At 61.7% G+C, this 113,984-nt stretch carries 103 protein-coding genes, 1 other RNA gene and 3 pseudogenes (2 of these 107 running past the window's edge); 53 read left to right on the top strand and 54 right to left on the bottom strand.

Translation table 11 applies throughout. The features are described from left to right. On the bottom strand, positions 1–914 hold the 5' portion of the coding sequence (locus AC1DMK_RS08960) for a radical SAM protein (protein ID WP_477858447.1). 487 nt of this gene lie to the left of the window's left edge; 914 of the gene's 1,401 nt are visible here — the first part of the coding sequence; the start codon lies at positions 912–914; its stop codon lies beyond the left edge, outside the window. A gap of 578 nt (positions 915–1,492) precedes the next feature. Between AC1DMK_RS08960 and AC1DMK_RS08955 the strand changes: the two are divergent. Both AC1DMK_RS08955 and AC1DMK_RS08950 read left to right on the top strand, forming a co-directional pair. Beyond that, positions 1,493–1,746, top strand: a pseudogene (locus tag AC1DMK_RS08955) (ATP dependent DNA ligase); the annotation flags it as partial. Between the two features lie 410 nt (positions 1,747–2,156). Then, entirely contained in the window at positions 2,157–3,377 is a 1,221-nt protein-coding gene (locus tag AC1DMK_RS08950; protein ID WP_477858446.1) for a hypothetical protein, read from the top strand. A gap of 294 nt (positions 3,378–3,671) precedes the next feature. Here the strand turns inward: AC1DMK_RS08950 and AC1DMK_RS08945 are convergent, their stop codons facing one another. Beyond that, positions 3,672–5,585 (bottom strand): DNA phosphorothioation-associated putative methyltransferase, encoded by a 1,914-nt coding sequence (locus tag AC1DMK_RS08945; protein ID WP_477858444.1) that lies wholly within the window; start codon positions 5,583–5,585, stop codon positions 3,672–3,674. 168 nt (positions 5,586–5,753) lie between these two features. Between AC1DMK_RS08945 and AC1DMK_RS08940 the strand changes: the two genes are divergently transcribed. Continuing rightward, positions 5,754–5,984, top strand: coding sequence for a hypothetical protein (locus AC1DMK_RS08940; protein WP_477858443.1), 231 nt, complete (start codon positions 5,754–5,756; stop codon positions 5,982–5,984). A 12-nt stretch (positions 5,985–5,996) separates the two neighbouring features. On the opposite strand, the gene AC1DMK_RS08935 is transcribed toward AC1DMK_RS08940, so the two are convergent. Genes AC1DMK_RS08935 through AC1DMK_RS08905 form a run of 7 tightly spaced genes read right to left on the bottom strand, consistent with a single transcriptional unit; the run spans position 5,997 to position 20,902 of the window. Further along, a complete protein-coding gene (locus AC1DMK_RS08935; protein WP_477858441.1) occupies positions 5,997–11,405 on the bottom strand; it encodes an FtsK/SpoIIIE domain-containing protein in 5,409 nt (1,802 codons plus the stop codon). Continuing rightward, positions 11,402–13,027, bottom strand: coding sequence for a hypothetical protein (locus AC1DMK_RS08930; RefSeq protein WP_477858439.1), 1,626 nt, complete (start codon positions 13,025–13,027; stop codon positions 11,402–11,404). Before AC1DMK_RS08930 ends, AC1DMK_RS08935 begins: the two co-directional genes overlap by 4 nt. Positions 13,028–13,040: 13 nt before the next feature. Then, the gene (locus AC1DMK_RS08925) at positions 13,041–14,870 is read right to left on the bottom strand and encodes a hypothetical protein (protein WP_477858437.1); all 1,830 of its coding nucleotides are present in this window, start codon (positions 14,868–14,870) and stop codon (positions 13,041–13,043) included. Positions 14,871–14,900: 30 nt separating this feature from the next. Then, the gene (locus AC1DMK_RS08920; RefSeq protein WP_477858435.1) at positions 14,901–15,716 is read right to left on the bottom strand and encodes a phosphoadenosine phosphosulfate reductase domain-containing protein; all 816 of its coding nucleotides are present in this window, start codon (positions 15,714–15,716) and stop codon (positions 14,901–14,903) included. Continuing rightward, positions 15,713–18,868: a hypothetical protein gene (locus tag AC1DMK_RS08915; RefSeq protein WP_477858433.1), complete on the bottom strand. Its 3,156-nt coding sequence runs from the start codon at positions 18,866–18,868 to the stop codon at positions 15,713–15,715. The genes AC1DMK_RS08920 and AC1DMK_RS08915 overlap by 4 nt, the downstream gene beginning before the upstream one ends. After that, entirely contained in the window at positions 18,868–19,767 is a 900-nt protein-coding gene (locus AC1DMK_RS08910; protein WP_477858432.1) for a DUF4007 family protein, read from the bottom strand. The genes AC1DMK_RS08915 and AC1DMK_RS08910 overlap by 1 nt, the downstream gene beginning before the upstream one ends. Before the next feature lies 1 nt (position 19,768). Further along, the gene (locus tag AC1DMK_RS08905) at positions 19,769–20,902 is read right to left on the bottom strand and encodes a cysteine desulfurase family protein (RefSeq protein WP_477858430.1); all 1,134 of its coding nucleotides are present in this window, start codon (positions 20,900–20,902) and stop codon (positions 19,769–19,771) included. A gap of 578 nt (positions 20,903–21,480) precedes the next feature. On the opposite strand from AC1DMK_RS08905, the gene AC1DMK_RS08900 reads away from it, so the two are divergent. From AC1DMK_RS08900 to AC1DMK_RS08865, 8 genes are all read left to right on the top strand, one after another. Next, positions 21,481–21,618: a hypothetical protein gene (locus AC1DMK_RS08900; RefSeq protein WP_477858428.1), complete on the top strand. Its 138-nt coding sequence runs from the start codon at positions 21,481–21,483 to the stop codon at positions 21,616–21,618. Positions 21,619–22,072: 454 nt separating this feature from the next. Then, a complete protein-coding gene (locus AC1DMK_RS08895; RefSeq protein ID WP_477858426.1) occupies positions 22,073–23,734 on the top strand; it encodes an SIR2 family protein in 1,662 nt (553 codons plus the stop codon). Beyond that, entirely contained in the window at positions 23,731–24,363 is a 633-nt protein-coding gene (locus tag AC1DMK_RS08890; protein ID WP_477858425.1) for a hypothetical protein, read from the top strand. The genes AC1DMK_RS08895 and AC1DMK_RS08890 overlap by 4 nt, the downstream gene beginning before the upstream one ends. 3 nt (positions 24,364–24,366) lie before the next feature. Further along, on the top strand, positions 24,367–26,793 hold the full coding sequence (locus AC1DMK_RS08885; RefSeq protein ID WP_477858423.1) for an AAA family ATPase: 2,427 nt from the start codon (positions 24,367–24,369) through the stop codon (positions 26,791–26,793). Between the two features lie 562 nt (positions 26,794–27,355). Further along, positions 27,356–28,273, top strand: coding sequence for a PD-(D/E)XK nuclease domain-containing protein (locus AC1DMK_RS08880; protein ID WP_477858422.1), 918 nt, complete (start codon positions 27,356–27,358; stop codon positions 28,271–28,273). 787 nt (positions 28,274–29,060) lie between these two features. Then, complete coding sequence (locus AC1DMK_RS08875) at positions 29,061–30,353, top strand: site-specific integrase (protein ID WP_477858421.1); 1,293 nt, start codon at positions 29,061–29,063, stop codon at positions 30,351–30,353. Then, positions 30,353–33,766: a hypothetical protein gene (locus AC1DMK_RS08870; protein ID WP_477858420.1), complete on the top strand. Its 3,414-nt coding sequence runs from the start codon at positions 30,353–30,355 to the stop codon at positions 33,764–33,766. The genes AC1DMK_RS08875 and AC1DMK_RS08870 overlap by 1 nt, the downstream gene beginning before the upstream one ends. Continuing rightward, the gene (locus AC1DMK_RS08865) at positions 33,766–34,536 is read left to right on the top strand and encodes a hypothetical protein (protein ID WP_477858419.1); all 771 of its coding nucleotides are present in this window, start codon (positions 33,766–33,768) and stop codon (positions 34,534–34,536) included. The genes AC1DMK_RS08870 and AC1DMK_RS08865 overlap by 1 nt, the downstream gene beginning before the upstream one ends. 54 nt (positions 34,537–34,590) lie before the next feature. On the opposite strand, the gene AC1DMK_RS08860 is transcribed toward AC1DMK_RS08865, so the two are convergent. The 4 genes and pseudogenes from AC1DMK_RS08860 to AC1DMK_RS08845 all read right to left on the bottom strand — a co-directional run bounded on the left by AC1DMK_RS08860 (position 34,591) and on the right by AC1DMK_RS08845 (position 36,317). Then, complete coding sequence (locus tag AC1DMK_RS08860) at positions 34,591–34,848, bottom strand: DUF2312 domain-containing protein (RefSeq protein ID WP_131665551.1); 258 nt, start codon at positions 34,846–34,848, stop codon at positions 34,591–34,593. A gap of 122 nt (positions 34,849–34,970) precedes the next feature. Next, positions 34,971–35,105, bottom strand: a pseudogene (locus AC1DMK_RS08855) (GapR family DNA-binding domain-containing protein); the annotation flags it as partial. Positions 35,106–35,193: 88 nt separating this feature from the next. Continuing rightward, the gene (locus tag AC1DMK_RS08850) at positions 35,194–35,499 is read right to left on the bottom strand and encodes a DUF1244 domain-containing protein (protein ID WP_477858598.1); all 306 of its coding nucleotides are present in this window, start codon (positions 35,497–35,499) and stop codon (positions 35,194–35,196) included. Positions 35,500–35,525: 26 nt separating this feature from the next. Further along, positions 35,526–36,317: an N-formylglutamate amidohydrolase gene (locus AC1DMK_RS08845; protein WP_477858417.1), complete on the bottom strand. Its 792-nt coding sequence runs from the start codon at positions 36,315–36,317 to the stop codon at positions 35,526–35,528. Positions 36,318–36,516: 199 nt separating this feature from the next. Here AC1DMK_RS08845 and AC1DMK_RS08840 point away from each other — a divergent pair, with 199 nt between their 5' ends. The 4 genes and pseudogenes from AC1DMK_RS08840 to AC1DMK_RS08825 all read left to right on the top strand — a co-directional run bounded on the left by AC1DMK_RS08840 (position 36,517) and on the right by AC1DMK_RS08825 (position 40,030). After that, on the top strand, positions 36,517–37,002 hold the full coding sequence (locus AC1DMK_RS08840) for a DUF1036 domain-containing protein (RefSeq protein WP_113000462.1): 486 nt from the start codon (positions 36,517–36,519) through the stop codon (positions 37,000–37,002). Continuing rightward, entirely contained in the window at positions 37,002–38,441 is a 1,440-nt protein-coding gene (gene pyk, locus AC1DMK_RS08835; protein ID WP_477858416.1) for a pyruvate kinase, read from the top strand. Before AC1DMK_RS08840 ends, pyk begins: the two co-directional genes overlap by 1 nt. 134 nt (positions 38,442–38,575) lie before the next feature. After that, positions 38,576–39,211: a LysE family translocator gene (locus AC1DMK_RS08830; RefSeq protein ID WP_477858414.1), complete on the top strand. Its 636-nt coding sequence runs from the start codon at positions 38,576–38,578 to the stop codon at positions 39,209–39,211. 66 nt (positions 39,212–39,277) lie between these two features. Further along, a pseudogene (locus tag AC1DMK_RS08825) lies at positions 39,278–40,030 on the top strand (IS5 family transposase). A gap of 141 nt (positions 40,031–40,171) precedes the next feature. Here the strand turns inward: AC1DMK_RS08825 and AC1DMK_RS08820 are convergent. The 4 genes from AC1DMK_RS08820 to AC1DMK_RS08805 all read right to left on the bottom strand — a co-directional run bounded on the left by AC1DMK_RS08820 (position 40,172) and on the right by AC1DMK_RS08805 (position 42,585). Beyond that, the gene (locus AC1DMK_RS08820) at positions 40,172–40,969 is read right to left on the bottom strand and encodes an alpha/beta fold hydrolase (protein WP_477858413.1); all 798 of its coding nucleotides are present in this window, start codon (positions 40,967–40,969) and stop codon (positions 40,172–40,174) included. 250 nt (positions 40,970–41,219) lie between these two features. Further along, positions 41,220–41,771 (bottom strand): DUF4865 family protein, encoded by a 552-nt coding sequence (locus AC1DMK_RS08815; RefSeq protein WP_477858411.1) that lies wholly within the window; start codon positions 41,769–41,771, stop codon positions 41,220–41,222. Next, the gene (locus tag AC1DMK_RS08810; RefSeq protein WP_037069394.1) at positions 41,768–42,169 is read right to left on the bottom strand and encodes a cupin domain-containing protein; all 402 of its coding nucleotides are present in this window, start codon (positions 42,167–42,169) and stop codon (positions 41,768–41,770) included. Before AC1DMK_RS08810 ends, AC1DMK_RS08815 begins: the two co-directional genes overlap by 4 nt. Beyond that, the gene (locus AC1DMK_RS08805; RefSeq protein ID WP_477858409.1) at positions 42,166–42,585 is read right to left on the bottom strand and encodes a tautomerase family protein; all 420 of its coding nucleotides are present in this window, start codon (positions 42,583–42,585) and stop codon (positions 42,166–42,168) included. Before AC1DMK_RS08805 ends, AC1DMK_RS08810 begins: the two co-directional genes overlap by 4 nt. Before the next feature lie 107 nt (positions 42,586–42,692). Here AC1DMK_RS08805 and AC1DMK_RS08800 point away from each other — a divergent pair, with 107 nt between their 5' ends. Continuing rightward, positions 42,693–43,655 carry a LysR substrate-binding domain-containing protein gene (locus AC1DMK_RS08800; RefSeq protein WP_477858407.1) on the top strand — a complete coding sequence of 321 codons (963 nt, stop codon included), beginning with the start codon at positions 42,693–42,695 and terminating at the stop codon, positions 43,653–43,655. A gap of 26 nt (positions 43,656–43,681) precedes the next feature. Here AC1DMK_RS08800 and AC1DMK_RS08795 read toward each other — a convergent pair whose 3' ends face one another. Then, positions 43,682–44,626, bottom strand: coding sequence for a GlxA family transcriptional regulator (locus tag AC1DMK_RS08795; protein ID WP_477858405.1), 945 nt, complete (start codon positions 44,624–44,626; stop codon positions 43,682–43,684). Between the two features lie 119 nt (positions 44,627–44,745). On the opposite strand from AC1DMK_RS08795, the gene AC1DMK_RS08790 reads away from it, so the two are divergent. Then, positions 44,746–45,633 carry an SDR family NAD(P)-dependent oxidoreductase gene (locus AC1DMK_RS08790; RefSeq protein WP_477858403.1) on the top strand — a complete coding sequence of 296 codons (888 nt, stop codon included), beginning with the start codon at positions 44,746–44,748 and terminating at the stop codon, positions 45,631–45,633. Positions 45,634–45,669: 36 nt separating this feature from the next. Here the strand turns inward: AC1DMK_RS08790 and AC1DMK_RS08785 are convergent, their stop codons facing one another. Continuing rightward, positions 45,670–46,644: a threonine ammonia-lyase gene (locus AC1DMK_RS08785; protein WP_477858402.1), complete on the bottom strand. Its 975-nt coding sequence runs from the start codon at positions 46,642–46,644 to the stop codon at positions 45,670–45,672. 69 nt (positions 46,645–46,713) lie between these two features. Further along, positions 46,714–47,787, bottom strand: coding sequence for a helix-turn-helix domain-containing protein (locus tag AC1DMK_RS08780; RefSeq protein ID WP_037069389.1), 1,074 nt, complete (start codon positions 47,785–47,787; stop codon positions 46,714–46,716). A gap of 160 nt (positions 47,788–47,947) precedes the next feature. Between AC1DMK_RS08780 and AC1DMK_RS08775 the strand changes: the two genes are divergently transcribed. Further along, a complete protein-coding gene (locus tag AC1DMK_RS08775; RefSeq protein WP_477858401.1) occupies positions 47,948–48,655 on the top strand; it encodes a hypothetical protein in 708 nt (235 codons plus the stop codon). On the opposite strand, the gene ggt is transcribed toward AC1DMK_RS08775, so the two are convergent. From ggt to AC1DMK_RS08740, 7 genes are all read right to left on the bottom strand, one after another. Then, complete coding sequence (gene ggt, locus AC1DMK_RS08770) at positions 48,656–50,401, bottom strand: gamma-glutamyltransferase (RefSeq protein ID WP_477858399.1); 1,746 nt, start codon at positions 50,399–50,401, stop codon at positions 48,656–48,658. Positions 50,402–50,555: 154 nt separating this feature from the next. Continuing rightward, positions 50,556–51,566, bottom strand: a complete 1,011-nt coding sequence (locus tag AC1DMK_RS08765; RefSeq protein ID WP_477858397.1) for an alpha/beta fold hydrolase — start codon at positions 51,564–51,566, stop codon at positions 50,556–50,558. Positions 51,567–51,633: 67 nt separating this feature from the next. Next, on the bottom strand, positions 51,634–52,248 hold the full coding sequence (locus AC1DMK_RS08760; protein ID WP_477858596.1) for a hypothetical protein: 615 nt from the start codon (positions 52,246–52,248) through the stop codon (positions 51,634–51,636). 107 nt (positions 52,249–52,355) lie between these two features. Further along, positions 52,356–52,481: a type B 50S ribosomal protein L36 gene (gene ykgO / locus AC1DMK_RS08755; RefSeq protein WP_037069952.1), complete on the bottom strand. Its 126-nt coding sequence runs from the start codon at positions 52,479–52,481 to the stop codon at positions 52,356–52,358. Between the two features lie 162 nt (positions 52,482–52,643). Further along, the gene (locus AC1DMK_RS08750) at positions 52,644–53,720 is read right to left on the bottom strand and encodes a 5-(carboxyamino)imidazole ribonucleotide synthase (RefSeq protein ID WP_477858396.1); all 1,077 of its coding nucleotides are present in this window, start codon (positions 53,718–53,720) and stop codon (positions 52,644–52,646) included. Then, the gene (gene purE, locus AC1DMK_RS08745; protein WP_037069377.1) at positions 53,717–54,211 is read right to left on the bottom strand and encodes a 5-(carboxyamino)imidazole ribonucleotide mutase; all 495 of its coding nucleotides are present in this window, start codon (positions 54,209–54,211) and stop codon (positions 53,717–53,719) included. The genes AC1DMK_RS08750 and purE overlap by 4 nt, the downstream gene beginning before the upstream one ends. A 16-nt stretch (positions 54,212–54,227) precedes the next feature. Continuing rightward, entirely contained in the window at positions 54,228–54,431 is a 204-nt protein-coding gene (locus AC1DMK_RS08740) for a YdcH family protein (protein WP_037069374.1), read from the bottom strand. Positions 54,432–54,660: 229 nt separating this feature from the next. Between AC1DMK_RS08740 and AC1DMK_RS08735 the strand changes: the two genes are divergently transcribed. After that, on the top strand, positions 54,661–54,834 hold the full coding sequence (locus AC1DMK_RS08735) for a DUF465 domain-containing protein (RefSeq protein WP_080725718.1): 174 nt from the start codon (positions 54,661–54,663) through the stop codon (positions 54,832–54,834). A 153-nt stretch (positions 54,835–54,987) separates the two neighbouring features. Here AC1DMK_RS08735 and AC1DMK_RS08730 read toward each other — a convergent pair whose 3' ends face one another. Together AC1DMK_RS08730 and AC1DMK_RS08725 are read right to left on the bottom strand one after the other, a co-directional pair. After that, the gene (locus AC1DMK_RS08730) at positions 54,988–55,248 is read right to left on the bottom strand and encodes an ArsR/SmtB family transcription factor (protein WP_037069369.1); all 261 of its coding nucleotides are present in this window, start codon (positions 55,246–55,248) and stop codon (positions 54,988–54,990) included. A gap of 69 nt (positions 55,249–55,317) precedes the next feature. Continuing rightward, entirely contained in the window at positions 55,318–56,082 is a 765-nt protein-coding gene (locus AC1DMK_RS08725; RefSeq protein ID WP_477858392.1) for a sulfite exporter TauE/SafE family protein, read from the bottom strand. A gap of 107 nt (positions 56,083–56,189) precedes the next feature. On the opposite strand from AC1DMK_RS08725, the gene AC1DMK_RS08720 reads away from it, so the two are divergent. Beyond that, positions 56,190–56,843, top strand: coding sequence for a thiamine phosphate synthase (locus tag AC1DMK_RS08720; protein ID WP_477858391.1), 654 nt, complete (start codon positions 56,190–56,192; stop codon positions 56,841–56,843). Positions 56,844–56,853: 10 nt separating this feature from the next. Further along, a complete protein-coding gene (locus tag AC1DMK_RS08715) occupies positions 56,854–57,936 on the top strand; it encodes a tetratricopeptide repeat protein (protein ID WP_477858389.1) in 1,083 nt (360 codons plus the stop codon). Between the two features lie 104 nt (positions 57,937–58,040). On the opposite strand, the gene AC1DMK_RS08710 is transcribed toward AC1DMK_RS08715, so the two are convergent. Then, positions 58,041–59,777: a methyl-accepting chemotaxis protein gene (locus tag AC1DMK_RS08710; RefSeq protein WP_477858387.1), complete on the bottom strand. Its 1,737-nt coding sequence runs from the start codon at positions 59,775–59,777 to the stop codon at positions 58,041–58,043. Positions 59,778–60,118: 341 nt separating this feature from the next. Between AC1DMK_RS08710 and AC1DMK_RS08705 the strand changes: the two genes are divergently transcribed. From AC1DMK_RS08705 to AC1DMK_RS08650, 12 genes are all read left to right on the top strand, one after another. Further along, on the top strand, positions 60,119–60,448 hold the full coding sequence (locus tag AC1DMK_RS08705; protein WP_080725717.1) for an STAS domain-containing protein: 330 nt from the start codon (positions 60,119–60,121) through the stop codon (positions 60,446–60,448). Beyond that, the gene (locus AC1DMK_RS08700) at positions 60,445–60,813 is read left to right on the top strand and encodes a response regulator (protein ID WP_037069355.1); all 369 of its coding nucleotides are present in this window, start codon (positions 60,445–60,447) and stop codon (positions 60,811–60,813) included. Before AC1DMK_RS08705 ends, AC1DMK_RS08700 begins: the two co-directional genes overlap by 4 nt. Continuing rightward, complete coding sequence (locus tag AC1DMK_RS08695) at positions 60,810–62,864, top strand: chemotaxis protein CheA (RefSeq protein ID WP_477858384.1); 2,055 nt, start codon at positions 60,810–60,812, stop codon at positions 62,862–62,864. The genes AC1DMK_RS08700 and AC1DMK_RS08695 overlap by 4 nt, the downstream gene beginning before the upstream one ends. Then, a complete protein-coding gene (locus tag AC1DMK_RS08690) occupies positions 62,861–63,364 on the top strand; it encodes a chemotaxis protein CheW (RefSeq protein ID WP_477858382.1) in 504 nt (167 codons plus the stop codon). The genes AC1DMK_RS08695 and AC1DMK_RS08690 overlap by 4 nt, the downstream gene beginning before the upstream one ends. 28 nt (positions 63,365–63,392) lie before the next feature. After that, positions 63,393–65,087, top strand: coding sequence for a methyl-accepting chemotaxis protein (locus AC1DMK_RS08685; protein ID WP_477858380.1), 1,695 nt, complete (start codon positions 63,393–63,395; stop codon positions 65,085–65,087). 216 nt (positions 65,088–65,303) lie between these two features. Further along, positions 65,304–67,118 (top strand): methyl-accepting chemotaxis protein, encoded by a 1,815-nt coding sequence (locus AC1DMK_RS08680; RefSeq protein WP_477858378.1) that lies wholly within the window; start codon positions 65,304–65,306, stop codon positions 67,116–67,118. Position 67,119: 1 nt separating this feature from the next. After that, on the top strand, positions 67,120–67,596 hold the full coding sequence (locus AC1DMK_RS08675; protein WP_037069340.1) for a chemotaxis protein CheW: 477 nt from the start codon (positions 67,120–67,122) through the stop codon (positions 67,594–67,596). A gap of 26 nt (positions 67,597–67,622) precedes the next feature. Next, positions 67,623–68,477: a CheR family methyltransferase gene (locus AC1DMK_RS08670; protein ID WP_477858376.1), complete on the top strand. Its 855-nt coding sequence runs from the start codon at positions 67,623–67,625 to the stop codon at positions 68,475–68,477. Between the two features lie 13 nt (positions 68,478–68,490). Beyond that, positions 68,491–69,585, top strand: coding sequence for a protein-glutamate methylesterase/protein-glutamine glutaminase (locus AC1DMK_RS08665; RefSeq protein ID WP_477858374.1), 1,095 nt, complete (start codon positions 68,491–68,493; stop codon positions 69,583–69,585). 219 nt (positions 69,586–69,804) lie between these two features. Continuing rightward, positions 69,805–70,605: an inositol monophosphatase family protein gene (locus tag AC1DMK_RS08660; RefSeq protein ID WP_037069331.1), complete on the top strand. Its 801-nt coding sequence runs from the start codon at positions 69,805–69,807 to the stop codon at positions 70,603–70,605. 100 nt (positions 70,606–70,705) lie between these two features. Beyond that, positions 70,706–71,806, top strand: coding sequence for a flagellar motor protein MotA (locus tag AC1DMK_RS08655; RefSeq protein WP_477858372.1), 1,101 nt, complete (start codon positions 70,706–70,708; stop codon positions 71,804–71,806). Positions 71,807–71,809: 3 nt separating this feature from the next. After that, on the top strand, positions 71,810–72,841 hold the full coding sequence (locus tag AC1DMK_RS08650) for a peptidoglycan -binding protein (protein WP_037069324.1): 1,032 nt from the start codon (positions 71,810–71,812) through the stop codon (positions 72,839–72,841). A gap of 132 nt (positions 72,842–72,973) precedes the next feature. Here the strand turns inward: AC1DMK_RS08650 and AC1DMK_RS08645 are convergent, their stop codons facing one another. After that, positions 72,974–73,162 carry a YegP family protein gene (locus tag AC1DMK_RS08645; RefSeq protein WP_477858370.1) on the bottom strand — a complete coding sequence of 63 codons (189 nt, stop codon included), beginning with the start codon at positions 73,160–73,162 and terminating at the stop codon, positions 72,974–72,976. Between the two features lie 172 nt (positions 73,163–73,334). Further along, positions 73,335–75,137: an ABC transporter transmembrane domain-containing protein gene (locus AC1DMK_RS08640; protein ID WP_477858368.1), complete on the bottom strand. Its 1,803-nt coding sequence runs from the start codon at positions 75,135–75,137 to the stop codon at positions 73,335–73,337. A 190-nt stretch (positions 75,138–75,327) separates the two neighbouring features. On the opposite strand from AC1DMK_RS08640, the gene rpmE reads away from it, so the two are divergent. Beyond that, the gene (rpmE, locus tag AC1DMK_RS08635) at positions 75,328–75,549 is read left to right on the top strand and encodes a 50S ribosomal protein L31 (RefSeq protein ID WP_477858366.1); all 222 of its coding nucleotides are present in this window, start codon (positions 75,328–75,330) and stop codon (positions 75,547–75,549) included. A gap of 155 nt (positions 75,550–75,704) precedes the next feature. On the opposite strand, the gene rcdA is transcribed toward rpmE, so the two are convergent. The 3 genes from rcdA to AC1DMK_RS08620 all read right to left on the bottom strand — a co-directional run bounded on the left by rcdA (position 75,705) and on the right by AC1DMK_RS08620 (position 78,096). After that, complete coding sequence (gene rcdA, locus AC1DMK_RS08630) at positions 75,705–76,220, bottom strand: protease adaptor protein RcdA (RefSeq protein ID WP_037069316.1); 516 nt, start codon at positions 76,218–76,220, stop codon at positions 75,705–75,707. A 379-nt stretch (positions 76,221–76,599) separates the two neighbouring features. Continuing rightward, on the bottom strand, positions 76,600–76,791 hold the full coding sequence (locus AC1DMK_RS08625; RefSeq protein ID WP_037069313.1) for a DUF1192 domain-containing protein: 192 nt from the start codon (positions 76,789–76,791) through the stop codon (positions 76,600–76,602). A gap of 21 nt (positions 76,792–76,812) precedes the next feature. Next, complete coding sequence (locus tag AC1DMK_RS08620; protein WP_477858364.1) at positions 76,813–78,096, bottom strand: MFS transporter; 1,284 nt, start codon at positions 78,094–78,096, stop codon at positions 76,813–76,815. A gap of 174 nt (positions 78,097–78,270) precedes the next feature. Between AC1DMK_RS08620 and AC1DMK_RS08615 the strand changes: the two genes are divergently transcribed. Then, the gene (locus AC1DMK_RS08615; RefSeq protein WP_477858362.1) at positions 78,271–78,435 is read left to right on the top strand and encodes a hypothetical protein; all 165 of its coding nucleotides are present in this window, start codon (positions 78,271–78,273) and stop codon (positions 78,433–78,435) included. Between the two features lie 93 nt (positions 78,436–78,528). On the opposite strand, the gene AC1DMK_RS08610 is transcribed toward AC1DMK_RS08615, so the two are convergent. From AC1DMK_RS08610 to tkt, 8 genes are all read right to left on the bottom strand, one after another. Next, the gene (locus AC1DMK_RS08610) at positions 78,529–79,446 is read right to left on the bottom strand and encodes a PhzF family phenazine biosynthesis protein (protein WP_477858360.1); all 918 of its coding nucleotides are present in this window, start codon (positions 79,444–79,446) and stop codon (positions 78,529–78,531) included. Between the two features lie 134 nt (positions 79,447–79,580). Further along, positions 79,581–80,606, bottom strand: a complete 1,026-nt coding sequence (locus AC1DMK_RS08605; protein WP_477858358.1) for a class I fructose-bisphosphate aldolase — start codon at positions 80,604–80,606, stop codon at positions 79,581–79,583. A 223-nt stretch (positions 80,607–80,829) separates the two neighbouring features. Next, positions 80,830–82,032, bottom strand: a complete 1,203-nt coding sequence (locus tag AC1DMK_RS08600; RefSeq protein ID WP_477858356.1) for a phosphoglycerate kinase — start codon at positions 82,030–82,032, stop codon at positions 80,830–80,832. 71 nt (positions 82,033–82,103) lie between these two features. Beyond that, the gene (locus AC1DMK_RS08595; protein ID WP_037069299.1) at positions 82,104–83,954 is read right to left on the bottom strand and encodes a potassium/proton antiporter; all 1,851 of its coding nucleotides are present in this window, start codon (positions 83,952–83,954) and stop codon (positions 82,104–82,106) included. 370 nt (positions 83,955–84,324) lie between these two features. Further along, positions 84,325–84,639 carry a hypothetical protein gene (locus AC1DMK_RS08590; protein ID WP_477858353.1) on the bottom strand — a complete coding sequence of 105 codons (315 nt, stop codon included), beginning with the start codon at positions 84,637–84,639 and terminating at the stop codon, positions 84,325–84,327. Positions 84,640–84,730: 91 nt separating this feature from the next. After that, positions 84,731–84,871: a hypothetical protein gene (locus tag AC1DMK_RS08585; protein WP_477858351.1), complete on the bottom strand. Its 141-nt coding sequence runs from the start codon at positions 84,869–84,871 to the stop codon at positions 84,731–84,733. Between the two features lie 184 nt (positions 84,872–85,055). Next, positions 85,056–86,066 carry a type I glyceraldehyde-3-phosphate dehydrogenase gene (gene gap, locus AC1DMK_RS08580; RefSeq protein WP_037069293.1) on the bottom strand — a complete coding sequence of 337 codons (1,011 nt, stop codon included), beginning with the start codon at positions 86,064–86,066 and terminating at the stop codon, positions 85,056–85,058. 65 nt (positions 86,067–86,131) lie between these two features. Beyond that, entirely contained in the window at positions 86,132–88,105 is a 1,974-nt protein-coding gene (gene tkt / locus AC1DMK_RS08575) for a transketolase (RefSeq protein WP_477858349.1), read from the bottom strand. Positions 88,106–88,440: 335 nt separating this feature from the next. Here tkt and AC1DMK_RS08570 point away from each other — a divergent pair, with 335 nt between their 5' ends. The 3 genes from AC1DMK_RS08570 (at position 88,441) to ssrS (ending at position 89,334) form a co-directional block, all read left to right on the top strand. Beyond that, a complete protein-coding gene (locus tag AC1DMK_RS08570) occupies positions 88,441–88,716 on the top strand; it encodes a DUF4164 domain-containing protein (RefSeq protein WP_477858347.1) in 276 nt (91 codons plus the stop codon). A gap of 15 nt (positions 88,717–88,731) precedes the next feature. Then, positions 88,732–89,109 (top strand): cell division protein ZapA, encoded by a 378-nt coding sequence (locus tag AC1DMK_RS08565; protein WP_037069286.1) that lies wholly within the window; start codon positions 88,732–88,734, stop codon positions 89,107–89,109. Positions 89,110–89,175: 66 nt separating this feature from the next. Continuing rightward, positions 89,176–89,334: non-coding RNA, 6S RNA (gene ssrS / locus AC1DMK_RS08560), on the top strand. A gap of 130 nt (positions 89,335–89,464) precedes the next feature. Here ssrS and AC1DMK_RS08555 read toward each other — a convergent pair. Then, positions 89,465–89,923: a hypothetical protein gene (locus AC1DMK_RS08555; RefSeq protein ID WP_477858344.1), complete on the bottom strand. Its 459-nt coding sequence runs from the start codon at positions 89,921–89,923 to the stop codon at positions 89,465–89,467. A gap of 546 nt (positions 89,924–90,469) precedes the next feature. Here AC1DMK_RS08555 and AC1DMK_RS08550 point away from each other — a divergent pair. From AC1DMK_RS08550 to AC1DMK_RS08525, 6 genes are all read left to right on the top strand, one after another. Next, positions 90,470–90,616 carry a DUF1127 domain-containing protein gene (locus AC1DMK_RS08550; RefSeq protein ID WP_080725715.1) on the top strand — a complete coding sequence of 49 codons (147 nt, stop codon included), beginning with the start codon at positions 90,470–90,472 and terminating at the stop codon, positions 90,614–90,616. A gap of 159 nt (positions 90,617–90,775) precedes the next feature. After that, complete coding sequence (locus tag AC1DMK_RS08545) at positions 90,776–91,363, top strand: IMPACT family protein (RefSeq protein ID WP_477858342.1); 588 nt, start codon at positions 90,776–90,778, stop codon at positions 91,361–91,363. Between the two features lie 119 nt (positions 91,364–91,482). Beyond that, positions 91,483–92,502 carry a phosphogluconate dehydrogenase (NAD(+)-dependent, decarboxylating) gene (gene gnd, locus AC1DMK_RS08540; protein ID WP_477858341.1) on the top strand — a complete coding sequence of 340 codons (1,020 nt, stop codon included), beginning with the start codon at positions 91,483–91,485 and terminating at the stop codon, positions 92,500–92,502. Between the two features lie 108 nt (positions 92,503–92,610). Further along, positions 92,611–94,746: a mechanosensitive ion channel family protein gene (locus AC1DMK_RS08535; RefSeq protein WP_477858339.1), complete on the top strand. Its 2,136-nt coding sequence runs from the start codon at positions 92,611–92,613 to the stop codon at positions 94,744–94,746. A gap of 262 nt (positions 94,747–95,008) precedes the next feature. After that, on the top strand, positions 95,009–97,612 hold the full coding sequence (gene mprF / locus AC1DMK_RS08530) for a bifunctional lysylphosphatidylglycerol flippase/synthetase MprF (RefSeq protein WP_477858337.1): 2,604 nt from the start codon (positions 95,009–95,011) through the stop codon (positions 97,610–97,612). Beyond that, on the top strand, positions 97,612–98,991 hold the full coding sequence (locus AC1DMK_RS08525; protein WP_477858336.1) for a virulence factor family protein: 1,380 nt from the start codon (positions 97,612–97,614) through the stop codon (positions 98,989–98,991). Before mprF ends, AC1DMK_RS08525 begins: the two co-directional genes overlap by 1 nt. 181 nt (positions 98,992–99,172) lie before the next feature. On the opposite strand, the gene AC1DMK_RS08520 is transcribed toward AC1DMK_RS08525, so the two are convergent. The 8 genes from AC1DMK_RS08520 to ruvC all read right to left on the bottom strand — a co-directional run bounded on the left by AC1DMK_RS08520 (position 99,173) and on the right by ruvC (position 103,436). After that, positions 99,173–99,736, bottom strand: a complete 564-nt coding sequence (locus AC1DMK_RS08520) for a DinB family protein (protein ID WP_477858334.1) — start codon at positions 99,734–99,736, stop codon at positions 99,173–99,175. A 44-nt stretch (positions 99,737–99,780) separates the two neighbouring features. Then, positions 99,781–100,821, bottom strand: coding sequence for a Holliday junction branch migration DNA helicase RuvB (gene ruvB, locus AC1DMK_RS08515; RefSeq protein ID WP_037069262.1), 1,041 nt, complete (start codon positions 100,819–100,821; stop codon positions 99,781–99,783). Then, positions 100,818–101,225 (bottom strand): PIN domain-containing protein, encoded by a 408-nt coding sequence (locus AC1DMK_RS08510; RefSeq protein ID WP_037069259.1) that lies wholly within the window; start codon positions 101,223–101,225, stop codon positions 100,818–100,820. Before AC1DMK_RS08510 ends, ruvB begins: the two co-directional genes overlap by 4 nt. Further along, positions 101,222–101,500, bottom strand: coding sequence for an AbrB/MazE/SpoVT family DNA-binding domain-containing protein (locus tag AC1DMK_RS08505; protein WP_477858331.1), 279 nt, complete (start codon positions 101,498–101,500; stop codon positions 101,222–101,224). Before AC1DMK_RS08505 ends, AC1DMK_RS08510 begins: the two co-directional genes overlap by 4 nt. A gap of 68 nt (positions 101,501–101,568) precedes the next feature. Further along, entirely contained in the window at positions 101,569–102,186 is a 618-nt protein-coding gene (gene ruvA, locus AC1DMK_RS08500) for a Holliday junction branch migration protein RuvA (protein WP_477858330.1), read from the bottom strand. A gap of 12 nt (positions 102,187–102,198) precedes the next feature. Next, positions 102,199–102,612: a type II toxin-antitoxin system VapC family toxin gene (locus AC1DMK_RS08495; RefSeq protein ID WP_037069250.1), complete on the bottom strand. Its 414-nt coding sequence runs from the start codon at positions 102,610–102,612 to the stop codon at positions 102,199–102,201. Next, entirely contained in the window at positions 102,612–102,863 is a 252-nt protein-coding gene (locus AC1DMK_RS08490) for an AbrB/MazE/SpoVT family DNA-binding domain-containing protein (RefSeq protein WP_477858328.1), read from the bottom strand. The genes AC1DMK_RS08495 and AC1DMK_RS08490 overlap by 1 nt, the downstream gene beginning before the upstream one ends. Before the next feature lie 60 nt (positions 102,864–102,923). Continuing rightward, positions 102,924–103,436, bottom strand: coding sequence for a crossover junction endodeoxyribonuclease RuvC (gene ruvC / locus AC1DMK_RS08485; RefSeq protein ID WP_037069245.1), 513 nt, complete (start codon positions 103,434–103,436; stop codon positions 102,924–102,926). Positions 103,437–103,670: 234 nt separating this feature from the next. On the opposite strand from ruvC, the gene AC1DMK_RS08480 reads away from it, so the two are divergent. From AC1DMK_RS08480 to AC1DMK_RS08440, 9 genes are all read left to right on the top strand, one after another. Beyond that, positions 103,671–105,986, top strand: coding sequence for a methyl-accepting chemotaxis protein (locus AC1DMK_RS08480; protein WP_037069243.1), 2,316 nt, complete (start codon positions 103,671–103,673; stop codon positions 105,984–105,986). A gap of 66 nt (positions 105,987–106,052) precedes the next feature. Further along, entirely contained in the window at positions 106,053–106,850 is a 798-nt protein-coding gene (locus AC1DMK_RS08475) for a GNAT family N-acetyltransferase (RefSeq protein ID WP_477858325.1), read from the top strand. 109 nt (positions 106,851–106,959) lie between these two features. Next, a complete protein-coding gene (locus AC1DMK_RS08470) occupies positions 106,960–107,961 on the top strand; it encodes an LLM class flavin-dependent oxidoreductase (protein ID WP_477858324.1) in 1,002 nt (333 codons plus the stop codon). 209 nt (positions 107,962–108,170) lie between these two features. Further along, positions 108,171–108,557, top strand: a complete 387-nt coding sequence (locus tag AC1DMK_RS08465; protein ID WP_037069236.1) for a c-type cytochrome — start codon at positions 108,171–108,173, stop codon at positions 108,555–108,557. Positions 108,558–108,703: 146 nt separating this feature from the next. Then, a complete protein-coding gene (locus tag AC1DMK_RS08460; protein WP_477858322.1) occupies positions 108,704–109,513 on the top strand; it encodes a cytochrome c oxidase subunit II in 810 nt (269 codons plus the stop codon). A gap of 54 nt (positions 109,514–109,567) precedes the next feature. Next, positions 109,568–111,337 carry a cytochrome c oxidase subunit I gene (gene ctaD / locus AC1DMK_RS08455; RefSeq protein ID WP_477858320.1) on the top strand — a complete coding sequence of 590 codons (1,770 nt, stop codon included), beginning with the start codon at positions 109,568–109,570 and terminating at the stop codon, positions 111,335–111,337. Then, the gene (locus tag AC1DMK_RS08450; protein WP_477858318.1) at positions 111,334–112,044 is read left to right on the top strand and encodes a cytochrome c oxidase subunit 3; all 711 of its coding nucleotides are present in this window, start codon (positions 111,334–111,336) and stop codon (positions 112,042–112,044) included. Before ctaD ends, AC1DMK_RS08450 begins: the two co-directional genes overlap by 4 nt. 10 nt (positions 112,045–112,054) lie before the next feature. Beyond that, entirely contained in the window at positions 112,055–112,780 is a 726-nt protein-coding gene (locus AC1DMK_RS08445; RefSeq protein ID WP_477858316.1) for a heme-copper oxidase subunit III family protein, read from the top strand. A 9-nt stretch (positions 112,781–112,789) separates the two neighbouring features. Further along, the gene (locus AC1DMK_RS08440) at positions 112,790–113,134 is read left to right on the top strand and encodes a cytochrome C oxidase subunit IV family protein (RefSeq protein ID WP_037069228.1); all 345 of its coding nucleotides are present in this window, start codon (positions 112,790–112,792) and stop codon (positions 113,132–113,134) included. Between the two features lie 9 nt (positions 113,135–113,143). Here the strand turns inward: AC1DMK_RS08440 and AC1DMK_RS08435 are convergent, their stop codons facing one another. Next, on the bottom strand, positions 113,144–113,752 hold the full coding sequence (locus tag AC1DMK_RS08435; RefSeq protein ID WP_477858314.1) for an SH3 domain-containing protein: 609 nt from the start codon (positions 113,750–113,752) through the stop codon (positions 113,144–113,146). A 2-nt stretch (positions 113,753–113,754) separates the two neighbouring features. After that, on the bottom strand, positions 113,755–113,984 hold the 3' end of the coding sequence (locus AC1DMK_RS08430; RefSeq protein WP_477858312.1) for an invasion associated locus B family protein. 259 nt of this gene lie beyond the right edge of the window; 230 of the gene's 489 nt are visible here — the last part of the coding sequence; its start codon lies off the right edge, out of view; the stop codon is at positions 113,755–113,757.

Raw genomic sequence — 113,984 nt, 5'->3', positions numbered from 1 at the left:
TGCTTTGTTTCGGCTTGCTTGCGCTGACCAGCGGAATGAACAACCGCAGCGGAAGGATGAAAGTTGGGATTCTTGGACCAACCTTTTGACTTAAACATTTCGTTTAAAGGCAAAAGCTGGTCTATATTTGTAGCGTCGGTATTTATTCGTACCTGCGCTTCGGCTCCTTTGGACAGCGCCAACTGAATGTTCCGGCATATTTTATCGAATGTGGATCGAAATTGGGGGCCGGTGCGACGGCTGTCGTTCAATTCGGCAAGTCCATCCAAAGTGATCTGCACTTCTTTGAGTTCGACCCCAAGAATGGATTCAAAATGTTCAAGCTCGAGCCCGTTAGTGATGGCGCTAAGGCTTCCGTTTCGTGCTCTCACAGCGTCTACGATTGAACTTACGGCGCGAACAGTGTGCCGAGATAGTGGCTCTCCCCCGAATAAGGTAATGTGTAGCTGCGAACTATCCGCTTGAGGGCGACTGTGTCTTTCTAGGTCAATAATGCTGAATACTTGACCAATGCGCTCGTCGGAAATCACGTCCCCATACGGGCCGTTCGTCGAGTGTATTTTATGGGGCTGAAAACAGTATGGGCATCTGAGGTTGCATGCATAGGAAGGAATAATGGAAAATGTTACCGGTTTTCTTGTTAGATCACTCCGGTGAATCTCTGCCGAAATCTCCTTGAGGAGTATCACTTCTTCTGGCTGACCAAGGTCCGTTAAATATCCGCGCTTCCGCATGATCTCAATCAAGTCAGGAGTGAGATCAGATGGCGATGGCAAAGTTTGGCCACGATGAGCTAGCAGAATCTCGCCAAGATGCCCTGCGACTTTGTCAATTGCGCCAGTATAACCGTGCGCAATAACGTAAGCATCTTGTTCGGGTATTTTCGCACCACAAACGTAGCTACTTATCCGCATGAAGCTCTCCCCGAACTATCCAAATTGTGCTTACTCCGAGTCCGAATTCTCCAGATCGGACAATCGCTGCTTGAGGGAGGCGATTTCTTCTTCTCTCTTTGAAGCATATTCCGAGTATGTTTTCGCACGAAGCGTAATATTTACCGCTCTGTCGCACCCACAATAACCACCATAGCATCCACACTCGCGCGGTCCGATTCCATCGCCGAGTAGCTTGGCGAGCCGACCTGGAGAGGATTGCGTAAGTAATTCAACTACTTCATTGAGGCTTACAAGAGCAGCGGGGCCAGTATCTTTTGACATGATCGTCTCCCTTCCTCTTATCTAGAGAAGCTAAATTAGATTCAAATGTCAATAGTCAAAGTTGAGTAGAGGTCTGCTAAGCACTTATCGGGAGAGTGCGCTGGAGCGCTTAGATGGTACGGTCTTCGGATCAATTGCCGAAGCGGGTAGACTATTCAAGTCTTCTTGTTTGTGCTTCCATGCACCTATCCATCTGGCGGCATCATGGATATTGGGCCGAATATTTCATGGAGCTAGAGTTGCTCACGACAACTTTCGTTGTCACTTACTCTCGCCTCTATGTCGGCTCGGTTGGGACTGGCTTCAACGAACGCAGCGCGTCACTGCTTCGCGAGACGATGGATAAGATAAAAGAGACAACGCCGGCGGTGAAGTATACCGGCCCGCGCCAGGATGTGGTCTGGATTAAGCCGACGTTGGCTGCCGAGGTTGAATACCAGGCATGGACACACGACGGCAAGCTGCGGCATGCATCTTACAAGGGCTGCGCGAGGTGCAGGACAACGCCGGCGTCTATGAGATAGAGTAGGAGCTGTTCAAGCCGTTCATCCACTTCGCTGTCTTCAACGACTTCGGCGTCGAGTCTGACCGAGAGCGGCTCGAGAGGCATCTTACGTTCAGATAGTTCGGATTGTTAACTTTAGCCGTCTGAAGCTCGATCTTCCTCCGCGCTGTCCTCCACCCTCCATATTTATACGACGTAACGCGCTTGGCTGAAGAGGAGCCTTGGGAGGCATCAGCCATCGTCAACCTTGGGCGGATAACAGTTGCCCGATGGTCTTCGATTTCAGCGACGCATTTTTCGTCCTCCACGATCCGGCGTCATTCGGAGAAGTTATCCGTGCCAGCCGCCTCTTCGCGCCGCGTGGTCCAGTGGGCGAGACTAACTATATCCAACCCAAAAAATTAGTATAAGCTAGTGTAATCGGGAGATATGACATGAATAAATTCACGTCGGTTGTGAGCCTCTGCATTTCTCTAATGGCATTACTTCAGCCTAGTTCCACAGTTGCCAAGGAACCCGCGCCAAAATTCGTTAAAGTCTCGCCACGTGGGACATGGCTCAAGTTTGACAATACGCTGCCAAAAAACCAGGGAGGGCCGGACCGTGCGAGAGGTCCTGCGTTCGTGTCGTTAAGCAAGCTAGGACTCGCCAGCGGCGATTTTGTAGCGGTCAGAACAGTGGGTGCTGCCGATTATGGCGGCGGACGCGGTGATTCTACAACAGCACTTCTGGCTGCGTTTAGATCCCGTGGACAGGTAATATCACCTGGCAGAGTCAATCCACCGGCCGAATTTCATACTATTCCCACATGTCCCCGAAACAAGCGAACAGACCTTGCGGGAGATTTCCTCGTTCCAATAACTTGGTTAATAATACAAATACCGGCAAAGGCGGACAGTATCGCATTCGGCGCCGCTGACTGCTATTGGAAGGATAACAGGGATCCCAATGGTGACTACGGCGTCCAAATTGCGACACTCAAAGACGTTCTGAAAGATGCTGTAACCTGGCGTGACCTAAACGGCGCGCTAGTCGCTTCGTTCAAGCCCAGGTGGGGGCTTACTACAAAGCAAGTTGCGCTCCTCGGCGGGTATGACCACTTGAACTGGGTTCAAGTCATTAACAATATAGTCATTGCGGGAACGCCACTAACTGCTGATTATTGCAACGAAAATCCCGGCGAGTGTGACGGCCTAAAAAATAGGTCCGGAAAGCTCCCTTTGCCATCCTCCGCTAAGAAAGCGTTTTTCATATTAGATCCAATCTATGGCGGCTACAAATATCAAACGCAGGACTTCGGCAGACGTTTCCCAGTTCGAGATGATCTCCCCTGGTACCTAGACGAGAGGTTCGGAAACCGCGGGGAATCGTCTGGTAAGACGCAGTTGGAGTTGCTCACGACGGACTCCGAGATTCAATTCTTCGATAAACCCGTCTACGTCGCGTTCAGCACAATAATCTTTTCGGTGGGTTTAGTCGGGGTTAACAGAAACGCCAGTACCGGGGACATTCTCTTGGCTAACTCCACTTACGGCCACTGGATCGGGCCAGCACAGATTGGAAAAAAAATCTTATTCAACCCTGCTCGCACGATTCGACCCCGGACCAAAAAGCTGCTGCTTCGGGCTGGAATAGGCGTGAAAAGCCTTTTCTGACGAAATCCAGAATAGGACCGCGCGCAGTCCATCTATCTTTGTAGCGGCGATGGTGGCACGCCGAATCGGACTCACGCGACGGTGACCCGCCTGCCTGCCGCATCAACGAATGCCGCACTTGCCGTAAGCGTTCTCGCTATCCCACACATGAGGGACGCTAACTAGCCGAAGGCGCTGCTTGGCCGTGCCTGAACCTCCATGGAGAAACTTCCGTTGGTGATCCCTGGGAACGCGATCAAAAATTAGGACGGTGCGGTACCGGGGCCTCCGGCATTTGACCGGCGGAGCCTGTCGCTAGGACTTGCTCCGCGATTTGCTAAAAATTTCATTAAGGACGCGTCCGGCAGGGCCCTTTCCTTCATTGGTTACAACATTCGTTGCCAGAAGTCTGTCATCCAAAGCGGCCTGGACAGTTCGTTTTGGATCTTCAATCGGCAGATAGCGAGACTTCAGATACAAAATTTCATCCTGCGCCTTGCGCTCCCTTGATGAGGCTCGGCCAAGATCGACGTCCACGATGCCCACCATCCTGGGAAGTGGCGCCTCCATGTCGGAGACCGTGATAGCCTTCAGAGAGGCCGGCTTCGGCCCGATCTCGAACACGTCGCCCTGCGAAAAGCCGGGACGGACGATGTCCGCGCATCCAAGCATGATCCGAATGGCGACGGGAAGCCGGGCAGCGCTTGCTCCGGAGAAGCGAAGTACGCCGCCGTGCAACGACGCGACCCCTTCTTCGACGGCCTTGTCATAGGCCGCCTGCAGGCTTGAAGAGTTCCTGAGCGCGCTGAGTTCGGTCGTGGCCTGCGCAGAAAGAGCGGAGTGGCTCCCGAAGAAATGCCGCACGTCCCTTTGCATCGAAACCGGAAGGCTGGCGTAGCGCGGCGCGCCCGGAAACATCGAGAGAGCCGTCTCGACCAGAAGGTCTTCCCGTCGGGCCGCCGCGACCTCGTCGAGCAAGGGCACGTCGAACAAGGCAGAACAGGCCTGCAATGCGCGGGCGAAGCTAATGTTCTTTTCAGAGAGGGAGACCATCACCGCGAGATCGACCTCATCGGCGGTCGGCAGCCGTCCGAGGGACAACGCCGTCTCCCAGATGGAGGCGGCCTCGTCGGAGACTCTTTCCAGGAGCGACGGCCTGGGTGGAAGGGTTTCGCGCGGCGCCCTCACAGGACGCGGAAGGGCGTGCCTCCTGATGATTGCATCCGCGCGGGAGCGCTTGCGCATCGCGACCCGCTGCTCCAGCTCCTTGTCACGGAAGACCGCGACGATCCCCTGCCCGATCGGCGTGACGCGCTCGCCTAGGGTCTGGTTGACGAACAGCATGAGCTCGTCCTGGGCGTAGTAGCGCTGGAACGTCGACCTCGTCGTCAGATAGCCGTCTCCGTGCTGAGTCTGCCGGGACACGTCGACGCGACCCGTCAGCATCGCGCTGACGGTCATCCCCTTGCGGGCGAACGACCACGCGGCCCGCAGCGTCTCGGCGCGCTCATGTGGGTTTTCGATGACGTTGATGACGAAGCCCAGATTGACGACGTCGGCCGGAGCGCGCCGTCCGTCCGGGCGATGCGCCGGATCCCATCCCCATGCGGAGTAGCCGTCGGCCTGCAGGGTCGCGACGTCGTCTCCCATGCCGCAGCCGTAGTCGAACAGATCGTCGTCCTTCGTGAGCATTCCGCACTCAATCATCGCGGCGACGGGCGACGACAGGCCTACGCGCGTGATTGCGGTCTTCTGCCTGCTGACCTCGACGCGCTCGGCGTCCGCTGGAACAAGCCGCGGCCCGTCGATGCGGAGACCGGCCGCCTGCACGAGGCGGCTCCAGGCGTCGCGCGTTCCGATCGTCTTCGCGTCGGCGAACAGTCCCTTCTCCTCCGCGAGCCGAGTGATGGCGGTGAACGCTGGGATTCGCGCGTCGTCCGGCGTAAGCAGGAGTTCCTTGCGATGGAGGATGGGCGGGTTGACTCGTCCGGAATAGTCCGTGAACTTCGTCGTGCCTGTGGAAAGGTCGATCGTGGTTGCGGCCAGCAGCGCGGGAAAGGCGTGATCGGAGAAGTCTTCATAAAGAAGGAGCGAGACCCGCTCGGCCGACGTCTTCGAGACGTTCCAGTCGACGCCGGGCGCGGCATCCAAAGCCTTGAGAAGACCGTTTCGGTCCTTGTCGGGAAGGCTATTCTGCGCCGACCGATGGAGATAGAGGTAGCCGCCCACACGCTTGCCAGCCGGTCCGCGTTGATCTTTCGAGACGTGGTCGGCAGGTTTGGAATCCATCGCGATCTCCGTTGCCAGCCGTTTCTAGCAAGCGTGATCCATGCGTGTCCATACCCAAGGACGCTCGTCCTTCACCGATCAATCTTACGATCTTTGAGACTCCTTCAAGTGCTGTCTTTCCCAAGCGGGGATGGATGGCCGTCATGCCGACGGGTTCAGGACGTCGTCATCCACTACGGCACCGATCCCGGCGAACCGTCGCTGGGCGCCTCGTCGGTCGAGGACTGCGGCGTCGATCGAAGCGCCGCCGAGGAATACTACCTGTCCCGCATCCGAGAGCACCGGGAGGCCCTCCGGGTCGACGCGCAGATAAGAGCGCTCAACGCCGCCAGGCCCTGAGCGCAACTGTCTTCAGTCCTTGCGGCCAGCCGACGCCGCGCGCCAGCCCAGGACGATGGCGTCCGCGATGACGGCCGTCTCCTCCTCCGGGTCGAGGAAGGGAACCTGCGCGTAGGTCTTCTCGTCACTGTCGAGCTTGGCGATCAGATGGCCCTGCCCGAGCAGCTTCTCCGCGCCTCTGTCTCCGAGCGCGACCTTCGAGCTTCCCTCGTCGCCCAGCCTCAGCACCAGCTTGTTGCCCAGGTTCGTGCGGAGCTGCATCGACATTACCTGGTTGTCGGCCCGCTGGTAGATCATCACCATGTGGATGCCGGACGCCCGCGACTTGGTGGCGATCTCGTTGATGAGCGGCGAGACCTGCTCCTTGAAGTCTTCGTCCTGCATCCAGTTCGCCACCTCGTCGAAGACGAGGACGATCCGAGGCATGGCGACAGGCCGCTGCTCCGCCGGAAGCCGCCAGTAGAGGTTGATGTTGGGGGCGCCCGCGTCCCGCAGGGTCTCGTATCTCCGCTCCATCTCGACGACGAGGCCGCGGAAGAGTTCGAGGGCCTCCTCCTTGTCGCCGACGATCTGTCCTTCCAGATGCGGCAGCTTCGTCATCCAGCCATAGTCGACGCCTGCCTTCGGATCCACCATGTAGAGGCGGAGGTTGTCGGGCGAATTGAACGCGCAGAGATCGAGGATCAGGTTGGAGGCGAGGATGCCCTTGCCGCTCCCGGTCGAGCCGGAGATGATCGTGTGCGGCGCGGCCCTTGGAATCTCGCCGAATGGGCCGAACAGCGGCATGTAGAGCATCTCTCCGGAAAGCTCGGTCTCGCCCAGCACCAGCGCCCCGTTCGAGACGGGGGCCGCCGCCTCGAGATCGCGCTTCATCCAGGCGTCCGAGAGATGGACCACCGACCGCTTCGGCCTGTTGATCGATACCGCGATCTTGCCGGTCAGCGGCGTGATTCGGCCGATGTCCACGCCGTAGCGCGTCAGCAGGTCCGTCTGCTTCTTCTCGAGCCATGCGACCGTCACGCCCTTGCTGCCGTCGAGCGTGAGGACGGCGGAGTTCGGGGTGAGCCGCCGTTCAATGATCGCGGCATGCATGTTCTCGGCCTGAAGAGCGTCGCGCAGCTTGTCGACCTCCCCGTCCAGCCACTGCTCGCCAGCCGTGGTCTGGCCCGAGCGGCGCATGGCTGACAATGCGTTCCAGACGGTGGGGAGCCAGCCCGGCGGCGGGGCGGCCGCCTCTTCCGGCGGGGCGGCCGGTTCGACGACCGCCTCCTCGACCATCGCCGGAACGGGCGGTGGCGGAACGTCGGGTTCGGCCAGAGGCGGCGTCGGTTCAACAGCGGCCTTCTCGTCCTCCTTCATCTCCGGCACGTCGGACCGGGCCGGAGGCACGACGAGGAGCGGGCCGGAATACGGGTTGCCAGGCCATTCCGGCGGCACGCGGAGCCGCGACGGGGCGTTCTCATTGAGCAGGTCCTTGAAACCCCCGGCGATGGATGGCCGACCGTAGACCCACTGCGCCAGCAGCCGGCGCTGCGAAGCCGGGTGGATTTCGTGGTCGGGCACGAAGGCCTCGTTCTTCGGATCCTCCTCCATGTCGTGCACGTAGACGACGCTATGGCCGGAGACCGTTATCGGAAGCGTCCCGTCGCGAAGAGCCGCGAGCCATTCCTCGAAGGTCGTCCCGTCGATGTGGTCGAAGGGGTCGATGTGCTCGAGCACGAGGTCGGCGACGCGCGAGCGCCACGCCAGCGGATCGATTGTCCCGTCTCCGCTCGCCAGCCGCCGCGTAAGCGTGGCGACCGTGCTGGTGAGCTGCTCGAGCGAGTGCTTCTTGTGCTCACCCATGCCGGCGTAGGAGACGAACTTGGCCTCCCCGATGGCGATCCTCAGAATAGGCTTGCCGTCCACCTTGGCGAAGTTCACCGCCATGATGTCGGCCCTGTGGCTTCCAAGTTCGAGCCAGGGAATGAAGTCGTCGATGAAGAACCAGGCGGTGCGCTGCATCTCCGCGGCGGCGTCCTGCCGCAGCAGCGCCTCCAGCTCGCGCCTCGCAAGGACGAGGCCCAGCAGTTCGTGGGCGTGGTTGACACGTTCCGCGCCCCGCATGACCACCGCTCCCGAAAGGCTCGCCGACTGCCGGTGCACGGCCGACACGATCTCGTCGATCTCCGCCGCCGTGGCGTGCGGGATGGCGATCTTGAGATCCTTGACCAGCCGCTCTCCGAGCTTCTTGGCGTTGATCTCGGTCGAGATGATGACGTTGTGGTCGGACCGCGGCGAGCTGTAGTAGCGCAGGATGCGCCGTTCGTCGTTCGCAAGCAGCCTGCGGTCGGCGATCCGGTCGTAGGTCATCACCCATTCGGCGAGGCGGTGGGCCTTGTTCATCAGGTCCTTCACCGCGCCCGACTGGAACTCGACCTCCTGGAGCGGCACCCAGTGGTCGCCGGGCGTCGCGCCTTGCGAGATGCATCCGTGCAGCGCGTCGAGATAGGCCTCGGACGCAGGCAGGCGGCTGGGCGACGTCAGGTAGGTCCCGGAGGTGGTGTCCCCCTTGTGGAAGGGCTTCTTGCGGGAGTGCGACGCCGGGACGTGAGACGCGAACGGCGCTTCCGCCGCCGCCGACACCCTCGCCCATCGGACGTCCGCCTTGCGCGAGACGACGCTGTGGAGGATGACTATGTCGTGCGCCTTGCCGTAGTTCTCGTCCAGAACGTCGGGGCTGATGATGCCGACGCGCAGCCTCGACAGGAAGTTGCGTGCCGCCTCGCTCGTCAGCGCGCTGTCGACCTCGTAGCCGATGCGTCGGTTCTGCTGTTCGTAGATGCGCCGGAGCTGCGCCGCGTCGTCATGGGTGATCACGAGGTCGCAGCGGAGCGTCGCCTCCTTCTCCATGAGCGCCGCCATGTGCTCGGCGAGCTTGACGGGCAGTCCCTCGGACTCCGAATTGAGGAGCATGGTGTTGAAGTTGGCCTTCTCGTGCGGCCGGAGTTTCAGATAGTCCTTCGCGACGGTGTCGAAGCTGTCGGCGATCTCGTCGGCGGGTTCGTCGGCGATGACCGCCTCGCCCGGCCGCGGGCTCTCGAGCAGGCTGAGGTCGAGGGATCTGATCGTCTCGACCAGAAGCTCAGGCTTCGTGCCGTCGCTCTGCCCGACGCCTATACCGAGGTCCATGTAGTAGGACGACGTCAGGTTACGGACCGTGTCGCGAAGGAACGGGCCGACCTCGGAGGCGAAACCGGCCGCCTTGCGCTGGATGCTGCGCATGGCCGTCGCGAGCTGCGCGGCCTTCGCCGCCGCCTCCGCCAGGCGCATCGGGTTCCATCCGCAGACGATGACGGTCGGCCTGTCGCTGGTAACCTCGGCGACGCCGATCTGCAGGAGCGGAAGCCAGAGGTCGCGTATCGCCCGAGGGCTGGCCGCGACCGTGGCGAGCGTCGCGAGAAGCCGCCCGTAAAGTTCACCCTGGAGGATCATTTCCCGCGCGGCGAGCCCGTCGCCGCTTCGCATCGCAAGAACCGCCTGCCCATAGGCGGTCCGGAACGCTTCGAAGGCGGTCTGCAAGGAGGCGTGCGCCTCGTTGGTGAGGATGCCCTCGGCCAGAAGGTCGTCCAGGGACTTCTCCCAGCCCGCGTCGATCACGTTCTCCTCGACCTTGTCGTTGGCGAAGTGGCCGTTGTTGTCGTGACGGGCGTCGTTGATCGAGGACTGGTTCTCGAGGTCGATGGTCTGGATGGATCCGTGTTTGTCGTAGCGATTGGCCGACACGACCGATCGCAGCAGCGGAACCTTTCCCGTTTTCATGACCACGGCGCCCGTCTGGCAGAGCACCTGCAGGTCGTCGGAGAAGGACAGGCCCATCGCGCCCGCCTTCGGCGACCAGATCATCTGCGCCTTCGGGCAGGACCGGAGCTGTTCGGCGGTCGGTTTCTTCGACGCGCCGTCGGCGTCGAAGAGGTGCGCTTTCGGAACGTGGAACGCCTCGAACTCGAAGGCGGTCGCGGTCTTCGACTCGGATGTGTTCTCCTTGAACTCGGGGCCGTCCCAATGCGTCCAGCAGCGGCCGAAGTCGAGGACGATCTCCGGCGCGAGCAGTCTGTCGAGACCGCGGTAGCGGTCTCGCAGATAGCGGCAGAGACGGGTGTTCTTGTCCTCCGTCCAGAAGTTCAGGTCGTCGCCGCGCCGTAGGCGGACGTAGACCGCCGACTTGTCGTCGGCCTCGTCGGGGATCGCCATGTTGATGAGTGAGAGAAGCCCCTCCTGCAGGTCCTTCGTCTCGACCGGCTTGCGGTAGACCAGCTTCTCCCATCGGCGGTAGAGCTTCGGCTCGTCTCCGAGCATCGTCGCGAACTGCGAGAAGAACTGCTGATGGACGTCGTCGGGACGAATGCTGTCGCGCTTGAGGGACGCGAGCATATCCTTCTGCCCGTCGGTCAGGGTGCCGGGATGGCGGCGGTCGAAGAAGGCGCGTGTGTCCTCCCCGAACGTCGCCGACGTCTTCTGCCGCGCGCCGGAGAACAGCGGCTCGACGAGGTCCCACGAGATGCGGGCGACCGTCTCCTGCTCCTTCAGCCACGCTCCCGCCCCGACATCGGGATTGGAAAGCAGCGCGCGGATCGATGCGGCGACGGGAGGCGCGACGTCGCCGGAGGCCTCCAGCGCGTCGAGGCTCTTCTTCAGCTCGATCACGTTGAGGCTGTCGTCCCCCTTGCTGCGCAGATAGAGCGCGGGACGGTGCTCGTCGAAGACTTTGCGGAAGAACGCCTCCGACTTGTCCGCCCCCTGCTCGATGGCGATGCGGCGGTCTCCGGCGTTCATCGGGAGGCGCAAGGCGGGAAGCGCGCGTCTGACGGCCTCTCCGACCGGCAGCCCTTCCGCTCCGGTCATCAGGTCGCGGACTTCGCCCATGAATTCGGAGAGCATGGTCACCTCGGAAACGATCCCGGCGCGCTTGAGACCTTCGAGCACGTTCGTGAGCTGGTCCTGGATCGGCTGCGAAGCCCTCGGGTGGCCGGCCGCGGCCCATCGGGCCATGTCGTCGGTCAGCCAGTCGCTGTTGATGACGGACACGTGGGCGAGACTGGCCCGCACGGACGCCGTGTCGCTCTTCGGCACGGAAAAGACAGTGAGCGCCGTGTCCTCGGTGGTGTTGCCCCGGTGATAGGTCGCGGTCTCGTCGGAAACCTGCGCCTTTCCGATCTCGTGCCGGCCGTCGCCCGCGATCTTCGGATGGACGAAGACCTCGACCTTACCGTGTTCGGTCGCGACCTCGGCGATCTCACGCGCCACCGCGCAGGTGACGTCGTCGTCGAGGTCGATGATCCCGTAGAGGATGCGGGTCGGAGGGCCGTCGTCCCCCTCGGCTTCCAACTGCTCGCGGATCCGGTCAGCAGCAATGCGGCCGATGATCGAAAGATTGCTCATCGCGTGGCGCCCCCTTCGGGAAACGGATTGATGACGAACGCACAGTCGTCGGACTTGCGGTCGATGAAGCCCAGGACGCGCAGGCGCTCCTCGAAGCGCCGTTCGTTGGACACGAGGGTTTCGCCCGGCGCGGGAAGGACGTTCGAGGCGGACTTGGCCTCCTCCACCCCGATGACGAACCCGTAGCGGTCGTAGAGGATCCGCAGGAACTCCTGCAGCTCGATGGTTCCGTCGACGTTGGCGACGACCAGGGCCTCGAGGAGCGAGTCCGTCGGGCTGTACCAGCCGCCGACGCCCTGCTTCAGGGTCAGCAGCCCGAGCTGCCGTGAATGTGCGGTGAAGGCCTGGCCGATCGAGTGGCTTCTGGTCGCCGCCTTCTCCAGAAGCTCCTGTGCCTGCTCGCCCTTCGACCGCGGATGGGCGGTGCTGTGGGAGGAGCTGAACAAGAACCTGCTCTTCAACGCGACCTGCGCCTTGCCGCAGTCGATAGCGCTGTCGTCGAGAGACTGCCATTCCTCGGTCTCGAAGTAGGAATGGATGTAAGCCTCGACCGCCTTCTTCACGAGGTCCTTGTGCGAGCGGTAGTTTTCGATAGAGGCGGCCCGCACGTGCCCGCCGGAGGACGCTCCCAGCATGTCGAGATAGAAGATCGGCCGCGCCTTCTGACCATAGGTGCGGCCCGCCTGTTCGACGATGTAGACCACCTCGTTGAGCGCGGTGATGCGCATGAGGTAGTCGAGGGCGTCCTCGAAGGGAACGCTCCTGCGGCGAAGCACGCTCACCCAGTCGCGCGCGAGGTGGTCGTAGCGCTCGAGACGGGGCTGCGGGAGATAGGCGAAGCTGTTGGCGGCGAGCGTGCGGGCCTTCTGCAGGTCTGCGTCCGGCCCCTGCAGCTTCTTCGCGATCTTGTTCCAGTGGTTGGTCTTGCCGAAGACCCGCTCCTCGATCAGCGAAGCGAGGACGGTCCTGATCTCCTCGGACGACCGTGACAGCATCAGATAGTGGACTTCGCCGGTCCGGCGGAAGAACCGTCTGTCCAGTTCGCCGTCCCATCCGTCGGATTTCAGAGCGTAGTCGGGAAAGAGCGCGGCGTCGCCGAGCGGCTGCAGATGCCGCGACGTCCAGCGCTTGGCGTGCATCGGCTCGACCTCGGCCGAACGCAGCAGGTCGACGGCTTCGGAGAACTTGTTGAAGTCGTCGGAGAAGGCGTCGCGGACGTAGCCGAAGTCGAGATGCGGGAAGTCCTTCTTCACACGCGTCAGCCACTCGTTCCAGAGCGCGTTCTGGTCGGTGGAGTTGCGTTCGGACAGCGGCAGGATGTCCTGGTCGCGGAACATCAGATGGCGCAGGTTGTCGTTATAGTAGATGAGGTACTGGACTGTCTCATGGACGGGCCTGCCTTCGCCGTCCTGCGGCATGTCCGCGAGAAGCGGCTTGTCGATGCGGCGCTGCGCGGTGAGCACGAGCATCAGCTCGATCAGCGAAAACCATGTCGGCTGGTTGTCGTAGATGTCGAGGCCCCAGATCGCATAGTCCGTCCAGAGCGTCGTCTGCTTGAGATACTGGGAGGCGGGCACCTGGAGGGCGCCGGAGACCGGCCAGAGCATGTGGTTGTCGTTCATGGTCGGCATCCCCTTAGACGTCCAGGCTTTCAGGCTGCATCTGCCCCGTCCGCGTCAGGGACAGGACGGTCACGAAGGCCTGCTCGTCCTCGCCGCCGGACGAACTGCTGTTCAGGAAGGTAGAGGAGACAAGCGCGAAGTGGCGCAGCTCCTGCTGACACTGGCGCGAGAAGCTTGACGGGAGACTGCCGTCGGCGACCCGCATCAGATATTCGAACTGTAGCGGCCGCAGGTCGAAGGCGTTTTCGCAGCTCTCCTTGATGGAGCGCATGTGGATGGCGACCCGCATCTGCGGCCTGCCCGTGGTCGCATGCCGCTCGATGAGGATGCGCGCGGTGCCCGCGCCCTTGTAGACGGGCTGTTCCGAAAGCGTGATCCGTCCAACCGCGCCCTCGAGCCGGCCGATGGACCGCGCAAGCCACAGGCGTTCTCCGTCCTCCGTCATCATGCCGGTCAGCGTGCGGTTGATCCCCTTGATGAGGCTGCGCACGACCCGTTCCTCGACGGTCTTGTCGCCCGTCGCCAGCGCCGCGGTGAATTCGAGATAGCGCCCGGCGTGTTGGAAGATGGTGAGCTTCCACGGCGAGATGTCGTCGGCGTCGCCCAGGAGGAAGAAGAGGCGGCGGCGCTGCGCGCTGATCGCCGCCTCGAAATCGTGGCCGCCGTTGGTCAGCGACCCGCTCAGGTATTCGAGCCTGTTCTGGTCGAAGGTCGAGAACCCGTAGGTCGGATCGGCCTTCTCGAGCTTCTCGAGCAGCGGGGTCTCCGGCTTGTCGATTAGGAAGCGGTCGATCTGGTTGTTCGTCTCAAGACCGATGCCGAAGCTCTGCATCACGGAAAAGACCGGGAGCTTCTCGAGTTCGCGCGGCCGGAAGTTCAGACCGAGGGCGTTGTTGAAGGGGTTAGTGTAACGGTAGGCGTGATCGCGCGCCCTCTTGCGCGCCGTGCGGCAGCTCATGAGCGGCCTGTCCAGATTAGCAGCGTCCCCCAGAAGAATGTTGGAGACCAGCACGAGGATATAGCGGATCGGCAGATGGCGGTCGTTGAGGGCCGCGATTCGCATGACCTGCGCCAGGCGGTGCCGGAACGGGCTGTCCGCGCCGCGCAGAAGCTCGCGGTTGAGCCGGATCGGACAGGTCGTCTCGACGGTGCAGCCGGTGCACCCGGCGTCCCATTGCTCGTGCTCGACGATGCTGTCGACGATCTGGCTGAACACCGTGTCGTCGGCTAGTCGGCTCAGATTGAAGACGAGAGTGGAAATCCGGCCCTGGGGATCGGTCTCGGCGTCGTCGCGCAGCATCTCCATCACGGTGGTGTAGATCGCGCCGTAACGCGTCCTGTCCGCTTCGGGATATTCGTTGTTGGAGGAGGCGTCGCGCCAGAACTTCAGGAGCTGCCCGTCGTTGGCCGCGATCAGCCAGACGTTGGCGGCGTCGTCGCCGGAGAGGCTGGCTGCGAGCCGGGGAAGAATCTCCGCTTTCACGCTTTCCTTTACCTCGGAGAGATCTTTGACGACGTGGAGCGTCCGCCCGCCGGACAGGGGCACGGCGAGCGCCGAGCCGCCGCTCGTCTTCCAGTCCTCCTCGTTACCTGACAGTACGTCGAGGAAGAACTTTCTGATGTGGTAGGTCTTGCCGTCTCCCGCCGTCCCGGTCAGTATGAGATTGATGGGGGAGCCGCTCAGGAAGTTCTCCTGCATGCGCTCGAGTCGCGGAGCGACAGCCTCGATGGGCTTGACCCCGTGGCGCTGCACTGCGATGCGGACGTTTTCGTCAACTAGAGAATCGGACGTCGCCGTCGAGCCGTAGGAGCTCAGGAACGGTATCAGCGGATTGTCTGCCATTCGGTTTCCCTGTTTTCATTTGGCACTCCCCTACAGGTGGCAGATCGCGCACCCGTCCTCGTCGGACTTCTGCTTCACCTTGCGCCGCGGCATGTCCGCGATCTCGTCCAGGGTCCGGCCCTGGTTCCAGGTGAACTTGCGTCCGTTCTTACCGGTCTCGTATTCCTTCGCCTTCGCGAAGAGGTCCGGATGGTGCTCCTTCAGCCCCTGCCACTCGCCCTGCTGCTGGAAGAAGCAGAAGTAGCAGCCGGACCGGGAGCGCCAGTCGTAATATGCAGGCATGCCCAAGCCGCTGTCGGTCAGGATCTGCTGAACGTCGTCGATGGTCACGCCCTTGTCCTTGTAGGGGTAGACCGGAGAGATGTTGGGCTCCTCCGAGATCATCACGGGCTTGCCGTTGGCGACGTATCCCTGCCGCTTCTCGTCGGCGCGGATCGCGATATATGAGTAGGCCTTATCTTTCCCTACATAGTTTTCAAAAGGATGAATCTTCAACATCCGCGTGCACCAACGTGACTGCGGACTCGGAAGAAATCCCGAAAAATGCTCCCACAGGATGACGTCGAACGGCGTACGGCCATGACGCTCCGGGACGTTCAGCATCTCCAGCGCGGTTATCCGGACGATCTTCTTGCCGAGGACGTGCTCCAGGCGGTCGAAATAGTCGTAGGCCTCCGGCAGCTCGACGCCCGTGTCCGTCGTCACGTATTCAAAGTCGACGTCCGGATAGTTGATGCTCAGCCACACGGCCAGGCTCGAACTGTCTTTGCCGCCGGACAGCGGGACGATCTGTCGGGAGGTCGTGTCGTATACTGCATCGTCTACATGGGCGGGAACGACGGTCATGGCTTTTCCTTCTGCTGGGACCGCTCGATTCTCTCAAGCTGATTTGCAAGATATCGCATTCTCGCGCGTATGATCGGCACCATCTGGACGGGAGGTTGCTCCGTCGCAAGGGATGCCTCCTCAATCCGAGTCCGGGCCTCGCGCAATTCTTTGCGGAAATGCTCCTTGGTGTCGTCCTGCCACTTCTCGACGCCGCGCGTCATGAGGACGGAACTGACGACGCGGGCTAAACCCTCGACCGAATAGCGGCCACGCTTCGTGTCTCCGAGGGTTCGAAGAATCGTCTTGTCGGTCATCTTCAGGTCCGCCCGGCGTTGCAGGGCCTCGACGTCGAGGCAGTCGAACCATTCGTGGACGGCCTCGACGGAGTGCTTCCTGCTTCCTTCCAGCCGCAGCACGTCCTCGATGACCTCGACCGCGTCCCGTAGATATCCGTTGACGAGACCGTCGACGCCGTCACGAGCCTCCTTGAGGGCGCCGATGACGAAGGTCAGACGGGCAGCATATGGCCGGTCCTGCGGGCCGAAGATGGTGGGAAGCGTGTCGAGGATCAGCTCGGCCGGATCCTGCGCCTGGCTCACGGCGCGAAGGAACTTGGTCGCCGAATCGGACATGCGCCTCGAGCTTCTTGCGCCCTGCGCCACCGAAGACCCCCAAGTCTCCAGCGCGAGGTTGGCGAACAGGATCTTCTCCTCGAACCTGCCCGGCTTCTCGTAAAGGAAGACGTTGGCGAACTCCTCCAGGTACCGCAGCACCTGCGGAGAACTCTGGTGCACCTCTATCTCGACCTCGTCGGGCTGATCGAACATCTTGACCGAGATGAATCCCATCACGTCTCGGACGTAACCTTCCTTCGTGCGGATGGACACGGCCCTCGCAAAGGCCTTGTATCCCGCCATCACGAAGATCGGAACGAGGCCGGCGGCCATGCCGATGGGAGGCTTGCGCAGCTCGTCGACCAGCTCCGAAAGCTTGCGGCGGCCCCGGCGCGTATAGAAGTCCTCGACGCGCGACCAGGCGGTCATCAGCCCCTTGTCCGCGAGCTCGGAGGGATCGGCGAAGACGCCGACGCCGTCGCGCTCGAAATGAAGACCCGTTCGCGCGAGAACTGTCCGGTAGATCGACGCCTCGGCGGAACCGTCGCCCTCGAGATAGCCTAGACCGGGCGTTCCGGCGTGGCTGACGAGCCTGGTGATCATGCGAATACGCGCCGTCGAGATGTTCCGGGAGATCTTCGTCCGGACGATCTGGTCGTTCACGACCCTCGGCGTGAGCGGGTACCATCCGTCGAGAATATCGGAGACGGCGATACCGGCCGGGCGGTCGGCGCTCACTTTCAGGCGCGTACCATCCGCCCACCATTCGGATCCGCTCGGGCGGTCGGTGGTGAGGCGATGCATAACGACAGTAAGCTGGCGGCGGGCGATCGCGAGAAGCTCGTCGATTTCTCGAACGATCAGCGGGTCTTCCGACAGGAAGGCCTGATCCTGCTTGAGCGAGAGTAGCGCCTCGACCTCGAGGGCCGCCTCGGAAACTGGCACAGCCTCTGTCGGAAGGACGAGGATCGTCCGGGGAGAAGGCGTTTTCGCCAGCGCTCGGGCGACGGCCACCTGGTCGGCGGTGTCGGCGATCACGTAGATGATGCGGCCCCAGTCGACGTCAAACGGCGCGTCTAGCGCCTTCTGAAGATCGCCGGCGCGGACGTAGCCGCCCGTCAGGTAACGCGAGACGTTGTTGCGGACGTTGTGGCGCACCGGGCGGATGAACGGGGCGGCGTGCTGCATTGCAAGGAATGCCATGAGGTCGAAGTCGGGGGAGAGCCGGATGCGTTCTTCGCGCAGCCGCGAGGCGACGTCGACGTCCGCGCCGTGCCAGACCGACATCTCGTCGTTCAGCTTGCGATGGATCACGAGCTTACGCTTAGCGAGGCTCTCAATGACCTGCTCGGCCTCCTCGATGGTCGCGCCCTTGGAGACGAGCGCCCCCACGAGTACGGAGCGCTTGAGACGACGGCGCTCGCCAGACGCTCCGGCCTGCAGCAGGAAGGTTGCGGCCAAGGCCTCGCGTTCGATTTCGCTGTCCGCGCGCGATCGCGCGCTCTCTACCTCGACCCATTGCCTGTGCAGTCCACCGATGCCGACGTCCGACTGGATCGCCTGCGAGAAGGCCTCGTACACGTCGTTCATCCCGACAGGGCGGTCAAAGTTGGTCTGCTCGATGAAGGAGAAGAGGGTGCGTTCGTTCTGTCCAACGCGGGCCACGAGCCGCGGCAGCGCCTGCAGCGCCGCGGCCGTCAGTGGCCATGCGCGCTCCTGCAGGCCCCGCATCTCGTCGGCGTCGGAGACGTCGTCGAACCAGCGGCCCTCGATCGCGCGGGAGACGGCCTCCGCCCGCATCACGTCCGGAAGAGGCGCGACGTCGCCGGCGCGGGCTGACACCAGCTTTGCGGCGAGCGCGTAGAGTTCGCGGCTGTCCTCGACGAACATGTGCTGCTCGAAGCGGCCCTCTATCTTGCGCCACTCGTTGCGGCTGGTCTGGTTGAGGGTCTGCGCGTAGGCGAGCAGGTTCTGGTGCAGAAGAAGCGTGAGGCTGATCGTCGGGCCCTCGGGGCGGACCACGAGTTCGGACAGCTCTTGGATGGCTTCCAAGTCGCGCGTCCGCGCGTCGCGCACAAGGCCCTCGAGATGACGGCCGAACTCGTCCCATACGATGGCGACGTGGTCGACGTTCTTCATCTTTCGGATCGCGGAAACGGCCGCCCTGACAGACTTAACCTCGCCGAGCTCGAGCCCGATAGCGATTTGGGCCGGAAGATCGGATACGTAGCCCGAAAGCACGACCGCCTTGCCGCGCGTACCAGACGCCACGCGATCATTGATTGTCTTGGCAACCTGCGCGTCGACGCTATAGATTCGGGACGCTAGATCAGCGAGGACGCCGGAGGACGACGAATCGTTGATGGTTGCCAGAACGCCGATGCCTGCCGAAAGCGACTTGCCGCTGCCATAGGAAGCTATGACCATCGTTGCTTTGTGGCTGAGCACTGCCGCGATCAGAGGAATAGAGCGCGATGTTGGATGGTAGTGCGAGAAGCGCTTCGGATGGCCGACATCGTCGCGAATGTTAATTGACTTGAACACGTTGGCGCGCATCAACCTGCTCCGATCCGCTTGAAGTGGAGGGAGTACCACTCGCTCGCCCCAATGCGCGGCATCGTGATGGTGCGGGTCGATCCGAGCAAAGACAGCCGGACGCCCCGGTCGCCGTATTCGTCGGCGGCGACCTGTGCCAGCTCATTGATCGTGTCGCCGTCAATGTTGAACAGCCGAGCCGGAGATCCCCTCCGGCTGATCAGGTCGGAAAGCGGCAGCGTCTCGGTGTCGGCATCCAAAACGATCCACTGTACGGATGCAAGAAATGCCTCCACCGGAACCGCGTCGAGCGGGGCGGTCTTTTCGAAACGTCCGGTGTCGGTATGCTTGACGAGCAGCCCGAGCGTCCGCAGGGGCGAGATCGTGAAGTCCTCCGGATCTTGAGCGTCGCTCGCTGGGAGAGCCGCGTAGGTCCCAAGGAGGCAGGCTACTTCACGCTGCAGCACGCTCACCGTCGTTTGGTTGGCCGCGTGATCGCGCACGAATCGGAGGAGGCTTTCAATGCACGTTTCGCGGTCAAACACGCCGGAGCGGAAATCGTTAAAGAACCAGCTCCACGCCGTCCCTGGACGACGAGCGAGGATCATATGAACAAACCAAGTCGATACGGCGTATTCGAAGTGGGCGTCTAGATCTGACACAAGTCGTCCCAACAGTGAGGCGACGAGAGGCGATGAACGGCCGTTCGAGGCGCCACCGCGGGAGGCCAGACCTGTGGCTTCGATCCAGAACTGCAGCGACTTCGCCATGTTTTTGCCAAGACCGAGTGCATCCGCAGTGTCAAGGTCGCCCTTGAAGCCGCCACCAGAGATGATCCGCGACAGGCCTTTGTCAAGCCACCCTTCTCGCAGAGTGAACGTCTCGTGCCGGCCAAATTCAAACTTGATCTTGCCTACCATACTACTTGCGAGCTCTCACGCGACTGACGGCCTCTTCGATCAATGGAATGGCTCGGTCGACCTCTTCGATTGTGTTTAGGACAGAAAAGGAGAAGCGGAGGCATTGAAAGGCTTCCCGCTCGGAAAAACCCAAGGCTCGTAGGACGGGAGAGGCAGATGGTTTCATCGAGGAACATGCTGAGCCATTGGAACAGATAATTCCCTCAGCATCGAGTTGCGCAAGGAGAGTGTCCGCGTCGGCGCCACGAAACATGACGTTGCTCGTATTTGGCAATCGGAGAGAATGCGAGCAGATGACTGATAAGTCTGGAATTTTTTCTAAGAGCCTTTCTTCGAAATGCTCGCGTAACTTAGCGAGCTTGGACACCGCACCGTCGAAGCTCTGAAAGCGCTCCGCTATAGCGACTCCCAAGCCGACTATCCCTGGCACGTTTTGAGTTCCTGAGCGGAAACCTCGTTCTTGGCCGCCACCCAACATTGTGCGAGGGAGAGCATCGAGCAGTCGATCAGACATCCATAGGAAGCCGGTACCTGTCGGACCGTGCAACTTATGGCCACTGAACGAGATGCTATCGACCAAATCAGTCGACAGGCGGACGCGCCCGAATGCTTGCGCTGCGTCGACGTGAAGGTAAACTTGCGCCGTTGATGCCTTACAGACGGCGGCGACCCGGTCCAGAGGTTGCAGGACACCAGTTTCGCTGTTTGCGGCCTGTACACAAACAAGAGCGACATCTTTTGCTGACGTCTCCGATAGCGCTTCCGCGAGGGCCTCTATATTTACGACGCCGTCGGGGCCAACTGAAATTGACGTGCAACTCTCCGCTGCCAAAGTGGGAGCGGTTACGGAAGCGTGCTCAACAGCAGAGCTTATAATTCTCGCCTTTAGCTGTGCAAATCCGTTTATTACAATGTTGTTAGCTTCTGTGCCGCCGGAGACAAAAATGACGTTGTCTGGATCGTCATACCCAAGCGCCGTGCTTATTGTCTCACGCGCACCACTTAACAATTTCCGAGCGAGGCCTCCTTGCGAGTGAGCGCTCGAAGCATTTAGTGGTCCTTTCGTTGCAGCCTCTGCGACGGCAAGTGCCACCTTAGGAAGCATTTCTGTGGTAGCGTTAGCGTCGAAGAACATTGTTAACAAAGGCCTATCGAATTGCTGCAGTTAAAAAAACGAATCACGGATGTGAGGAATTCTTTATGCCATGAATGGCACTGAAAGGCGTGGATTTGTAATGTATTGCCTTCTTCAGTTGCAAGTGGCGCGCGTACTTTGCCCGCTTAAGGGCCAAGTTGTCTGGCCAAACGGCGTCCTGGCATCATGGGCAGTCGGAATCGCGATCTCGCTTCTAACGCCCTCGTACAAGCAGACGCCTTTCAGCCCGTTCACCTACGATGGAAACACCAGTGTCATGGTCGACGGGAGCGACTGAGAAAGTAGGATTCGAAGACCTGCGATCGCCATGAGGATCGTCAGGGGAGATCCTACCTTCGAATCAGAAGAATGGTCGCAGAGAGCTTTTCCCGCACACAGGTGGAAGTGACCCGAACCGCCGTGGTCGTGACGCCGACGACCAATTCAACGATGAACAAAGATGCTCAGTCATTACTGATGCGGCTGATGTCAGGCGTTAGTGGCGCGCGCGACCGAAGTAGCGAGCCATGGGCAACATTCGAAAACATGACGCGACATGGCATCGCCGGATAACGTCCATGGGAACAACCGCTCCGACGGCCGGAATGCCGTCGGAGCCTAGGTTCAGTAGACTGGCGGTGAAAGCGCGCGTCGGTCACTTCATCGACCGTCACCGAGAGGCCTTCTTCGCCGAGGTCGCGGCCATCGTCGTCTGATGTCACGGCAACCGTTCACGCCGGTGTAAAGCAGAGCCCTTCCTCTCGTCAGGGCATCCACGAATCCACGGATCTGGTTGGTGTGCGCCTTGACTGTAGTAAGAGACTTCGGACTGCCAGATGTGATCGCCGCCTTCGTCGTACCGGAAGATGAGGATTTTCTTGGCTGAACGGTCACCAGAGCGAAGTCGGCCATGCGGCTGGCAAAGCTACTTCTGCGTTCTCAACTGAGGCTTGCGGATCAGCCGGGCGGCGCCGCAAACCTATAAATGTTAGCAACGTCGAAATCCGACATGTTCGAGGCGGAAAAACTCTGAAGACAACGGCTTCTTGCCGATGGACCGCATCGGTTTCGGCGAGTACAAGGTTTTTCTACTGCACCTTTCGATTGTTCTTTTGAGGCTGAATGGCACTTCCTCCCGCAGCTACGATAACTATTCCAGAGACCCTCGCGATGCTTGACGGGCCCAAGCGGGAGCTCGCAGACGGCGTCGCCAACGATCGCTATGTCTTCTGGCTGGGCTCGGGCATCTCGCGCGAACGAATGCCGGACCTTAAAAGTCTGGCGAAGCGAATCCTTGTCTCGCTTCAGGGACGGATTGATCAGAACGAAGCGAACTGTCGTTTTCGTGAAGCACTCGACCAGGTGGTCCGCAACGCGGGGCCGAGTCCCGACGAATGGAATTCGGTCGATTATTCGATCAGTCCGGATCAGTGGCCGGTCTTCGAGGCGCTCGCCGGCCGCCTGGTGAACAACTACGCGCGCATGCTGGGCGTGGCCGTCGACGGCGAGGAGGCGGACTACCTCCTCTGGGACGTCTTGAATGCCGCCGCTGTGTACTCGGATCCGACGATCGCGCCCGATGCCGAGCATCTCTGCCTTGCCGCTCTCGCAATGGAGGGGGTCGCATCGGAGATGCCGTCGGCAAACTGGGATTCGCTGGTCGAGAGGGCGTTGGATATCCTGGCGGGTGGAAAGCCGATCCAGCGTGTCGCGATCGCCTCGGACGATACCAGAACCGGTCGCAGGCGCACCAATCTCTACAAGTTCCATGGTTGTGCAAAATCGGCATTGGAGAACCCGGCGCGATTTCGGCCGTTGCTCGTGGCAAGGCAAAACCAGATCAATGGCTGGATTGCTAACAACCCTGTCATGGCGAACGCGCTGATCAACTTAATCGTTACAAAACCGACGCTGATGCTCGGTCTTTCCGCGCAGGACTCGAACATCCAGAGCCTTTTCGCGAGCGCCCAGGTTCAGATGCCCTGGCATTTTCCGGCTAGTCCGCCAGCCTATGCCTTCGCGGAAAACACTCTGGGAGGAGACCAGGAAAGCCTGCTTCAGAACGTATATCATCAGGAGTTCAATGCCGGTACCCGCGCTGCGATCAAGGCCGATGCATTGGTCCAAGCCTTCGCTAAACCACTGCTGTTGGCACTTCTTCTCTTCGTTCTGACGGAAAAACTGTCGCGTCTCGTGCGTGAGGGGCTGCCGGCGATTGAGGACATCGAAAGGGCGAAGCTCGCGGAGGGGCTTGGGCACGGCCGCAACCTTCTGGCTGCCAAGGTAACGGCAAGTGCCGACGATGTAATGAGCCTGATTACTACGATGGGTCGGACTATGACAATGCTCAGGGAGGGTGCGCTTCCAACGGTTGCATCCGGTCTGTATAGTCCGGTAACGGCCGAGCCTTTGGAGCTCATGAACTCGAATCCCAATCTTGCGGGTGGCGGAATTGCCGAGTTTGCCGTCGGATTGAGTCTGGTGGGGCTCGGCCTGGATAGAGGTCTCTGGACCGCAGAGCGCCCAGATACCGCCGTGCCGGATTCCGGCGCCTTCGGGCTTGTGGGACGCAGCGGCGCGGCGAAGATTTTTTTCGCAGGCGATCAGCGCGCCGCCATTCGTTTGATTACCAACGGACTGCTCGCGGATAATGACGACGTGGTCGTTGTCCACAGCCAGTCAAATCCTGCTACCATGCCCCGGTCGCCTCGACGTCCGCCTGGTCGAACAGGTCTGGCTCCTGTCCGCGAGGTTAGCGTCGAGGACCTCCTTGCGGAGGGAACCGAGGTAGAGGATCTTCTGGAACGTTTTCGAAACAAGGTGGCCTTATGACGGCGGCAATCCCTGCGGAAAGAGTTGCGGCAGTTCTGAAGGATGCGGGATACCGCCGCCTGGATGCTCCCCTGGAAATCGCAGGTCTGGTGTTCGACGTGGCCGGCGCCTTTGTTGGAGTGGGACACTCCGCCGATCTGGTGATTGTCGGCGACATGGCAGCGAACGGCGAAAAGAAGGTTGTCCAACAGATCGAGGGCATCGCCCGCGCTCTTGACGTGATGCGGTCACAGCGCCCCCTGACTTCGATCATCGTCGGTCCTCGACCGGTAGGGAGAAATCTGCAGGCGCTTTCACAGGTCGGACGAATCCTCGCTGTCGAGGAGGCGGCCGATCCAAAGGACCTCCTGGACAAGCTTTCGATCCTGCTCCCTTTGAAACTCCCAAGAGCCTTGTTCAGCGAACACGACATTGGCGTCGGAGAGGAGAATATCATTCCCAGTACCGATCAGGCCGCCCGGTTTCTCGAAGCCTCCAGCCTCGGCGAGGACGTTGTTCGAACGCGTTTTCATGAGGCGCTCAGGCGAGCTTTGGGGGAGGAAGTTAATGACTCCCAATTGGTCGAGCCCGACGAGGAGATAGTCGTCGAAGAACGGCAAGTTGACGCCGAACGGGATGCAGAGGCCTGAACGATGCGGTTGAAGTCGCTTTATATGAAAGATTTTCGGAGCGTGGACGGCGAAGTCAGAGTTTCGCTCGACGCGCCGATCGTGCTCGTCCACGGGCCTAATGGAGCGGGCAAGACGAGCCTGTTGTCGGCAATCGAGATGGGCCTTACCGGAGCAGTGCCGTCGCTGTCGCGCGCCGAACCCGACTACCTTTCCTATCTGCCGCACAAGGAAAGGCCTTTTGGAGAGGTCAAAGTGGAGGTCGAGACGACGTCCGGAGACCGACTCGTTGGCGATATGCGAGTGACGGCCGACGGGGCCGTCGGCACTCCGGTCCTCGACGGCTTGCAAGCGAGCTTCTTCAGCGAGCGGAGCTACCTGGCGCAGTCGACCTTGGGACGCCTTCTCGAGATCTATCAGCATTCCGACAAGAGGGCCGATTCGCCGCTAACCCGTTTCGTGAAGGAGTTGCTCGGCCTTGATCGAATGGAGGCGATAATAGGTGGTCTGTACTCGGCTGGAAACATCACGCGCTTGAGAACCCCGGTACCGTCTTACGACGACACGCGCGCTGCGATCGCCGCGAAGGAGAAGACGATCGACGAGCTCGACAGGCGGCAAGCGAACCTGAAGATATCCGTCGAGACGCTCGGGGCGGAGGTTCGCGAGATGCTGGCGCGTGTTGATCCCGGATTGTCGGCCGAGGGCGGAAGTCTGCGGGCGCTGCTTGAGCTGCTGCCGCCACAGGGCGACGAGGAGGACGGCCTGATGGAACTTGCCCGATCAAGACGGGAACTCGCAGTGCTCGACGAGACCTGGAACATGGTGAGAACCGCAACCGGCACTGGTGAGCGGCTTTTGCTCGAGGCCGTCGCCACGGAGGCCAGAAGGGCTTTCGGCGAGTGGATCCGGATACGCGGCCAGGACGTCGAGGCGTTGCTGCAACGGGCTGACAGCTTTTTTGCGGACCTCGTCGTTTCAAGCGAGAGCGGGTTCGTCGAACGTGGCGATTCTTTGCGTGGACGCATCGGCGCCGACGTCGAGCGAATTGATGGCGTCATCAAATCCCACGAGGCCGCAGTTCGCGTGATGGAGCAGATCAGGCGCGAGGCGGAGGAGGCACGGGCGCGCCTGTCGCGGCTCGACGAGCAGTTCGAAGCCGCGACCGATGCCAACGAGGTTCTCGCAAAGATGCTGTTCGAGCTCAGCACCCACATCCACGACGACAATTGCCCGGTATGCGATCGCAATTTCGGCGAAGTAAGCACGACGCCACTGAGCGCGCATGTCGCCACAAAGGTCAGCGAGATGCTTGAGAACGCCGGGCGGCTACAGTCGCTCTCGCGAGACAGGACGAGTACGAGTTCCGCAATCGCCTCGCTGGAACGCCGCCTGTCCGAAGCAGGGTCCGACGTGTTGGCGGACGAGGAGCTCACGCGCCTGAAAATGCGGCTGGCCGACCTCTCCGACTTCGGGCAGGAGTTGAGCGCGACGGCGTCCGACATGAAGAACGGCGATGACCTGAGAAGCGCCGCGGCGGCCAGCGCTAGAAACGCAGCGGCGGTTCAAAGCGCCGACCAGTCGATTGAGGTCCTCCGGAGAGACGCGTCCGCCCTCGCTGATCGGATCGACGTGGCCTCGGAGCCCCACGAGTCCGTTGGGGAGCTGCTTCAACGGATCGGTTCGGCCATCGACCGCAGGGACAACGTCCTGAACGAGAGACTCGAAGAACGCAGAATCCTGTCTGAAAAGGCGGCCTCCCTGAATGCCGAGGCCGACGCTCTTTCAGCCCTCGGCAGGGACAGGAAGCAGGCGATCTCCGAAGCCGACGAACTTCGGCGAAGGCGCGCGGACGCTGACGACATCATCGAGACGGCCAGGGATCTCGTACGCAAAACGCGGGAAGCGAAGGGGAATGTCGTCCGCAAGGTGTTCAACGACGAGCTTAACGCGCTATGGCGAGACCTTTTCGTCCGTCTGGCCCCGGAGGAGCCCTTCATTCCGGCCTTCGCAATACCGAACGTCACCTCCGGGGAAATCGAAGCCGTCCTCGAAACCCACCACCGTCGCGGTGGCAAGGGCGGCAACCCGCGGGCCATGCTGAGCGCCGGCAACCTCAATACCGCCGCGTTGACGCTTTTTCTTGCCCTTCATCTGTCGGTGGAGGCGCAGCTCCCCTGGCTCGTGATCGACGATCCCGTCCAGAGTATGGACGAAGTTCATATCGCTCAGTTCGCAGCGCTAATTCGGACGCTATCGAAACAGATGGGCCGACAGATCATCCTTGCCGTGCACGAACGTTCGCTGTTCGAGTATCTCAGCCTGGAACTGAGCCCGGCGTTCCCTGGCGACAGACTGAACGTAATCGAACTGGGGAGGAGTTCTTCCGGCCAGACGACTTGCCGGTGGGACGCCAAGCTTTACGAGACGGATCGCGCAATCGCAGCCTAGCTCGATATTTGGGTCGTCCAATCGCACAGTTTTGTGGTTCTTTGGTCGCAACGACTGCATCGAGTATTTATGCATGGGCTGGCGCCCCCCAAGGTTTCGACGTCCCCGCCGCCTCTCGGCAGTCGAAGATTACATGGAAAACAGAAGCGTGCCGATCGAAGTGGATCTTTGGTTTGAACGAGAATCTGACAGCTATGCGGAGGACGACCGAGATTGAAGTCATCGCGTGCCTGAGGCGCCCAAGAGGCAGTCGAAAACGCGAAACCTCGGTGCCGCTCACCACGGGCGGGATAATTCCGGTGCTCGACACCAAGTGCCGCCAACTCAAACATATCCCCGGAGACCGCCGCCGTCGTCAGCGGCATCCAAAAGAGAGAGGACTACGGTGCGCGCATCCGAGAGAAGTCGTATCAACGAGAATGCGAGGGGTGCATTTTGCAAAGCAGCACTTCCAAAGTGTCATGGGGATGAGTAGGAGAAGGCCTTTTCGCCGTAGTCCCCCCAAGACCGTGCACACCGGGTGGTCGGCGGCAAATTGCCAATAAGCGTAATGGAGATTCAATTGTCGCGACAGCAATATCTGGAGCAATGCCAGGAAGCCGCCTTTTACCTCCAAACATTCATTCGAGCGAATGGTGATGATTTTCGGGAATCGGCCATCGGAACCAACCCGAACGAGGGTTGGGGACGAACCGAAGAAGCCGCAAACGCACATTCGATCGCAACGACATTGTGGCATTTCACCGACGAAAATTTCCGCAATTGCCGTTTCCCGGAGAATTACGGTTCGCCTGAGGCGTTCAAGAATCGGCTTTTGTCATTCGTAAACATGCTTGAGCGCGATATGTCGCAGCTCGAGGAGGCCATAGATCGCCTTCTCGAGAACGCACCGATGACCCTTTCGATGGTTCACGAGAACCTGACGTCGTGCCATCATGCAGCGAGAGAAACCCTTGCCCAACTCGAGGCCGCCTACCGCGCGCAACACCCCGAACTGGACTTGTTGATGGCGATAGCGCCGGTCCGGCCGATCGACCGGATACAAGAAATCGCGAACCGCTTTCCGGATGTTGTCCGGGTAATGAGCAAACGTCGTGCACAGAAACCGCCATTGGCAATCGAAGATGAATACGATGTCCAATACCTTTTTGAGGGGCTCTTGTCCGCGAGCTTCTCCGATGTACGGCCGGAGAAGCCGACAACGGTCGTTGCTGGCGGATCAGGACGTGCGGATACATGGCTGAAGGACGAGCGGATCGTTGTCGAGTACAAGTGCACCCGCGGCAATCTAGGCGCAGTTGACCTCCGCAAACAGATAGCAGATGACTTCCTTCTTTACGGCGAAGACAGGGATTGCGACGAGCTTTTCGTGTTCATCTATGACAAAGCGCGCACGATAATTAACCGCCAAGGGTTCGAGAAGGACCTAACTCGATCAGTTCAAGGACTAAGCCAAGTACGCATTGTCGTAAGAGATTGACGAAACCTTCTACATGGGTCGCCGCAACGCCTACTGTGGCGTCGAAACTTTTAAACCTGCAGCGCGAATGAGCGAATCACCAGGCAGCGCCCTTTAGCCGCGCCATTTTTGGGCTGACGGAAACCTCTGCCAGGACGGCACGAGGCGGTTCGCTGTCACGGCCGTTTTTTTTGTGGGCAGTCGAACCTTCGGATGCGTCGGAAAACATCCGGTCCCTGCCCAAAAATCGGCCAAGGACTCGTGTGTCCTTCGCTCCGCATCAACGCGGTTTCTGCATCCCCCATCAAGTCACTGATTTCTCGAGACCCCGAAGGATTCGTGTCGTAGCGCGGGTGAAGGACTCGAGCGTTATCGAGGACGTGCTGTCGCCAAGCCTCGAATCCTTTGAAAGTGCTTTGATATCAGATGCTTAATGAGAGACTGTCTCCGATCTTCCTCGTTGACGGCGCGTCCAGATTGTTTTCGGATCCCGCGTACGCAAGCGACCGGACGAGGCAACGATGACGACCAGGCTAGCAAAAAATGAAACACGCGGGCAGGCGCAGGCCAAGACGGCGAGGCCCGACGCAAATCCGTTTTTGATCTACGCACATCCTCCAAGGCGGCGGAGGCTTCTGGCTCCGAACGCTTCGTCAAGAGCTGCACCCGGTGCGAGTAGATGAAGAACCGACCTGAAGAACAAGAGAGGGAGTCCGTGGGGGCGGAGCCGCTCGGCGACGATCTATCCTCCGCGCCGCCGAGCGTGGTCATCGATCTTCCCGCCCTCGTCCGGAGAGGATCTGAAGTCATGGTAATCCCGCTACCGTTGCTGATCGTGGCGACGGACGGAGCCGTGGATGTTCCCGCGGACGCCTACCAGTTTGCATTGAATCGCGCCGCCGTCGAGAAGTTCGACGCCCTTCGGCGCATGGTGGTGACGGTCGGCGCCGTCCACGACTTCTGGCGGCGTTCAGGGCTTACCATGCGTGCCGGGGAGGACGCCAACCTTGTGATATGGAACTACCTGGCGGAGCGCCTCACAGGTCCTCGCCCAGTTCTGTATTCGACCGTGCGCACCGAGTTTCATGACATCCGGACCTACGTCCGCTTTTGTCGTAGCCAGGATCGGACGTATTCCCCCTTCGCGCAGGCGCTGGCGGCCGATAGCCGCCTGTTCGCCCAGAGAATGCCGGTCCGGCCGACGGCCGGCATTCTGCAGCATCTGGACGTGCAGCGTATGCGCTGGGCGGAGTTGCAGGAGGGTCAGGCGGATTTTCCGGACGACTTGAAGAAGCTTGCGACCCCTGCGGTCAAGACGGCGAAGAAGATCGTCAAGTTCCCAACTGAAGATCAGATGGACGACATGATCGACCTTGAGCCGAACCCGCTTTATCGGGCGGCCTTGTGCCTTCTCGCCGCGCAGGGGGCGCGTTTTTCCGAGTTCCTGCAAATGTGGCGGTGCGACGTCCTGCCGGCAAGCTATGCAAGCAAGTTTGGTGCGTCGGACGACGGAAATCCGTTCGTCATCTATGCGCATCCGGACGAGTCGACCTGGATTGGGAAAAGCTTCGCACTACGAGCCGGAATCTCCCGCAAGGAGGTCCTCAAGCAAGACTGGGGAACGACATCTTGCCTCTGGAATTCGTCCCGCAAGGAGCGGCTCGGATGGAAGTCCATGCTGCTGTTCGATCGGCGCGCGCTGTCATGGGGGTTCTGGGTTGTCGATCGGTATGCGAAGGAGTTCGCCCGCCTTGTTCCCCACGTCCTCGCTTTGCATGAAGAGCTTCGGACCGACGACCGCCATCCTTACTTCTGGATAAACCCTACCGATCCAAAACATCGCGGCGGCCAGATAAGACACCGCAACCTGCGCCGGGTCGTCGGGGTCGCGTGCCGGCGCGTCGGGATCGAGCCCCACTTTGACGACGGCGGTCACGGCCACGGTCTCCGGCACTTCTGCGAATGGTACGCGAAAACGAAGATCGGCCTCTCCCCGCAAGAAATCCAGATCGTGCTTCGTCAGCGTAGCGTCGATTCGCAGGAGGACTACGGTCGGCGGCTGTCCGATCTGCACAAGACACTGAGCGCAAGGAGGAACTGATGGAACTCTATCCCGACGAACATATTTTGTATTCCGATGCGGACGGCGGCTGCGCGATCAACGTGTCAGACAAGATCGTTCTCCTGATCCTGCCCGCCAAGATTGATCTCTCCGAGCTCTGGAGCGAGTTCGAGCGGACCCTGCGTATGGAGCTACGGACGCTCCTCGGCATGGAGTACGGCGCGGCGATGAAGAAGTACGGGCACCTGAACCTCAACGCTGAGCACGCCGCGGATCGCCGGCATACGCTGGTCGGATTGCTGACGCGCGGCGGCGCGGACGACAGGCTGCACGTCTTCGAGAATGGGCCCGTCGTCCAGGCCCTGATCGAACTGGGCGCCGTGCCGTCGCTCACTCCGCACGGACGTCCCAGACAGAACATACCGCGCGAGTGGGGAAAGGCTTCCGACGTTCTGGCAAGCCTTTCCGCCGAGGCGAGAGCTCGAATCGTCGATCTGGTCCTCGAGGGCGACCTCGACGTCGCCCTCCGCTTCAGCCAGCGCGATCAGGTTGGATTGTCGGCCCTCAAGGAGAAGGTGTTGAGCGTCGACTTCAGTACGGCCGGAGCCTTGCGTGAAATCGCCGCCGAGATGGAGAGGAACATCGCTCCGGTCCCTAAGGTGAAGGGCGAGTCGGCTGCGAAGGGCACCGGCCGGACCTATGCGGCGATTTGGTTCGCCCAGTTCCTTGCGGCGAGAGGTGTCTGGCTCCTCCCGTTGCGGTTCTACGACCGTCTCCTTGCCTTCTGGCCGGACCATCTCAGGCCGCTGTTGCTCACGATGTCCGTGCCTCCGCACTCGCGGGATGTAGCTGACGGGATCCTGGCCACCGCGCCGCGCGAGCTGACCTCGCTGCGGCAGGTGCCGAACGTCTTCGTCATGGCCGCGTTATGCAGCACGATGTGGTCGGAACGCCGCTTCTGCTCGACGACGCTCTTTCACATGAAGACCCGCTTCGGAGGCAGCGACCAGGGGCGGTCCTCGTCCATCAACCACGTATACAAGCATCTGGTGCATGTGTTCGAGGTCGACGTCGTCCAGCGCGGCGAGGCCCGCCTTCTGGACGGCCGCAAGAAGCTCTCGTCGGTGGAGGCGTTCCGCTGGGTCGGCCATCCCGGCAAGTCGAACATGAAGAAGGCGTCGAGGATACTCGGGCGCGACTGGTCTGAGATAACCATACCGGAGCACACCCGCGAGCTTGCCGCGGAGATGCGGGAGCTGCTTCCGACGTTCAAGGTGCAGTACATGAGGGCGGTCCGCGATGCGCTCGATCTCTTCCTTGTCTACACGCTTCTTCTTGGTCCTGATCGGGGCGTCCGTCGTCTTCGCGACATCCGTAGGCACGACCATGTACGCTCGGAGATTTCTCCACACGAGACCTTCTTCGAATTCCTCCAAACGCGTTGCGCGGAGGTGGGGGGTCACGCGGCCCGCGCTGCAATGAGCAAGATGTGCCTCATCTGGAAGGCCGGCGCCGTCAGGGACGGCTACGACGCGGACGTGCCTTGTCCGTTCGATCCGACCTTCGACCGTCTGCCTGGAGGAGCGGCCTCCAAGAAAGGCAGAGCGGGCCGGGCGCTGGACCAAGCGGTGATCGACATCCTGATCGAGTTGAACAGGGAGGGGGATTACGGCTTTGCCCGCAGCCTCGGTTGGTACGACGTCAATCTCAGGGACGCCGGGGGACGCTACTCCGTGGTGTTTTGGATGGCCGTCCCGCTTGCGCTCGACATCTCGTTGCGCACCGGTCATCGGTTAAGGTCGATCAGGTGGTTTGATTCCGGCGAAGGCGACGAGCGCTTCTACGACCCGTTCACGATGACCGACGCGCCGAATGGGCTTCCCTGCGCGATCGCCGGCCGCAGCGAGTTTGCGATCCGATACCTGCGTCTGGACGACGCCGACCGCACCGAGGTCAATGCAATGTACCTGTGCGTCGCGAAAGGCGGTCCGTACGAGACGGCCTACCTGCCGGACGAGTTGGTAGAGCCGATCTGCAGGATGCGTGAACTGCAGATCCGATACAATCCGATGAAGGCGCCTGTCGTCTCCATCGACAATAGTAGCAGGGTGGCCGAGACCAATGACGACCTGTTTGCGCCGGTGTTCCCGTTGCTCCGAACTCCCAACGCCTTCCAAGACGTCGTGTCCGATAGCTCGGTCAGGAGCTACTACAAGGCCTTCCTCAAGATGGCCCAGCCGATCGTCAACGAAAGACTCGGCCGGGAGTACCCGCTCGTCGATCTCGAAGATGACCTTGCCCTGACGACCATCCACGATCATCGTCGAAGCCTCGTGACCAACGGTGACGAGCGTGGTGTTGCGATAAGCGCGCTCAGGACCCACTTGGGGCATGCAGGCGATCCGACGACGCACTCTTACAACAGGGTGCGCGATTGGCGTGTCCATAGCCTGGTTCAGATGGCGACCTACGACACGGAACTGATCGAAGGTGTCGCCACCAGTCGACCCGAGGCGCTGCGGCAGATCTCCGAACAGGTCGAAGCCGTATCGGGGAAGAACTCGCCCCAATCCGCAAGATTGCGCGAAATGAGGGACAGCGCGCGGATGCCTTCGCTCGACGTGTTCATGCACGGCTTGTGCATCGGCGGTGACTGCGCCACCGGTGCGCAGAAAAGCGGCCAGCGCATCCCGGTCTGGCGCCCGCGCGCATGCGGCGGATGCCTGTACAGCGGCCGGGGCTGGGCTTTCAGGGCCGGGGTTGTCAACCGCATAAATCTCCTGAAGATCGAGCTTCGGATGTCGGGGACGAGGAGTGCCGATCTCAATAGGACGGTTGCGAGGCTTGAGGCTGAAGGAAGGCCCGTTCAGGCGTTGGTCGGCGCGGTCGCAGCGGAGGAAACGCTCCGCCGGAACTTGACGAACGAACTGCGGCTCGAACAGGAGCATCTCAAGAGAATCGACGTCGCCGCCAAGGCGGCGCGGCTCGCCGGGCGCGCGCCGAACTCCGTGATCCTGCTGAATTCGGTGTTCGAGCACGAGAAGGTCGCGACCGAGGAACGTCGCGTGCACGATCTGGCGATGCTTCTTCTCGTCATGAGGGACGCGGTCGTCATTCCGGCGGCGCGTGTCGAACTACCACCCGCGGTGCCTCTGGAGGTCGAGCGCCAGGTCCGCTCCGTGCTGCGTGCGAACGGTCTCGAGGAGGTGCTGCACCGGATCCCCGAAGATGAGAAGATCGAGTCGCTCGTCGCAATTGGCGACGTCTTCATGGATCTTTTCGGGGAGGTGGAGGAGTTCCAGCGCGTCCTCGAAGAGAGCGCCCAAGGGATACCGCAGTCGGCGATCCAGGAAGTCGCCACCGTCATCGAGGAGGCGGCGGCGCGGCCGCAGCCCAACGGAATGCCTCAGGCGGCCCGGCTTCTGGCGTCGCTATCGGGAGATCGGCCTTGATGGAGTCGATCGAGTCCGAAACCATCATGAAGGGCCTCCTTATGGAGGCCGAGGACAATGCCTCGCGTCAGGGCACGCTGTCGAGGCTCAGGGAGGCCTGCGACGATGTCCTCTCCGGCCATGCGCTCAAGCTGGCGCGGCAGTGCGGTTGGAGGAAGGACTGGTTCGTGCCTAACCGCGCGCTGGTCTACCGCAGCGTCCATGAGTACCGGAAGATGAGGCAGTTCGTCTCGCCTCGCACGGAGCCGCCCGGCCCGACCCTGGACACGATCGCTCACGACCCCGGCCTGTCGTCGTACGTCAAGGCCCGCGAGCGGGAGCGGGCGGGGCAAGCCCGGCCGTCGCGGCCCAAGTCCGGGACGAGGGCCCGGAGGTCCGACGACATCATCGCCGAGAAGCTCGACTTCAATGAACAGGCGATCGTCAGGACTGAGCTGGTGGCCGGTCGGCTCGCCCAACGGAAGTTCGACACGCTGGCCGCGTTCTTTCACCGGCTGGCCGGTGTCGACCTCGGAAAGCGGGAGACCTTTTCCTTCGAGGACGTGGCCCGCTCGATACGAGGCCAGCTCTCCGGGGACGACCGCGAGCCGATCGAGAGGCTGGTGGCCCGCCTACATGACAACGAACTTCTCGTCGGCATGGGGCTGATCAACGATGGCGGCCGCATTCTGACCGACTACGGGGACTTGGTGCTCGTGAAGCCGGACGAGCTCCGCGTGCTCGTGCGGCTCGCCGGGCTCGACCCCGGCCGCCTGAAGCCGGTGAACTGACTGGCGCGCCCGGCCGCCGCTTCGGGCGGCCGGTGGACGCCGTCCGTTCGGTCTTTACTCCATGCCGAGAGCGTTCATGTAGGTCTGCAGGATCGACTCCTCCTCCATGCGCTCGTTGGCGTCCTTTTTCCTTAGCCGGATAATCGTTTTCATCGCCTTTGTATCGTAACCCCGGCCCTTCGCCTCCCCGAACACGTCCTTGATGTCGTCGGCGATGGTCTGCTTCTCCTCCTCGAGGCGCTCGATGCGCTCGATGAATGCGCGCAGCTCCGCGGCAGCGACGTTCTCGGTGCTGGTTTCGATCTCGCTCATTCGCTTTGAATTCCTCTTTGTCGGTCCGGCCGTCGAACGCGCTTGCGCATATCGTCGCGGCCATGTATGTTGCTTTCAAGTCATTGATTCTAAACGTAAAGCATACGATTCGCGGGGGATTAGAAGCCGGTTCCCTTGGCTTCACCATAGACGTCCTTGATATCGTCGGCGATGGTCTTCTTTTCTTCTTCCAGCCGTTCAATGCGCTCGATGAAAGCGCGAAGCTGGTCGCGGGCAACGCCGTGAGCATCAGACATCGTGTACTCCTGATATGAGTGTGGAATTCGGATGGCGTTGACTGCCGTGAAGCGTGGCTGCGGTCAAGCCGATTCGAAAGGCTGGACCCTATTTGTGCGGTTTGTTCAGGTCAAATGCGGCTTTTTGATCGGCGGAGGCTTCGTTCTGGTGAAGGTCCCTCCACTTCTCGTATGGCATGCCGTAGACGATCTCGCGCGACTCGTCCTTGGAGATTGCGACGCCGTCGGCTTCGGCCGCCTCGCGGTACCAGTTGGACAGGCAATTGCGGCAGAAGCCGGCGAGGTTCATCAGATCGATGTTCTGGACGTCCGGCCGATCGCGCAGGTGCGCAACGAGCCTGCGGAAGGCTGCGGCCTCGAATTCGGTCTGCTGTTCGTTCGTGAGTGCGGTCATGTCGCTCTTTGTCATCGTAGGGCCCTTCATGCGTAGGGGCCGGTCCGCGATACGTGCACATTATAGGCGTGCAGTGCCGGATCGGCATTGATTGTTTCAAAGACCGGCGCAAGCCGGTCGGCCCAGGCCGCGACGCCGATATCGTCAGCGACGAGATCCTGGCGTACCTCGAGCAGGGCATGCGGGATGCCGGTCAGCATGCAATGCCGGTACATCGTGTCACCCTTCAGTGCGCCGTCATAGGGTTCGTTGTCGCCAACGAGGAGATCGGGATCGCGGCGGAGCAAGTCAAGCAGTGGCGTGACGGCGCGTTGATCGCTGTCCCAAAGCACGGCCGCATGCCAGGGGCGTGGCACACCCTTCCAGGCCGGGGTATAGGAGTGCAGCGAAAGCACGAGCGGCGCCTTGCCGGTCCGGTCGGCCACGTCGGCGATCGTCTGGCTGACGGCATTGTGATAGGGGCGGTGAAACGTCTCGATGCGGCCGGTCCACTCGTGCGCGGTGATCGGGTGGTTGCCGGCAATGATGGCGCCGTCGGAGATCTTCATGATCAGCGTCGGATCGTCCTCGCCGCGGTTCGGATCGATCAGCAACCGAGAAAAGCCACCGAGGACCGCAGGCACGCCGAGCCTTGCCGAGAGCGCGCGGACCAGCGCCTCGATGCCGATATCGTAGGCTATGTGGCGGGCAAAGGCGCTTTCCGGAAGCCCGAGGCTGCCATAGCGCTCCGGCAGGCGGTTCATGGCATGATCGCCCAGAAGCACCATGCCCTTGTCATGATCTCCGGCCAGGATTTCGAAGGATTTGAAGGCGGACATAAAGGAAATTGCCGATCGAGGTTTGCAAGCATGTCTCTGATCGCATGGGCAAAGGGGAGGTTCAAGCGCACTCGGCAATCAATCATTGCGGCAATGCTTGGAGCAGGGCCTGCAATCCCGAATATAATCGATTAGCATTGCGTTGACTTTCGCCGGGAGGCAGCGCAAGAAGGCACAACAACTGATAACCGGGAGCCAATTGGAAGTCGTGTTGATCCAGACCGCGCCAAGTTTCCTTACGCGTTCCGGGCCGCTTGCCCGTTTTGCCCTTTTCATCCTTGCGGCGTTTTCGCCGTTCTTTATTGCCGATGTGGCGCGCGCCGATTTTCGCGTGTGCAATGGGACGCAGAATCTGGTTGGCGTGGCGATCGGGTATCGAGCCAAGGATGGCTGGATGACGGAAGGCTGGTGGCAGGTGCCGGCAACGACTTGCGCGACACTGATTGAGGGGGAGCTGCAGTCCCGTTATTACTATCTCTACGCAGAAGACGCCGCCCGGGGAGGCCGATGGACCGGTGACGTGCAGATGTGCGTGGCAGAGAACGAGTTCAAGATCACGGGCGTCAATGATTGCTATGCCCGTGGCTATCAGAAGATGGGTTTCAAGGAATATGACACGGGCCGCCAGGGTAGCTGGATGGTCCAACTTTCCGATACCCCAGGCACGCAAGAAAGCCCGAATTGATGAAGCGCAACCGCAAAGTTAAAATCCTCGCAACCCTCGGACCGGCCTCCTCCGAGGAATCGATGATCGAGAAGCTGCACCAGGCCGGTGCCGACGTTTTCCGCATCAACATGAGCCATGCGAGCCATGACGTGATGCGGTCGCTGATCAAGCGCATCCGTTCCGTCGAGGCGCGCTCCGGCCGTCCGATCGGCATTCTCGCCGACCTTCAGGGGCCGAAGCTGCGCGTCGGCAAGTTTGCCGACGGCAAGGTCGATCTGAAGCCGGGCGATACCTTCACGCTCGACAACAAGGACGTCCCCGGCGACGCGACCCGCGTCTACCTGCCGCATCCCGAGATCCTGGAATCGGTAAAGCCCGGGCACCGCCTGCTGATCGACGACGGCAAGCTGGCGTTGCGCGCTGAAAAGTGCGACGGCAAGAGCATCGTCACGACGGTCATCTCGGGCACGAAGATTTCCGACCGCAAGGGCGTCAGCCTTCCCGACACGCTGCTTACCGTCGGGGTGCTGACGGACAAGGACCGCGTCGACCTCGCCGCCGTCCTCGAGACCGACGACGTCGACTGGGTGGCACTTTCCTTCGTACAGCGTCCGGAAGATCTGGCCGAAGTGCGCAAGATCGCGCGCGGCCGCGTCGGCATCATGTCGAAGATCGAAAAGCCGCAGGCTATCGAGCGGATCGAGGAAATCATCGAGCTATCCGACGCGCTGATGGTCGCCCGTGGCGACCTCGGCGTCGAAATGCCGCTCGAATCCGTTCCCGGCATCCAGAAGCAGTTGATCCGCGCTTGCCGCCGTTCGGGCAAGCCCGTCGTCGTCGCCACGCAGATGCTGGAATCGATGATCACGGCGCCGGTGCCGACGCGCGCCGAAGTCTCCGACGTTGCGACAGCCGTCTTTGAAGGTGCGGACGCCGTCATGCTGTCGGCCGAATCCGCTTCCGGCGACTATCCGGTGGAAGCCGTTTCGACGATGGCATCGATCGCCAGCGCCATCGAGCGCGAGCCGCACTACCCCGGCATCATCTACGCGCAGCGCGCCCAGCCGGAGGCAACCGGTGCGGACGCGATTTCGCTCGCTGCCCGCCAGATCGCCGAAACGCTGCGGCTGTCGGCTATCGTCTGTTACACCTCGTCCGGCACGACCGGTCTTCGCGCCTCGCGCGAGCGTCCTCAGGTGCCGATCCTGGCGCTGTCGCCGGTCATCCAGACCGCACGCCGCCTGGCGATCGTCTGGGGCCTGCACTGCGTCGTCACGCACGATGCGACGGACCTCGACGACATGGTGAACCGCGCCTGCCGTATCGTTGCCGACGAAGGCTTCGGCAAGCCTGGCGACCGGATCATCATCTCGGCCGGCGTACCACTCGGAACGCCGGGTGCCACCAATATGATCCGCATCGCCTACATCGGCTCCGACGGCCAGAGCGGCATCTAAGGTCATCGCTATCGATTGAAGCAAAGCCCGCGGCCCGAAAAGGCGGCGGGCTTTTTTATTTGCGATATTTCTGGACGGCTTGCAGGCCGCGGCTGCACATGCAAGGCTTGGATATCAACGCTTGGGAGGGCATCATGCATGCAGTTACGCTTCTCGCATTCGCGGCGGTTTCCTTTGTCGCCATCGCGACACCGGGGCCAACGGTGCTTCTGGCGCTGACCAACGGTTCGCGCTACGGCGTGCGCCGCGCGAGTGCCGGTCTGACGGGTGCAGTGCTTTCAGACTTCGTGCTGATCGGCGCCGTCGCCGTCGGGCTGGGCGCTTTGCTGGCCGCCTCGGAATTCTGGTTCGCGATGCTGAAATATGTCGGCGCTGCCTATCTCGCCTTCCTCGGCATGATGATGTTGCGTTCGAAGGGCACGTTCGATGCGGCCCTGAAATCCGGCGAGCAAACAGGCGGCGGCTCGCCGCTTTCGATCGGCCTGAAGAGCTTCATGGTCGCGGTCACCAATCCCAAGGGCTATCTGTTCTTCTCCGCCTTCCTGCCGCAGTTTATCGATCCCACTATGCCGCAGGCGACACAGTATGCGTTGCTGGCGCTGATCTTCGCTTCGCTCGATTTCCTGATCATGCTCGGCTACGCGATCTTCGGCTCGCAGGCCGTCCGGTTCCTTAAGGCGGCGGGCGCGGTGTGGATCGAGCGCGCCTGTGGTGGCGCGCTGCTCGCCCTGGCCGGATCGCTTGCGCTCTATCGCCGGGCGACCGTCTGATCTAGGGTCAGGACCTATTAATTTCGTTTGGGATGTGATTCAGAGTCTCCATTGAAGGAGGTCCTGATGGGTGATTTGTTTCTGCTAAGCGCGCGCCAAATGGCTCGGATCTCTCCGCATTTTCCGCTTTCTCATGGGGTGGCGCGTGTCGATGACCAGCGCGTCGTCAGTGGTATCGTCTATGTGATCCGCAATGGTCTGCAGTGGAAGGATGCACCTTCGCAGTATGGGCCACATAAGACGCTCTACAACCGCTTCATTCGCTGGAGCCGGCTCGGTGTGTTCGACAGGATTTTCGCCGCTTTGGCCGGCGAAGGCGCCCAGCCTGAGCGCATCATGATCGACGCGACACATCTGAAGGCCCACCGCACCGCGGCAAGCCTTCTAAAAAAGGGGATGTTCCCCGTCGTATCGGGCGAACCAAGGGCGGACTGAACTCGAAGCTCCATGCCGTTTCCGATGATGACGGCCGGCCGATCATCATGCTGCTCTCTGAAGGCCAGATGAGCGACCACAAGGGCGCCCGGATCGTCCTCAACGCGTTGCCCAAAGCCGATTGCCTCATCGCCAATAAGGGCTACGACAGCACCTGGTTCCGCCAAGAGCTTCTTGCCAGGGGCATTGAGCCCTGCATCCCGTCCTCTAAAAGCCGGAAGAAACCATACGTCTACGACAAAGCTCTCTATCGTCGCAGACACAAGGTCGAGAACCTTCGCCAAGCTCAAGGACTGGAGGAGAATCGCAACACGCTAAGACCGATGCGCCCACATCTTCTTCTCCGCAATCTGCATCGCAGCTACTGTCATCTTCTGGCTGTGATTAACGAGTCCTGACCCTAGTTACCAGCAGGGCGAGCCTCGGCCGCTCACCTGCTGATTAAAACGATACCCGACGGCGGGCGCACGTGGGAGTTTTGCGCCCGCCATGACGAAGCTACCTTTGTCGCACCATCCGGCGACCCTACTTCGCAGCCTTCTCGATCAACTTCGCCACCTGGTCCGGATGCGAAACCATTACGACATGGGACGCGCCTTTCACGACCTCGGTGTCCTTTGAATGCGCTCGCTCAGCCATCCATCCCAGCGCCTTAGCCGGGATGTTTTTGTCGGCGTCACCGTAAACAAAATAGGAAGGAATGGTCTTCCAAGCTGCGCTTGAGGACTTCTCATTCAGAGCGGCAACGGTCACTGGGCGTTGAGTGGCAGCCATCAGAGCAGCATCCTTGGCAGACACGTCGGCAGCGAACTGCGAATGAAATTTTGCCTGGTCAATGTACAGGTCCTTCTGGCCATCAGCCAGGTCGACCGGAGCGGATAGAGCGCTCGCAAGAGTCCCTCCCGGGAATTTGCCCGACAGATCCGCCGCCGTTTCCCCGGCGTCAGGAGCGAAAGCTGCGACATAGACGAGCGACTTCACGTGTGCAGGCTCCGCAGCTTCCGTGATAACCGATCCGCCATAAGAGTGGCCGACGAGCACGACAGAAGTGTTCAGCGACGAAACCACCCGGCGGACATAGTCCCCGTCGGTTTTTACGCTACGGAGAGGATTAGCGACGGCGACGACCGGGTAGCCATCCTTCTCAAGGCGAGCGATCACGCCGTTCCAGCTGGAAGCATCTGCGAAAGCTCCATGGACCAAAACTATGGTCGGCTTGGCCGCTGTGTCGGCGAACACGGGGGTGATCGAAGAAGTCAGCGCTGCGGCTGCGATCGCGATTTTGAGAAACTTGTACATAGGATTTCCTTTGAAAATACTCATTTCGGATTTTTGATATCGCGCAATTAAATTGTGTGCAAGCAAAATTGTCGAGGACGTGTTCACTCATCCGTGAGCAGCGTGTCTCATCGGGTGGGGATGGAAGCGTTTCTGTGCTGAAAAGGCCGAGGGGCTACACGATGACGAGTTTCTAGATGAGTCCTGTGTTAGGCGCATTCTAGCGAGCAACAAGGAGTCGAATCCGCCCGGAGACTCTGAATCACATCCCAAACGAAATTAATAGGTCCTGACCCTAGGCCACGKACACGTGGCCGACGCGATAGATCTGGCCGCCTGCGGCAGTCGGGGGTGCGGCTCGACGAAGGCTGAAGCGCACGATCGTCCAGCTCGTCGGCTCGAAGGCCGAGACGGAGGCCAAAACATCGCTTCGTCGCGCCTCGCCTTGCGCGCGCTTGGTTTCCTCTTCCCTGATGTGCCCGAGCGACGCATAGGGTTCGATCGGAAAGACCTCCCGAGTGGCGAACCTGGCTTCCGCGACGGCTGAGGCGGTTTCGGCTTGCCAGACGATCCAGGTTTTGACCTGCGGCCAGCCGAAGGATTGCGTCAGTGCCTCGAAACCGGGGCCGCAGAGGAAATCGCCGGCGCCTTCCGGTTTTTGCCAGAGATAGAACGGCGCATAGAGGTTTTCAGTGGAGCCGAACTCGCCCTTGCGGGCGCTGAGATAGGCCTTGAAGCCGAGGTTCGCAAAGCCGTCGAGCATCGGCCCCTTGTCGCGAATTCGGCGGTTGATGATCGACATGTCGTAGTCGGCAGGCAGGGTGAAGCTGTACTGCATGGCGATCATCGCGTGATCTCCACCGGTTCCAGCCAATCGACGAAGCGACCGGCTTCGGCCGCCTGGATGCTGATGTAGCTGAAGGTGCTGTCGCCGGCGGCGCCATGCCAGTGCTTTTCGCCGGCGGCAAACCAGACCGCGTCTGCGGTGCGCAGTTCTTCGACATGCCCGCCGTCTCGCTGGGCGAGCCCCTTGCCGGAGAGAACGTAGAGCAGCTGGCCGCGCGGATGCGTGTGCCAGTTGGTTATCGTGCCGGGGTCGAGGCTCGCCCGCATGGCTGTGTTTTCCCCATCCGCACTGCCTTCCAGCAACATCTCGACCCAGAACGGGGCCGTGGCAGCGCCCTGCGGCGAGCGGACGGCGTTGCCGGGGCGGCGGACGGTCATGCGATCGGGATTGCCGCTCATGGTGCTGTCTCCATGGCACGGATTTCCCAGCCGGGTTCGGTCATCTGCTGTTCGCCGTTGCCGAACGACCATTCGTCCGGTGACGTCGTCGTCACGACGATCATCACGTCCTCCGGTCTGAGGCCGGGGGATTGTGCGAGCAGTTCGACGGCGCGCTGGAAGAATGCCTTGCGCGTCTGCGTCGAGCGCGGCTTGCCGGCGGTGATGGCAAATAGCACGAAGTCGTCGGAGCGCGGACCGGCGAGATAGTTGCGATCGAAGATCAACTCGGCGGGTTCGTGCTGATGAAACACCTGAAAGCGATCGGCAGGCGGCACGTTGAACGCCTCGACCATGGCGCGGTGGATGCTGTCCGATATGGCCCTGAGATAGTCCGGCGACTTGCCTTTCAAAAGCGAGATACGAACGAAGGGCATGGAAGCCTCCTTGATGTGAACTCTTGACAGCAGGAGGATCGCACGACACGATAATACATAAAATCAGAATTTTGTGGATCAATGATCCTGAAAATATGGACAATACGATGCGCCGAACGATGTTCGATCTTGATGTGCTGCGGACCTTCGCGACCGGCATGGAGCTCGGCAACTTCGCAAGGGCGGCCGAGCGGCTCGGGCGCTCGACCTCGGCGGTCAGCGCCCAGCTGAAGAAGCTGGAGGAGCAGGCAGGCACGCCGATCTTTCGCAAGGCGGGGCGGGGGCTTGCGCTGACGGAAGCGGGCGAGACCATGCTGACCTATGCGCGACGGCTGCTGGAATTGAACGACGAGGCGGCGGCTGCCGTTCACAGTGTCGAGCTGGAAGGCTGGGTGCGGCTCGGGCTGCAGGAGGACTTCGGCGAGAACCTGCTGCCCGATGTCCTCGGCCGTTTCGCGCGGGCCCATCCGAAGGTGAGGATCGAGGCCCGCGTCGTGCGCAATGCCGAGCTGATCGAGCGCGTGACGTCTGGCAAGCTCGACCTGGCGCTGGCCTGGAGCGACGGCCACCTGACGCCGCATTGCGCGCCGATCGGCGAAGTGCCGATGTGCTGGATCGGTCCTGCAGCCGGGCTCTCCGAATGGAGCGCGAAGAGTGGAGAACCGTTGCCGCTCGCATCGCTCGAAGCGCCTTGCCTGCTGCGGACGGCGGCGATCAAGGCGCTCGACGCGGCCGGTATCCCCTGGCGGCTTGCTTTTGTCAGCCCAAGCCTTGGCGGACTTTGGGCCGCCGCCGCCGCGGGGCTCGGCGTCACGATCCGCACGCCGATCGGCCTGCCCGACAAGGTCAAGCCGCTGATGGCCGATGAATCCGGTCTGCCGGAACTGCCACGACTCGGGCTCGTGTTGCATCGGGCCGAAGCCGAGCCCGGTCCGGCAACGGCGCGGCTCGCAGAACTCGTCCTGCAGTCGGTGCGGGGAGCGCTTGGTGAGGCTCTCCCATCTCCCTCGGGGAAAAGGTGGCCCGAAGGGTTGGATGAGCGGGCGGCACAGCAGATCGTCCGGCCGTGACAAGAGAAAGTTGCCCGCAGGAGGCCCTATGCCTGGAATTCGCGCTGGGCATTGCGGCGGATTGCCTGCGGGGGCTGGCCGAAGGCGCGGACGAAGGCGCGGCGCATGCGCTCGCGATCGGCAAAGCCGGTTTCCATGGCGACGATATCGATCGGGTGGCGACCCTGCTCCATCATCAGCCGCGCCGCCTCCAGGCGCAGGTTCTCGACGGCCTTGGCCGGGGATTGTCCCGTCTCGGAGCGAAAGGCGCGGCTGAACTGGCGAGGGCTCAGATGAGCCGCCTCGGCAAGCTCTTCGACAGAAAGGATGTTCTTCAGATTGCCGCGCGCATAGGCGAGCGCCTTTTGGATGCGATCCGACTTCGGTTCGAGCTCCAGAAGGGTCGAAAACTGCGATTGGCCGCCGGCCCGGCGGTGGTAGACGACGAGCTTGCGGGCCACGGACCGTGCGATGTCGGCACCGTGATCCTTCTCGACCATGGCCAGAGCGAGATCGACGCCTGCCGTCATGCCTGCCGATGTCCAGACCGATCCGTCGACGATGAAGATGCGGTCTTCCTCCATCTTGATCCTGGGATAGCGGACCTGCAGTTCGCGGGCGAGAAGCCAGTGGGTCGTTGCGCGGCGGCCGTCCAGGACGCCGGCCTCCGCCAGGAAGAAGGCGCCGGTGCAGATCGAGGCGACGCGGCGGGAATTGCCGAGGGCGGCGCGAATGAAATCGCTCTCGGCCTGGGTCGGCAGCATGATGCCGGGGGCGCCCGAGATCATCAGCGTGTCGAAGGCCGGATCGCCGAAGGGCTCGGTGTCGATGGACATTCCGAAGGAGCTTGGCACTGGGCCGCCGGTCCTGGAGATATAACGGATCCCGTAGGCCTCGCCGCCAAGGTCGATATTGGCGAATTCGAAGACAGAGACCGCGGCCAGGCTCATCGCCTGGAAGCCGGGGAAGAGGAGAATGGCGATCGTCTGCACGGCAGTAAACTCCCGTTGTCCTAAAAGGTGGTATATATGACATTCAGGCCGTCGGCAATTCGTCGTAAGACTCTTCCCAAGCGAACGGCAGGGGCCGGGGCAGCAGAAGGAAGAAAGCGATGACACAGATATCCGAGTCACCGGTATCCGAGACACCGGTATCCGAGACACCGGTATCCGAGACACCGGTATCCGAGACACCGGTATCCAAGACACCGGCATCCAGGGGTACGGCGCTGATCACCGGCGCATCGTCGGGCATTGGTGCGGTTTACGCGCAGCGGCTCGCACAGCGCGGCTACGATCTCATACTCGTTGCCCGCAATTGGGAAAGGCTCTCGGCGCTTGCGAGCAGGCTCACTGATGAAACCGGCCGAACCATCGAGACGGTCACTGCCGATCTCGGCGACCAGGCGGACCTGCGTCGTGTCGAGGAGGTGCTGAAAACCGACCGCAGCATTACGCTGCTCGTCAACAATGCCGGTGTCGGCGGAACGGCACCGCTGCTTTCGTCCGACGTCGACAAGATGCAGGCGATGATCGAGCTCAACGTCACGGCGCTGACGCGGCTGACCTATGCCGCCGTGCCCGGTTTCGTTGCCCGCGGCGGCGGATCGATCGTCAACATCGCCTCGATCGTCGCCATCGGGCCGGAGGTGCTGAATGGCGTCTACGGCGCCAGCAAGGCTTTTGTCCTTGCCTTCAGCCAGTCTCTCAAACACGAGCTGGCGGACAAGAACATCCGTGTACAGGCGGTGCTGCCGGGTGCTACCGCGACCGAGTTCTGGGGCATCGCGGGTACGCCCGTCGAGCATCTGCCTTCTGAAATCGTCATGTCGGCCGAGGACATGGTGGACGCTGCGCTGGCGGGTTTCGATCAAGGCGAATTTGCAACGATCCCGGCGCTTGAGGACGCCGGATTGCTGAAGGCGTATGAGGATGCCCGCCAGGCATTGCTGCCGAACCTGTCGCGCTCCGCACCGGCACAGCGCTACAAGGCAGCCTGACGATATCTCTGGTGGAAGGCGGGTTTCGGTCCGCCTTTATCCGTGTCGTGCAAGCGCCCTGGCGAAGATGTCGGCATCGACGTTGCCGCCTGAGGTGACGACGATGGCGTCTTCCTCGTCCAGCTGCTCGCCATGGAACAGGGCCGCTGCAAGCGCCACGGCGCCGCCCGGTTCGACGACGATCTTAAGCCGCGTGAAGGCAATCGCCATGGCGCGGAGCGCCTCGTCGTCGCTGACCACGATGCCGGCACCGGAAAGCCGCTGCAGGATCGGGAAGGTGATGTTGCCAGGCTGCGGCGTGATGATGGCGTCGCAGATCGAGCCGGTCAGCGTGGCATTGCGTTCGATCTTGCCCGATGCAAGCGAGCGCGTCGTGTCGTCGAAGCCCTCGGGCTCGCAGGGGCGCACGCGAAACGCCGGGGCGCTCGCTTCCAGCGCCAGCGCTATGCCGGAGGAAAGTCCGCCGCCGCCGCAGGGAACCAGAACCTCGGCAGACTTGACGCCTTCTTCCTCGGCCTGCTCGGCAATTTCGAGGCCCGTCGTCCCCTGACCGGCAATCACCTGCGGCTCGTCGAAGGGCTTGATCAGCGTCAGCTTCCTCTCGGTCGACAGCTCAGCGCCGAGCGCGTCGCGGTCCTGCGTCGCGCGGTCGTAGAGCACGACTTCGGCACCGAGCGCGCGGGTGTTGGCAATCTTCAGCTTCGGCGCATCGGACGGCATGATGATGACGGAGGGTACGCCGTGCAGCTTGGCGGCAAGGGCGACGCCCTGCGCGTGATTGCCTGATGAAAACGCGATAACGCCGCGGGCGCGGACAGCCGGATCAAGCGATGAGACCGCCGCCCAGCCGCCGCGGAATTTGAATGAGCCCGTATGCTGCAGGCATTCGGCCTTCACGAAGACGCGCCGTCCGGCGATGTCGTTGAGGAACGGAGACGACAGAAGCGGTGTGCGGCGTGCATGTCCGCGCAGGCGGGCGCGGGCTGCGACGATCATTTCAATGCTGGCCATGGAAGCTCTTTCAGATGGTGGTTCGCTCATGCTTAGGGCGACGCGCTGTCGATGTGAACGGCTGCTTTGTCACGGTGACACGAAAAGCGTCTTTTTCGCAGGCGGCTCAAGCGCAACGAGGTTGCTGCGGTTGCGTCGCCTGAATTCCGTGGGGCTGGTGCCGCTCAAGCGCAGGAATTCGCGATTGAAATTCGACTTGCTGATGAAGCCGCAGTCGAACATCAGCCGCGTCACGGGCTCGTCGGTCTGCGCCAGCTGTTTGCAGGCGGCGCGAATGCGGAAATCGTTGACGTATTGCGACACGCTCATGCCGTGGACGCGGTTGACGGCAATCGAGACGCGGCGCGCGGCAAGGTTCATCCGGCGGGCGATGCGGCTGAGGTTGAGGTCCGGATCACGGTAGAGATGGCGCGTTTGCATGAGGCCGTCGAGGGCGGCCGCCACGGTGGCGTCTTCTGCCGTTGGCGCGGAAGCGGGGGCAAGCTGCGGTTCCGAAGGCGGGTTTTCCAAGGACTGGCTACCGCTTGCAACGGCGGCGGCCGTGCCGAGGACGAGCAGTGCCAAGACATTGCCGAGTGCGACGATGGCGCCGGAATGAATGCCCCCCGTCCGTGTGAAATCCAGGCTGATGGCGATGTCGGCGATTGCCGACGCGATCAGCGAGACGGCGGTGATCAGCAGCGAGCGGTAGGACAGCAGGGCGCCGTCGAGGCGCGAGGAGACAAGCGCATCAGGACCATGGCGCGCAAGCCACAAAAGGGCCGCGCCGTAAGCGAGGAAGATGACGGTCAGCACCGGACCGACGGGTTCGCGCCAGAAAGCCAGGAGGCAGGCGATCAGGGCGGCGGGCAGCAGATGCGGCCAGAAGCGAACAAGCGCGACCGGTCCCTCCATCGCAAGGCTTTTGAAGCTGATCCAGGCGAGGCCGGCGATCAGCGAGGCGACGAGGGCCTGGGCCGGAAGGATGTCGACGACGTCGTAACCCCAGCGGATGCCGATCAGCACCGATTGCAGCGCATAGGCGGCGATCAGGAGCAGAAAGGGGCGCTTTTCCGGCGCGTGCCAATCGCCCTGCCTGAGCATGCGGACGAGCAGGATGAAAAGCAGGAATCCAACGACTAGGGGTAGCGGTACGAAGATCATGACAGCGGATCCGGTGTTGCTTGCGCGAATATCAACACGACAATGGCCTTGATCGCAATCGCGGGCGACCCGGATTGCGTTTCAGGTCTCGATAAATGTCTCCAATCGTCAGCTTGCCTCGGCCGCCACGTTGAAGGCGGCTCGCGCAAGGAGACAGGCGATGGCATTTTTTCTATTCATACCCGCATTCTTCATGTCGCTGGTTGCGGCCTTTGCCGATACTGGGTCGTCCGGCGAGGCGCTCGACATTTCGGCAGTCCGCACCGTTGTCGTCAGCGGCGATGCGAGCGATATCAGGATCACCACCAAGGCCGGCGAGCCTTACCGGGCGCAAACGCAGGGGCGCCGCGGCGGGTGGTTTTCCTCGTGGTATTCAAGCTGGTTCTTCAACAGTTGCCTGGATCGCAGCCGGATGCATGTCGACGGTACGACGTTGCGGGTCGAGGTAATGCAGACCTCGTGGACGGATCTGTCGGACTGCACGCTCGAAGTATCTGCAAACGTCCCTCCAGGCAGCGCCATCCGCGTCGACCAGCAGGCCGTCAGGGCGTGGTTCGAGGGGGATTTCGCAAGCCTTGGAATCTCAAGCAAGGCGGCCGATATCTCGCTCGAGGGCCATGCCTCTACCGTCGATATCCTCGGTGCCGCCGTGCGGGCGCAGCTGCATTATGATGGGATCCGGCGCGACGAGCGGATCGATATCGCGGCCCAATCTCTGGAGGCCGAGCTCGGTTTCGGCAGGGATGTGCCGGTCGACTATACCGTGACCGCCAAGGCGTCCTATGTCGACAGTCCGGGCCCGAGCGTGCCGGGCGCCAAGCCGCAGGTGACGATCAGGGGCGACTACGTTCACGCCCGCCTCCGCTGATCAATAGCCGCCGGCCGAGCCCTCGGCCGCGCGGCTGTCCATGGCGCCGTAATAGCGAGCGGCCCCGCCCTTCTCGATATCGGCGAGGCTCTTGCCGCCGACGAGGATGCCGGCGGCCTGTCCCCATTGCGGCGGTCCGCTGCCGTCGTCCAGCGTGTGGCCCATGGCGACAAGCGCCCGGATCGTATCGGGGGAGAGGGTGTAGGGTTCGAGATAGACCTTGTCCGGCTGCCACTGATGATGAATGCGCGGCGCGTTGACGGCCTGGCTGATGTCCATGCCGAAATCGACCACGTTCAGGATCGCTTCGAGCGTAATGGTGATGATGCGCGAGCCGCCGGGGCTGCCGATCACCATGAACGGCTTGCCGTCCCTGGTGACGATCGTGGGGCTCATGGACGAGAGCGGCGTCTTCTTCGGCGCGATGGCATTGGCCTCGCCCTGAACCAGGCCGTAGAGGTTCGGCACCCCTGGCTTGGAAGTGAAGTCGTCCATCTCGTTGTTGAGAAGGATGCCTGTGCCGGGCGCCACCACGCCGGCACCGAAGGAGCCGTTCAGCGTGTAGGTGACGGCCACCGCGTTGCCGTCGTCGTCGATGATTGAATAGTGCGTGGTCTCGACGCTTTCCTTGGCGCCGAGCGGTTTCAGGTTGGCGGAGCTGCCCGCCCTGTCATTGTCGATCTTGGCGCGGATATCCTTGGCATAGCCCTTGTCCAGCAGCTTGGACACCGGGTTTTCAACGAAATCCGGATCGCCGAGCGCAGCATTGCGATCGACATAGGCGTAGCGCATCGCCTCCACCATGAGATGCACCGCCTCGGCGGAGCCATAGCCGAGAAAGGAGAGCGGATAGCCTTCCAGCACGTTCAGGATTTCGCAGATGATGACGCCGCCGGAGGAGGGTGGGGGCGAGGAGACGATGTCGTAGCCGCGATAATTGCATTCGATCGGCTTCAGCTCACGCACGGCATACTGTTCGAAATCCTGCTTCGCGAGGATGCCACCTTTAGCCTCGCTCGCCTTGACGATCGCGTCTGCCGGAATGCCCTTATAGAAGGCGTCGGGTCCTTTTTCCGCGATGCTCGAGAGAACGGCGGCGAGCTCAGGCTGCGTCAGTTTCTCGCCCGAACGATAAGGCATGCCATCCGGCTTCAGGAAGATCCGGGCTGCAGCGTCGTCCTTGGCCAGGCGCTTGGCGCTGCCGGCGAGGCTGGCGGCATCGCCCTGTTCCAGCGTGAAGCCTTCCCGGGCGTAGCGGATGGCCGGCGCCAACAGATCCTCACGCGACCTGGTGCCGTATTTCTCGCGCGCGGTCTCAAAGCCCATGACGGAACCCGGCACCCCGACGGCGAGGTAGCCGTCGAGGCTGGCGCGCGGCACGACATCTCCCTTGGCATCGAGATACATCGTCTTGGCGGCGGCAAGCGGCGCGCGTTCGCGGAAATCGAGGAAGGTCGTTCGGCCATCTTTCAGCCGGATGGTCATGAAGCCGCCGCCGCCGATGTTGCCCGCCGTCGGGTAGACGACTGCCAGGGCATAGCCGACCGCGACGGCGGCATCCACCGCGTTGCCGCCGCTCTTCAGGACATCGACGCCGACGTCGGTCGCCAGGTGCTGGGCGGTAACGACCATGCCGTGCTCGGCCTCCACGGGCGCGGGCGAAGCGGCGAAAGCCGCTGTCAGCGGTGCAAGTGCGAGCGACAGCGCGGCGACCACGGCGAATGATTTCATGCAAAGGCGGTCCATGACTTTCCCCGAAGGATTGCGATGAAAAAGATATGGGACGCCGGTGCCTCGAGGCAATGATGGGACGCAGTTCAAGCGGGCAGGTCGGCCAGTTTCCGGTTGGCGTTGCCGGCGCCGGACCGCCACCTGCGACGGCGGCCTCAGTCTCGCGAGACTATGCTCGCTCTGCACCCTGACGGGCAAGGCGCTCTTCGGCCGTGCGCGCGGCAGCCTCGAGATCGCGGAATTGCCCCGCGATCTTTTCCAGTGCTGCGATGGCGACATCGGTCGCGAGGTAGTCCGGCTTGTGTCCCACGCCGCGGATCCTGACCAGCTCGGAACCCTCGATATCGCGGGCCAGTCCCTGCGAGTGGAGATGCTCCCAGACGATATCGTCGCTGTCACCGGTGATGATGACGGTCGGTGCGGTGATCTGTGGGTAGAGAGGCGACTGCACCTTCACATAGTCGAGCAGCCGTATGCAATCGGAGGCATTGTTGCAGAAGGTCTCCGGTCGCAGCACCAGGGAAGGGCCGGTTCGTGCGATATAGTCCGCGGGGCGCTGATTGGGGCTGAAGACGCTCCGCGTAACCTGTTCCATCCGCCCCAGGCCAAGCGGCACCACGAGTGCGTGCGTAAAGAGCCAGCCGATCAGCGGCACCGTCGCGACATGGTAGTACCAGTCGACCCCGCCTGGCCACGGATGCGTCGCCGGCGCGAGGAAGAGAAGGCCCCTGGTCTTGTCCGGATGGCGCACGCCGAAAGCCGCTGCGATCGCGCCGCCGAAGGAATGGCCGACGATGATCGCCTTGTCTATGCCGCGCTTTTCCATGAGGTGGGCGATGGCATCCGCCTGGCCGGAAGGAAGGGCGTTTTCTGGGCCGCCGCGCTCGGAATAACCATGGCCCGGACGATCGACGAACAGCATTTCGGCGCGGCCGGCGAGCGGTGCAAGAAAGGCTCCACGCTGGTCGAGGAGATTGCCGCTGGCGCCATGGATGAAGACAATGGCCGGCAGGTCTGGGGTCTCAGGACGCGGGACGTGAACGGCATTCATGCGGTAGCCGCCGACGTCGGTCAGTTCACCGATATTGGGATAGGCCTGCTCGATCTGACGCGCTTTATAGGAGGAGTAGCCGATAGCGGCTGCTAGGGGCGCGAGGAGCGCTGAGATTTCGGCAAACATGAAAGCGACCTGAGCAAACTTATGGACACAATACGCAAGATGGGCTGCGCCGGTTCACCGTCCAGGATCATGTGCGGTTGCCGGCCAGTTTTTCAGCGAGTGTGTTCATCTGTTCCTGCGCGGCGCGATTGGCAGGGTATATGTCGAGAAATCGCTCCCAAGCCTTGAGCGCTAGCTGGTCGTTGCCGGACTCGGAGAGAATCGCGGCCATGCCTGACAGTGCGCCGAAATGTCGAGGTTCGATATCGAGCACGCGTTCGATGTCGGACATGGATTTGCGCATGCTGCCGTTGGCATAGTTCAACGTCGCGCGGCGGTTCCAGCTCTCGGCATAGTTCGGTTTCAATGCGATTGCCTGGTCGAGGAAGTCAAGGGCCGCGGCGTTGCGCTTATCCTGAATTGCCTTGTCGGCCCATTGCATGAGCAAGTTGACCGTAGCGCTGCCGGAATCGTTCCATTCGGTGCGAATCTCGTCAGCGATACTGCTGGCCTTGTCGGCGTCGCGCTCGCGTTTCAGCTGCGTATAAAGCTGGTCGAGATGCTGCCCGGGGGAGAGGTTCGCATCCGGCTGCTCGACGATCGTTTCCTTGTCCTGCGCTACAGCAGGCAGCACGGGAGCCAGCAAGGCGAAAGCGAGCGGTAGCACCGCGGATGTCATGGCCAAAAAACGCATGGCGGGCATATTAGCCCGCCAACGCAGAAGATCAAAGCGATTTAACCGGATCACTTCAGCAATCCCCCGAACAGGCCCAGGCGCACAAAGTCGCCGAGCCATTCGGCCGTGCGATATCAGCCCTGACGAGCCTTGAAGCGCGGGTTCAGCTTGTTGATGATGTAGACGCGGCCCTTGCGGCGAACCAGGCGGTTGTCACGGTGACGAGCCTTGAGCGACTTGAGCGAATTCTTGATCTTCATTGTTTTGATCCGCGATGTTTGGGGGAATTCACATTCGCCCGTATATATGACATTCAAAAGCGCGCTCAGGGCGCGCTCTTCAGGTTGGGCGTGCAGATAACCCGGCCACTTGTCTGTGTCAACCACATGAAGGTGTTTTTCCCGTGGCAGAAGGGCGTTCTGTCAGGGGAAAACCGATGATTTTGCAGTCAGCGTGGTGACGTGGCCCATCTTGCGGCCGGGCCGGGATTCCGTCTTTCCGTAGAGATGAACCAGCGTATCGCGGCGCTTCAGCCAGTCCGGCAGCGCCAGGATATCGTCGCCGATCAGGTTCTGCATGACGCAGTCGGAGTGACGGTCGGAATTGCCGAGCGGCAAGCCGGCAACGGCGCGGATATGCTGCTCGAACTGCGAGACGACGCAGGCCGCTTCCGTCCAATGGCCGGAGTTGTGTACGCGCGGCGCCATCTCGTTGGCAATCAGGCTGCCGTCTGCGAGCACAAAGAACTCGATGCCGATGACGCCGACATAGCCGAGCGTCGTCAGGATCGTCTCCGCAGCCTCGCGGGCAGCGGCAGCCGTCGCTTCGGTGATGGAGGCGGGTACGGTCGAGGTGTGGAGAATGCCGTTGCGGTGGATGTTTTCGGCCGGATCGAAGCAGACGACGGTTGCGTCGGTCGCGCGCGCGGCAATGATCGAGATCTCACGCTCGAAGGAAACGAAGCTTTCGAGAATCAGCGGCACGCCGCCAAGGGCAGCGTAGGCGCCGTCGGCGCTGTCGGCGCCGGAGCGGAAGACCATCTGGCCCTTGCCGTCATAGCCGAGCCGTCGCGTCTTCAGGACCCCCTGGCCGCCGAAGTCCCGCAATGCGGCCTCGAGGCCGGACTGGTTGTCCACGGCACGAAAGTCGGCTGTGGATATGCTGCAGCCGTTGATGAAACGCTTCTCGACCAAGCGGTCCTGCGCCGCTTCCAGAGCCATGGGGGGCGGATAGACCGCAACGCTGCCTGCGAGCGTTTCGGCGGCGGAAACGGGCACGTTCTCGAACTCATAGGTGACCACGTCGCAGGCTTCGGCAAGTTCGGCGAGTGCCACCGGATCGTCGTAAGCGGCAACGATCTGGCCGTTCGCCACCTGTGCGGCGGGACAATCGACCTGCGGCTCAAGGATAATGGTGCGGACGTTCAGCCGCGCAGCCGCCATGGCCATCATGCGGCCCAGCTGGCCGCCGCCGATGATGCCGATCGTCGTTACGGTCATAGGTCGTCCATCGGGTATTCTGCGACGGCAGCGCTCTGGCGCTCGCGCCATTCGTCAAGGCGGTCGGCGATTTCCTCGTCCGACAGGGCAAGGACGGCGGCAGCAAGAAGGGCAGCGTTGATCGCGCCGGCCTTGCCGATCGCCAGCGTGCCGACAGGAATGCCGCCCGGCATCTGGACGATGGAAAGGAGGCTGTCCTGACCCGACAGCGCCTTGGACTGAACCGGAACGCCAAACACCGGAAGCGGCGTCATGGCTGCTGCCATTCCAGGCAGATGTGCGGCGCCACCGGCGCCTGCAATAATGACCTTGAAGCCTTCGTCGCGCGCCGACTTGGCGAAATTCACCAGACGATCAGGCGTACGGTGGGCCGAAATGATGCGCGCGTCGTAGGGGATTTCCAGCGCTTCCAACGTATCGGCGGCGTTCTTCATGGTTTCCCAATCCGACTGGCTGCCCATGATGATGGCTACGGGTGGTCTGTCTGTCATCGTCACGACAATTCCCTCAGGCGATGATATCAGGGATGATCTGGTCCTCGAGCTTTGTCAGCTTGTCCTTGATAACCAGCTTCTTCTTTTTCATGCGTTGAATGCGCAGCGCGTCGCATCCGGTGGCAATCATGGCGTTGATGGCGACATCGTAATCTTCGTGCTCCTGACGCATGCGCGCCACGATGAGCCTGACTTCCGCCTGTTCCTGATCCGGCATTTGTATTCCCCACGATCGTCTTCGGACGCTGTCCGGTCTGGCGATGATTTTCGCATGCTCCTATCATCAAATAGCGGTAACGGCTAGTTGGTGATGATCATGAATTTGCCACGTAGTCTCCTTGTTTTCGCCTTCGACAAGCTTTCAAAAATGTGTCACACTTTGAAGGTTGACGCCTTGGATCTCCGGCGGTGTTGGCCGGAGAGAGGTAAGAGGAAGGAAGGGTCAAATGACTGTTCAAGCTCATCTTGAATCACTCCAGAAAAAGCATGGCGCTCTTGAGGAGGAGCTTCATTCGCTTATGGTATCCCCCTCGAGAGACGACCGTGAGGTCGCCGAGTGCAAGCGCAGGAAGCTGCGCATCAAGGACGAGATTGAGCGTCTCAAATCTCCCGTACATTGACAGGATAACCAAATACTTGGCGTGGGTCGCGCGACAACGGAAGGTGATATCGCAAGATTCCCAATAATTTAGCAAAACTTCGCGTCAGGTAGAGTTTCCTGAGCGCCGATTGTGAAGAGTTCGCAATCGGCGCTCTTTCATTTTGGGCGGGTGTCAGGCCCAGAATTGATCCAGCCACAGATTGAGCCTGTCGAAGCCGCGATTGTTGACGGCATAGATGCGCTTGGTGCCGTTTGCAGTCACCGAAACCAGGTTGCAATCGAGCAGTGCCTTGAGGTGCTGCGAGACGGCGGGGCGGCTTATCGGAAGGCCCTCGGCCAGTTCGTTGACGGTGCGCGGAGCTCGTCGCAACTCCTCCAGCAGGAAGCGCCGGTGAGGGTCGGCTATCGCAGTGAAGGCGTCCGCGTTCGACATGGCGGAAAGCTACGTCAAACGAGGCAGTTCGGCAAGGAGATTGTGCGTCGCAGCGAAAGCCCGCGATCGCTAGTATCCCAGGCCCTCGCGGGCGATCAGGATGGCCGCGATCAGCGCCATTGCATACATGAACGGATAAAAGATTGCTGGTTTCATCCGGCGCACGCACCATGCCCCGGTCAAGGTTGCCAGCGGCGCCAAGGGCAGAAGCGTGGCCGCGGCCGCAAGGTTCCGTGTGTCGAGCTGTCCCAAGGCGAAGTAGGGGACCAGCTTTATCGCGTTCAGAATAGCGAAGAAGCGGACGCTGGTGCCGATATAGTCGCGAGGCGGCAGCTGCAGCGGCAGGGCGTAGATCTGGAACGGGGCGCCGCCCGCATGCGCCACAAAGCTGCCATAGCCGGACAGGCTTGCCCAGAGCGTTGCAAGAAGCGGGCGCTGCTCGTGCGGCTTTATTGCCCGTGCGGCGCCGGGGCCGAAACTGTTCCAGAAGTAGCGCAGGCAGAAGAGCACGGTGACCGCGCCGATGACGACGCGCAGGACATTGCCGGGCACCAGTGCTGAGGTTGCCCAGCCGAGCGCGATGCCGAAGATGGCACCGGGCAGCATGATCTTCAGTGTCGTCCAGTCGCCGTGCTTGCGCCAGATGACCAGTGAGATCATATCCATGCAGACAAGGATCGGCAGAAGGATCGCGGCGGCCTGAACCGGCGAGACGACGAGGGCGAGAAAGGGCAACCCGATCAACGAGAGCGCGTCGCCCATGCCGCCTTTCGCCAGGCCGACCAGAATGACGGCCGGAATGGCGGCGTAATAAAATGAAAGGTCCATCGGCATGCTTTTGAAAGTCCTCCCTTGCCAGTCCCGTCTAACGGAATTACTCACACAGGACGAGTGCGGATGGGCCGGGAAACTGTGAAATCCGCTGCAAATGGAAAGAGTTCATGACCGAACCGCAAAATCGCTGCCGCCTAGTTCTGATCGTTCCCGATATCGCCGATGCCGATGAGCAGGCGAAGATCGTCGGCGATGCTCTGAAGGGCGGCGATGTCGCCTCGGTGATCGTGCCGCAATACGCATTGAATGACAGCGAGTTTCAAAAGCACGCCGAGAAGCTCGTTCCGATCATTCAGGACGCCGGCGCGGCAGCCTTGCTCGCCGGTGACAGCCGCGTCGTCGGGCGCACGAAGGCGGACGGGTTGCACCTGACGGGTCCGGCCAGCGAGATCTCAGAGGCGATCGAAAAATATGCCGACAAGCTGATCGTCGGTGGCGGCAACGCTGCCGACAGGCATCATGCACTCGAAATCGGCGAGCAACGACCCGACTACATCTTCTTCGGCAAGCTCGAGGGCGACATCAAGCCGGAGGCGCATCCGAAGAACGTCGCGCTCGGCGAATGGTGGGCCTCGATGATCGCGATCCCCTGCATCGTCATGGGCGGTACGGACCCGGCCTCGGCGCTTGTGGTGGCAGACAGCGGTGCCGAATTCGTCGCCTTGCGGCTTGCCGTTTTCGCAGACCCCGCGCGAGCACCGTCCATCGTGGCCGAAGTCAACGCGCTGTTGGACGAAAAAGCGCCACGGTTTGAGGATTGATATCCCGCCCATGCCGATCTTGACCCGCCATTTGCGCCTTTTTCTCATCGCCACCGCTACTGTTGTGGCAGCGCTTGCGCATGGCGCATCGGCGCAAACTGTCGACAATGTGGTGACGCGCCCGCTGACCGGAGCGCCGGAAGCGCTGAAGTCGGGGCGGCCGCAGTCGAACGGTACCGAGCCCTCTACGGGCGTTGGCGTGTTTGAGCGGATGGGGGCGAAGTTGCCCGACCTGCCGCCGGAGAAGGATTACAAGGGGCCGGTCGACGAGGCCTATGGTGCATACCAGCGCGGCTACTATCTGACGGCGATGGATATGGCGTTGCCGCGCGCGCAGCTCGGCGACCCGGCGGCACAGACGCTCGTCGCTGAAATGCTTGCCTCGGGCCTTGGCGTCAAGCGCGATCCCAAGAATGCCGCTTTCTGGTACGGCAAGGCCGCGGATGGCGGCGATGCGGCCGCCATGTTCAAGTACTCCCTGATCCTCATCGAGGGCAGGCACGTCAAACGCGATAAAGCCAAGGCCGACGAGTACATGAACAAGTCGGCTGATGCCGGCAATTCTTCGGCGCAGTTCAACTGGGGCCAGATCCTGACGGCCGATAATCCGGGCGACAAGGGATTGAAGCTCGCGCTGCCCTATTATGAGAAGTCAGCGGAGCAGGGGGTCGCCGACGCGCAATACGCCGTTGCCGAGATCTATTCGTCGCTTCCCGATCTGCCGGCGGAGAAAAAACAGTTGGCGCGTGAGTGGATGGCGCGTGCCGCGCATGCGGGATTCGATTCCGCCCAGGTCGATCTCGGTATCTGGCTGGTCAACGGCACGAACGGACCGCGCGATTTCGTCAAGGGCTTCCAATGGTTGCGCATTGCTGCCAACGGCGGCAACGTGGTGGCGCAGAACAAGCTCGCGCACCTCTACATCAACGCGCTGGGCACCAAACCCGACCCGATCGAGGCGGCAAAATGGTATGTGCTGTCGCGCCGCGCCGGTCTGCCGGACCCGGGGTTGGAAGACTTCTACCTCGGCATCGAGGAAGAGCAGCAGAAGGCGGCAATCGATGCCGCCAACAAGTTCCGTCGGACGCGCTAGACTATCCGGTTTTTCTCCGAATTGCGAAAGCGCTCTGATCTTTTGTTTTCACGCAATCGCGAACGGAAAACCGCAGTGCAGTTTTGCTGGAACTACTCTAGTCCCTAGAACAGCGCGTCGGCGAACAGATCCTCTTCGTTGGTGCCGGCGCTTGCCGTTTCCACCGCGGCCAGGGCCGCTGTTTCCATCGCGGGAATGATGTCGCGGTGGACGTTTCGCTCCTGCGCCATGGTGTAGAGCTTGAAGATCTTGCGATCGAGCGGCGCGACGATGTCGGCGAGATCCGAAATATCGGCGATCTCTGCGCCCGCCACGTCCTCCAGCATATCGGCACAGCCCGCAAGGACGTCGCCGAGGTCGCGCTGGAAATCCAGCTTGCCGATCAGCAGGTTGATTTTTCCGGCCACTTCGCGGCCGTGCTCCGACAGAACCTTCAGTTCATTCTCCATCGTGTCGGCAGCGGTGCGGATGTCGGCGACTGCGTCGGTAAGGTTCTCGCCGAGGCCGCCGGACGCAGCGTCCGTCGAAGGCGTAACATTGCCGGCCGCGGCTTCCAGAGCGGGAAGTCCGTTGACGATCGCGTCCGCGGACTCGTCCAGCTTGCCTGCGAAAATACGCAGTTCGGCGGTGACGACGTTGATCGATTTGCCTTCCTCGCCGAGCCGGCTGCAGCGCAGGTTGGTGTTCAGCGCCATGTAGTGGATGTCGGTCTTGACCGCGCGGATGTTGCCGATCGATTCCAGCAGCCTGGCCGCGGTGCCGAGCGTCGACTGGCTGACCTGATCGGCCTGTTGCGTCGCCGCGTCGACCTGCTGGACGATCTCGTGGGCGGCCGAGACGCTGGATTCCAGCGCGCGCATGAAGTTGCCTTCGGCGCCGCCCTTCATCTGGTCGCGCAGCCGCAGGATCTCCTGCGTGTCATGGCCGAAGCTCGCGATCGTTTTGACGACGTTCTGCGAATCCCGGTGGAAGTCCTTGCACATGTCACCCATCTGCGCTGCCGTGAGATGATGGATGACGTTTTCCACCCGCTTGCGCGCCTCGGCATTGAGATTGCCGCCTTCGGCAGTGTCCAGAAAATCCTCCAATAGAGCAAAGGTGTTTTGGACATGCTCGATGCGCTGGCGCGTGATGTCGCCGATCTGCAAAGCCGAGAGCGTCGAGGCGACCTTGCTCTGGATGCCGCGGGCGATGGCGGAGACGTCGCGGGCCATCGCTGCGAGGTGCTGGCGGTGTTCGGCGATCTTGCGGGCGTCGTCCTTTAGGGCACTTGCCACTTCCGGCACGGTCTCGGCGTAGCTCTTCGCCATGTTGGTGCCGAAGGTCAGCGCCACCTTTACTTCTTTGTCCAGCCTGTCGAGATGGGCGGCGAAGCCGTTGACTTCCTCGGTGCCGGAATGGATGCGTTCGAGGATTTCCTGCGCGAAGCCGGCAAACTCCGGCAGCCCCGCGCCGGTGATTTTCACGGTCACCGCAAAGGTGCGCAGATAGCGCATGGTCTCTTGCATATCGGCAACGTGCTTGCGCAGCGAATATCCAGTGGTGGCAAGCGAGGAGAGCGCATCGCGCCGCGCCTTCTCGGCGCTCGGGAGATCGGCCAGGCTCTTGACGGTCGAGCGCAGATCCGCGCCGGCGTCGCTACCTTCGCTGGTGCTCAGCGTCTTCGTGACATTGTCCAGCGAACTCAACAGCCGGTTGAGTACGTCCATCACCGAGAGCAGCACCGTGCCGCCCTCCAGAAAGCGCTCTTCTACCTGGCTGCGCGCTGCCTCCAGTGTCTGGGTGATATCCGATCCGGACGTCCGGAATACGGTTGGTGCCGATGTCGCCCCGTTTTTCACGTTATTTCCTTTACTTATAACATTGGCAATTTCGGCTCTCTTTTTACGGGGGCCTTGGAAACGTCAGGTAAACGCGGACAGACTCGTCAACGTTGTGCTTAACGGAGCATGAAATTTCCGACCTCCTTCGCCGCGATATCACGGATACTGATACAAGATATTGTTTTTAAAAGCATTTATTGAAAAGGTGACGCCTCAATGCAACTTTTGCGGGGTAATAATTCAGGGAGTCCGAACTCGTCGCAATTGCATTTCTTTGCAACCAAACTTTACTCGCCGTTAAGCCTGTCGTGAGATTCCTCCTCAAGTCGAAAAGTATTTCTCCGTCCAAGGAGGTCGAGTTGAGCACCATTGCGCAGCATATCGAGTCTATTTCTCTCCCACATGTTCTGGGAATCAGGAATATCTCGGATTTACATTTAAGTATTGCCGAGTTTTTTCAAGATAGAAATTCCATTGTTCTTGAGTTTTCAGACCTGGCCGAGGCGGATCTGAGCTTTGTTCAGCTTGTTGAATCCGCCCGCCGCCATGCCGAGGTGCATAGCAAGGCGATCGCGCTTGCTTCTCCCGCCAAAGGGAACGTCCTGAAAATACTCGAGCGTGCGGGCTTCGTCGAAGCCTTCAACCGCGACGACGCAAAATTCTGGTTGCATAAAGAGGTGACGCTATGAGCGCAAATATTCTGACAGTCGATGACTCCGCAAGCATCCGACTGACCACGAAGGTCACGCTGACCAATGCCGGCTACGCTGTAACGGAAGCGGTCAACGGCGCTGATGGGTTGGCGACCGCCAAGTCGGCGCATTTCGATCTGATTGTCACCGATCTGAACATGCCCGTGATGGACGGGCTGACGATGATCGAGGAGCTGCGCAAGCTTCCGACCCACATGGGCGTGCCGATCATCTTCCTCACCACGGAATCCGATGCCGATCTCAAGGCCCGCGCCAAGGCCGCCGGCGCCACCGGCTGGCTGACCAAGCCCTTCGATCCGGAAAACCTCGTGAAGATCGTCAAGAAGGTGCTCGGCAGATGAGTTCACTCGACCCGGTAGCGGTCTTTCGCACGGAGGCTGCCGAATGCCTCGAGGCGATCGAGGCCGGCCTTCTTGACCTGACACACCAGCTTGACGACAAGGATCTGGTCGACGCGGTTTTCCGCGGCCTGCACACGCTGAAAGGGTCGGGCTCGATGTTCGGGTTCGACGCGTTGGCCGCCTTCACCCACCATTGCGAAACCGCCTTCGATCGTGTCCGCAAGGGCGAAGTGCCGGCGACGGCCGAACTCGTCGCCGCCGTTCTCGCCGCCCAGGACCATATGCGTGCGCTCGTCGACCAGCCGGACGCCGACCATGGTGATACCGGACGGAAGCTCCTGGCGCAGCTGCAGGCGGCGGTGGGCGACAAGGGTGCCGCGAGCGGTGCTGTAGCCGCTGCCGCTTCGCCTGCTCCCTCAGCACCTGCAAAGACGACGACGACCTGGCGCATCCTTTTCAGCCTGCCCTCGAACGCGATGGCGAACGGCACCAATCCGCTCGGTCTTCTCGACGAGTTGCGTGATCTCGGCGCTTGCACCATACGCGCAAATACCGCTGCCATTCCGCCGCTCGAAGACCTTGCGCCGACGGAGCTCTATGTTTCGTGGGAGGTCGTGCTGACCAGCGAACAGGACCGTTCGGCGATCGACGATGTCTTCATTTTCGTCATGGACGATATGGAACTGGACGTTCAGGAAATCGCGGCGGCAAGCGCTACGGAGGCAAAGCCGGCACCGGTGGCTCCGGCTGACATGACAGCTCTGCCGGCGGTGGCGGCCGTTCGACCGCCAGCGTTCGTGCCGGAATTCAAGCCGGTGGAGGCGGTGCCTGCGAAGCGTGAAGCGGCGGCTGCCGCTGACCATCGGCAGGCAAAGGCGGCCGAAAACGTTCGCGTTCCGGCCGAGCGCCTCGACGAGCTCATGGATCGCGTCGGAGAGCTGGTTATCGCGCAGTCGCGCCTCAGCCAGCTTGCGAGCGCTAGCACCGATATCGCGCTTCGCTCGGTCTCCGAAGAGATCGAGCGCCTGTCCGGCGAGCTGCGCGACACGATGATGGTGCTGCGCATGGTGCCGGTCGCCACGCTCTTTTCGCGCTTCCGCCGGCTCGTGCACGATCTCGCCCGCGAGACCGGCAAGGTCATCGAGCTCGTGACGGAAGGCGAAAGCACCGAGGTGGACAAGACGGTCATCGAACGGCTCGCCGATCCGCTGGTGCATCTGGTGCGCAATTCCATCGACCACGGTCTGGAAACGCCGCAGGACCGGCTTGCAGCAGGCAAGACGGAGGCCGGCACCGTGACGCTTTCAGCCCGTCAGGCCGGTGGCGAGGTCATCATCTCGATCAAGGACGACGGTCGCGGCATCAATCGCGAACGGGTCCGCGCCAAGGCGGAATCGTCGGGTCTCATTTCGCCCGGCCAGCCGCTTTCCGACCCCGAGTTGCTGCAGCTGATCTTTGCGCCGGGCTTCTCGACGGCGGCGGCGATCACCAACCTGTCAGGCCGTGGTGTCGGGATGGACGTGGTCAAGAAAACCGTCGAGGCGCTTCGCGGCACGATCGATATGGAAAGCGTGCCGGGGCAGGGATCAGAAGTCTCGCTGCGCATCCCGTTGACGCTTGCCATCATCGACGGTCTCCTCGTGCGGGTCGGTTCGGGTCGCTACGTCATTCCGCTGTCTGCGGTCGAAGAGTGCCTTGAACTGTCGTTGGAAGAGGACCTGCGCTCGCGCGGACGCAGTTTCATATCGCTGCGCGACAGCCTCGTTCCTTTCCTGCGGCTTCGCGATCTCTTCCGCACCGGTACCAAGCCGGATGTGCACCAGAAGGTCGTGGTCATTTCGACGGGCACCGAACGCGTCGGCCTCGTCGTCGACCAGATCATCGGCGACCACCAGACGGTCATCAAGTCGATGTCGAAGCTGCACAACGACGTGGCGACCTTCTCGGGCGCCACCATTCTGGGCGACGGCGGCGTCGCTCTCATTCTTGACGTCGGACACCTCGTGGCCGCCGGTCAGCAACAAGAGGCGCAGATGCGGGTGGCAGGATGAGCGCGGCAGCAGACAAGATCGATCATCATTGGAACTACGCCGACGAAGTCGAGGTTCTGACCTTCGACATGAACGGCGAAACCTTCGCGCTCGAAGCCGTCATCGTCCAGGAAATCCTGGATCTGTTGCCGGAAACCGCAGTGCCCGGAGCACAGGCCTTCGTTGCCAGCGTCATCAATTTTCGCGGCAAGGTCATCCCGCTCGCCGATCTCCGCCTTGCCTTCGGCATGGAGGGGACGGAAGCCACGATCGACAGCCGGATCATCGTGATCGAGGTCGATCTCGGCGGCGAGGCGACGCTTGTCGGGCTTCGCACCGACAAGGTCAACGAAGTGACGACGCTGGCCAAGGCTGCCAGCGAGGCGCCACCGAGCGTCGGCATGCGATGGCGCGCGGATTATATCAACTGCCTGGTGAAGCGCGGAGGCGAGTTCATCATCCTCCCCAACCTGCAGGCAATCTTTTCATCGCGTCACGACACATCGGGAGCGGCCAACTAGGCATATTTTCATCCAAGGGGTTTTTAAGATGCAATTGACGATCAAGACAAAGCTGGTGACGGCGTTTACCTTCATAATACTCATGCTTGTGGGCACTGCAGCCTACGGCATTCTTAGCCTGGGCAAGATCAACGACACGCTCGGTGCGTTGCTCGAAGGACCCGTCGAGCGTCTGGAACTCACCCAGGCTGTCAATATTGCCGAGCTGGAGATCATTCGCCAGCAGAAGAACCTGGTCGCGGCCAGGGACGGAAAGGAAACGAACAGCGCTATCGAAAACGGCGATGTTGCGCGCGCAGAGCTGGCGACGGCCCTGACGTCGATCATCGCGAGCGCGGAAGCGGAAGATCGTGCCCACTGGGTCGAGATCGAAGCGACTTCCAAGAAGTTCGTCGCCGCCGACGAGCAGATCCGGCAGCGGCTGCAAGCCGGTGACCGCGATGGCGCGACGGCTGTCTCGGTCGGCGATGCCCGCCAGCTTGCGCACGAGTTGGATGGCGAACTCGAAAAGATGCTTGTCGTCGAGAAGGACAAGATGAAAGAAGCCGACGATGGCGCCGATCATCAATACGCATCGACGCGTCTCACGCTGACCGTGGCTGCCGTCATCGCAACGCTCATCGCCGCCATCACCGCCTTCTGGATTGCCAGCACGATCTCCAGGGGCCTTCGCCGCGCCAACAGCGTGGTCCGCGAGGTGGCTGAAGGAGACCTGACAAAGACAGCCGAAATTGCCAACCGCGACGAAATCGGCGAACTGCTTGGCAACGTCAACCTCATGATCGAGCGCCTTCGCGGCGTGGTGGGCGATGCGCTGTCGGCCTCCGAGAATGTCTCGGCCGGCAGCCAGGAACTCTCTGCCAGCTCCGAACAGGTTTCCCAGGGCGCGACCGAACAGGCCGCTTCGGCTGAAGAGGCATCGGCGGCGATGGAAGAGATGGCGTCCAATATCAAGCAGAACGCCGACAATGCGGCGCAGACCGAGAAGATCGCCCGCCAGTCCGCCAAGGATGCGGAAGAGAGCGGCGCTGCCGTCACCCGCGCTGTCGATGCCATGCGCACGATTGCCGAAAAGATCGGCATCGTCCAGGAAATCGCCCGCCAGACCGACCTGCTCGCCCTGAACGCCGCTGTTGAGGCAGCGCGTGCCGGTGAACACGGCAAGGGGTTTGCGGTCGTCGCCTCCGAAGTGCGCAAGCTTGCCGAACGCAGCCAGTCGGCCGCCGCCGAGATCAGCGCCATGTCGAGTGACACGGTGAAGGCAGCAAGCAATGCCGGCGACATGCTCGGCCGCCTGGTGCCAGATATCCGCAAGACTGCCGAACTGGTCTCCGAGATCAGCGCCGCCTGCCGCGAGCAGGATATCGGTGCCTCGCAGATCAACGAGGCGATCCAGCAACTCGACAAGGTGACCCAGCAGAACGCCGGCGCATCGGAAGAGATGTCGGCGACGTCGGAAGAGCTTGCGGCACAGGCCGAGGAACTCCAGGCCTCCATCGCCTTCTTCAAGGTCGATGCGGCAGGCGCCAAGGCCGGCGTCAGAAAGCCTGCAGCGAAAGCCACCGCCAATGCCGCCGTGCGCCAGAAGGGTCCGGCGTTGGGCAGCAACAACCAGAACGCTCGCTCGGTCTCCGCCCAACAGGCACGCGTCAAGGGCTTTGCGCTCGATATGTCGATGGGCGGTCCCGATGCCGGCGACGACGATTTCCGCGAAAGCGCGTGATCAATGAAACAGCCGTGGCCAGGTGACTGGCCACGGTTCCGCAGATGCCAACGGATGTAGACGTTGGAAGCGTGGCTGGCACCGCCACCCGCTCACGCAAGAGTAGATGTACGGCTCTTTATCTCCATCACCCCCCACGGTCGTCGGGTGCGTTCAGCACCCGGACCTCCTATCGGGCAACTTTGCCCGAGTATTCCAAGTCTCTGGAGACTACCCATGCGTCTTACGATAAAGCTCAAACTGGCTTTGGTCTTCGCCGCCGTCATTCTGCTCAGCGGATCGATGGCTGGCCTGGCGATCTACAATCTGTCTTCCCTGAATTCCGCGATCACGAAAATGGTCGGTGAGCCGATCAAGGACCTGAAGACCGTGGTCGCGCTCAGCGAAATGTTCAACGGCACCGTTCGCGCGGAAAAGAACGCGATCCTCAACAGCGATCCCGCCGAGATCGCCGGCTTCGTGAAGTCGTTGCTCGACCGCCAGGACGGTATCAAGGACCTGACCACCAAGCTCGCAGCCTCGGCAGATCCTGATGTGCGCGCCCAAGCCGATCAGTTCAAGGCGCTGTACGACACCTATGAGCCGATCCAGAAGCGCATCGCCGATCTCGCGACGCAGAACACGACCGAGTCCAATGCCCAGGCGACGTCGCTCACGATGCGTGAAGGTCGCGACGTCATGAACAAGGCTCTCAAGGTCATGGAAGACATGACGGAAACGATTTCCGGCAACGTCAACGAGACCGATCAGGCAACCGACGCGCAATACGCCAATTCGCGGTTCATTCTGATTTCCATGACCGTCGTGCTGGTCCTGTTCTCGCTCGGTTGCGCGACCTGGATTTCCGTGAACATCTCGCGTGGCCTGAAGCGTGCGGTCAATCTTGCCGATGCCGTCAGCCTTGGCGATCTGGATCAGAGCATCGAACACAAGAGCAACGACGAAATCCGCGATCTCGTCAACTCGATGACCCGGATGACGGACAACCTTCGCGTGACCGCGGGCATTGCCAACCAGATCGCCAACGGCGACCTCACTGTGTCTCCGAAGCCGCTTTCGGACAAGGACACGCTCGGTATCGCTCTGGAGCAAATGGTGGAGCGGCTTCGCGGCGTCGTCGCCGACGCTATCTCTGCAGCAGAGAATGTCTCGGCCGGCAGCCAGGAACTCTCGGCCAGCTCCGAGCAGGTTTCCCAGGGTGCGACCGAACAGGCCGCTTCGGCTGAAGAGGCATCGGCCGCCATGGAAGAGATGGCGTCCAACATCAAGCAGAACGCCGACAATGCGGCGCAGACCGAGAAGATCGCCCGCCAGTCCGCCAAGGACGCCGAGGCAAGCGGCGACGCCGTTTCCCGCGCCGTCAACGCGATGCGCACGATTGCCGAAAAGATCGGCATCGTCCAGGAAATCGCCCGCCAGACCGACCTGCTCGCCCTGAACGCCGCTGTCGAGGCAGCGCGTGCCGGTGAACACGGCAAGGGGTTTGCGGTCGTCGCCTCCGAAGTGCGCAAGCTTGCCGAACGCAGCCAGTCGGCCGCCGCCGAGATCAGCGCCATGTCCAGCGATACCGTCAAGGCAGCCAGCGATGCCGGCGACATGCTCGGCCGCCTGGTGCCCGACATTCGCAAGACTGCCGAACTGGTCTCCGAGATCAGCGCCGCCTGCCGCGAGCAGGATATCGGTGCCTCGCAGATCAACGAGGCGATCCAGCAACTCGACAAGGTGACCCAGCAGAACGCCGGCGCATCGGAAGAGATGTCGGCGACATCGGAAGAGCTCGCAAGCCAGGCCGAAGAACTGCAGACCTCGATCGCCTTCTTCAAGGTCGATACGGCCGGCAACCGCCAGAGCCGCGCACCTGCCGCGCGCGTCAGCGTCCGTAGCTCGGCTTCGGCCGTAGCCCGCAAGCCGGTCGCCAAGGCACCTGCCAATAGTGTTTCGGCTCAGCAGGCGCGCGCCAAGGGCTTCGCACTCGATCTGTCCATGGGCGGCCCGGATGACGGGGATGCCGATTTCAAGGAAAGCGCATAAGATGGCAACGGCACCCCTGGAAGCGCAGTTCGTGACCTTCAGTCTCGGCGATGAGATATTCGCCGTGCCGGTGGAGGTGGTGCGGGAAATCCTGGACTATGCGGAAGCCTTCAAGATTCCGAATGGTCCTGACTATCTCCTTGGCCTTCGCGACGTGCGCGGCCAGGGCGTGCCGACCATCGATCTCAGGCTGAAGCTCGGCATGTCGAAGACGGTTCCGACGCCGCATACGCGGGTCCTGGTCCTCGATGTTCCGATGGAGAGCCGTTTGCTCACCCTCGGTCTCGTTGCCGACCGCGTCTTCGAGGTCACGCCCTTCCGGCATGACCAGATCGAGGCGGCGCCCGATATCGGCGTGCGCTGGCGGTCCGACTACATTGCCGGCGTCGTGCGCCGGGACGGCGGCTTCGTCGTTATCGTCGATCTCGCGCGGCTTTTGTCGCGCGAGGACGCCTCGGCCCTGCAATCGGCCGCCTGAGCAGACCAGCTGGAGTATCGCTATCAATGAGTATGGCAGCAGTGGAAACCCAATTTGTCGGCGACAGGATCAGCAAGCGCAATTTCGATAAGCTTGCCCGGTTCATCTACGACTACAGCGGCATCAAGATGCCGCCGACGAAACTGACGATGCTGGAGGGCAGGCTTCGCCGCCGCCTGCGGGCGACGAACCATGCCACCTTCGACGATTATTGCGACTTCCTGTTTCATGACGACGGGCTCGAGCATGAGACGGTCTATCTGATCGACGCGGTGACGACGAACAAGACCGATTTCTTCCGGGAGGCGCGGCATTTCGAGTATATGCAGCAGGTAGCGCTGCCCGCGCTGGCGGGGAATGGCATCCGCACGATCCGCACCTGGAGTTCGGCGTGCTCGACCGGGGCCGAGCCCTATACGATGGCGATGGTGCTCGAGGAGTTTTGCGGAGGGCGGCGCGACCTCAACTACAGCATCCTGGCAACCGATCTCAGCACCGACGTGCTGAATGCGGCGCGACTCGGGATCTACGCAGAAGACATGGTCCACCCGGTCCCGCGCGATCTGCAGCGGAAGTATGTGATGGTCGCCAAGCAGCCGGGCCGCCGGGACGTGCGGATATCGGCGGCACTCAGGGCAAAGGTCGGCTTTGCACGCATGAACCTGATGGACGACAGCTATCTTGTGGGCGAGGCGATGCACATCATCTTCTGCCGCAATGTACTGATCTATTTCGACAAGCCGACGCAAGCGGCTGTGCTGAAGCGGCTGTGTGATCGCCTCACTCTCGGAGGCTACATGTTCATCGGTCATTCCGAGTCCATTGCCGGGATCGATTTGCCTCTGAAGCAGGCCTCAAACACTGTTTTTCAGCGCGTTTAGGTAGAGGTCGCCAATGGGCAAGAAAATTCGCGTGCTCGTCATCGACGATTCCGCAAGCGTTCGCCAGACGCTCGTCCGGGTGCTCCAGGAAGACCCGGATATCGAGGTCATGGGGGTCGCGACCGATCCCTTCATGGCGGCGAAGAAGATCCAGGAGGAAATACCCGACGTCATCACGCTCGATGTCGAGATGCCCCGCATGGACGGCATCACCTTCCTGCGCAAGCTGATGCTGCAGCGTCCGATCCCCGTCGTCATGTGCTCGTCGCTGACCGAGGCCGGTTCGGAGACATTGCTGCAGGCGCTTGAGGCCGGTGCCGTCGACGTGATCCTGAAATCGAAGATCGGGGCGGCCGACAGTCTCTCCGATGACGCCGTGCGCATCAGAGAGGTGGTCAAGAGCGCCTCGCATGCGCGCCTTGGCAACACCAGGCGCTCGGCGAGCAGCCTTCGTCCGGGAAAGGACGCGCCGCCGCAGAAGCTGACGGCGGATGCCATGCTGCCGCCACCGACCGGCCGCGCCATGGCGAAGACGACGGAAATGATCGTCTGCGTCGGTGCTTCGACAGGCGGGACAGAGGCGCTGCGCGAATTTCTGGAGGCGCTACCTGCCAATGCCCCGGGCATCGTCATCGTCCAGCACATGCCGGAGAAATTCACGGCTGCCTTCGCCAAGCGGCTGAACAGTCTTTGTGCGGTTGAAGTGAAGGAAGCGGTGGACGGCGATCCGGTGCTGCGCGGCCATGTTCTGATCGCACCGGGCGATAGGCACATGCTCCTGGAGCGGCGGGGCGCGCGCTATCATGTCTCGGTCAAGACCGGGCCGCTCGTTTCGCGCCACAGGCCGTCCGTCGACGTGCTCTTTCGTTCGGCCGCTCGTGCAGCAGGGTCGAATGCCATGGGGATCATCATGACCGGCATGGGCGACGATGGCGCCAAGGGCATGCTGGAAATGCATCAGGCCGGCGCCTACACGGTGGCGCAGGACGAGGCGACATCGATCGTCTTCGGCATGCCGAAGGAGGCGATCGCCAAGGGGGGCGTCGATCGCATTCTGCCTCTCGACCAAATCGCGCGCGAGGTTTTGATAACCCAGCAGAAATTCTAGGCTGCAGTCTGGCCAGGGTGCCTGAATCGCCTGTTTGCGGTCGTGACACGAGCGCGTTTGTCACAGCCTTCTCCCCGACCTGCGGCAGCGCACTTGAAATTTCCCTGATTTTGTGGTCTTGAAGCCGCCAATCTTTATAGAGCGCTGCCTTCCTCGGCGATCAGGGACCTTCCCCGCCCTGACAGCGCATTCGTTTACCGTTCAAGGAAAAGTGCCCACATGGCCCGTTCAGCTCTTCTCAATGTCATGGTTCAGGCTGCCATCAAGGCAGGAAAATCACTGGGGCGTGATTTCGGCGAAGTGCAGAACCTGCAGGTTTCCGTCAAGGGACCGGGCGATTTCGTCTCCAATGCCGACCGCAAGGCGGAGAAGATCGTCAAGGACGAGCTTCTCAAGTCGCGCCCGACCTATGGCTTCCTCGGCGAGGAAGGCGAAGAGATCAAGGGCACGGACGGTGCGCATCGCTGGATCGTCGATCCGCTCGACGGCACGACAAACTTCCTGCACGGCATTCCGCAGTTTGCCGTCTCGATCGCGCTTGAGCGAAACAACGAGATCGTTGCGGGCGTCATCTTCAATCCGGCGACCGACGAACTCTACACCGCCGAGCGCGGCGGCGGCGCCTTCCTCAACGACCGCCGCCTTCGCGTCGGTGCGCGCCGCGTGCTTTCAGATTGCGTGGTCGCCTGCGGCGTGCCGCATCTGGGGCGCGGCAATCACGGCAAGTTCCTCGTCGAGCTTCGCCACGTCATGGGCGAGGTGGCGGGTATCCGCCGCATGGGCGCGGCTTCTCTGGACCTCGCCTATGTCGCTGCCGGCCGGTTCGACGGCTACTGGGAGACGGGGCTTTCGGCCTGGGATATCGCTGCCGGCATTCTGCTGATCCGTGAAGCCGGCGGCTATGTGTCCGATTGGGATGGCGGCACCTCCATCCTGGAAACCGGCGGCGTCGTTGCCGGTAACGAGCACATCCAGAAGGCATTGCTGGACGTAGCCAAACGCCCGGTCCCCAGCCGCTAAATCGCTGTTGTAAAGACACGGTTTTCCGTTCCACGTACTTCAATTCGGCACAATGATGCTCTAGTCTTCGGTGGCGATGAAGCCGGAGGCTGCGGAATCTATGGAAAACGTGAATGTGGCGGAGTTCGGCTCGACCGAAAAAACCACGGGCAACTACAGTTACAAACTCTCCAGTCCGATGCCGTTCCTGTGGACGATGGTCATGTTCCTGGTCATCGTCGGGTTTATCGCCGCGATCCTGTTCCGGCAGGCACAGACCGCATTCATGCACAATCCGGGCCTCAACGGCCTGATTGTCGGCGTGCTCGGCGTCGGTATCATCCTCGTCTTCACGCATGTGCTGGCGCTTCGCCCCGAAGTGCGCTGGTTCAATTCGTTTCGCGCTGCAGGCAACGCCGACAAGGTGAGCCGCGATCCCAAGCTGCTGGCGCCGATGCGCACGCTGCTCGGCAGCCGCAAGGCTTCGGCCGGGCTTTCGACCGCGGCGTTCCGGTCCATTCTTGATTCGATCGCCAACCGCCTCGATGAATCACGCGATGTCTCGCGCTACCTCATCGGGCTCCTGGTGTTCCTTGGCCTGCTCGGCACCTTTTGGGGTCTGATCGGTACGATCAGCTCGATCAGCAGCGTCATTCAGTCGCTCGATGCCGGTACCAATGGCTCTTCCGATGTGCTCAGCGCGCTGAAGGAAGGGCTGTCGACGCCTCTTTCGGGCATGGGACAGGCATTCTCGTCCTCGCTGCTCGGCCTTTCCGGCTCGCTTATTCTTGGCTTCCTGGACCTGCAGGCCGGCCGCGCCCAGAACCGCTTCTACGTCGAATTGGAAAACTGGCTCTCGTCGGTAACCGATCTCGGGTCCGATACGGCCGTTCCGGTAATCGGCTCAGCCTCCGGCATTTCCCCTGAAGAAATCCGCGCACTCTCCGACTATCTGCGCAAGTCCGCCGAGGACGGCGGCGCCGGCAGCCAGCGGTCCGTCGCGGCCATGGCAAACCTGGCCGAAGGCATTCAGGGCCTGGTCAAGAACATGCGCAACGAGCAGCAGATGCTGCGCGACTGGATCGAAGCGCAACAGGACGAGGCCAAGGCGATGCGGCGCACGCTCGACAGGCTTGCCGAGCGGGTCGGATCGCAAGAACGGCAAGCGTCGGCCGAACGCAGCCAACGCATGCCGCAGACCGAGAAGAGCGAGGGCAAGTAAGCCATGGCACTTGGCCGCAAGCGTGGCCGCGAACGCGCGGTAGACTATTGGCCGGGATTCGTCGACGCGCTGTCGACGCTCCTGATCGCCGTCATGTTCCTGCTCACGGTCTTCGTCGTCGGGCAGTTCATCCTCAGCCGCGAGATTACCGGACGCGACGAGGTGTTGACGCGGCTGAACAGCCAGATCAACGAGCTGACGCAGCTGCTCGCGCTCGAGAAGGGAAGCAAGCAGGACCTTGAAGATAGCGTCGCCAACCTGCAGGCGTCGCTGGCGTCCGCCGAGAGCGAACGCTCCCGCCTGCAGTCGCTGCTTTCAGCTGGATCGGGAGGCCAGGATCTGGCGCAGCAACGGGTCGGCAGCCTGACGAAGGAGCTCGACGAGCAAAAACAGACGAGCGAAAGGGCGATGAGCCAGGTCGAACTGCTGAACCAGCAGATTGCCGCCCTGCGCAGCCAGATTGCCGCGATCGAAGTCGCTCTCCAGGCCTCAGAGCAGAAGGACCAGACGTCGCAGACGAAGATCGCCGATCTCGGTCGCCGGCTCAATGTCGCGCTGGCGCAGCGGGTGCAGGAGCTGAACCGCTATCGCTCCGACTTCTTCGGGCGGCTGCGCGAGATCCTCTCCGACCGCGAGAACATTCGGATCGTCGGCGACCGCTTCGTCTTCCAGTCCGAAGTGCTCTTCCCGTCTGGCGGGGCAGATCTCAATCCGGACGGGCAGACAGAAATGGCGAAGCTCGCCGCCGCTCTTCTCGACGTGGCGAAGGAAATTCCGCCTGAAATCAACTGGGTCCTGCGCGTCGACGGCCATACCGACAACGTGCCGCTCGCCGGAACCGGGAAATTCTCCGACAACTGGCAGCTTTCATCGGCCCGCGCGATCTCGGTGGTGAAGTTCCTGATCGCCCAGGGCGTGCCTGCCGATCGCCTCGTGGCTGCCGGTTTTGGCGAGTTTCAGCCGATCGCACCGGGCGAGACGCCGGAAGCGCATGCAACGAATCGCCGCATCGAACTCAAGCTGACCGAGAAGTGATTGCACGCGCTATCCGCCGGCGATTTCGCAGCTTCCGGTTCGTGGGGTGATGTCGGCTGCGGGGAGGGCGCGGCGTGCTGTGCGAATGACCTCGATTGATGAGGCGGCGCTCCAGGCGCCGCCTGATGCTTTTCAGGAGGAAGCCTTGGTGGTGTCGTCGACCTCTGCGCCGGGAGAGTTCTTCTTGATGGATTCGATTGMGCTCAGAGCCGATGCCTTGGCCTTGTAGCCTTCGGAGCCGAACATCGTTTCGCCATTCGAGGCCTTGAAGCGGAACCGGAATTCGCCTGCCTTGTCCTTATACACTTCGAACTTATACATCGATTTTGTCTCCCGGAATCAGGATGTTGTTCAATCTGCAAGCGCAGCCTAAAACAAAAAACACAACTATTCCATCGGGATATTTAGGTCTTTTGCAACCCTGAAAGCCGTGGTTCGGCCGCCGCCAACGGCGATCCTTGCCGCTCGGGAAGACAATTGCAACGCGGCCGCACTATTTTGCGGCAGCGAGGAACTCTTCGGCTCCCGTCTCGAACTGCAGCTTTGCCAGCTTGGCATAGATTCCGCCATGGCGCACGAGGGTCTGGTGCGTGCCCTCTTCGACCACACGCCCCTCGTTCAGGACAAGGATACGGTCTGCCTTCAATACCGTTGCCAGGCGATGGGCGATGATAAGGGTGGTGCGTCCTTCCATCAGGCCGTCGAGCGCTCTTTGTACAAGCGTCTCGCTCTCGGCATCGAGCGCCGAGGTTGCCTCGTCGAGAAGCAGGAGCGGGGCGTCTTTCAAGATGGCGCGGGCAATCGCGATGCGCTGACGCTGACCGCCGGAAAGCGTGATGCCACGCTCGCCGACCTCGGTGTTGTAGCCGTTCTCCAACCTCGCGATGAATTCGTCGGCCTGGGCCGCAATGGCTGCTGCCCGCACCGCCTCCTTGCTGGCATCGGGGCGGCCGAAGGCGATATTCTCATGGATCGAGGCGGCAAAGATCGTGACGTCCTGGGGGACGATCGCCATGCGTTGGCGCAGCGCGTCGGGATCGACCGTGCGGGCATCGACGCCGTCGATCAGGACGGCGCCCTGCTGCGGGTCGTAGAAACGGAGCAGCAGCGAAAACACGGTGGTTTTCCCGGCGCCCGAAGCGCCGACGATCGCAACGGTTTCGCCGGGCGCGATGCGGAAGTTCAAGCCGTGAAGTGCCGACCTGCCGGGGCGCGACGGATAGGCGAAGTGGACATCGGAGAACTCCACCCGACCAAGGGCGGGATCCGGCAGCGTTGCCGGATTTGTCGGCGCGCGGATAGGGGATACCTCGTCCAGCAGTTCTGTCAGGCGGTCGGCGGCACCGGCTGCCTGCGAAAATTCTCCCCAGACTTCGGAGAGGGCGCCAAGCGAACCCGCCGCGATGACGGAATAGAGCAGAAACTGCCCAAGCGTGCCCGGGGAAAGCGTACCGGCAAGAACATTGTGGGCGCCGACCCAGAGGACGGCGACGACGCTGCCGAAAATCAGGGTGATGGCAATCCCCGTCAAAAGGGATCGCGAGCGAATGGCCGCGCGCGCGGCATCGTAAGCCGTTTCGACGGCGGCTCCGTAGCGCCCCGCTGCCGCGGCCTCGCCGCCGAAGGCCTGCACCGTACGTGTCGCCGATATGGTCTCGTTGGCGAAGGCGGACGCGTCTGCGAGCGTGTCCTGCGCGGCACGGGAGCGCTTGCGCACGGAACGGCCGAACCCGACGAGCGGGAAGACGATCAATGGAATTGCGCCGAGCACCAGGCTGGAGAGCTTGGGCGAGGTGACGATCATCATGCCCATGGCGCCGAAGCACAGGATCAGGTTGCGGAGCGCAACCGACGCGGTGGCCCCGACCGCGGACTTGATCTGTGTCGTATCCGCCGTCAGGCGGGAAACGATTTCGCCCGACTGGTTGACGTCGAAGAAGGAGGGAGACAGACGCGTGACATGGGCGAAGACATCGCGGCGGAGGTCCGAGACGATGCGCTCGCCGAGCGTGATGACGAAGTAGTAGCGGAGCGCGCTGGCGACAGCCAGCACCACTGCCACTACCATCAGCATGAGGAAGTAGCTGTTGATGAAGCGGCCGTCCGCCTGGGTGAAGCCGTGGTCGATCATGCGGCGGACGGCAAGCGGCAAGGTGAGTGACGTGACGGCGGCAAGAGTCAGCGAGAAGAGGGCGCCGGCGACCATGCCCCGGTAGCGCATGACGTAGGGCGCCAACCTGCCGAGCGGCGTCAGAGAACGCGACTTCTTCTCCCCGGTTTGCACTGCGTCTGTCAATTCATCTCCGATCGCCTTCAACACCGCGCAACACGGTTGATGGCTCTTGTTATCCCAGTGGCCTTCATGTATAGGCACCGCATCCTAATGGGAAGCCGTAGCCTTAAACGCCTGCGGCTTCATTTATTCAATCGGTCCTCTTGTCGCAACGTGATGCGTCAAATTGGACGTTCGTGGCAGGAAGATTGTTATGAAGGCACAGATTCATCCCGACTATCACACGATCAAGGTGGTCATGACCGACGGCACCGAGTACGAGACCCGCTCGACCTGGGGCGCTGAAGGCGCCGTCATGAACCTCGAAATCGACTCCAAGTCGCACCCGGCTTGGACGGGCGGCAACCAGCAGCTCATGGACCGCGGTGGCCGCGTTTCCAAGTTCAACAAGCGTTTCGGCGGCCTCGGCCTCTGATCGCTGCCGGCTGGCAGAATTTCAAAGAGCTCCGCTTCGGCGGGGCTTTTTTTGTTTGTGCCGACGGTGCTCAGGCGCTGCATTTTGTGTGCCAGACAACAAAAAACCGGCTGCGCGGGGCGCAGCCGGTTCTGAACATACCAAATTCCGGGCGATTAGTTGTTGCCGAAAGCCGTCTGCAGCAGGCTCAACTGGGCCTGAACGCTGTTCTGGTTGTCAGGCACGATCGGTGCCTCGTTCGGGCGGTAGATTTCGCGGTCGAGCAGGGCGACGCGGTTTTGAAGGCGCAGCGAGCGCTCGATCAGGTCGCGGAACGATTCCGGCAGATCGCCCCAGCCCGGAGCGTTGCGGTCGACGTTGAAGCCGTCGAGGCGAACCTTGTTCTTTTCCGCGAGCACCTGGTCGCGCGACATCTCGCCGTTGTTGACGGCACGCTGGAGCAGGAGCCACGAGGCCATCTGCATTAGGCGGGTGGTAAGGCGCATCGATTCGGCAGCGTAGAGAACAGACGCCATGCGCGGCAGCACCTTGGAGGCTGTGCGGCCATTGCCGTCGAGGTAGGCGGCGGTCTCTTCGACCAGCGACATTCCTTCCGAATACAGTGTCTTGAACTGCGAGGATGCGGCAGCGCGACCTGCAAAACTGATCGTATTCAATCCAAGCTCTGACATTTAAACAGTCCCTATTGCACGCATCTACTTATGGGCAGGTAATGCCGACCAAAGGCAGAAAGTTTCTCTAGTCGGTCTTTTATGCTTTTAAGATGGTAGCTTTAGCCCAATTGCGCAAGGCGTTTCTTAAGAAAGGGTTAACTTCCACAGTTTCATGGAACTAGTCCCCAACGCAGGCAAAAAAGAAGAGCCGCAAAAGCGGCTCTCAAGGTAAAACAGGGAGAAAAATCAGACCAATTCACCGCATGGGAAACTGTCTGAAATCCGGAGCAAGTCCGGATGAGTAGAGTAATACCTTATAAAGCTTAACGTCTCATTAAGTCTGTGCCGAATTAACACTTGCGCAGCCGCTATAATTCAATTCCGGCCAGTGGCGGGGTCAGGATCGGAACAGGTTTTCTGCTGCCAACCTTCCGGAGGCCTTTCTTGCCGCTTCGGCCTCGATGCGGGTAATTTCGGTTTTCAGGAGCTCGATCCTGGCTTTCAGCTCATCGACCGACATCATGGAAAGGTCCATGCCGATTTCGTGAGTCGGTTTCTTCTGGGGCCGGTCGTCATCGACTAGGGTCATGCGAAGTCCTCCATCCTTGCATCACTTGTACTTTAGCGCAGGATCGCCCGTTTCGGGAGCCTTGTTGGGGTTGCCGCGATCTGCCAGTGACATGCTTTCGGGCGTCAGCATTTGCGACGTCGCGGTCGGCAAGGTGGTGTATGCGTCACGATCGCCCGCCGGGATGGCGGCGCGCATGCGGCTGCGCATGATCGCGTACACTGTGATCAACACATGGGCGACGGCGGTCACGAGGAACAGCGCGTGCGGATTGACCATCGACATGACCGGGCCGCCGATCGTCGGCCCGATGATGGTGCCGATACCGTAGAGCAGCAGGAGGCCGCCGGAAACCTTCACGAAATCCTCGGAGGAGGCGTAGTCGTTCGCATGTGCGACGGCGATGGGGTAGAGCGTGTTGGCGACTGCGCCGTAGAGGATGACAAGCCCGATGATGAAGGTCGGCGACGACGGGTGCAGCACGGCGAGCAGCAGACCGGCAAAGGCGGCGACGGCTGACATGGCCGCCAGCACATAGCGACGGTCGATGCGGTCCGAGAGGCGGCCGGCGGGAAGCTGCATCAGGGCACCGGCAAAGATGGTGGAGCTCATCATGATGGCGATGCTGGTATCGGAGAGGCCGGCACCGGCGCCAAAGACCGCGCCCAGCGTGCCGTAGGCGCCGTTGGCGATACCGACCAGCAAGATACCGAGGCATGAAACCGGCGAGTTGCGATAGAGAGCGGGGAGATCGAGCTTGACCGCCTTCAGCGGCTGCGGCGAGGCTGCAGTCGACAGCGTCGTCGGCAGCATGGCGATGCAATAGAAGATGCCGCAGATCATGAAGAGAACGGGGGTGCGCACATCCTCCAGCGGTATCATCATCTGGCCGGCGACGACGCCGAAGAGGGTGATGGCGATGTAGAGCGAGAAGATCGCGCCGCGGCTTTCATTGGTGGCGCGTTCGTTCAGCCAGCTTTCGATGATCATCGAGGTGCCGGCAGTGGCAAAGCCGGTGACGGCGCGCAGCAGCACCCACCAGACCGGGTGAATGACGATGCCGCTGACGAGCGCGATGATGGCTATGATGGCGATGAACCCGGAAAACGCACGCACATGGCCGACGCGTCGCACCATTTTCGGCGCTACCAGGCAGCCGATGACGAAGCCTGCGGCCCACGAGGTGCCCAGCAGGCCGAGCGTCGTGGTCGCATACCCCTCGAGATTGCCGCGGACGGGAAGTAGAATGCCTTGCAGGCCGTTGCCCATGAAGAGGAAAAGTGTGCCAAAGAGCAGTGCGGCGACGGACAGCAAGTTTCTTTTCATTTTCCACAGACTCTGCGCATTGGTTGTCAAACGGACATATGGCGACGCAAGGTGTCGCCCAGTCTCAAGGTTGTTGATTGTGCCCCCGAATGCCTTTACGGCATGAATAAATGCAGTCGTTGCGCGAAATAATGTCGGTCCTGTGACATTAATAACAGTTGGAAAAATAAAGACATGACGAAGCTGATCGCGCTGCTGCTCATCCTGGCGATGGCAATCCACGTGATCAAACCGCTCGGGTTGCCCGGTCTGCGGCGGCGGGCGGATTTCTGGAAGATAGCCCTTATCGCGTTCGCGACCTGGGCGGTCGCACTGCTCGGTCGCGACCTGTTCGACTAGAGTATCCGCTTTGCGTCGAATCGCGAAAACGCTCTCTCTTTTTGTTTCTACGCAATTGCGAACGCAAAACCACTGCGCACTTTTGCTGGAATTCTAGTAGTCGATTTCGCCGCGCATGACAGGCATGCAGGCGCCGGAGATGGTCACATCGGTGACGATGCCGTCCAGTTTGACCACGTCGATCCCGATGACGCTGCGCCGGCCCATTTCCACGCCCTGCTCAATGGTCAGCGAGACGGTCATGTTCGCATCCGGCTCGAGCGACACGAGGTAGGCGCCGAGTGCGGCGGAGGCACTGCCGGTTGCCGGGTCCTCCGCAACATTGTCGAGCGGTGCGAACATGCGCGCGCGGATGTTCCAGGGATGATCGGGCGAGCGGACGTAGACGAACAGGGAGAAGTCGTGGCTGCCTTCCGGCGTGGGGCCGGCGGCTTCCTGGAAGCAGGCAAGGTTCGGTCGGGCAAGGGCGAGTGCCGGCAAATCTGCCAGCTCGGCGACGACAAAGCTCAGCCCGACAGAGGCAAGCACCGGCCGATGGGCCTTTGTGCTGATTGCCTTGGCGTCGATCGAAATGCAGCGGGCGACTGTTTCTGCCGTGATCGTCCGGCCGACAATGAGCGGCTTCGGCGCGCGTATCGTGGCAGACGCGACGCGATTGCCGTCACGCTTGAGGTCGACCTTGACCAGGCCGGCCTTTTCCTCGAAGCGCAAGCTGTCGCCTGCCGTCCGTCCAAAGACCTCGGACTGCTGAGCGAGTACATAAGCCGTTCCGACGTTCGGGTGACCGGCAAAAGGCACTTCCATGGTCGGGGTGAAGATGCGCACCCGAGCAGTGTTCTCGGGATCTTCCGGCGGCAGCACGAATGTCACTTCGGAATAGCCGAACTCGGCCGCGATCTTCTGCATGTCGGTATCGCTCAGGCCGCGCGCATCTGTCATCACGGCCAGCGGATTTCCCTCGAAGCGCGTGGCGGTGAAGACGTCGACGGTCGTGAAGGAAACAGTACTCATCGGGGGCTCCAGCCAAACATGCGATACGACTACTAGCCATGATTGGCTGGAGGCAGAAGTGCAAATTTGTCGCCGTGACAATGGAAAACCCGGCCGCTTGCTCGACCGGGTTCCCGAAATGCGGCGCGCTTGGTTTAAGCAGCCTTTTCGAGGTCTTTCTTCCAGCGACCCTTGGCGGCAAGGCTGTTCATCTCGGCACGATGGCTGAAGGCGCGCTGGCCGGCAGCAACGTTCTCCGGCTTGCCGCCCCAGGCCTTGAGGGCCGTGTCCTGCAGCGCGCGGCCATAGGAGAAGGTAACGGCCCAAGGCAGGTCATACCCGGAGTTGATGGCGGAGAGGTGTGCGGTCGCTTCCTCGGTGGACTGGCCGCCGGAGAGGAAGGCGATGCCGGGCACGGCCGACGGGACGGTACGCTTCAGCACTTGGACAGTGCGCTCGGCCACTTCTGATACCGATGCCTTGCGGGCGTTCTTGCCGTCGATGACCATGTTCGGCTTGAGGACGATGCCCTCCAGGCTGACGCGGGCGTCGGCCAGTTCTTCGAAGACGGTGCGGATCGTCCATTCGGTTACTTCGGCACAGCGGTCGATGTTGTGGTCGCCGGGCTTGCCGTCCATCAGGCATTCCGGCTCGACGATCGGGACGATGCCGGCTTGCTGGCACAGTGCCGCGTAACGGGCAAGCGCATGGGCATTGGCCCGCATCGAGCCCCAGGTTGGCAGAGAGGAGGAAATCGCGATCACACCGCGCCATTTGGCAAAGCGGGCGCCGGCTTCGTAGTACTTGGCCAAGCGGTCGGCAAGGCCGTCGAGGCCCTCGGTGATCGTCTCGCCGGGATAGTTGACCATCGGCTTTGCGCCGGTGTCGACCTTGATGCCGGGGATGCTGCCGGCGGCGCGGATGATGTCCACAAACGGGGTGCCGTCTGCGGCTTTCTGAAAGAGGGTTTCGTCGTAGAGGATGACGCCGGAGATGTATTCCTTCATCGCACTGTCTGAGCGCAAGAGCATTTCGCGGTAGTCGCGACGGCTTGTTTCCGTCGATTCCAGGCCGATCGTGTCGAACCGCTTGCCGATTGTGGCCGTCGATTCATCCGCTGCCAACAGCCCGCGGCCGCCCGTGACCATACGCAGTGCAATGTCTTCCAAACGTTCGCTCATATCGCTCTCTCCACAGCAAGAAAAATCTGTCAACTGGTGAATATAGGTCGGCGATAACAGAAGTTTATAGACGGGAAAACGGCAGGCAAAAAGACTGAAACGATTGAAATCTTTTCAATCGGTTGAAAGTCTGGGCGTTTGTTTTTTTCCTGAGCAAAAGACCGCGGACACTGGCGTGCCGCGGTCTATCTACATGGAAAATTTGTTGAATCGGCTTCTGGTTTTACTTCGCAGCGATTAGCACTGCGACGCCCGGAAGAACCTTGCCTTCCATCCACTCAAGGAAGGCGCCGCCTGCCGTCGATACGTAGCTGAAGTCGTCGGCAACGCCTGCGTGGTTCAGCGCCGAAACCGTGTCGCCGCCGCCGGCAACCGAGATGAGCTTGCCGGCCTTGGTGCGTTCGGCCGCATATTTTGCGGCAGCCACCGTCGCCTTGTCGAAGGGCTCGATCTCGAACGCGCCGAGCGGGCCGTTCCAGACCAGGGTGTTGGCGCGCTCGATCCAAGCCTTGATGGCCTCGATCGACTTGGGGCCGACGTCCAGAACCATGGCATCGCTCGGGATGGCGCCGATGGCGACTGTCTCGTTGGCAGCCCCTGCCTTGAACTCGCGAGCGATGATGCCGTCTTCCGGCAGGACGATGGCGCAGCCCGCTGTCGCGGCTTCGATCATGATCTGGCGGGCGGTATCGGCAAGGTCGTGCTCGCAGAGCGACTTGCCGACATCGGTGCCGCGGGCGGCGAGGAAGGTGTTGGCCATGCCGCCGCCGATCACCAGCGCGTCGACCTTCTTCACGAGGTTCATGAGCAGGTCGATCTTGGTCGAAACCTTCGCGCCGCCGACGATGGCGACGACGGGGCGGGTCGGATTGCCGAGGCCCTTCTCGAGCGCCTCGAGCTCGGCCTGCATGGTGCGGCCGGCATGGGCCGGGAGATGGTGCGCGAGCCCCTCTGTGGAGGCGTGCGCGCGGTGGGCAGCCGAGAAGGCGTCGTTGACGTAGATATCGCCGTTGGCGGCCAGCGCCTTGACGAATTCCGGATCGTTCTTTTCCTCGCCCTTGTGGAAGCGGGTGTTCTCCAGCAGCAGGATATCGCCGTTCGTCATTGCCGCGATCGCGGCCGCTGCAGCGTCGCCGATCGCGTCGCTGGCCGTCTGCACCGGGTGATCGAGCACCTCCTCGACGGAGGGGGCGATCAGCGACAGCGAGAGATCAGGCGAGGGGCCATCCTTCGGCCGGCCGAAGTGCGCGAGGAGAATGACCTTGGCGCCCTTTTGCGACAATTCGAGGATCGTCGGGGCAACGCGTTCGATGCGCGTAACATCGGTCACTTTGCCGTCTTTTACCGGGACGTTGAGGTCGACGCGGACGAGAACGCGCTTCCCGGCAATGTCGTTGAGGTCGTCGAGGGTCTTGAAGGAAGGCATGGAAGGATCCGTTCGTTATTGCCCAAAAAGATGCGGGGACCATAGCAAGGATCATCCCGGACGCAAGGCATTCAGCGCGGGTTTTCATCACCTTTGGCGGCCGCTGCGGCTGCCGCCACCTCCTTGTTCTTTCTCCTTTTCAGCCGGTCGCGCATGCGGTCGATGATGTCGCGCATATTGATGAAGATCGGGAGCGTGATGGCCGGTTCGACGGCTTCGAGCGACATGCCGACGGAGCTGATATGATACTGGTCGTCGAGGTCGCGGACGATCAGAATGATCGAGCCCAGGCGGACGCGGTCGGCATAGTCGGCCTTGCCGCCGAGCCGCTGCTTCATCAACTCGGCAATCGTCAGGCCTTTCTCCGATTCATTCAGCAAGCCCGGGCCGTAGGCGGCGTCAAGGTCGGCGGCGGGGCGTGAAGGCGAAAGGGCGAAGGCACCGAAGAAATCGGCATCGTCTTCATCGACCGGGGCGCGGCTTGCAAACAGCTTGTCGAGCAGACGCGAATAGGAGGGAACGACAAAGAGATAGACCAGGTCGTTCTCGCGGAGCCGCCCGGCATATTGGTAGCGCATCGACTTGCCGTCGCGGATGATGAGCGACGGGGTTGCCCAGCGCGGGATTCGCTCGCCGCGAAGCACGGGACTATCCTTGATGACGCGGTAAGACAGCAGTTCGTGGTGTGCCGCGCCCGGCAGGTCGACCTCCACCTTGTCGACGGCGCCCATGCGAGGCGGAATGATAAGGCCGAGCTTCTTGGCGACGGGCTTGATGGTCCAGCCCTGCAACAGCAGCGAGACCAGCACGATGATGAAGGCGGTGTTGAAATAGACTTGTCCGTTTTCCAGGCCACCAAGGATCGGCATGATCGCGAGCAGGATCGAGACCGCGCCGCGCAGGCCGACCCAGGCGACGAAACCGATCTCCTGCTGCGTGTAGTCATAGGGCAGCAGCGAGAGCCAGATCGCCAGCGGACGCGCAATGAAGATCAGGAAGAGGGCGAGGAGCACGGCGGGGATGGCGATCGCCGGAAACTGCGAGGGGGTTGCCAAAAGGCCGAGGACGAGGAACATGATGATCTGCGCGAGCCAGGTCATGCCGTCCTGGAAGCGCTTGATCGAGGCAGAGCCGGGCAGCTTGCGATTGCCGGCATAGATGCCGGCGACATAGACCGCGAGGAAGCCGCTGCCGCCGACGGCGCCCGTCGCAGAGAAGACGAGCAGCGCCAGCGCCAGCACGAAGATGGGCGTCAGCCCCCGGTCGGTTTCCAGCTTGCCAACGATCAGCACGATCATCATGCCACCGAGCAGGCCAAGGATGACACCGAGCCCCATCTGCTGCACGAACATGGCAAGCATGCCGATATTGATGCCATGGTAGCGTTCGCCGCTTGCCAGCACCTCGACCAGGGCGATCGTCAGGAAGATCGCCATCGGATCGTTGGTGCCGGATTCCACTTCCAGCGTCGAGCGCACCTTGTCGCGGATGTTGATGCCGCCGATGCGCAGCAGGAAGAAGACGGCGGCGGCGTCGGTCGAGGCGACGATGGAGCCAAGCAGCATGCCTTCCAGCCATTTGAAATTCAGCAGCCACATGGCAGCGACGGCAAAGAGCGACGCTGTCATCAGCACGCCGACCGAGGCAAGCGTCAGCGATGGGACGGCCGCAAGCTTGAACGCCTGTACCGGGGTTCCGAAGCCGGAGTCGAACAGGATGACTGCAAGCGCGATGGAGCCGAGAATATAGGCGAGATAATTGTTGGTGAACTCGATGCCGAGACCGTCGGTGCCGGCGAGCAGGCCGATCCCGAGGAAGAGCAGGAGAAGAGGAGCACCGAAGCGAAACGCAAGCAGGCTCGAAAACGCCGCAAGGAGCACCAGCGCCGTCGATACCAATACGACGATGTAGAATGCTTCCATGCCGATCCCCTTATCCGCCGATCAAAGCTGCAGCATCGCCCCCGTCTGCTGCAGCTGCTTTCTGTCCTCTCATCTCTCCAAGCCGCACTCGATGGCCGCCAGTTAACGGCAAAATCCACTCGAAGGGTAGACCCTGAGGGCTAGCCTTTCCGTGCTGCGGCGTCATGCTGCTGATTGGTATGCCGAAAGGCAAATCGGACGAGCGGTTCGAGAGTGAGCCTATGGGAAGTGTAGGGCCAAATCAGGCAGGAACAGGGCAGAAAGGGACGCCCTGTATTTTTCTTGGACATTGTGTGCATCATCGAAGGCGCTGGTGACGTCGAGGGACTGATGTCGCCTTTGGTCCGCGACATCAGCCGAGTTCGCACGACTATGCTTCGGCGTCGTCGCCCTCATCCTCGGCGTCGGCGATCGGAATCAGGAAGACGACGAATTCGTCGTCGATGGTTCTCTCCGGATCGTCGTCGAACTCGTAGGCATGCTCGACCTCGCTCGCCTCTTCGGCGGTTGCCTTGCGCAACGTCAGCTTGGCGACGCCGTCCCACACCGGCTTGCCCTGGGATTGCAGGATCGTCAGATCTTCCCTGAAATCTTCAGCCTGGAAGAAATGCTTGGCGTCTTCGTCGTTTTCCGATCGGAAACTCGCGATGGCCTGTCCGCCGATTTCAATCGTAAAGTAATCCATAAAATTCTCTCTCGCTTCTGCGCGGGCCGCAACAGGCCGACAGTAAGGCGATCGGGTTCGCGGCGCCAGCACTATCCGCGCAGACCGCCTGTCAACGTGGGCCCATTGCGCGCGCCGTTTCCATCAGCGGCTGCCCCTTGGCGATCTGCCTCGAACTGCGCCCGCCAACGAGGCTCATGCTCAGCACGCTCGCGATCATGACGAGCAGGATGGCCATCATCAGAATTCTCATGGGTGAACCCGCCAGCTGCAATGTCTTGCGCAGTGTCTGTTTCACAGACCCTGAGGCTAGTCAGTTTGGCGCCGCAGGGCAAGCGTGCGAGGGGCAGGTGAGGTGTCGATGGTGCCACTGAACATGGCAGAAACAAAAGCGGCCCGGTTTCCCGAGCCGCTCCCAGACATTCTCCGCCGAACCCTTAGATGGTCTTGGCGAAGGCGACGGCCGTGTCCGACATGCGGCTGGAGAAACCCCACTCGTTGTCGTACCAGGTGAGGATACGAACGAAGTTGCCTTCCAGGACCTTGGTCTGGTCGAGCGCGAAGATCGAGGAGTGGCTGTCGTGGTTGAAGTCGCGGGAAACCAGCGGCTCGTCGGTGTAGCCGAGAATGCCCTTCAGGGCGCCGTCGGCGGCGGCCTTGATGGTTTCGTTGATTTCCTCGACCGTCGTGTTGCGCTTGGCGACGAACTTGAAGTCGACGACGGAAACGTTCGGCGTCGGAACGCGGATCGAGGTGCCGTCGAGCTTGCCCTTGAGTTCAGGCAGTACCAGGCCGACAGCCTTGGCAGCGCCGGTCGAGGTCGGGATCATCGACAGCGCCGCAGCGCGGGCCCGGTAGAGATCCTTGTGCATGGTGTCGAGCGTCGGCTGGTCACCGGTGTAGGAGTGGATCGTCGTCATGAAGCCATGATCGATGCCGATCGCATCGTTCAAGACCTTGACGACCGGAACCAGGCAGTTGGTGGTGCAGGATGCGTTGGAGATGACCAGGTGTTCCTTGGTCAGCTTGTCGTGGTTGACGCCGAAGACGACGGTCAGGTCGGCGCCGTCGGCAGGAGCCGAGACGATTACGCGCTTGGCGCCGGCGGTCAGGTGCAGGGCAGCCTTGTCGCGCGACGTGAAGATGCCGGTGCATTCCATCGCGATGTCGACGCCGAGTTCCTTGTGCGGCAGCGTTGCCGGGTCCTTGATCGCGGTGACCTTGATCGGCTTGCCGTTGCCGACCGTGATCGTGTCGCCTTCGACCTTGACGGTCGCCGGGAACTTGCCGTGGATCGAATCGTAGCGCAGCAGGTGGGCGTTGGTTTCGACAGGGCCGAGGTCGTTGATGGCGACGACTTCGATGTCGGTGCGGCCGGATTCGACGATGGCGCGGAGAACGTTGCGGCCGATGCGGCCGAAACCGTTGATGGCAACCTTTACAGTCATGTGTTTCACTCCCGATAAGTAGGGCTTGCGTTATGGAAAGGGGAGCGCCCGGAGGCGCTCCTTGATCAAAGTTTGGCTTCTGCAGCGGCAACCACTGCGTCTGCGGTGATACCGAAATGCTTGAAGACGTCCTTGGCCGGGCCGGAAGCGCCAAAGCTCTTCATGCCGACAAAGCTGCCTTCCGGTCCGATGAACGCATCCCAGCCTTCGCGAACGGCGGCTTCGACGGCGATCTTGACGGGCGAGTTGCCGAGGACTTCCTTGCGGTAGGCGTCAGGCTGCTCGAAGAACAGTTCCGTGCAGGGAACCGAGACGACGCGGACGCTGACGCCCTTGGCTTCCAGCGTTGCACGAGCGGCAACGGCGAGCTCGACTTCGGAGCCCGAAGCAAAGATCGTCACCTTGGCGTCGGCCTTGCCGGCCAGCGTGTAGGCGCCCTGTTCGCAGAGGTTCTTTTCGCTGTACTCGGTGCGCACCGCCGTCAGATTCTGACGGGTCAGCGCAAGACCCGATGGGCGCTTCTGCGTCTTGACGGCGATCTGCCAGCACTCAGCCGTTTCGGTGACGTCAGCCGGGCGGAACACCAGAAGGTTCGGAACGGCGCGCAGGCTGGCAACCTGTTCGACAGGTTGATGGGTCGGGCCGTCTTCGCCGACGCCGATCGAGTCATGCGTCAGGACGTGGATGACGCGGATACCCATGAGCGCTGCGAGCCGGATCGGCGGGCGGCAATAATCCGAGAAGATCAGGAAGCCGCCGCCGTAGGGAATGAGACCGCCGTGCAGCGATATGCCGTTCATGGCAGAGGCCATGCCGTGCTCGCGGATGCCCCAGTGCATGTAGCGGCCGGAGAAGTCGGTCGGCGTGATCGACACCATCTGGCTGGTCTTGGTGTTGTTCGAGGGTGTCAGGTCGGCGGAGCCGCCGAGCATTTCCGGCAGCAAGCCGTTGATGACCTCGAGCGCATCTTCGGATGCCTTGCGGGTGGCGACAGTCGGCTGGGTCTCGGCGACCCTCTTCTTGTAGGCGCTGATGGCAGCGTCGAAGCCTTCCGGCAGTTCGCCGGCGAAGCGGCGTGTGAACTCGGCCTTGGCGGGAGCCTTTGCGAGGCCGTCTTCCCATGCCTTGACCAGTTCAACGGAGCGGCTGCCCGCTGAGCGCCATGCATCAAGAACGTCTGCGGGAACGACGAAGGGTTCGTACTCCCAATCGAGCGCCTTGCGGGTGGCGGCGATTTCGTCGGCGCCGAGCGGGTTGCCGTGGACCTTGTGGGTGCCCTGCTTGTTCGGAGCGCCGAAGCCGATGATCGTCTTGCAGGCGATGAAGGTCGGGCGGTCGGACGTGTGGGCGGCTTCGATGGCGGCCGAGATCGCAGCCTGATCGTGACCGTCGACTTCGATCGTGTTCCAGTGAACAGCCTTGAAGCGGGCAACCTGATCGGTCGAGTCGGACAGCGACACGGCACCGTCGATCGTGATCGAGTTGTTGTCCCAGAAGAGAACCAGCTTGTTCAGCTTCAGGTGACCTGCAAGCGCGATGGCCTCGTGGCTGATGCCTTCCATCAGGCAGCCGTCGCCGCAGATGGCATAGGTATAGTGATCCTGCAGGTCGGCGCCGAATTCCTCGCGCAGCTTGCGCTCGGCGATCGCCATGCCAACGGAATTGGCAATGCCCTGGCCAAGTGGGCCTGTTGTCGTCTCGATGCCGGTAGCATGGCCATATTCCGGATGGCCGGCGGTCTTGGAGCCGAGCTGGCGGAACTGCTTCAGGTCTTCGACCGTCATGTCGGGATAACCGGTCAGGTACAGCACAGAATAGAGCAGCATCGAGCCGTGGCCGGCCGAAAGCACGAAACGGTCGCGGTTCGGCCAATGCGGCTTCTTCGGATCGAACTTCAGATATTTGGTGAACAGGACCGTCGCCACATCGGCCATGCCCATCGGCATGCCTGGGTGGCCGGAGTTGGCCTTTTCGACTGCATCCATGGCGAGGAAGCGGATCGCATTTGCCATCCGGTCGTGTTGTTCAGGAGAGATCATCACTATTCCGCTGGTTCCGGGTGTCGGGGGATGGCCTCAAGCCTGTGGAGACCATCAATGAGAGCGGCTGACACATAGCAGTTGGAACGGCCAAGTCAATAAAATGACGGCCAGTTACAGGGCTGTTGAATCGATTTTAGACATTTGACCATCTATTTTTACAAAAGTTGAAAGGTCTGTGATGCGGGCATTGATTGGCGTCATCCACAGGATAGGGCACCGATCGCCCCGTGGCCTTTATTGACGGGCAGTTGGCGAGCTGCATATCCTTTTTTGAACATTGGATCGGCTTCAGGCGCCGATTCGCGGGTCTTGAGCGGGGAACCGGAAGAGACATGACGCCCACAGGCAATATCATCGAGGCAGCGCTCAATGAGCTGCGACAGGCGATTTCGGGTCTCGAAAACGCCGTGGACATGCGCATCGAGCGCCAGCGCGAGCATGGCGAGATCGAGGGCGAAGTACGCCGCGTTCATGCGGATCGCTCGAAGCTCGCGCAGGAGCTCGATCAGGCGGAGTTCCGCGCGAACCGCCTGGAGGAGGTCAATCGCGAGGTGTCGCGACGGCTGGTGACGGCGATGGAGACGATCCGCGCCGTCCTCGACCGCTAGTGAAGGACAGATGAGATGGCGCAGGTAACGGTAACGATCGACGGCAAGGCCTATCGGATGGCCTGCGAGGAAGGGCAGGAAGATCACCTGACCGATCTTGCGACCCGTTTCGACCGCTATGTCGGCCATCTCAAGGATCAGTTCGGCGAAATCGGCGACCTCAGGATCACCGTGATGGCCGGGATCATGATCATGGACGAGATCTCGGAACTGACACGGCGCGTCGCCGGCCTCGAATCCGAACTCGAAACGCTGCGCGGCAACCGGGATACCGTTCTTGCGGCGACCGCGCGGACGGAGGAGACCTTCGCCGCAGCGCTTGTCGAGGTTACCGGCCACATTCGCGGCATTACCGACAAGCTCACCGGTCGCGCGCCTGCGGAGCTCAATTAGATAATAAATCCAAGGCGTGCCTGCGGAGCCTCTGGCGCAGCCTCGCGATCGGTCTTATATAGGGCATGCGATCTGCGCCTCTCGACAGGAACCACAATCCCTGGGGCCATACTCGATCCAAAGGGAGCTGTCCCTGACCAGGCTCGTGGGCCTGGACATATGGCGCCCACCTACGTTTGTAGGCACCCAGGATCGTAAACATCCACCGGTTGCCGCGGATCGCACTCACCTCCCATGACGCGTTTTACCGGGCGGGCGAAGGCCAGTGCCCCGATACGGCATGCCCCACTATGGCTGGACGAAGAAGGCGCGTCTTGCGGCGCGCCCGGTTTTCACCCTGTGATGATCGACGGTCCTATTGCGCCCCTTCCTTCTCTACGCAGGCGATCAGATCGGTGAAGGCCTGTTTCGCTCCGGCCAGCAGAAATTGCCCCTCGACGCCGTTTGCCGTGACATTCAGCTCCTTGCCTGACGTCAGCGCTAAAACGGCTTCGGACGTGTTCGGGACGTCGATCGTCGCCGTATGCGCGCTGTCGGCGGTGGACGAGAACTCAGCTTCGTCGCCGTCGTCCACCGACCAGCTTCCTTTCACCTCATCGCCTTTTTCGAACGGAAACCTGGCGGTGTTCGCAAACAGCGCGACCTTGTCGCCGACCGCAAGGAAGCCGATGCCGGACTGAGTATTCTGCGCCAGGCAGCCGATGAAGGCGTCGCCGTCCTTCAAAGGCTCGACGGAGAAATCGGCAGCATGCGCCAATGTGCTGGAGAGCAGCACGGCAGTGAATGTGAGTGCCGCGGCAGTGGTCTTGTTCATTTCGCATGTCCTATCGTGAGAGCTCAGTGTGGGAGGCTGGTGCGCATTGCCCTGAAGTAGCGCGTCTTGGCGCAGGACATCGGCGCTGACAATGCGGTTGCGGTCCGTTGCGGGTGAAAAGCGGAACCATTATTGGGCGCGCGGTGCTGGTCAGGCGACACTGCTTCTTGCCTACGACATGTGCTCTTGGTGCAAATGGCTTTGTCGGTCGGAAGTCTCGGTGAACCCGTGGTTGGGAGCCGGAGGGGTCTTGTTTGCGGATCAAACGGTTCAGTATTGCAAAATCCTTCCTATGGCGGGCCAAGCCTTGGGGTGAAGTCGCCCCGGCGGCCCCGCCATTGATCGTGACGGGGAATTGGTCGCTCCGGTCTCGTCGAAGAGATCAAATATTGTGCATTTCCTGTAAAGCTATGCGCTGAATGCATTGGTGGCCTGATGCCTTAGCGCTTTTCGCGATGTCGGTCCGGACGTATATTCACCTCAACAGAAAGACACCGGCAGCAAGAACGTTGCCGAACGCTGACAGCCCTAGGAAAGGGGATCATCATGAACGTAGCACGCTCCTTCAACAACTGGCGCAAGTATCGTCAGACGGTTTCCGAACTCGGCCGCATGTCCAACCGCGCACTGCACGACCTTGGCATCGACCGCGCCGACATCCAGCGCGTCGCACGCGATGCGGCCGTTCGCTAACACACCCGGTTGCTGCTCTTTGCGAGCAGCCGATGGATGAAGCGCCCGTTGCACTGCAGCGGGCGTTTTTGCGTTTGAAGTGCTGTGCCGCCGGTGATCGGCACCGCGCCGCGACAGTTTCACTTGCGAAACGCTCGGCGCAGGCGATATGCCACGCCCATGTTTTCACTGGAACGCATCGAGACATTCGAGCAGATCGTCAAGAAGAGCCGGTTTCGCGCCGTCGCAGGCCCGATCGCAGGCGAACAGGACGCCAAGGATTTCCTGGCGACACATGCCGATCCCGGTGCCAATCACAATTGCTGGGCCTGGCGGATCGGCCAGGGCTATCGCTTCAACGATGACGGCGAGCCGAGCGGCACGGCGGGAAAGCCAATTCTGCAAGCGATCGACGGGCAATCGCTCGACAACGTCATCGTGGTCGTGACCCGCTGGTTCGGCGGCGTCCTGCTTGGCACCGGCGGTCTTATCCGCGCCTATGGCGGAACGGCGTCGGCATGCCTGCGGGCGTCCGGCATCATCGAATTGATCCCCATGGCCGAGACAAGGATACATGTCGGCTTTTCGGACCTGGCGCTGGTGAAGGCGCGGCTCAGTGCTGCGGCGGGCGTTCGCGTAACAGACGAGGCGTTTCTGGGCACGGGCGCGCAGCTGACGCTCGCGATACCAAAGGCTATCGCGGGCGATGTCGCAAGGATGGTCGCGGATGCGACGAGCGGACGGGTCGTGATCGCTTTTCAGCCATGACGGCACTGCGCAGCAGCTATGAAGCCATGACCTCAATGTGACGCAGACTTCGCTTGCTTGCTGTCATGCGAGTGCTAGTTTCCGCAATCATATCGATTAAATATTCTAGGAGACTTGAGATGCAGCTTGGCATGGTTGGTTTGGGCCGTATGGGCAACTACATGGTCCAGCGCTTGATGCGTGATGGCCATGAATGCGTCGTTTACGATGCGAGACCGGAAAGCGTTGCCGATCTTGCCGCCAAGGGGGCCGTCGGCAGTGCTTCGCTGGAAGAGTTGGTCTCGAAGCTTTCGCGACCGCGCGCGGTCTGGCTGATGCTGCCCGCTGCTATCACCGACAAGGTGATCGCCCAGCTCCTGCCGCTGCTGCACGACGACGACATCATCATCGACGGCGGCAACTCCTACTACCACGACGACATCCGCCGTGGCGCCGAGCTGATCACCAAGGGCATCCACTATGTCGACGTCGGCACCAGCGGCGGCGTCTTCGGCCTCGAGCGCGGCTACTGCCTGATGATCGGCGGCGAGAAGGGCATCGTGCAGTCACTCTCGCCTATCTTCGCCTCGCTTGCTCCCGGACAGGGTTCGGTTGTGCCCTCGGAAAACCGGCCTGTCACGCCAGGCAGCACGGCCGAGCAGGGATATCTCCATTGTGGCCCGCACGGCGCCGGCCACTTCGTCAAGATGGTCCACAACGGCATCGAGTACGGTCTGATGGCTGCCTATGCCGAGGGGCTCAACATTTTGAAGCGCGCGAACATCGGTTCGGACAGCCACGAGGCGGATGCCGAGACGGCACCGCTCGCTCATCCGGAATACTATCGCTACGATTTCAATCTGCAGGATGTCGCCGAGGTGTGGCGCCGCGGCAGCGTCATTACATCGTGGCTGCTCGACCTGACGTCGGATGCGCTGCATGCCGATCCGGCGCTTGGGCAATATGCGGGCCGCGTTTCCGATTCGGGCGAAGGGCGCTGGACGATCATGGCGGCCATCGACGAGAGCGTGCCGACGCCGGTGCTCAGCGCTGCGCTCTATGGCCGCTTCTCCTCGCGCGACAACGACGAGTTCGCCAACAAGGTATTGTCGGCGATGCGCGCCGGCTTCGGCGGCCACGTCGAGAAACCCAAGGAGTAACCTATTCCGCACAAACGGATATTAGGCCCGCGCAGCCGCAAGCTGTGCGGGCTTTTCTTTCCTACGCCGCGATATAAGGTGGGCGAGACATATCGAAGGGACCGGCGAATGGGTGTGGGAATTGGCGCGCGCAGCGTGCTGCGGCTTCTGCTGCTGATTGTGGCCATTTCGACGGCAGCGAGCGCCGGCGCGCAGACGCCCGCGACACCAGCCGCTCCGACACCAGCCGCGCCGGGGCCCGCCGCGGCGCCGCCCGCCGAGGTGCGGCAGATGCTGCAGCTGATGCAGACGCCGCAAGCCAAGCAATGGATGGCGACGCAGATGCAGGCAATGCCTGCCGCCGGGGAAGCGAGCGCCGACCAGATGTCGGTTCTCTCCGAACTTCTCGGCCATGCGCGCCGCCACTTCGATCTGGTGTCGGGCGCGGCGATGGAGCTGCCCCACGAGGTCGAAGCGGCGTCGGCGATCGTCGATCGCGAGGTCGAACCGAGCGGCTGGGCACTGGTCACGATCGAAGTTCTGGCGTTGCTCCTGGCCGGGCCGGCTGCCGAAATGCTGTTTCGTCTGCTCGTGCCGAAACCGCGAATTCGGCGCGCGGACGGCGAGGTGGTGACGGTCGCACACCATGCGGCGGCCAATTTGACCTACCGCATCGTGCCGGCGCTGGTCTTCGGCGTCGCGACGCTGGTGCCGCTGGTCGTGTTCAAATGGCCGCCGATCACGCAGTCGATGGCGATCGCAATCGCGATCGCGCTGCTGGTGGCACGTTTCACGATCTCGTTTGGCCGATTGCTCGTGGCTCTGATCACGCTTGCGAAGGCCGACGGAGAGCGTGAGGTGTCCCGGTCGGCGGCACTGTTCTGGTTCCGGCGCAGCGCGGTCTTCGTCATCTATTTCGCCTTCGGCTGGGTCATCATCCAGCTCATGCTGCCGCTCGGATTTTCCAGCGGATCGCGCTATCTGGTCGGCTACACGCTCGGCATCGGGCTGCTCCTGATCGCCACGGAGGCCGTCTGGTCGCGGCCTGCCGAAGGCGGGCAAAGAAGTGCAACGATCTCGTGGTTGCTGACGATCTATTTCGTGGCGCTCTGGCTCCTGTGGGTCGGAGGATTCAACTTCTTGCTGTGGATCGGCATCTATCTGGTGCTTCTGCCGCGTGCGCTGCGCGTCGCCACGCTCGCGGTGCGTTGCCTGCATCAGGCGGAGGCCGGGTTCCTGGCCAAGCGCCGTATCGCGGCGGTTCTTCTTGATCGCGGTGTGCGTGCCGCCATCATCGCGATCGCCGCCGTGTGGCTCGGGCGCATACTTGGCTTGGCCGCCGATCGCATGGCTGCAGGCGACACAATGGTCGATCGCATCACCCGCGGTTCGATCGGCGGCATCGTCATCCTGCTTGCCGCCGATCTCCTCTGGCATCTGGCTCGGGCCTATATCAATTCGAGGCTGGAGAACTCGGCACTGGACAGCGCTGCCAGTGACGAGGAAAAGGCGAGGAGGGCGCGGCTGCAGACGTTGCTGCCGATCTTCCGCAACATCCTCGCTGTCGTCATCGCCGTGATCGCGGTTTTGATGGTGCTCTCCGGGCTCGGCGTGGAGATCGGGCCGCTCATCGCCGGCGCCGGCGTGGTCGGTGTGGCGGTCGGCTTCGGCGCGCAGACGATCGTCAAGGACGTGATCAGCGGTATGTTCTATCTGTGGGACGACGCCTTTCGCATCGGCGAATACATCGAAAGCGGCAGCCACAAGGGCGTCGTGGAGGCCTTCAGCCTGCGGTCGGTCCGGTTGAGGCACCATCGGGGACCCCTGACGACGGTGCCGTTCGGCGAACTCGGCGCCGTCAAGAATCTCAACCGCGACTGGACGATCGACAAGATCTCGCTGAACGTCACATACGATACGGACCTCGTGAAGGCGAAGAAGGTCATCAAGCAGATTGGCCAGCAGTTGCTGGAAAATCCGGAGTATGGCCCACACATCATCGAAACGCTGAAAATGAAGGGCGTCGAGCAGTTTGGCGAATTTGCAATCGAGATACGGCTGTCGATGATGACCAAGCCCGGAGAGCAGTTCGTGATCCGCCGCAATGCGCTCGCCATGATCCGAAATGCCTTCAAGGAAAACGGCATTGAGTTTGCCGTGCCGACTGTGCAGGTCTCGGGTGAGGGGCGCGATGCCGAAGCACGTGCGGCGGCTGCGCGCTTTGCCGCGCAGAGGTCCGAAGCCGGCGGCGAACCCGCAGTATGATGAGATGACGACGGTTCAACGGCTGCTGCTGCGAGCGCAATCAACGGCAGCTGCCCGGATCTGACCGGCGGACTGGCCGAGCTTACGAAAATGCAATGTGTTAACCCGCCGATTGCGCCAAAATTGCCCCAATTAGAGATGAAGCAGACGTCTGTAAGCGGCGCTGGGGTGGCGCGTGCATGTGTACGCTCGGTGTGCATGCCGGTTATGTTACGCATTCGAAACATGATTCCCGCAAAGATGGAAATCGCGACGGTAAGAAATGTCGGGGCACGGCAATTTGGAAGAGATAGAAGACATGGAAGAGACCGCCTTGCGCGGATTCTTCAGGCGATACCGCACACATCTGACGGCAGTTGCGACGCTTGCCGTCTTCTGCATCGTCGGCTTCGCGATCGTACAGCTGACGAACGAGGTCCGCTATGACGACGTCGTGCAGGCTCTTGCCGATACCAAGACCAGCTCGATTCTCCTGGCGCTGTTCTTCACCGGTCTGAGCTTCCTCGCGCTCGTCTTTTACGACGTCAACGCCATCGAGTATATCGGCAGGAAGCTGCCCTTTCCCCAGGTCGCGCTGACTGCGTTCAGCGCCTACGCGGTTGGGAACACGGCCGGGTTCGGTGCGCTCAGCGGCGGAGCGATCCGCTACCGCGCCTATTCGCGGCTCGGCCTGACGCCGKAAGAAATCGGTCGCGTCATCGCGTTCGTCACGGTCGCTTTCGGCCTCGGGCTTGCCGGCGTCGGATCGATTGCGCTTTTGGCCATCGCCGACGAGATCGCTCCGCTGATCAACGTCAGCAGCTTGCTGCTCCGGTTGATCGGCGGATCGATCGTCGCGCTTTTGGGAGCGGTCATGGTGTTTGGCCGCGGCGGCAAGGTGTTCCACATCGGTTCGGTGTCGATACGCCTGCCGGATTCGGCCACCTGGTCGCAGCAGTTCCTCGTGGCCGCCTTCGATATCGCAGCGTCCGCCACCGTCCTCTATGTGCTTCTGCCGCAAACGGCGATCAGCTGGCCGGTATTCCTGGCGATCTATGCGATCGCGGTCGGTCTCGGGGTGCTCAGCCATGTGCCGGCCGGTCTCGGCGTGTTCGAGACCGTCATCATCGCCTCGCTCGGCAGCGCGGTGAACATCGACGCGGTGCTCGGTTCGCTCGTCCTTTATCGGCTGATCTACCACGTGCTGCCGCTGGTGATCGCCGTGCTCGCCGTCTCGGCAACCGAGCTCCGCCGCTTCGCCGATCATCCGGTCGCATCCGGTGTCCGGAGGATCGGCATCCGGCTGATGCCGCAGCTGTTGTCGACGCTTGCCTTGCTGCTCGGCGTCATGCTGATCTTTTCGAGCGTGACGCCGACGCCGGATTCCAATCTCGAATTCCTTGCCAACTACCTGCCGCTGCCGATCGTGGAGGGCGCGCACTTCCTTTCCAGCCTGCTCGGGCTGGCGCTGGTCGTTGCAGCCCGCGGCCTGGGACAGAGGCTCGACGGGGCCTGGTGGGTTTCCATCATTTCTGCCGCCGCTGCGCTGACGCTTTCGCTCCTGAAGGCGATCGCGCTGGTAGAGGCATGCTTCCTGGGCTTCCTGATTTTCGGCCTGTTCGTCAGCCGCCGCCTTTTCCGCCGGCACGCATCGCTTTTGAACCAGACGCTGACGGCATCCTGGCTGACGGCGATCGCGGTGGTCTGCGTCGGTGCGATCGTCATCTTGCTGTTCGTCTACCGCGATGTCGAATACAGCAACGAGCTCTGGTGGCAGTTCGAGTTCGCCGACGAGGCGCCGCGCGGCCTGCGCGCCGTGCTCGGCATCACGATMATTTCTTCGGCGATCGCTATCTTCAGCCTGTTGCGACCGGCAACGTCGAAGCCGGAACCGGCCTCCGACGAAGCGCTGCAACGCGCGGTCGGGATCGTCGGCAAGCAACGATACGCCGACGCAAATCTGGTGCGCATGGGCGACAAGAGCATCATGTTTTCCGAAAAGGGCGATGCCTTCATCATGTATGGCCGGCAGGGCCGCTCATGGATCGCGCTGTTTGACCCGATCGGCGACCGAAGCGCTATCCCGGAGCTCGTCTGGCGCTTTGTCGAGTCGGCCCGCGCAGCCGGCTGCCGCGCCGTTTTCTATCAGATTTCGCCGGCGCTTCTTTCGCACTGCGCCGATGCGGGGCTGCGCGCCTTCAAGCTGGGCGAGCTCGCTGTGGCCGATCTCAAAGCCTTCGAGATGAAGGGCGGCAAGTGGGCGAACCTGCGACAGACCGCCAGCCGCGCCCAGCGCGACGGCCTGGAATTCGAGGTGATCGGACCGGAGGGCGTCCCCGCCGTCATGGACGAGCTCTCCGCGGTTTCCACCGCCTGGCTGCAGGATCACAACGCCAAGGAAAAGGGCTTTTCGCTAGGCGCTTTTGAACCGGACTATATCGTCGGCCAGCCGGTCGGGATCCTGAAGCGCGAGGGAAAGATCGTTGCGTTCGCGAACATCCTGATCACCGAAACCAGGGACGAGGGGACAATCGATCTGATGCGCTTCTCGCCGGATGCGCCGAAAGGCTCGATGGACTTCCTTTTCGTGCAGATCATGGAGTATCTGCGGAACGAAGGGTTTGCCCATTTCAATCTCGGCATGGCACCGCTTTCGGGCATGTCGAAGCGGGAGGCTGCGCCGGTTTGGGACCGCATCGGCAGCACTGTCTTCGAACACGGCGAGCGCTTTTACAACTTCAAGGGCCTCAGGGCCTTCAAATCCAAGTTTCACCCTCAATGGCATCCGCGTTATCTTGCGGTTTCCGGAGGAGGCAATCCGATGATCGCATTGATGGACGCAACGTTCCTGATCGGCGGCGGATTGAAAGGGGTCGTGAGGAAATAATGAAAAGATACCTTCTTGCAGCGGTGTGCGCGCTGTCGCTTGCGGCACCTGCGGCCCGGGCAGCAAGCGAAACGACGCAGAGCTTCGAAACCGGTCTCATTGCTTCTCCGCACATCTTCCTGCCGCAAGGCGACGTTAAGGGCGCGGTCATGCTGATCTCGGATGCTGCCGGCTGGGGCGACAAGGAAAAGGCCGAAGCCGACAGGATGGTGGGTGAGGGATCTGTCGTCATCGGCGTCGATTTCCCGTCCTACATCGAGGCGCTGAGACAATACGACGTCAGCCAGAACGACGGCTGCATCTACCTGGTGTCCGACATCGAGTCACTCAGCCAGCAGGTTCAGCGTGCTGCCGGGAACAGCCCCTACCATCTGCCAATCATTGCCGGCATCGGCGAGGGTGGAGCGCTTGCGCTTGCCATTGCCGCGCAGACGCCTGATGCCACCATCGGCCAGACGCTCGCGGTCGATCCGCTCGCAGGAATTCCGCTGACGAAGGAACTTTGCACGCCGGCGAAAAAGCAGACGGTCGGCGACCGGATGATCTACGGCMTCAGCGATATCTCGTTGCCCGATCCCGTCATCGCGGCCTTCACCCCGGCCGCCGGCAAGGAAGGCCGGGCTCATGTGGAAGAATTGAAGAAAGCGCATGCGGGCATCGATATCCGCGATTCCGAAGACGATGCGCAGACCACGCTCAGCGATATTCTCGACGAGCTGATTGCGGCTTCCGCCAGCGCCGACAACCCACTCGGACTGCCGCTGACCGTTCTCGATGCCAAGCCGGTCTTCGACACGATGGCGGTGATCTTTTCCGGCGATGGAGGCTGGCGCGATATCGACAAGGAAGTCGGCGCGTCGCTGCAGAAGCAAGGCATCCCGGTCGTCGGGATCGATTCCCTCCATTATTTCTGGTCCGAGCGCAAGCCGCAGGAAACGGCGGACGATCTCGGCAGGATCATCGAACTCTACCGTAAGCAATGGAAGGTCAAGCACGTGCTGCTGGTGGGCTATTCCTTTGGTGCGGATGTGGTGCCCGCCGCTTTTTCACTGCTGAAGCCGGCGCCCAAAAGCTCGGTTGCGCAGATATCGCTTCTGTCTCTCTCCCACGCGGTGGACTACCAGATCTCTGTCATGGGCTGGCTCGGCCAGAAAACCGAGGGGGCCGGCGGCGATCCGGTGGATGACCTGAAGAAGGTCGATCCCAAGATCGTCCAATGCATCTACGGCAAGGAAGACGATGACGAAGTGGCCTGCCCGGATCTGAAAGGCACCGGCGTCGACGTCATTACGCTCGCCGGCGACCACCATTTCGACGAGAACTACGAGCTTCTCAGCAAGACGATCATCGACGGCCTGAAGTCGCGGCTGCAGGACTAGATGTGGGCCCCCACAGGTCGGGGATGGCTTGCCCGGTGACCTAAAGTATCAATGTTCTTGGCATGATCGACCCGCAGGTTGCTTTCCGTGTTCGCGGCGTTTTCCTCCTGGTCCGACGTAGCGACATAGGATGACAGGCGTCGGCCCTCATTCCTTACAAGGCTCAGTTGGAGCCGATGCGCTAGCGCATCAGCTCTGCCTCGCTCCACCCGAGGGCGGCGAGTTCGCCGCTGCGGAAGCGTGCGTCGTCGCCGACGATGAACTCGTCGAGTTGCGGCGGCTTCACGGTGGTACCGGCCAGCATCGCGTGGACCTGACCGCGATGATGCGTCTGGTGCTGGAAGAGGTGGCCCAGTATGTCCTCCATTCGCTCGCGCTGTATCMGCTCGCCGCGATGAATGTTCACGGTCGATACGATCTTGTCCGGCGTCAGCGCTTCGCATAGATCGCAGAGGCGCCGGTCGACCTTCGCCTGCGCTTCGGCCAGCGATGCGATATCGTCGAACGGCTCGTCCACTTCGAAGGCCTTGAGCCCGAGCGTGCCGCCTTCCAGACCATCGACATAGAACCAGTCGACCGTGATGATATGGTTCAGGGTCTCCTTGATCGACGGAAAGAAGCCCGTGCGCGGCGCTTCGAACTCGCCGGGCTGTAGCCGGGCGCCCGCGGCATGCAAGCGATGGTTGGCCAGTGCGTTGTTATAGGCAAGTTTGCGGAAGGACCGGGAAGGGTCGAAAGTGGCCACGGGTTGATTCCTCCTGTCTTGCCGTCGGACGCCGTGCTGAACGATTAATCGTCCTCCTGGAACAACCGGAACTGCGCTGCCTCGAGGTCCTTCGGCGGCTGCATGCCGAGATGCTTCCAGGCGGTTGCCGTGAGCACGCGGCCGCGCGGCGTGCGCTGGATGAAGCCCTGCTGAATCATATAGGGCTCGATGATGTCCTCGATCGCGTCGCGCGGTTCGGAAAGGCCGGCGGCGATGGTCTCGATGCCGACGGGGCCACCGCCGAAGTTGACAGCGATCATGTTGAGGTAGCGCTTGTCGAGCTGGTCGAGGCCCATGTTGTCGACAAGCAGCCGTGTCAGCGCCTCATCGGCGATTTCGCGGGTGACGGCCTCGGCCCTGGCTACTTCGGCAAAGTCGCGCACGCGGCGCAGGAGGCGGCCGGCGATACGCGGGGTGCCGCGGGCCCGGCGGGCGATTTCGCGGGCTCCCTCGTCGGTTATCGGCAGGCTCATCAGGCGTGCGCCGCGGCGCACGATCAGTTCGAGCTCGTCTACCGTGTAGAAGCTCAGGCGCACCGGGATGCCGAAGCGGTCGCGCAACGGCGTCGTCAGCAGGCCCAGGCGGGTGGTGGCGGCAACGAGCGTGAATTTCGAGAGATCGATCTTCACCGAGCGTGCGGCTGGACCCTCGCCGATGATGAGATCGAGCTGGAAATCCTCCATGGCCGGATAGAGGATTTCCTCGACGGCCGGGCTGAGGCGGTGAATTTCGTCGATGAAGAGCACGTCGCGCTCTTCGAGGTTGGTCAGGAGCGCCGCAAGATCGCCGGCCTTGGCGATAACGGGGCCGGAGGTCGAACGGAAATTGACGCCGAGTTCCTTGGCCATGATCTGTGCCAGCGTCGTCTTGCCGAGGCCAGGCGGGCCGACGAAAAGGACGTGGTCCAAAGCCTCTCCGCGGTTCTTGGCGGCCTCGATGAAGATCTTGAGATTGGCGCGCGCCTCGGCCTGGCCGGTGAACTCGTCCAGCGACTGCGGGCGCAGCGTCACGTCCAGGTCTTCGCCTCGCTTCTCAGAGGAAATCAGGCGGGCGGCTTCAGTCATGCGAGGAGTTCCATTCCGGGGACGCGCGAGGCGGCTTTTCTATCGAAGGTAAGGGTTTTGCCGCAATCGGCGATACAATTCATTTCGCTTAGCAACGCATCGGCAAAATCCACGTTCGACATAGGGCAGAGATGGACTGCATTGCCAACTGCTTCATACGCCGCAACCTCAAACTCGCGTCGCTCCGCGATTGCCTGGATGAAGTCCAGGATGCGATCTCTGGGGTAACGATACTTGCGACCGAGAACCGGGTCCGCTTCGAGAACAACTGAGACATCGACGCAGAGAGCATCGTCTGCATTCAGCCGCTTCAGAAGTCCGTCGATGGCACCGATATGCCCCGCATCATCCGGAATGGCGATGCGCAGCAGGACGTTTGTATCGATGCCGAGACGGGTTGTCATTCTCCACCGCTCCGCCTGGTGGCATTTTCATATCGTTCTACGGCCGCATCCATGATGGTATCATCGATTTCGTCTTGAGATGCACGCGAGCCGGCCGGCGGCTTTCGGAGTAATCCGGCCAATTCGGTGACCGGCTTGTTGTGCGGAATGATTGCCATCTCGCCATTTCGAACCCAACCATAGCACTTGTCGCCCGGTTTGACGTTCAGCTGGTCGCGCAGATGCTTGGGAATGGTCATCTGCCCTTTGGAGGCGATCGTGATGTTGAAACCCATGGCGTTGCTCCACTTCGATCTGCCTTGCATATTGACAATAGTAAGGCGGCGTTCTGTTAGCAATGAAGCTACCGCGCCAGTTCCTTCAACCCGAGCCGGATCAGCTTGGCGCTGTCGGCACCCTCGCCCGCGGTTTTCATCGCGGCCGCTACGGCATTGGCCGCCTGATCCCTGCTGTAGCCGAGGTTGGTCAGCGCTGAAACCGCATCGGCGACAGGTGCTGCGGCGACGCCCTCGCCGAGTTCCTGCTTCAAGCCGATGTTGGCCGCTGCCTCGCCGGCGAAAGCCGGTGCCTTGTTCTTGAGTTCGGTGACGATGCGCACCGCGACCTTGGGACCGACACCCTGGGCGCGCGATACGGCTGTGCGGTCCTGCAGGGCGATGGCGTTGGCGAGTTCGCTTGGGGTCAGCGTGGAAAGGACCGCGAGCGCCACCTTGGCACCGACGCCCTGAACGCTTTGCAGAAGGTTGAACCATTCCCTTTCGAGCGCGGTCATGAAGCCGAAAAGCTTCAGCTGGTCTTCGCGAACATAGGTCTCGATGAAGAGAATGCAGGCTTCGCCGACCGAGCCGATGCGCGACAGGGTGCGCGCCGAGCAGAAGGCGACGTAACAGACGCCATGCACATCGACGAGGACATAGTCGTCGCCGATTTCGTCGATGGTGCCTTTGAGCTTGCCGATCATGTATGGGGTCCGTCAGGGATGGGTTTCGGGCGTGATGAGGTCGAGTGAAGGGAAGTAGGATCGGTATCCTTTGGGGTCGCGCGTCAAGACGGCGTAGCCGCGGATTGCCGCATGCGCGCCGATCAGGAAATCGGGCAGGATGCTTTCTCGCCCGCCACCGGATTTGCGGTAGACCCTAAAGGCAGCGGCTGCGGCGAAAGCCGCGGGCCACGGTAGGTTCTCGCGGCGGAATTCCTCCTGCGGGAGCAGGCGGTCAACCTCGTCCATATCGCGATACCGCAGGGAAAACTCCGCGTAGATGATCGGGTTTATCAACACAGGGCCGGCGTTGAACGCATCGAGCGCTCGCTGGCGCGACCATCCATGCCAATCAGACGCCGGGATCGACAGATCGACCAGAACGTTGGTGTCGATCAAAGTCGGCATCAGCGGTCCCGTGTCATCGACATGAGCGCTTCGGCATCGACCGTCTGGTCGCCGGTTCCTTCGAGACGATCGAGAGCATTCATAAAGCGACCCAGCCGGCCGCGATCTTCCAGCTCCTGCTTTCCGTTCTTCGGAGCCAGAACCAGCTTGCCGCCCTCGACCGAGAAGATCACGTCGCTGTTCAGTTCGATGCCCGCGAGCTCGCGCAGGTCGCGTGGAATGGTAACTTGACCTTTTGATGTGACGCGCATCTTGCATCTCCGACAATGAAGTAAGAATTATCATTACCGGAAGAACAAGTCAAGAACACGTCAGCCGGTCAGGACTGCCTGGCGCATGCGGTTGCTGCCGCGATTGTGCGCGTGGCAGATTGCGATGGCGAGCGCGTCGGCCGCGTCGTTGCCCTTGAACTCCGCCTTCGGCATCAGGATCTTCAGCATCATGTGGATCTGTTGCTTCTCGCCGTGGCCGACGCCGATGACGGCTTTCTTCACTGCGTTCGGCGCATATTCGGCGACCTGCAGGCCGGCGCGAGCGGGCACCAGCATGGCGATGCCGCGGGCCTGGCCGAGCTTCAGGGTGGCGACGGCGTCCTTGTTGACGAAGGTCTGCTCGACGGCGGCTTCGTCCGGCTGATGGGCATGCACGACTTCCGCGAGCCCGTCATGCAGCTGGCAGAGACGAGAGGCGAGATCCATGTCGCCGTCCGACGTGACGGTACCCGAGGCGATGAAGCGCAGCGAGTTGCCGAACGTCTCGATGATTCCCCAGCCTGTGCGGCGCAGGCCGGGGTCGATGCCGATGATGCGAATCGTATTTTGCATGCTTCACCCTATTGCAGTCGCGAAATAACTGCCATCGATATGTGAACAAAACAAAAACATTGCCTAATTTGAGAGGTTCCGTTTACGTCAATTTAAACTCCATGCGTGAGCTTTGATCCATAAAAGTGAGAGGGGCCCCGACAGGCAAGGCTCCCGTTTTCTGTTTTCAGGTCAGCCGACTGGGACGTTCACGCCTCTGCCCGGCATATACCGTTCCGGAAGGGTTCATTGTTCATGGCTCAGAGATTTCAGTCCCTGTCCTTTAAAGTTATTGCGACATTCATACTGCTGACTGCACTTTCCATCGCCGTCATCAACGGCCTCGCTTATTTCGCCAGCAGCCGCATTTCGGGTGAGCAGGCGCTGAAGGCGAAGGAGGGCGTACTGATCTTCCGCGGCGACATGCTGCAGGATCAGCTGGAACAGCTGGAGAACCAGGCCTATTCGATCGCGCGCATCGAGGCGCTGCAGATGTCGATCACCAGCCTGAAGAGCGGCTGGAAGACGATCGAGAAAACGTCGGGCGATGCCCGCGCCGAACTGAAGAAGGTGTTCATCACCAACAATCCGAACCCGGCCGATCAGCGTGAGAAGCTGGTCAAGCCGGAGGCGCCGAGCGGCTTTTACTATTCGAACCACGAGGCTACGCAGAGCGAGGTCGCTCGCGATCTTGAGAACACGGCCTTCAGCGATCTGCTCATTGCCGATCTCGACGGTCATGTTCTCTACTCCTACAAGAAGAACGAGGATTTCGCGGAAAACCTTAAAACCGATGCATGGACGTCGACCGGTGTCGGGCTTGCGTTCGCCAAGGCGATCGCCAATATCGCAAAGGCGACCGACGATTCCGCACCCGTCGGGTTTTCCGGCCTGCGCGTCGATGCATCGAGTGGCAGGGCCGCCATCTTCTACGCGGTTCCGATCGTCAAGCTCGGCGCGCCGAAGGGCGTCATTCTCTTCAGGGTGCGTGACGACGTTGTTACCAGCATCCTGGAAAGAGGTATCGTTTCCGGCAGCACGGCGCAGGCAGCGATCGTCTCGGAAGACGGGTCTGCCGTGGCCGTCAGCGCCAGCGGCCAGCTCGTCACCCTGGATACTGCGCCCTTCACCTTCCTGAAGGATGCACTTGCCAGCAGCACCATGACGGTCGCGGATTTCAACCGCGCCGACGGCGCAGCCCGCGCCTATGTCAAGGGCATCGACTATCAGGGCTCGCGGTTCCTCGTGGTTGAAAGCGTGCGCCTCAGCGAGATCAACGCCGGCTCGATCGAGATTGCCACCTTGCTGACGATGATCGCGATCGGCGTCCTTGTGGTGATGGCGATTGCAACCGGCATCATAACGAAAATGCTGTTCTCGCCGCTCGCTCGTCTCGCCGGCGTCACACGCGACGTGGCGGACGGCAAGCTGGATGTCGAGATCGGCAGTCTGAACCGGGGCGACGAGATCGGCACGATGGCAAAGGCCCTCGCGCGCTTCAAGCAATCGCTGATCGAAACCCGAGAACTCGAAGCGGCCAGTGCCGAAACGCGGGCGCTCGCCGACCGCGACCGGCAGCAGCACATGGCCGACCGCGAGGCGGAAGCCAAGAGCCTGCAAGAGGTCGTCGAGTCAATCGACGACGGGCTGCGCCATCTGGCAAACGGCAACCTTGCCTACCAGATCGATCGCCGCTTCCCGAACGCGCTCGAAGGCCTGCGCGTCAATTTCAACGAGGCCTTGGCAACGCTCAGCGAAACCATGACCGCGATCGGCGGAAACTCGATGGCTGTTCGCGCCGGCTCCGAAGAAATGCGCACCGGCGCCGACGAGCTGGCGGGGCGGACCGAGCGGCAGGCGACCTCAATCACCGAGACGGCGAATGCGATCGACGCGATCACCCAGTCCGTTCGCCTGCAGATCGAACGCGCCGAGCGGGCGGAACGCATCGCGCGCGAGGCAAAGCGCGAGACCAGCGGGTCCGGCCAGATCATGCGCGACACGATTGCCGCCATGGAGGCGATCCAGGCGTCATCCCGCCAGATCAACTCGATCATCAGCGTCATCGATTCCATCGCGTTCCAGACGAACCTGCTGGCACTGAACGCCGGAGTGGAGGCCGCGCGCGCCGGCGAGGCCGGAAAGGGCTTTGCCGTCGTTGCCATGGAAGTGCGCGAACTGGCGCAACGCTCGTCGAGCGCTGCCAAGGAAATCGGCAATCTGTTGCAGAAATCCACCCGCGAGGTCGAGGCCGGCGTGTCGCTGGTCGAGCGGGCAGGCGACGCGCTGAACGGCATCGGCGGCCATGTCGAGGCGATCAATGGCCAGGTCGGCGAGATCATGGACTCGACCCGGGAAGAGGCCGATACGCTCCGCCAGATCAACGCCGCCGTTTCCGAACTCGATGCGATGACGCAGCAGAACGCCGCCATGGTCGAGGAGACCACGGCGGCCATCCACCGGCTTGCCACCGAGGCGGTCGAAATGGACCGACAGCTCTCCCATTTCACGCTGACGCAGGGCCAGCATCAGCAGAGCGCCGAGGTGCACGTGCTGCGTCGCAAGGGCTGATCGGACAACGGAACCGGAGATCCCTGGTTGCGGGCTTTGCCTGCCCTGCTCCAAGAGGTGCCGCGAATGCTGTCGGAGCAGACTGATCCAGAAAAGGTATTGGCGACCCTCCGCCGAGCGCCGCTCAGCAACGTCGTGCTCTTGAAATTTCTGACCGCCCGTTCTGAGGGTTCGAGTGTCTATCAGCTCGTGCGGCGTGACCGTGTCGCAACCCTTCTGGTACTCGACCACGCATTCAGCGAATTTGATCTTGAAACCTATCCCGACGCGAGTGCGTCGGCCATCATCGCCAGTGATGCGCCAGAGCTCACGCGGAGGCTGCTGACGTTCGTGCCGCGGGACCGAGGCTTGGTCTTCAAACTTTGCTCCGACGATGACTGGGCGGTCGTTGGAGAGGAATTTCCGTTGGAGAGACGCACGTCCTTCCTCTCCTACACGTCAACGGATCTTGAGCCGCTTGATGAGACGGCAACGATCGGAACGACGACCGCCGAAGCGGCGTTTCACCTGTTTGCGGTGCAAGGCCACAGCGCGGAGTGGCTCCGCCCGCTTGTCGACAGCGGCCAAGCGTTCAGCTCGGCAGCCGAGGACGACGGCAAGATCCTGTCCGCCTGCTTTGCTTTCCAGGTTGACGGCGAAATTTGGGAAATCGGGGGCGTCTACACTCTCCCCGAGGCGCGCGGTCGCGGTCTGGCTCGCCGTGTCGTTCGCGCGGCACTCGCCGAACTGAAACGCCGCAACCTTGTTTCCCGCTACCAGGCTGAGGAAACGAACCTGCCGTCGATCCGGTTGGCCGAGTCCCTTGGCATGACGCGCTTTCTCACACTCACCCACTACGTCACTGTGGAGGTCGGCGGGGAATGAACGGGATGACCACATCTCGCAAAGGCCGCTTTTCTTTGCCTCGCCGTTTGGCATCGCCAAACCGGCCACCTACATAGACCTGTCATTCCAATTACCGACAGGCCCTGCCATGGTTCCCTTCTCGATTCTCGATCTTTCCCCCGTTCCCGAAGGCGGCACGATCCGTCAGTCGCTCGAGAGTTCGGCGCGCATGGCGCAAAAAGCGGAGGAGTATGGCTACACGCGGTTCTGGCTGGCCGAGCATCACGGCATGCCGGGCATTGCCAGCGCCGCGACGGCCGTCGTCATCGGTCATGTCGGGGCGGCGACGAAACGGATCCGGATCGGTTCGGGCGGGATCATGCTGCCCAATCATTCGCCCCTCGTCATTGCCGAGCAGTTCGGCACGCTGGACGCGTTGTTTCCGGGACGTGTCGATCTCGGCCTCGGGCGGGCGCCGGGTACCGATATGCGGACCGCGCAAGCGCTCAGGCGCAATCTGGATGCCGGTGCCCAGAGCTTTCCCAACGACGTCGTCGAGCTGCAGCAATTGCTTGGCGCGCCTGTCGAAAACCAGGCAATCCTTGCGGTGCCGGGCATGAATTCCCATGTGCCGATCTGGCTTCTCGGTTCCAGCCTCTATAGCGCGCAGCTCGCTGCGATGCTCGGTCTTCCCTATGCGTTTGCCTCGCATTTTGCGCCGGATTCGCTGCTTGACGCGCTTGATATCTATCGCAACCGCTTCCAGCCATCGGCCGTTCTCGACAAGCCCTATGCCATGGTTGGCGTGATGGGCTCGGTGGCCGAGACCGACGAGGAGGCGCAGTATCACTTCACCTCCGCACAGCAGCAGTTCGTCAACTTGCGCCGCAATGTCCGCGGTCAGTTCCCGCGACCGGTCCACGACATGGAGAGCTTCTGGTCGCCGATGGAAAAGATGACGGTCGAACATACGCTGCGCTATGCGGTCGTCGGTTCGCAGACGACGGCGGAGGCAAAGCTCTCCGAGTTCCTGCGCGACACACAGGCCGATGAGGTCATCATCTCGATGCCCATTCACGATATCGAGGCGCGGCTGAAGTCTGTCGAACTGTTTGCGGGTCTCGGCAACTTCATGCGCGCAGCCGCCTAGTCGTCGAGCCGCGACAGTTGTCCGCCGATCGAGGCGGATGCGACCGTGTGGCGCACAGCTGTTTGGACGAATTGACTTCGCGCCGCCGGGGCATAGCTTTACCTGACAGTGTGCGTCATTTGCCCGCCGATGCGGGCGGGTGAACGGGACAACAGGTCGGGCCGGACGTCGGCACCGTCTGGTTGGCAACCTTTGGGAGGAGGATTGCTATGCGTTGCCGTGATCTTGCAGTTGTGATGTCGGTCATCTGTCTTTTCGCGTCCGGCGCGCTCGCCCAGGAGGGCGACGCCGCGGCCGGCGAGACCGTCTTTAAGAAGTGCGCGGTCTGTCACATCGCCGATAGCGACAAGAACAAGGTGGGGCCCTCGCTCAACCATCTGTTCGGCCGGGCGGCCGGAACGCATCCGAACTTTTCCTATTCTCCGGCGATGCAGGCGGCTGGCAAGGCTGGACTCGTTTGGGACGACGCGACGCTGCGCGATTATCTTCACGACCCAAAGTTGAAGGTGAAGGGCACGAAAATGACATTCGTCGGAGTGAAGGACGATACCGACATCACCAATCTCATCGCCTATTTGAAGCAGTTCTCCAACTAGAAGAGTAGCATGCGGGCAATTGTGCAAGGGCGATGATGTTCGAAGCGGCAATTGCCGCCATCACATATTTATGAGATATTACTAAAGTAAACGCGCGACGGTTGCGGATTGTGGCCGCAACCGGCAGTGCGGCTCGGGAGGAGCCCATGGTTGTCGTGCTGGTTCTGGTTCTGATCGCTCTCGGGTCGGTGGCCTTCCACCTCTTGAGCCCGTGGTGGTGGACGCCGATCGCGTCGAACTGGAACTATATCGACAACACCATCATCATCACTTTCTGGATCACCGGTTTCGTCTTCGTCGCGGTGGTCTGCTTCGTGGCCTATTGCGTGTTTCGCTTCCGTCACAAACCCGGCAGCAAGGCGGCCTATCAGCCTGAGAACAAGAAGCTGGAATGGTGGCTCGCCGGCGGTACGGCGCTCGGTGTCGCGGCGATGCTGACGCCGGGGCTGGTCGTCTGGAAGCAATTCGTCACCGTGCCCCCGGATGCCGGCGAAGTGGAGGTCATCGGTCAGCAGTGGCAGTGGAATTTCCGTTTGCCCGGAGCCGACGGAAAGTTGGGGCGGGCCGACAACAGGGCGGTGACCCCAGACAATCCGCTCGGCGTCATCAGCAGCGATCCGGCCGGTCTCGACGACATCATCATCTCGGGCGGCGACCTGCATCTATTGCTCGGCAAGTCGGTGCGCGTGCACCTGCGCTCGCTCGACGTACTGCATGATTTCTACGTGCCGGAGTTTCGGGCGAAGATGGACATGATCCCGGGCTCAGTCACCTATTTCTGGTTCACGCCGACGCGGACCGGGACGTTCGAGGTTCTCTGCGCCGAGCTTTGCGGTGTGGGCCATCCGCAGATGCGCGGCTCGGTCGTCGTCGACGATGCGGAAGCGTACCAAGGCTGGCTGCAACAGCAGCAGACGTTCCAGCAGTTGATGGCATCAGTGGTACCGGCCAGTTGACCGGCGTCGCGGGCGTCGCGGGCCCGTGACGGGAGGAGAAAAGAAGGGCATGCCATGGTCGATATACCAGCCGGTGCCGGCGACATCGTCCCGCCCGCCGAAGTCGCGGATGTGGAGCTCTATCATCCCAGGAGCTGGTGGACGCGCTACGTCTTCAGCCAGGATGCCAAGATCATTGCGATACAGTATTCGCTGACCGCGTTCGCGATCGGGTTCGTGGCGCTGGTGCTCTCCTGGCTCATGCGCCTGCAGCTGGGCTTTCCCGGCTATTTCTCCTTCATCGATGCCGATCACTACTATCAGTTCATCACCATGCACGGGATGATCATGGTGATCTACCTGCTGACGGCGCTCTTCCTCGGCGGTTTCGGCAACTATCTCATCCCCCTGATGCTCGGCGCCCGCGACATGGTGTTTCCCTATGCCAACATGCTGAGCTACTGGCTCTACCTGCTGGCCGTCCTGGTGCTGGTCGCCGGCTTCTTTGCGCCCGGCGGGCCGACAGGGGCCGGCTGGACGCTCTATCCGCCGCAGGCGCTGCTTTCCGGCACGCCTGGCGGGCGCGACTGGGGCATCATCCTGATGCTGTCGTCGCTGATCATCTTCATCATCGGCTTTACGATGGGCGGGCTGAACTATGTCGTGACCGTGCTGCAGGGGCGCACGCGCGGCATGACGCTGATGCGGATGCCGCTCACTGTCTGGGGCATCTTCACCGCGACCGTCATGGCGCTGCTTGCCTTTCCGGCGCTCTTCGTCGCCGCCGTGATGATGCTGTTCGACCGGCTGCTCGGCACCAGCTTCTTCATGCCGTCCATCGTCGAAATGGGCGAACAGCTGAAGTCTCAGGGCGGCAGCCCGATCCTTTTCCAGCACCTCTTCTGGTTCTTCGGGCACCCTGAGGTCTATATCGTGGCGCTGCCTGCCTTCGGCATCGTCTCCGATCTCATCAGCACGCATGCGCGCAAGAACATCTTCGGCTACCGGATGATGGTCTGGGCGATCGTCATCATCGGCGCGCTCAGTTTCGTCGTCTGGGCACACCACATGTATGTCAGCGGCATGAACCCTAACTTCGGCTTCTTCTTCGCCACGACAACGCTGATCATCGCCATCCCGACGGCTCTCAAGGTCTACAACTGGGTGCTGACGCTGTGGCGGGGCGACATCCATCTGACGCTGCCGATGCTGTTTGCGCTCGGTTTCATCGTCACCTTCGTCAATGGCGGGCTGACGGGCCTGTTCCTCGGCAATGTGGTGGTGGACGTGCCGCTCTCCGATACGATGTTCGTCGTCGCGCATTTCCACATGGTGATGGGCGTCGCACCGATCATGGTCGTCTTCGGCGCGATCTATCACTGGTATCCCAAGATCACCGGACGCATGCTCGATGAGATACTCGGGCGGATCCATTTCTGGGTGACCTTCATCGGCGCCTATGCGATCTTTTTCCCGATGCACTATATCGGCCTGATCGGCGTGCCGCGCCGCTACTACGAACTCGGCGAAACGGTCTTCATCCCGCCCTCGGTACACACGCTCAACGTGTTCATCACGATTGCGGCGCTGGTCGTCGGGGCCGCGCAGCTGGTGTTCGTGTTCAATCTCGTCTGGAGCCTTTTCCGCGGCCGCGAGGCAGGCGGAAATCCGTGGCGGGCGACGACGCTGGAGTGGCAGACGCCGCAGACGCCGCCTGCCCACGGCAACTGGGGCAAGGAGCTGCCGGTGGTCTATCGCTGGGCCTACGACTACAGTGTGCCGGGCGCGGCAGAAGATTTCCTGCCGCAGAACCAGCCGGACGGATTGTCGAGGGCAGCGACATGAGTGCAATTCTGATCTTCATGGCCGGGATCGCGGCCGTCGTCGGCTGGTGGATGTCAGGGCAGCGGCTGATGTCGAAGCCATGGCTCGAGGCCGGCAGGGCCGGCGACGTGATGGGGCGGCAGGGTTCACCGCTGCCTGCCGCGAAGATCGGGCTCGGCATCTTCCTGGCGGTGATCGGTGCCCTGTTTTCGCTGCTGGTCAGCGCCTACCTCGTGCGCATGGCCGGCACCGACTGGTGGTCGCCGCCAGTGCCGCCGCTACTCTGGGTCAACACCGCGATGCTGATCGCCAGCTGCGCGGCGATGCAATGGGCAGCCGTGGAGGCGCGGCGCGGCGGCGGCGAGCCGATGCGGATCGCACTCGACGCAGCGCTTGCGACGGCGGTCCTTTTCCTCATCGGGCAGGTGGCGGCATGGCACCAACTGGCCGCCGCCGGCTACGTGCTTGCCGACAACCCGGCCAACAGCTTCTTCTACCTGCTTACCGGGCTGCACGGCCTGCATATAGTGGGCGGCCTTGCCGTCCTTGGCCGGACCCGCGTCAGGGCATTTGCGGACCGCCGTTCATCCCGGGCGGCGCTGCGTCTGAGCACCGCGCTATGCGCCACATACTGGCATTTCATGCTGGTCGTCTGGCTGGTGCTTCTCGCGCTTTTCACCGGCTGGGCGAACGAACTTGTCGATCTCTGCCGCCAACTGGTTAGCTAGGAGCTGGACGATGGCCGAACTCACACGGACGGAAGCCGAGCAAGCGCCGCTTTTGCCTCGTAGCGGCCTGCGCGGCGTGGCGGCCGATTTTTCCTCGGATCAGCGGGCGTTCAAGCACGTCTCCTGGGGAAAGGCCATGATGTGGATCTTTCTCCTCAGCGATACCTTCATCTTCGGCTGCTTCCTGCTTGCCTACATGACCGCCCGTATGTCGACGCCGGTTCCCTGGCCCAATCCCAGCGAAGTCTTCGCCCTGAATATCGGCGGGAAGGACGTTCCGCTGATCCTGATCGCGATCATGACTTTCATCCTGATCAGCAGCAGCGGCACCATGGCGATGGCGGTCAATTTCGGCTATCGCCACGAGCGCGGCAAGACTGCAGTGCTGATGCTGCTCACCGCAGCGCTCGGCGCCTCCTTCGTCGGCATGCAGGCTTTCGAATGGACGAAGCTGATCACCGAAGGCGTGCGGCCCTGGGAGAATCCTTGGGGTGCCGCGCAATTCGGCTCATCCTTCTTCATGATCACCGGTTTTCACGGAACCCATGTGACCTTCGGCGTGATCTTCCTGCTGATCACGGCGCGCAAGGTTCTAAGGGGCGATTTCGAGACCGGCAGGCGAGGGTTTTTCACGAGCCGAAAGGGCAACTACGAGATCGTCGAGATCATGGGCCTCTACTGGCACTTCGTCGATCTCGTCTGGGTCTTCATCTTCGCGTTCTTCTATCTCTGGTGAGGTCGCATCATGGCACAAGCGCAAACCCACTCTCCCTCGCATTCCGGCCAGCAGCATCCGATCAGGCTCTACCTCGTCGTCTGGGGACTGCTGTTCGTGCTCAGCACCTTCTCCTACCTCGTCGATTACCTCGGCATCCAGGGCTATCCGAGGTGGACCCTGATCATCCTCTTCATGCTCATGAAGGCGGGGCTGATCGTCGCCATCTTCATGCACATGGCCTGGGAGCGGCTGGCGCTGGTCTATGCGATCCTTCTGCCGCCGGTCCTGGTGCTGGTCTTCGTGGCGATGATGGCGTCGGAGGCGCATTATACGATCTTCACCCGGATGGCATTTCTCGGCGGGGCACAATGAGTGTCCCCGCTACATGATCTTCTCGTTGGGATAGACGCCCCAGAGCGCGGACTGCCTGACGAAGCCGTCGAGCCGATGGCCGGGTACCTCGACGCTGCACCACGTGCCGTCGCAGGCGTGGATGGCGAGCCGCACGCGCGACGTCAGCTTGGCAAGGATTACCGCGGTTGCCGTCGGGGCTGCGCGGATCGGGACCGTGGATGCGATCCATGGCCCGACAAGTGCCGTGCGATTGCTGGAAAGCAGGGCGCGGTGCATCCAGCCGGAGACGCCGTCGCAATCCCTGATCTGGCGCCAGTTGCCGTACTCGGCAGTGATCTCCACCGGCAGGCCGGCGACCTGATAGACCCATTGCGTTCCGTAATCGAGGGAGGGCCCGACGCGCATGCGGGCCTCCCTCGATTTCAGCGAGACGAAGCGCGGCACCGGGAGCCCGGTTTCGCGACCCTTGGCGCGACCTGTCTCGACAGGTGCCTGCGGCTGCAGCGGATTGGCCGCGACCGGCACGCAGGCGAGGGCCTGAGCAAGGCACGAGATCGCGACTATCCGCTTCCAGCCGCGTGCTGGCCTGCGTGCGCCGGCAAGCGTCCGGCTCGGGGCATGGGGGATGGCGCGCATCCTCAGTTGCACGTGCTCATGCGCTTGAGGGCGGCGGTCACGCCGTTCAGCGAATAGGTGTAGGTCGTCGTGGTTCCGCGCAGCGACTGGGCTTGAACGTTCATGTCGCTTCCGAAGCGCAGCGCACTGATGACTTCGGGTTCGCGCGCTTCCTCGCCCACCCAGGCGGATTTGCCCCTGGTGAACATCGAGAAGACCTTGTCGCCGATCTCGACCTTGACCCGCGATCCCG

Source organism: Rhizobium sp. 05L419, from assembly GCF_056397845.1.
The sequence above is the reverse complement of the archived record's forward strand: the minus strand, read 5'-3'. Positions and strand labels throughout refer to the sequence as shown.

Coding starts and splice junctions, on each gene's coding strand:
- AC1DMK_RS08950 (WP_477858446.1), top strand. CDS start 2,157: ATGAATAAATTCACGTCGGTTGTGAGCCTCTGCATTTCTCTAATGGCA.
- AC1DMK_RS08935 (WP_477858441.1), bottom strand. CDS start 11,405: ATGAGCAATCTTTCGATCATCGGCCGCATTGCTGCTGACCGGATCCGC.
- AC1DMK_RS08930 (WP_477858439.1), bottom strand. CDS start 13,027: ATGAACGACAACCACATGCTCTGGCCGGTCTCCGGCGCCCTCCAGGTG.
- AC1DMK_RS08925 (WP_477858437.1), bottom strand. CDS start 14,870: ATGGCAGACAATCCGCTGATACCGTTCCTGAGCTCCTACGGCTCGACG.
- AC1DMK_RS08920 (WP_477858435.1), bottom strand. CDS start 15,716: ATGACCGTCGTTCCCGCCCATGTAGACGATGCAGTATACGACACGACC.
- AC1DMK_RS08915 (WP_477858433.1), bottom strand. CDS start 18,868: ATGCGCGCCAACGTGTTCAAGTCAATTAACATTCGCGACGATGTCGGC.
- AC1DMK_RS08910 (WP_477858432.1), bottom strand. CDS start 19,767: ATGGTAGGCAAGATCAAGTTTGAATTTGGCCGGCACGAGACGTTCACT.
- AC1DMK_RS08905 (WP_477858430.1), bottom strand. CDS start 20,902: ATGTTCTTCGACGCTAACGCTACCACAGAAATGCTTCCTAAGGTGGCA.
- AC1DMK_RS08900 (WP_477858428.1), top strand. CDS start 21,481: ATGGGAACAACCGCTCCGACGGCCGGAATGCCGTCGGAGCCTAGGTTC.
- AC1DMK_RS08895 (WP_477858426.1), top strand. CDS start 22,073: ATGCTTGACGGGCCCAAGCGGGAGCTCGCAGACGGCGTCGCCAACGAT.
- AC1DMK_RS08890 (WP_477858425.1), top strand. CDS start 23,731: ATGACGGCGGCAATCCCTGCGGAAAGAGTTGCGGCAGTTCTGAAGGAT.
- AC1DMK_RS08885 (WP_477858423.1), top strand. CDS start 24,367: ATGCGGTTGAAGTCGCTTTATATGAAAGATTTTCGGAGCGTGGACGGC.
- AC1DMK_RS08875 (WP_477858421.1), top strand. CDS start 29,061: ATGGTAATCCCGCTACCGTTGCTGATCGTGGCGACGGACGGAGCCGTG.
- AC1DMK_RS08870 (WP_477858420.1), top strand. CDS start 30,353: ATGGAACTCTATCCCGACGAACATATTTTGTATTCCGATGCGGACGGC.
- AC1DMK_RS08865 (WP_477858419.1), top strand. CDS start 33,766: ATGGAGTCGATCGAGTCCGAAACCATCATGAAGGGCCTCCTTATGGAG.
- AC1DMK_RS08860 (WP_131665551.1), bottom strand. CDS start 34,848: ATGAGCGAGATCGAAACCAGCACCGAGAACGTCGCTGCCGCGGAGCTG.
- AC1DMK_RS08850 (WP_477858598.1), bottom strand. CDS start 35,499: ATGACCGCACTCACGAACGAACAGCAGACCGAATTCGAGGCCGCAGCC.
- AC1DMK_RS08845 (WP_477858417.1), bottom strand. CDS start 36,317: ATGTCCGCCTTCAAATCCTTCGAAATCCTGGCCGGAGATCATGACAAG.
- pyk (WP_477858416.1), top strand. CDS start 37,002: ATGAAGCGCAACCGCAAAGTTAAAATCCTCGCAACCCTCGGACCGGCC.
- AC1DMK_RS08830 (WP_477858414.1), top strand. CDS start 38,576: ATGCATGCAGTTACGCTTCTCGCATTCGCGGCGGTTTCCTTTGTCGCC.
- AC1DMK_RS08820 (WP_477858413.1), bottom strand. CDS start 40,969: ATGAGTATTTTCAAAGGAAATCCTATGTACAAGTTTCTCAAAATCGCG.
- AC1DMK_RS08810 (WP_037069394.1), bottom strand. CDS start 42,169: ATGAGCGGCAATCCCGATCGCATGACCGTCCGCCGCCCCGGCAACGCC.
- AC1DMK_RS08805 (WP_477858409.1), bottom strand. CDS start 42,585: ATGCCCTTCGTTCGTATCTCGCTTTTGAAAGGCAAGTCGCCGGACTAT.
- AC1DMK_RS08800 (WP_477858407.1), top strand. CDS start 42,693: ATGCGCCGAACGATGTTCGATCTTGATGTGCTGCGGACCTTCGCGACC.
- AC1DMK_RS08790 (WP_477858403.1), top strand. CDS start 44,746: ATGACACAGATATCCGAGTCACCGGTATCCGAGACACCGGTATCCGAG.
- AC1DMK_RS08785 (WP_477858402.1), bottom strand. CDS start 46,644: ATGGCCAGCATTGAAATGATCGTCGCAGCCCGCGCCCGCCTGCGCGGA.
- AC1DMK_RS08780 (WP_037069389.1), bottom strand. CDS start 47,787: ATGATCTTCGTACCGCTACCCCTAGTCGTTGGATTCCTGCTTTTCATC.
- AC1DMK_RS08775 (WP_477858401.1), top strand. CDS start 47,948: ATGGCATTTTTTCTATTCATACCCGCATTCTTCATGTCGCTGGTTGCG.
- ggt (WP_477858399.1), bottom strand. CDS start 50,401: ATGGACCGCCTTTGCATGAAATCATTCGCCGTGGTCGCCGCGCTGTCG.
- AC1DMK_RS08765 (WP_477858397.1), bottom strand. CDS start 51,566: ATGTTTGCCGAAATCTCAGCGCTCCTCGCGCCCCTAGCAGCCGCTATC.
- AC1DMK_RS08760 (WP_477858596.1), bottom strand. CDS start 52,248: ATGCCCGCCATGCGTTTTTTGGCCATGACATCCGCGGTGCTACCGCTC.
- ykgO (WP_037069952.1), bottom strand. CDS start 52,481: ATGAAGATCAAGAATTCGCTCAAGTCGCTCAAGGCTCGTCACCGTGAC.
- AC1DMK_RS08750 (WP_477858396.1), bottom strand. CDS start 53,720: ATGACCGTAACGACGATCGGCATCATCGGCGGCGGCCAGCTGGGCCGC.
- purE (WP_037069377.1), bottom strand. CDS start 54,211: ATGACAGACAGACCACCCGTAGCCATCATCATGGGCAGCCAGTCGGAT.
- AC1DMK_RS08740 (WP_037069374.1), bottom strand. CDS start 54,431: ATGCCGGATCAGGAACAGGCGGAAGTCAGGCTCATCGTGGCGCGCATG.
- AC1DMK_RS08735 (WP_080725718.1), top strand. CDS start 54,661: ATGACTGTTCAAGCTCATCTTGAATCACTCCAGAAAAAGCATGGCGCT.
- AC1DMK_RS08730 (WP_037069369.1), bottom strand. CDS start 55,248: ATGTCGAACGCGGACGCCTTCACTGCGATAGCCGACCCTCACCGGCGC.
- AC1DMK_RS08725 (WP_477858392.1), bottom strand. CDS start 56,082: ATGCCGATGGACCTTTCATTTTATTACGCCGCCATTCCGGCCGTCATT.
- AC1DMK_RS08720 (WP_477858391.1), top strand. CDS start 56,190: ATGACCGAACCGCAAAATCGCTGCCGCCTAGTTCTGATCGTTCCCGAT.
- AC1DMK_RS08715 (WP_477858389.1), top strand. CDS start 56,854: ATGCCGATCTTGACCCGCCATTTGCGCCTTTTTCTCATCGCCACCGCT.
- AC1DMK_RS08700 (WP_037069355.1), top strand. CDS start 60,445: ATGAGCGCAAATATTCTGACAGTCGATGACTCCGCAAGCATCCGACTG.
- AC1DMK_RS08695 (WP_477858384.1), top strand. CDS start 60,810: ATGAGTTCACTCGACCCGGTAGCGGTCTTTCGCACGGAGGCTGCCGAA.
- AC1DMK_RS08690 (WP_477858382.1), top strand. CDS start 62,861: ATGAGCGCGGCAGCAGACAAGATCGATCATCATTGGAACTACGCCGAC.
- AC1DMK_RS08685 (WP_477858380.1), top strand. CDS start 63,393: ATGCAATTGACGATCAAGACAAAGCTGGTGACGGCGTTTACCTTCATA.
- AC1DMK_RS08680 (WP_477858378.1), top strand. CDS start 65,304: ATGCGTCTTACGATAAAGCTCAAACTGGCTTTGGTCTTCGCCGCCGTC.
- AC1DMK_RS08675 (WP_037069340.1), top strand. CDS start 67,120: ATGGCAACGGCACCCCTGGAAGCGCAGTTCGTGACCTTCAGTCTCGGC.
- AC1DMK_RS08670 (WP_477858376.1), top strand. CDS start 67,623: ATGAGTATGGCAGCAGTGGAAACCCAATTTGTCGGCGACAGGATCAGC.
- AC1DMK_RS08665 (WP_477858374.1), top strand. CDS start 68,491: ATGGGCAAGAAAATTCGCGTGCTCGTCATCGACGATTCCGCAAGCGTT.
- AC1DMK_RS08660 (WP_037069331.1), top strand. CDS start 69,805: ATGGCCCGTTCAGCTCTTCTCAATGTCATGGTTCAGGCTGCCATCAAG.
- AC1DMK_RS08655 (WP_477858372.1), top strand. CDS start 70,706: ATGGAAAACGTGAATGTGGCGGAGTTCGGCTCGACCGAAAAAACCACG.
- AC1DMK_RS08650 (WP_037069324.1), top strand. CDS start 71,810: ATGGCACTTGGCCGCAAGCGTGGCCGCGAACGCGCGGTAGACTATTGG.
- rpmE (WP_477858366.1), top strand. CDS start 75,328: ATGAAGGCACAGATTCATCCCGACTATCACACGATCAAGGTGGTCATG.
- rcdA (WP_037069316.1), bottom strand. CDS start 76,220: ATGTCAGAGCTTGGATTGAATACGATCAGTTTTGCAGGTCGCGCTGCC.
- AC1DMK_RS08625 (WP_037069313.1), bottom strand. CDS start 76,791: ATGACCCTAGTCGATGACGACCGGCCCCAGAAGAAACCGACTCACGAA.
- AC1DMK_RS08620 (WP_477858364.1), bottom strand. CDS start 78,096: ATGAAAAGAAACTTGCTGTCCGTCGCCGCACTGCTCTTTGGCACACTT.
- AC1DMK_RS08615 (WP_477858362.1), top strand. CDS start 78,271: ATGACGAAGCTGATCGCGCTGCTGCTCATCCTGGCGATGGCAATCCAC.
- AC1DMK_RS08610 (WP_477858360.1), bottom strand. CDS start 79,446: ATGAGTACTGTTTCCTTCACGACCGTCGACGTCTTCACCGCCACGCGC.
- AC1DMK_RS08605 (WP_477858358.1), bottom strand. CDS start 80,606: ATGAGCGAACGTTTGGAAGACATTGCACTGCGTATGGTCACGGGCGGC.
- AC1DMK_RS08600 (WP_477858356.1), bottom strand. CDS start 82,032: ATGCCTTCCTTCAAGACCCTCGACGACCTCAACGACATTGCCGGGAAG.
- AC1DMK_RS08595 (WP_037069299.1), bottom strand. CDS start 83,954: ATGGAAGCATTCTACATCGTCGTATTGGTATCGACGGCGCTGGTGCTC.
- AC1DMK_RS08590 (WP_477858353.1), bottom strand. CDS start 84,639: ATGGATTACTTTACGATTGAAATCGGCGGACAGGCCATCGCGAGTTTC.
- AC1DMK_RS08585 (WP_477858351.1), bottom strand. CDS start 84,871: ATGAGAATTCTGATGATGGCCATCCTGCTCGTCATGATCGCGAGCGTG.
- gap (WP_037069293.1), bottom strand. CDS start 86,066: ATGACTGTAAAGGTTGCCATCAACGGTTTCGGCCGCATCGGCCGCAAC.
- tkt (WP_477858349.1), bottom strand. CDS start 88,105: ATGATCTCTCCTGAACAACACGACCGGATGGCAAATGCGATCCGCTTC.
- AC1DMK_RS08570 (WP_477858347.1), top strand. CDS start 88,441: ATGACGCCCACAGGCAATATCATCGAGGCAGCGCTCAATGAGCTGCGA.
- AC1DMK_RS08565 (WP_037069286.1), top strand. CDS start 88,732: ATGGCGCAGGTAACGGTAACGATCGACGGCAAGGCCTATCGGATGGCC.
- AC1DMK_RS08555 (WP_477858344.1), bottom strand. CDS start 89,923: ATGAACAAGACCACTGCCGCGGCACTCACATTCACTGCCGTGCTGCTC.
- AC1DMK_RS08550 (WP_080725715.1), top strand. CDS start 90,470: ATGAACGTAGCACGCTCCTTCAACAACTGGCGCAAGTATCGTCAGACG.
- AC1DMK_RS08545 (WP_477858342.1), top strand. CDS start 90,776: ATGTTTTCACTGGAACGCATCGAGACATTCGAGCAGATCGTCAAGAAG.
- gnd (WP_477858341.1), top strand. CDS start 91,483: ATGCAGCTTGGCATGGTTGGTTTGGGCCGTATGGGCAACTACATGGTC.
- AC1DMK_RS08535 (WP_477858339.1), top strand. CDS start 92,611: ATGGGTGTGGGAATTGGCGCGCGCAGCGTGCTGCGGCTTCTGCTGCTG.
- ruvB (WP_037069262.1), bottom strand. CDS start 100,821: ATGACTGAAGCCGCCCGCCTGATTTCCTCTGAGAAGCGAGGCGAAGAC.
- AC1DMK_RS08510 (WP_037069259.1), bottom strand. CDS start 101,225: ATGACAACCCGTCTCGGCATCGATACAAACGTCCTGCTGCGCATCGCC.
- AC1DMK_RS08505 (WP_477858331.1), bottom strand. CDS start 101,500: ATGGGTTTCAACATCACGATCGCCTCCAAAGGGCAGATGACCATTCCC.
- ruvA (WP_477858330.1), bottom strand. CDS start 102,186: ATGATCGGCAAGCTCAAAGGCACCATCGACGAAATCGGCGACGACTAT.
- AC1DMK_RS08495 (WP_037069250.1), bottom strand. CDS start 102,612: ATGCCGACTTTGATCGACACCAACGTTCTGGTCGATCTGTCGATCCCG.
- AC1DMK_RS08490 (WP_477858328.1), bottom strand. CDS start 102,863: ATGCGCGTCACATCAAAAGGTCAAGTTACCATTCCACGCGACCTGCGC.
- ruvC (WP_037069245.1), bottom strand. CDS start 103,436: ATGCAAAATACGATTCGCATCATCGGCATCGACCCCGGCCTGCGCCGC.
- AC1DMK_RS08480 (WP_037069243.1), top strand. CDS start 103,671: ATGGCTCAGAGATTTCAGTCCCTGTCCTTTAAAGTTATTGCGACATTC.
- AC1DMK_RS08475 (WP_477858325.1), top strand. CDS start 106,053: ATGCTGTCGGAGCAGACTGATCCAGAAAAGGTATTGGCGACCCTCCGC.
- AC1DMK_RS08470 (WP_477858324.1), top strand. CDS start 106,960: ATGGTTCCCTTCTCGATTCTCGATCTTTCCCCCGTTCCCGAAGGCGGC.
- AC1DMK_RS08465 (WP_037069236.1), top strand. CDS start 108,171: ATGCGTTGCCGTGATCTTGCAGTTGTGATGTCGGTCATCTGTCTTTTC.
- AC1DMK_RS08460 (WP_477858322.1), top strand. CDS start 108,704: ATGGTTGTCGTGCTGGTTCTGGTTCTGATCGCTCTCGGGTCGGTGGCC.
- ctaD (WP_477858320.1), top strand. CDS start 109,568: ATGGTCGATATACCAGCCGGTGCCGGCGACATCGTCCCGCCCGCCGAA.
- AC1DMK_RS08450 (WP_477858318.1), top strand. CDS start 111,334: ATGAGTGCAATTCTGATCTTCATGGCCGGGATCGCGGCCGTCGTCGGC.
- AC1DMK_RS08445 (WP_477858316.1), top strand. CDS start 112,055: ATGGCCGAACTCACACGGACGGAAGCCGAGCAAGCGCCGCTTTTGCCT.
- AC1DMK_RS08440 (WP_037069228.1), top strand. CDS start 112,790: ATGGCACAAGCGCAAACCCACTCTCCCTCGCATTCCGGCCAGCAGCAT.
- AC1DMK_RS08435 (WP_477858314.1), bottom strand. CDS start 113,752: ATGCGCGCCATCCCCCATGCCCCGAGCCGGACGCTTGCCGGCGCACGC.